Source organism: Thiomicrospira aerophila AL3 (genome assembly GCF_000227665.2).
In the GTDB taxonomy this organism is placed as follows: Bacteria; Pseudomonadota; Gammaproteobacteria; order Thiomicrospirales; family Thiomicrospiraceae; genus Thiomicrospira; species Thiomicrospira aerophila.
The window spans coordinates 172348-284905 of record NZ_CP007030.1; the positions used below are offsets into that span (position 1 = coordinate 172348).

Annotated in this window: 125 protein-coding genes (1 of these 125 cut by a window edge); 89 read left to right on the plus strand and 36 right to left on the minus strand. The window is 45.7% G+C overall.

The window, feature by feature from the left end; all coding sequences use genetic code 11:
• Positions 1–29: 29 nt before the first annotated feature.
• From rplN to THIAE_RS00880, 19 genes are all read left to right on the plus strand, one after another.
• A complete protein-coding gene (gene rplN, locus THIAE_RS00790; protein ID WP_006459601.1) occupies positions 30–398 on the plus strand; it encodes a 50S ribosomal protein L14 in 369 nt (122 codons plus the stop codon).
• A 10-nt stretch (positions 399–408) separates the two neighbouring features.
• Positions 409–723 carry a 50S ribosomal protein L24 gene (gene rplX / locus THIAE_RS00795; protein ID WP_006459600.1) on the plus strand — a complete coding sequence of 105 codons (315 nt, stop codon included), beginning with the start codon at positions 409–411 and terminating at the stop codon, positions 721–723.
• A 13-nt stretch (positions 724–736) separates the two neighbouring features.
• Positions 737–1276: a 50S ribosomal protein L5 gene (gene rplE, locus THIAE_RS00800; RefSeq protein ID WP_006459599.1), complete on the plus strand. Its 540-nt coding sequence runs from the start codon at positions 737–739 to the stop codon at positions 1274–1276.
• Positions 1277–1287: 11 nt separating this feature from the next.
• Positions 1288–1593, plus strand: coding sequence for a 30S ribosomal protein S14 (gene rpsN / locus THIAE_RS00805; protein ID WP_006459598.1), 306 nt, complete (start codon positions 1288–1290; stop codon positions 1591–1593).
• 10 nt (positions 1594–1603) lie between these two features.
• Positions 1604–1999 carry a 30S ribosomal protein S8 gene (rpsH, locus tag THIAE_RS00810; RefSeq protein ID WP_006459597.1) on the plus strand — a complete coding sequence of 132 codons (396 nt, stop codon included), beginning with the start codon at positions 1604–1606 and terminating at the stop codon, positions 1997–1999.
• Positions 2000–2011: 12 nt separating this feature from the next.
• Positions 2012–2545 (plus strand): 50S ribosomal protein L6, encoded by a 534-nt coding sequence (gene rplF, locus THIAE_RS00815; protein ID WP_006459596.1) that lies wholly within the window; start codon positions 2012–2014, stop codon positions 2543–2545.
• A 12-nt stretch (positions 2546–2557) separates the two neighbouring features.
• Positions 2558–2911 (plus strand): 50S ribosomal protein L18, encoded by a 354-nt coding sequence (rplR, locus tag THIAE_RS00820; protein WP_006459595.1) that lies wholly within the window; start codon positions 2558–2560, stop codon positions 2909–2911.
• A 14-nt stretch (positions 2912–2925) separates the two neighbouring features.
• The gene (gene rpsE / locus THIAE_RS00825) at positions 2926–3435 is read left to right on the plus strand and encodes a 30S ribosomal protein S5 (protein WP_006459594.1); all 510 of its coding nucleotides are present in this window, start codon (positions 2926–2928) and stop codon (positions 3433–3435) included.
• A 1-nt stretch (position 3436) separates the two neighbouring features.
• Positions 3437–3625 carry a 50S ribosomal protein L30 gene (gene rpmD / locus THIAE_RS00830; protein ID WP_006459593.1) on the plus strand — a complete coding sequence of 63 codons (189 nt, stop codon included), beginning with the start codon at positions 3437–3439 and terminating at the stop codon, positions 3623–3625.
• A 1-nt stretch (position 3626) separates the two neighbouring features.
• Positions 3627–4061: a 50S ribosomal protein L15 gene (gene rplO / locus THIAE_RS00835; RefSeq protein ID WP_006459592.1), complete on the plus strand. Its 435-nt coding sequence runs from the start codon at positions 3627–3629 to the stop codon at positions 4059–4061.
• Between the two features lie 3 nt (positions 4062–4064).
• Positions 4065–5393 carry a preprotein translocase subunit SecY gene (gene secY, locus THIAE_RS00840; RefSeq protein ID WP_006459591.1) on the plus strand — a complete coding sequence of 443 codons (1329 nt, stop codon included), beginning with the start codon at positions 4065–4067 and terminating at the stop codon, positions 5391–5393.
• Between the two features lie 84 nt (positions 5394–5477).
• A complete protein-coding gene (rpsM, locus tag THIAE_RS00845; protein WP_006459590.1) occupies positions 5478–5834 on the plus strand; it encodes a 30S ribosomal protein S13 in 357 nt (118 codons plus the stop codon).
• 18 nt (positions 5835–5852) lie between these two features.
• On the plus strand, positions 5853–6242 hold the full coding sequence (gene rpsK, locus THIAE_RS00850; protein ID WP_006459589.1) for a 30S ribosomal protein S11: 390 nt from the start codon (positions 5853–5855) through the stop codon (positions 6240–6242).
• Positions 6243–6253: 11 nt separating this feature from the next.
• Positions 6254–6874: a 30S ribosomal protein S4 gene (gene rpsD, locus THIAE_RS00855; RefSeq protein ID WP_006459588.1), complete on the plus strand. Its 621-nt coding sequence runs from the start codon at positions 6254–6256 to the stop codon at positions 6872–6874.
• 25 nt (positions 6875–6899) lie between these two features.
• Positions 6900–7886: a DNA-directed RNA polymerase subunit alpha gene (locus THIAE_RS00860; RefSeq protein ID WP_006459587.1), complete on the plus strand. Its 987-nt coding sequence runs from the start codon at positions 6900–6902 to the stop codon at positions 7884–7886.
• A gap of 18 nt (positions 7887–7904) precedes the next feature.
• Positions 7905–8300, plus strand: a complete 396-nt coding sequence (rplQ, locus tag THIAE_RS00865) for a 50S ribosomal protein L17 (protein ID WP_006459586.1) — start codon at positions 7905–7907, stop codon at positions 8298–8300.
• A 41-nt stretch (positions 8301–8341) separates the two neighbouring features.
• Positions 8342–9079, plus strand: coding sequence for a TatD family hydrolase (locus THIAE_RS00870; RefSeq protein ID WP_006459585.1), 738 nt, complete (start codon positions 8342–8344; stop codon positions 9077–9079).
• Position 9080: 1 nt separating this feature from the next.
• Positions 9081–9809, plus strand: coding sequence for a tRNA threonylcarbamoyladenosine dehydratase (locus tag THIAE_RS00875; RefSeq protein WP_006459584.1), 729 nt, complete (start codon positions 9081–9083; stop codon positions 9807–9809).
• A 2-nt stretch (positions 9810–9811) separates the two neighbouring features.
• Complete coding sequence (locus THIAE_RS00880; protein ID WP_006459583.1) at positions 9812–10957, plus strand: hypothetical protein; 1146 nt, start codon at positions 9812–9814, stop codon at positions 10955–10957.
• On the opposite strand, the gene cynS is transcribed toward THIAE_RS00880, so the two are convergent.
• The 4 genes from cynS to THIAE_RS00900 are packed head-to-tail and all read right to left on the minus strand — an operon-like array spanning position 10942 to position 14585.
• Complete coding sequence (gene cynS, locus THIAE_RS00885; protein WP_006459582.1) at positions 10942–11385, minus strand: cyanase; 444 nt, start codon at positions 11383–11385, stop codon at positions 10942–10944. The genes THIAE_RS00880 and cynS overlap by 16 nt on opposite strands.
• Positions 11386–11406: 21 nt before the next feature.
• Positions 11407–12258: an ABC transporter ATP-binding protein gene (locus THIAE_RS00890; protein ID WP_006459581.1), complete on the minus strand. Its 852-nt coding sequence runs from the start codon at positions 12256–12258 to the stop codon at positions 11407–11409.
• A 20-nt stretch (positions 12259–12278) separates the two neighbouring features.
• Entirely contained in the window at positions 12279–13115 is an 837-nt protein-coding gene (ntrB, locus tag THIAE_RS00895; protein ID WP_006459580.1) for a nitrate ABC transporter permease, read from the minus strand.
• A 9-nt stretch (positions 13116–13124) separates the two neighbouring features.
• Positions 13125–14585 (minus strand): ABC transporter substrate-binding protein, encoded by a 1461-nt coding sequence (locus THIAE_RS00900; protein WP_006459579.1) that lies wholly within the window; start codon positions 14583–14585, stop codon positions 13125–13127.
• 202 nt (positions 14586–14787) lie between these two features.
• On the opposite strand from THIAE_RS00900, the gene THIAE_RS00905 reads away from it, so the two are divergent.
• Positions 14788–16635: a sigma-54 interaction domain-containing protein gene (locus THIAE_RS00905; protein WP_006459578.1), complete on the plus strand. Its 1848-nt coding sequence runs from the start codon at positions 14788–14790 to the stop codon at positions 16633–16635.
• Here THIAE_RS00905 and lysA read toward each other — a convergent pair.
• Together lysA and THIAE_RS10840 are read right to left on the minus strand one after the other, a co-directional pair.
• Positions 16632–17879 (minus strand): diaminopimelate decarboxylase, encoded by a 1248-nt coding sequence (gene lysA / locus THIAE_RS00910; RefSeq protein WP_006459577.1) that lies wholly within the window; start codon positions 17877–17879, stop codon positions 16632–16634. The genes THIAE_RS00905 and lysA overlap by 4 nt on opposite strands.
• Entirely contained in the window at positions 17876–18049 is a 174-nt protein-coding gene (locus THIAE_RS10840) for a lipoprotein (protein ID WP_006459576.1), read from the minus strand. Before THIAE_RS10840 ends, lysA begins: the two co-directional genes overlap by 4 nt.
• Positions 18050–18120: 71 nt before the next feature.
• Here THIAE_RS10840 and THIAE_RS00915 point away from each other — a divergent pair, with 71 nt between their 5' ends.
• From THIAE_RS00915 to THIAE_RS00930, 4 genes are read left to right on the plus strand one after another with little or no spacing between them, the layout of a single operon-like run.
• Positions 18121–18792: an alpha/beta hydrolase gene (locus THIAE_RS00915; protein WP_006459575.1), complete on the plus strand. Its 672-nt coding sequence runs from the start codon at positions 18121–18123 to the stop codon at positions 18790–18792.
• Between the two features lie 16 nt (positions 18793–18808).
• Entirely contained in the window at positions 18809–19198 is a 390-nt protein-coding gene (locus tag THIAE_RS00920) for an acyl-CoA thioesterase (RefSeq protein ID WP_006459574.1), read from the plus strand.
• A gap of 22 nt (positions 19199–19220) precedes the next feature.
• Positions 19221–20438, plus strand: a complete 1218-nt coding sequence (gene coaBC / locus THIAE_RS00925; RefSeq protein ID WP_006459573.1) for a bifunctional phosphopantothenoylcysteine decarboxylase/phosphopantothenate--cysteine ligase CoaBC — start codon at positions 19221–19223, stop codon at positions 20436–20438.
• A gap of 4 nt (positions 20439–20442) precedes the next feature.
• Positions 20443–20994: a mechanosensitive ion channel domain-containing protein gene (locus THIAE_RS00930; RefSeq protein WP_006459572.1), complete on the plus strand. Its 552-nt coding sequence runs from the start codon at positions 20443–20445 to the stop codon at positions 20992–20994.
• 2 nt (positions 20995–20996) lie between these two features.
• Here the strand turns inward: THIAE_RS00930 and uvrA are convergent, their stop codons facing one another.
• The gene (gene uvrA, locus THIAE_RS00935; protein ID WP_006459571.1) at positions 20997–23804 is read right to left on the minus strand and encodes an excinuclease ABC subunit UvrA; all 2808 of its coding nucleotides are present in this window, start codon (positions 23802–23804) and stop codon (positions 20997–20999) included.
• A 186-nt stretch (positions 23805–23990) separates the two neighbouring features.
• Between uvrA and THIAE_RS00940 the strand changes: the two genes are divergently transcribed.
• The 6 genes from THIAE_RS00940 to THIAE_RS00960 all read left to right on the plus strand — a co-directional run bounded on the left by THIAE_RS00940 (position 23991) and on the right by THIAE_RS00960 (position 28758).
• A complete protein-coding gene (locus THIAE_RS00940; RefSeq protein WP_006459570.1) occupies positions 23991–24602 on the plus strand; it encodes a flavin reductase family protein in 612 nt (203 codons plus the stop codon).
• Positions 24603–24660: 58 nt separating this feature from the next.
• A complete protein-coding gene (locus THIAE_RS00945; RefSeq protein WP_006459569.1) occupies positions 24661–24972 on the plus strand; it encodes a hypothetical protein in 312 nt (103 codons plus the stop codon).
• Positions 24973–24991: 19 nt separating this feature from the next.
• On the plus strand, positions 24992–25378 hold the full coding sequence (locus THIAE_RS00950; RefSeq protein WP_006459568.1) for a DUF302 domain-containing protein: 387 nt from the start codon (positions 24992–24994) through the stop codon (positions 25376–25378).
• 100 nt (positions 25379–25478) lie between these two features.
• Complete coding sequence (locus THIAE_RS00955) at positions 25479–27065, plus strand: cryptochrome/deoxyribodipyrimidine photo-lyase family protein (protein ID WP_239232384.1); 1587 nt, start codon at positions 25479–25481, stop codon at positions 27063–27065.
• Positions 27066–27236, plus strand: a complete 171-nt coding sequence (locus THIAE_RS10710) for a DUF2256 domain-containing protein (protein WP_006459566.1) — start codon at positions 27066–27068, stop codon at positions 27234–27236.
• A complete protein-coding gene (locus tag THIAE_RS00960) occupies positions 27229–28758 on the plus strand; it encodes a cryptochrome/photolyase family protein (protein ID WP_006459565.1) in 1530 nt (509 codons plus the stop codon). Before THIAE_RS10710 ends, THIAE_RS00960 begins: the two co-directional genes overlap by 8 nt.
• Before the next feature lie 8 nt (positions 28759–28766).
• Here THIAE_RS00960 and THIAE_RS00965 read toward each other — a convergent pair whose 3' ends face one another.
• Positions 28767–29483 carry an SIMPL domain-containing protein gene (locus THIAE_RS00965; protein ID WP_006459564.1) on the minus strand — a complete coding sequence of 239 codons (717 nt, stop codon included), beginning with the start codon at positions 29481–29483 and terminating at the stop codon, positions 28767–28769.
• A 96-nt stretch (positions 29484–29579) separates the two neighbouring features.
• Between THIAE_RS00965 and THIAE_RS00970 the strand changes: the two genes are divergently transcribed.
• From THIAE_RS00970 to THIAE_RS00980, 3 genes are all read left to right on the plus strand, one after another.
• Positions 29580–30989, plus strand: coding sequence for an MFS transporter (locus tag THIAE_RS00970; RefSeq protein ID WP_239232385.1), 1410 nt, complete (start codon positions 29580–29582; stop codon positions 30987–30989).
• Positions 30990–30996: 7 nt separating this feature from the next.
• Entirely contained in the window at positions 30997–31557 is a 561-nt protein-coding gene (ssb, locus tag THIAE_RS00975) for a single-stranded DNA-binding protein (RefSeq protein WP_006459562.1), read from the plus strand.
• Positions 31558–31696: 139 nt separating this feature from the next.
• The gene (locus THIAE_RS00980) at positions 31697–32299 is read left to right on the plus strand and encodes a hypothetical protein (protein WP_006459561.1); all 603 of its coding nucleotides are present in this window, start codon (positions 31697–31699) and stop codon (positions 32297–32299) included.
• Here the strand turns inward: THIAE_RS00980 and THIAE_RS00985 are convergent, their stop codons facing one another.
• Entirely contained in the window at positions 32300–33265 is a 966-nt protein-coding gene (locus tag THIAE_RS00985; protein ID WP_006459560.1) for a polyprenyl synthetase family protein, read from the minus strand.
• A 295-nt stretch (positions 33266–33560) separates the two neighbouring features.
• Between THIAE_RS00985 and rplU the strand changes: the two genes are divergently transcribed.
• The 5 genes from rplU to THIAE_RS01010 all read left to right on the plus strand — a co-directional run bounded on the left by rplU (position 33561) and on the right by THIAE_RS01010 (position 37901).
• Complete coding sequence (gene rplU, locus THIAE_RS00990; protein ID WP_006459559.1) at positions 33561–33875, plus strand: 50S ribosomal protein L21; 315 nt, start codon at positions 33561–33563, stop codon at positions 33873–33875.
• Positions 33876–33939: 64 nt separating this feature from the next.
• Complete coding sequence (gene rpmA, locus THIAE_RS00995) at positions 33940–34203, plus strand: 50S ribosomal protein L27 (protein WP_006459558.1); 264 nt, start codon at positions 33940–33942, stop codon at positions 34201–34203.
• Between the two features lie 100 nt (positions 34204–34303).
• Positions 34304–35374 (plus strand): Obg family GTPase CgtA, encoded by a 1071-nt coding sequence (gene cgtA / locus THIAE_RS01000; protein ID WP_006459557.1) that lies wholly within the window; start codon positions 34304–34306, stop codon positions 35372–35374.
• A gap of 2 nt (positions 35375–35376) precedes the next feature.
• Positions 35377–36498, plus strand: a complete 1122-nt coding sequence (gene proB, locus THIAE_RS01005) for a glutamate 5-kinase (RefSeq protein ID WP_006459556.1) — start codon at positions 35377–35379, stop codon at positions 36496–36498.
• Between the two features lie 53 nt (positions 36499–36551).
• Positions 36552–37901, plus strand: coding sequence for an MFS transporter (locus THIAE_RS01010; protein WP_006459555.1), 1350 nt, complete (start codon positions 36552–36554; stop codon positions 37899–37901).
• On the opposite strand, the gene THIAE_RS01015 is transcribed toward THIAE_RS01010, so the two are convergent.
• Positions 37898–38932: a porin gene (locus THIAE_RS01015; protein ID WP_006459554.1), complete on the minus strand. Its 1035-nt coding sequence runs from the start codon at positions 38930–38932 to the stop codon at positions 37898–37900. The genes THIAE_RS01010 and THIAE_RS01015 overlap by 4 nt on opposite strands.
• Before the next feature lie 27 nt (positions 38933–38959).
• Positions 38960–40927 carry a BCCT family transporter gene (locus tag THIAE_RS01020; RefSeq protein WP_006459553.1) on the minus strand — a complete coding sequence of 656 codons (1968 nt, stop codon included), beginning with the start codon at positions 40925–40927 and terminating at the stop codon, positions 38960–38962.
• Positions 40928–41078: 151 nt separating this feature from the next.
• Here THIAE_RS01020 and THIAE_RS01025 point away from each other — a divergent pair, with 151 nt between their 5' ends.
• The 9 genes from THIAE_RS01025 (at position 41079) to THIAE_RS01065 (ending at position 48381) form a co-directional block, all read left to right on the plus strand.
• On the plus strand, positions 41079–41834 hold the full coding sequence (locus THIAE_RS01025) for an EAL domain-containing protein (RefSeq protein WP_006459552.1): 756 nt from the start codon (positions 41079–41081) through the stop codon (positions 41832–41834).
• 139 nt (positions 41835–41973) lie between these two features.
• Positions 41974–42261 carry a co-chaperone GroES gene (gene groES, locus THIAE_RS01030; RefSeq protein WP_006459551.1) on the plus strand — a complete coding sequence of 96 codons (288 nt, stop codon included), beginning with the start codon at positions 41974–41976 and terminating at the stop codon, positions 42259–42261.
• A gap of 37 nt (positions 42262–42298) precedes the next feature.
• On the plus strand, positions 42299–43930 hold the full coding sequence (groL, locus tag THIAE_RS01035) for a chaperonin GroEL (protein ID WP_006459550.1): 1632 nt from the start codon (positions 42299–42301) through the stop codon (positions 43928–43930).
• 141 nt (positions 43931–44071) lie between these two features.
• Positions 44072–45118 carry an N-acetyl-gamma-glutamyl-phosphate reductase gene (gene argC, locus THIAE_RS01040; protein WP_006459549.1) on the plus strand — a complete coding sequence of 349 codons (1047 nt, stop codon included), beginning with the start codon at positions 44072–44074 and terminating at the stop codon, positions 45116–45118.
• Between the two features lie 97 nt (positions 45119–45215).
• Complete coding sequence (gene erpA, locus THIAE_RS01045; RefSeq protein WP_006459548.1) at positions 45216–45560, plus strand: iron-sulfur cluster insertion protein ErpA; 345 nt, start codon at positions 45216–45218, stop codon at positions 45558–45560.
• Between the two features lie 60 nt (positions 45561–45620).
• Positions 45621–46823 (plus strand): citrate synthase, encoded by a 1203-nt coding sequence (locus tag THIAE_RS01050; protein WP_006459547.1) that lies wholly within the window; start codon positions 45621–45623, stop codon positions 46821–46823.
• Between the two features lie 169 nt (positions 46824–46992).
• Positions 46993–47421 (plus strand): 50S ribosomal protein L13, encoded by a 429-nt coding sequence (gene rplM, locus THIAE_RS01055; protein WP_006459546.1) that lies wholly within the window; start codon positions 46993–46995, stop codon positions 47419–47421.
• 10 nt (positions 47422–47431) lie between these two features.
• A complete protein-coding gene (rpsI, locus tag THIAE_RS01060) occupies positions 47432–47824 on the plus strand; it encodes a 30S ribosomal protein S9 (RefSeq protein ID WP_006459545.1) in 393 nt (130 codons plus the stop codon).
• Positions 47825–47937: 113 nt separating this feature from the next.
• A complete protein-coding gene (locus THIAE_RS01065; RefSeq protein WP_006459544.1) occupies positions 47938–48381 on the plus strand; it encodes a PAS domain S-box protein in 444 nt (147 codons plus the stop codon).
• A 17-nt stretch (positions 48382–48398) separates the two neighbouring features.
• On the opposite strand, the gene THIAE_RS01070 is transcribed toward THIAE_RS01065, so the two are convergent.
• The 7 genes from THIAE_RS01070 to THIAE_RS01100 are packed head-to-tail and all read right to left on the minus strand — an operon-like array spanning position 48399 to position 55056.
• Positions 48399–49295 (minus strand): MerR family transcriptional regulator, encoded by an 897-nt coding sequence (locus THIAE_RS01070; protein WP_006459543.1) that lies wholly within the window; start codon positions 49293–49295, stop codon positions 48399–48401.
• The gene (locus THIAE_RS01075; protein ID WP_006459542.1) at positions 49292–50728 is read right to left on the minus strand and encodes a cryptochrome/photolyase family protein; all 1437 of its coding nucleotides are present in this window, start codon (positions 50726–50728) and stop codon (positions 49292–49294) included. Before THIAE_RS01075 ends, THIAE_RS01070 begins: the two co-directional genes overlap by 4 nt.
• A complete protein-coding gene (locus tag THIAE_RS01080; protein WP_006459541.1) occupies positions 50729–51238 on the minus strand; it encodes a chalcone isomerase family protein in 510 nt (169 codons plus the stop codon).
• Entirely contained in the window at positions 51235–51777 is a 543-nt protein-coding gene (locus THIAE_RS01085) for a DUF3833 domain-containing protein (RefSeq protein ID WP_025299250.1), read from the minus strand. Before THIAE_RS01085 ends, THIAE_RS01080 begins: the two co-directional genes overlap by 4 nt.
• Positions 51777–52994, minus strand: a complete 1218-nt coding sequence (locus tag THIAE_RS01090) for an SAM-dependent methyltransferase (protein WP_006459539.1) — start codon at positions 52992–52994, stop codon at positions 51777–51779. Before THIAE_RS01090 ends, THIAE_RS01085 begins: the two co-directional genes overlap by 1 nt.
• On the minus strand, positions 52988–53773 hold the full coding sequence (locus tag THIAE_RS01095) for a DUF1365 domain-containing protein (protein WP_006459538.1): 786 nt from the start codon (positions 53771–53773) through the stop codon (positions 52988–52990). Before THIAE_RS01095 ends, THIAE_RS01090 begins: the two co-directional genes overlap by 7 nt.
• A complete protein-coding gene (locus THIAE_RS01100; protein ID WP_006459537.1) occupies positions 53773–55056 on the minus strand; it encodes an NAD(P)/FAD-dependent oxidoreductase in 1284 nt (427 codons plus the stop codon). The genes THIAE_RS01095 and THIAE_RS01100 overlap by 1 nt, the downstream gene beginning before the upstream one ends.
• A 64-nt stretch (positions 55057–55120) precedes the next feature.
• On the opposite strand from THIAE_RS01100, the gene THIAE_RS01105 reads away from it, so the two are divergent.
• Genes THIAE_RS01105 through THIAE_RS01115 form a run of 3 tightly spaced genes read left to right on the plus strand, consistent with a single transcriptional unit; the run spans position 55121 to position 57680 of the window.
• Positions 55121–55924 (plus strand): SDR family NAD(P)-dependent oxidoreductase, encoded by an 804-nt coding sequence (locus THIAE_RS01105; RefSeq protein WP_006459536.1) that lies wholly within the window; start codon positions 55121–55123, stop codon positions 55922–55924.
• A complete protein-coding gene (locus THIAE_RS01110; protein ID WP_006459535.1) occupies positions 55924–56424 on the plus strand; it encodes a nuclear transport factor 2 family protein in 501 nt (166 codons plus the stop codon). The genes THIAE_RS01105 and THIAE_RS01110 overlap by 1 nt, the downstream gene beginning before the upstream one ends.
• Entirely contained in the window at positions 56424–57680 is a 1257-nt protein-coding gene (locus THIAE_RS01115) for an MFS transporter (RefSeq protein WP_006459534.1), read from the plus strand. Before THIAE_RS01110 ends, THIAE_RS01115 begins: the two co-directional genes overlap by 1 nt.
• An 8-nt stretch (positions 57681–57688) precedes the next feature.
• Here the strand turns inward: THIAE_RS01115 and THIAE_RS01120 are convergent, their stop codons facing one another.
• Both THIAE_RS01120 and THIAE_RS01125 read right to left on the minus strand, forming a co-directional pair.
• Entirely contained in the window at positions 57689–58489 is an 801-nt protein-coding gene (locus tag THIAE_RS01120) for a metal ABC transporter permease (protein WP_006459533.1), read from the minus strand.
• Positions 58482–59270: a metal ABC transporter ATP-binding protein gene (locus THIAE_RS01125; protein WP_006459532.1), complete on the minus strand. Its 789-nt coding sequence runs from the start codon at positions 59268–59270 to the stop codon at positions 58482–58484. The genes THIAE_RS01120 and THIAE_RS01125 overlap by 8 nt, the downstream gene beginning before the upstream one ends.
• Before the next feature lie 32 nt (positions 59271–59302).
• On the opposite strand from THIAE_RS01125, the gene THIAE_RS01130 reads away from it, so the two are divergent.
• The 11 genes from THIAE_RS01130 to lpxC all read left to right on the plus strand — a co-directional run bounded on the left by THIAE_RS01130 (position 59303) and on the right by lpxC (position 71203).
• Positions 59303–60256: a zinc ABC transporter substrate-binding protein gene (locus tag THIAE_RS01130; RefSeq protein ID WP_239232386.1), complete on the plus strand. Its 954-nt coding sequence runs from the start codon at positions 59303–59305 to the stop codon at positions 60254–60256.
• Positions 60240–60989: a P-loop NTPase family protein gene (locus THIAE_RS01135; RefSeq protein WP_006459530.1), complete on the plus strand. Its 750-nt coding sequence runs from the start codon at positions 60240–60242 to the stop codon at positions 60987–60989. The genes THIAE_RS01130 and THIAE_RS01135 overlap by 17 nt, the downstream gene beginning before the upstream one ends.
• 45 nt (positions 60990–61034) lie before the next feature.
• Positions 61035–62516, plus strand: coding sequence for a Fe-S cluster assembly protein SufB (gene sufB, locus THIAE_RS01140; RefSeq protein ID WP_006459529.1), 1482 nt, complete (start codon positions 61035–61037; stop codon positions 62514–62516).
• Positions 62517–62589: 73 nt separating this feature from the next.
• Entirely contained in the window at positions 62590–63348 is a 759-nt protein-coding gene (sufC, locus tag THIAE_RS01145) for a Fe-S cluster assembly ATPase SufC (RefSeq protein ID WP_006459528.1), read from the plus strand.
• Positions 63314–64654 carry a Fe-S cluster assembly protein SufD gene (gene sufD / locus THIAE_RS01150; RefSeq protein ID WP_006459526.1) on the plus strand — a complete coding sequence of 447 codons (1341 nt, stop codon included), beginning with the start codon at positions 63314–63316 and terminating at the stop codon, positions 64652–64654. The genes sufC and sufD overlap by 35 nt, the downstream gene beginning before the upstream one ends.
• A 22-nt stretch (positions 64655–64676) precedes the next feature.
• A complete protein-coding gene (locus tag THIAE_RS01155) occupies positions 64677–65894 on the plus strand; it encodes an aminotransferase class V-fold PLP-dependent enzyme (RefSeq protein ID WP_006459525.1) in 1218 nt (405 codons plus the stop codon).
• Positions 65895–65981: 87 nt separating this feature from the next.
• On the plus strand, positions 65982–67364 hold the full coding sequence (gene murC / locus THIAE_RS01160; RefSeq protein ID WP_006459524.1) for a UDP-N-acetylmuramate--L-alanine ligase: 1383 nt from the start codon (positions 65982–65984) through the stop codon (positions 67362–67364).
• A complete protein-coding gene (locus THIAE_RS01165) occupies positions 67346–68314 on the plus strand; it encodes a D-alanine--D-alanine ligase (RefSeq protein ID WP_006459523.1) in 969 nt (322 codons plus the stop codon). Before murC ends, THIAE_RS01165 begins: the two co-directional genes overlap by 19 nt.
• Positions 68295–69023, plus strand: a complete 729-nt coding sequence (locus tag THIAE_RS01170; RefSeq protein ID WP_006459522.1) for a cell division protein FtsQ/DivIB — start codon at positions 68295–68297, stop codon at positions 69021–69023. The genes THIAE_RS01165 and THIAE_RS01170 overlap by 20 nt, the downstream gene beginning before the upstream one ends.
• Positions 69024–69030: 7 nt before the next feature.
• Positions 69031–70275, plus strand: a complete 1245-nt coding sequence (ftsA, locus tag THIAE_RS01175; protein ID WP_006459521.1) for a cell division protein FtsA — start codon at positions 69031–69033, stop codon at positions 70273–70275.
• A gap of 16 nt (positions 70276–70291) precedes the next feature.
• Positions 70292–71203, plus strand: a complete 912-nt coding sequence (gene lpxC, locus THIAE_RS01180) for a UDP-3-O-acyl-N-acetylglucosamine deacetylase (protein ID WP_006459520.1) — start codon at positions 70292–70294, stop codon at positions 71201–71203.
• Here the strand turns inward: lpxC and THIAE_RS01185 are convergent.
• Positions 71187–71639, minus strand: a complete 453-nt coding sequence (locus THIAE_RS01185; protein WP_006459519.1) for a DciA family protein — start codon at positions 71637–71639, stop codon at positions 71187–71189. The two genes, lpxC and THIAE_RS01185, sit on opposite strands and share 17 nt — an antisense overlap.
• Before the next feature lie 87 nt (positions 71640–71726).
• Between THIAE_RS01185 and secA the strand changes: the two genes are divergently transcribed.
• The 3 genes from secA to THIAE_RS01200 are packed head-to-tail and all read left to right on the plus strand — an operon-like array spanning position 71727 to position 76683.
• On the plus strand, positions 71727–74477 hold the full coding sequence (gene secA, locus THIAE_RS01190) for a preprotein translocase subunit SecA (protein ID WP_006459518.1): 2751 nt from the start codon (positions 71727–71729) through the stop codon (positions 74475–74477).
• Between the two features lie 22 nt (positions 74478–74499).
• Complete coding sequence (gene argJ / locus THIAE_RS01195) at positions 74500–75723, plus strand: bifunctional glutamate N-acetyltransferase/amino-acid acetyltransferase ArgJ (RefSeq protein WP_006459517.1); 1224 nt, start codon at positions 74500–74502, stop codon at positions 75721–75723.
• Entirely contained in the window at positions 75724–76683 is a 960-nt protein-coding gene (locus THIAE_RS01200; RefSeq protein ID WP_006459516.1) for a Nudix family hydrolase, read from the plus strand.
• Here the strand turns inward: THIAE_RS01200 and coaE are convergent.
• Positions 76680–77312, minus strand: coding sequence for a dephospho-CoA kinase (coaE, locus tag THIAE_RS01205; protein WP_239232387.1), 633 nt, complete (start codon positions 77310–77312; stop codon positions 76680–76682). The two genes, THIAE_RS01200 and coaE, sit on opposite strands and share 4 nt — an antisense overlap.
• A complete protein-coding gene (locus tag THIAE_RS01210) occupies positions 77285–77572 on the minus strand; it encodes a peptidylprolyl isomerase (protein ID WP_006459514.1) in 288 nt (95 codons plus the stop codon). The genes coaE and THIAE_RS01210 overlap by 28 nt, the downstream gene beginning before the upstream one ends.
• A gap of 54 nt (positions 77573–77626) precedes the next feature.
• Here THIAE_RS01210 and THIAE_RS01215 point away from each other — a divergent pair, with 54 nt between their 5' ends.
• Entirely contained in the window at positions 77627–79435 is a 1809-nt protein-coding gene (locus THIAE_RS01215; RefSeq protein WP_006459513.1) for an N-acetylglutaminylglutamine amidotransferase, read from the plus strand.
• A 65-nt stretch (positions 79436–79500) separates the two neighbouring features.
• Entirely contained in the window at positions 79501–79851 is a 351-nt protein-coding gene (gene grxD / locus THIAE_RS01220) for a Grx4 family monothiol glutaredoxin (protein WP_006459512.1), read from the plus strand.
• Positions 79852–79862: 11 nt separating this feature from the next.
• On the opposite strand, the gene rnt is transcribed toward grxD, so the two are convergent.
• Together rnt and argA are read right to left on the minus strand one after the other, a co-directional pair.
• On the minus strand, positions 79863–80516 hold the full coding sequence (rnt, locus tag THIAE_RS01225) for a ribonuclease T (protein WP_006459511.1): 654 nt from the start codon (positions 80514–80516) through the stop codon (positions 79863–79865).
• On the minus strand, positions 80513–81796 hold the full coding sequence (argA, locus tag THIAE_RS01230) for an amino-acid N-acetyltransferase (protein WP_006459510.1): 1284 nt from the start codon (positions 81794–81796) through the stop codon (positions 80513–80515). Before argA ends, rnt begins: the two co-directional genes overlap by 4 nt.
• A gap of 118 nt (positions 81797–81914) precedes the next feature.
• On the opposite strand from argA, the gene ilvD reads away from it, so the two are divergent.
• Both ilvD and THIAE_RS01240 read left to right on the plus strand, forming a co-directional pair.
• The gene (ilvD, locus tag THIAE_RS01235) at positions 81915–83819 is read left to right on the plus strand and encodes a dihydroxy-acid dehydratase (protein ID WP_006459509.1); all 1905 of its coding nucleotides are present in this window, start codon (positions 81915–81917) and stop codon (positions 83817–83819) included.
• 10 nt (positions 83820–83829) lie between these two features.
• Positions 83830–84228 carry a tellurite resistance TerB family protein gene (locus tag THIAE_RS01240; RefSeq protein WP_006459508.1) on the plus strand — a complete coding sequence of 133 codons (399 nt, stop codon included), beginning with the start codon at positions 83830–83832 and terminating at the stop codon, positions 84226–84228.
• A 61-nt stretch (positions 84229–84289) separates the two neighbouring features.
• Here THIAE_RS01240 and soxA read toward each other — a convergent pair whose 3' ends face one another.
• From soxA to THIAE_RS01265, 5 genes are all read right to left on the minus strand, one after another.
• Complete coding sequence (gene soxA, locus THIAE_RS01245; protein ID WP_006459507.1) at positions 84290–85153, minus strand: sulfur oxidation c-type cytochrome SoxA; 864 nt, start codon at positions 85151–85153, stop codon at positions 84290–84292.
• Between the two features lie 93 nt (positions 85154–85246).
• Positions 85247–85558: a thiosulfate oxidation carrier complex protein SoxZ gene (gene soxZ, locus THIAE_RS01250; protein WP_006459506.1), complete on the minus strand. Its 312-nt coding sequence runs from the start codon at positions 85556–85558 to the stop codon at positions 85247–85249.
• Between the two features lie 60 nt (positions 85559–85618).
• A complete protein-coding gene (gene soxY, locus THIAE_RS01255; protein WP_006459505.1) occupies positions 85619–86086 on the minus strand; it encodes a thiosulfate oxidation carrier protein SoxY in 468 nt (155 codons plus the stop codon).
• 30 nt (positions 86087–86116) lie between these two features.
• Positions 86117–86500, minus strand: a complete 384-nt coding sequence (gene soxX / locus THIAE_RS01260; protein ID WP_006459504.1) for a sulfur oxidation c-type cytochrome SoxX — start codon at positions 86498–86500, stop codon at positions 86117–86119.
• 215 nt (positions 86501–86715) lie between these two features.
• The gene (locus THIAE_RS01265; protein ID WP_006459503.1) at positions 86716–88065 is read right to left on the minus strand and encodes a M48 family metalloprotease; all 1350 of its coding nucleotides are present in this window, start codon (positions 88063–88065) and stop codon (positions 86716–86718) included.
• A 62-nt stretch (positions 88066–88127) separates the two neighbouring features.
• Here THIAE_RS01265 and THIAE_RS01270 point away from each other — a divergent pair, with 62 nt between their 5' ends.
• The 8 genes from THIAE_RS01270 to rimI all read left to right on the plus strand — a co-directional run bounded on the left by THIAE_RS01270 (position 88128) and on the right by rimI (position 95675).
• Positions 88128–88340 (plus strand): sulfurtransferase TusA family protein, encoded by a 213-nt coding sequence (locus tag THIAE_RS01270; RefSeq protein WP_006459502.1) that lies wholly within the window; start codon positions 88128–88130, stop codon positions 88338–88340.
• A 45-nt stretch (positions 88341–88385) separates the two neighbouring features.
• Positions 88386–89270: a UTP--glucose-1-phosphate uridylyltransferase GalU gene (gene galU / locus THIAE_RS01275; RefSeq protein WP_006459501.1), complete on the plus strand. Its 885-nt coding sequence runs from the start codon at positions 88386–88388 to the stop codon at positions 89268–89270.
• A 37-nt stretch (positions 89271–89307) separates the two neighbouring features.
• Complete coding sequence (gene pgi / locus THIAE_RS01280) at positions 89308–90942, plus strand: glucose-6-phosphate isomerase (protein WP_006459500.1); 1635 nt, start codon at positions 89308–89310, stop codon at positions 90940–90942.
• Between the two features lies 1 nt (position 90943).
• Positions 90944–92254, plus strand: a complete 1311-nt coding sequence (locus THIAE_RS01285; protein WP_006459499.1) for a UDP-glucose dehydrogenase family protein — start codon at positions 90944–90946, stop codon at positions 92252–92254.
• A gap of 8 nt (positions 92255–92262) precedes the next feature.
• Positions 92263–93024 carry a CDP-diacylglycerol--serine O-phosphatidyltransferase gene (gene pssA, locus THIAE_RS01290; RefSeq protein ID WP_006459498.1) on the plus strand — a complete coding sequence of 254 codons (762 nt, stop codon included), beginning with the start codon at positions 92263–92265 and terminating at the stop codon, positions 93022–93024.
• Between the two features lie 71 nt (positions 93025–93095).
• Positions 93096–94646: a 2-isopropylmalate synthase gene (locus THIAE_RS01295; RefSeq protein WP_006459497.1), complete on the plus strand. Its 1551-nt coding sequence runs from the start codon at positions 93096–93098 to the stop codon at positions 94644–94646.
• A 15-nt stretch (positions 94647–94661) separates the two neighbouring features.
• The gene (locus THIAE_RS01300; protein ID WP_006459496.1) at positions 94662–95174 is read left to right on the plus strand and encodes a hypothetical protein; all 513 of its coding nucleotides are present in this window, start codon (positions 94662–94664) and stop codon (positions 95172–95174) included.
• 3 nt (positions 95175–95177) lie between these two features.
• A complete protein-coding gene (gene rimI, locus THIAE_RS01305) occupies positions 95178–95675 on the plus strand; it encodes a ribosomal protein S18-alanine N-acetyltransferase (RefSeq protein ID WP_006459495.1) in 498 nt (165 codons plus the stop codon).
• Here rimI and THIAE_RS01310 read toward each other — a convergent pair.
• A complete protein-coding gene (locus THIAE_RS01310; RefSeq protein ID WP_006459494.1) occupies positions 95672–96472 on the minus strand; it encodes an inositol monophosphatase family protein in 801 nt (266 codons plus the stop codon). The genes rimI and THIAE_RS01310 overlap by 4 nt on opposite strands.
• Positions 96473–96576: 104 nt before the next feature.
• Here THIAE_RS01310 and THIAE_RS01315 point away from each other — a divergent pair, with 104 nt between their 5' ends.
• The 12 genes from THIAE_RS01315 (at position 96577) to THIAE_RS01370 (ending at position 109562) form a co-directional block, all read left to right on the plus strand.
• On the plus strand, positions 96577–97317 hold the full coding sequence (locus THIAE_RS01315; protein ID WP_006459493.1) for an RNA methyltransferase: 741 nt from the start codon (positions 96577–96579) through the stop codon (positions 97315–97317).
• An 8-nt stretch (positions 97318–97325) separates the two neighbouring features.
• Positions 97326–98120, plus strand: a complete 795-nt coding sequence (gene cysE / locus THIAE_RS01320) for a serine O-acetyltransferase (RefSeq protein WP_006459492.1) — start codon at positions 97326–97328, stop codon at positions 98118–98120.
• A 52-nt stretch (positions 98121–98172) separates the two neighbouring features.
• Positions 98173–98616 carry an Rrf2 family transcriptional regulator gene (locus THIAE_RS01325; protein ID WP_006459491.1) on the plus strand — a complete coding sequence of 148 codons (444 nt, stop codon included), beginning with the start codon at positions 98173–98175 and terminating at the stop codon, positions 98614–98616.
• A gap of 9 nt (positions 98617–98625) precedes the next feature.
• A complete protein-coding gene (locus tag THIAE_RS01330) occupies positions 98626–98952 on the plus strand; it encodes a HesB/IscA family protein (RefSeq protein WP_006459490.1) in 327 nt (108 codons plus the stop codon).
• 93 nt (positions 98953–99045) lie between these two features.
• Positions 99046–99450, plus strand: a complete 405-nt coding sequence (ndk, locus tag THIAE_RS01335) for a nucleoside-diphosphate kinase (RefSeq protein WP_006459489.1) — start codon at positions 99046–99048, stop codon at positions 99448–99450.
• Positions 99451–99460: 10 nt separating this feature from the next.
• Positions 99461–100597: a bifunctional tRNA (adenosine(37)-C2)-methyltransferase TrmG/ribosomal RNA large subunit methyltransferase RlmN gene (locus THIAE_RS01340; RefSeq protein ID WP_006459488.1), complete on the plus strand. Its 1137-nt coding sequence runs from the start codon at positions 99461–99463 to the stop codon at positions 100595–100597.
• Positions 100598–100620: 23 nt separating this feature from the next.
• The gene (locus tag THIAE_RS01345; RefSeq protein WP_006459487.1) at positions 100621–101004 is read left to right on the plus strand and encodes a helix-turn-helix domain-containing protein; all 384 of its coding nucleotides are present in this window, start codon (positions 100621–100623) and stop codon (positions 101002–101004) included.
• Positions 101005–101034: 30 nt separating this feature from the next.
• Positions 101035–102303, plus strand: coding sequence for a histidine--tRNA ligase (gene hisS, locus THIAE_RS01350; RefSeq protein WP_006459486.1), 1269 nt, complete (start codon positions 101035–101037; stop codon positions 102301–102303).
• 3 nt (positions 102304–102306) lie between these two features.
• The gene (locus tag THIAE_RS01355) at positions 102307–102948 is read left to right on the plus strand and encodes a YfgM family protein (RefSeq protein ID WP_006459485.1); all 642 of its coding nucleotides are present in this window, start codon (positions 102307–102309) and stop codon (positions 102946–102948) included.
• Positions 102945–104177 carry an outer membrane protein assembly factor BamB gene (bamB, locus tag THIAE_RS01360; RefSeq protein WP_025299252.1) on the plus strand — a complete coding sequence of 411 codons (1233 nt, stop codon included), beginning with the start codon at positions 102945–102947 and terminating at the stop codon, positions 104175–104177. The genes THIAE_RS01355 and bamB overlap by 4 nt, the downstream gene beginning before the upstream one ends.
• Positions 104170–105597 (plus strand): ribosome biogenesis GTPase Der, encoded by a 1428-nt coding sequence (gene der, locus THIAE_RS01365; protein WP_006459483.1) that lies wholly within the window; start codon positions 104170–104172, stop codon positions 105595–105597. The genes bamB and der overlap by 8 nt, the downstream gene beginning before the upstream one ends.
• 104 nt (positions 105598–105701) lie before the next feature.
• Positions 105702–109562 (plus strand): DUF3683 domain-containing protein, encoded by a 3861-nt coding sequence (locus THIAE_RS01370; protein ID WP_006459482.1) that lies wholly within the window; start codon positions 105702–105704, stop codon positions 109560–109562.
• A 79-nt stretch (positions 109563–109641) separates the two neighbouring features.
• Here THIAE_RS01370 and THIAE_RS01375 read toward each other — a convergent pair whose 3' ends face one another.
• Both THIAE_RS01375 and THIAE_RS01380 read right to left on the minus strand, forming a co-directional pair.
• On the minus strand, positions 109642–109953 hold the full coding sequence (locus tag THIAE_RS01375) for a c-type cytochrome (protein WP_006459481.1): 312 nt from the start codon (positions 109951–109953) through the stop codon (positions 109642–109644).
• 84 nt (positions 109954–110037) lie between these two features.
• A complete protein-coding gene (locus THIAE_RS01380; RefSeq protein WP_006459480.1) occupies positions 110038–110343 on the minus strand; it encodes a c-type cytochrome in 306 nt (101 codons plus the stop codon).
• Positions 110344–110560: 217 nt separating this feature from the next.
• Between THIAE_RS01380 and THIAE_RS10845 the strand changes: the two genes are divergently transcribed.
• Entirely contained in the window at positions 110561–110734 is a 174-nt protein-coding gene (locus THIAE_RS10845) for a hypothetical protein (protein WP_006459479.1), read from the plus strand.
• Here the strand turns inward: THIAE_RS10845 and rsgA are convergent.
• The 3 genes in view from rsgA to THIAE_RS01395 are tightly spaced (at most 21 nt apart) and all read right to left on the minus strand, a layout consistent with a single transcriptional unit that may run on beyond the window.
• Complete coding sequence (gene rsgA, locus THIAE_RS01385) at positions 110699–111715, minus strand: ribosome small subunit-dependent GTPase A (RefSeq protein ID WP_006459478.1); 1017 nt, start codon at positions 111713–111715, stop codon at positions 110699–110701. The genes THIAE_RS10845 and rsgA overlap by 36 nt on opposite strands.
• 9 nt (positions 111716–111724) lie before the next feature.
• A complete protein-coding gene (locus THIAE_RS01390) occupies positions 111725–112066 on the minus strand; it encodes a 4a-hydroxytetrahydrobiopterin dehydratase (RefSeq protein WP_006459477.1) in 342 nt (113 codons plus the stop codon).
• A 21-nt stretch (positions 112067–112087) separates the two neighbouring features.
• Positions 112088–112558: the end of a M48 family metallopeptidase gene (locus tag THIAE_RS01395; RefSeq protein ID WP_006459476.1), read on the minus strand. 789 nt of this gene lie beyond the right edge of the window; only the last 471 of its 1260 coding nucleotides appear in the window; its start codon lies beyond the right edge, outside the window — the gene reads right to left on this strand; it ends in the stop codon at positions 112088–112090.

Consider the following 112558-nt stretch of genomic DNA (forward strand, 5'->3'; position numbering starts at 1 on the left):
CTGATTTATAGCAATTTTGGAGTGCCGCTATGATTCAAATGCAAACAGTATTAGAAGTTGCAGACAACAGTGGTGCAAAGCGCGTGCAATGTATCAAAGTGTTGGGTGGTTCGAAGCGCCGCTATGCGAGCGTTGGAGATGTAATTAAGGTTTCTATTAAAGAAGCTGCACCGCGTGGGAAGGTTAAAAAAGGCGATGTTTACAACGCTGTCGTTGTGAGAACTGCTAAAGGTGTTCGTCGTCAGGATGGTTCATTGATCCGTTTCGATGATAATGCAGCCGTTATTCTTAATAACAAGCAAGAGCCAATTGGAACACGTATTTTTGGACCGGTAACACGTGAATTGCGTACAGAGAAGTTTATGAAAATTGTTTCTTTGGCGCCAGAAGTGTTGTAAGGGGAAGAGAATGAATCGTTTAAAAAAAGGTGATGAAGTTATTGTCATCACGGGCAAAGATAAGGGTAAGAGAGGAACGGTTTCATCTTTCGTTTCTAGTGATAAGGTTTTAGTTGATGGTATTAATCTTGTTAAGAAGCATACTAAAGCGAACCCAATGACCGGTTCTCAGGGTGGTATTGTTACTAAGGAAATGCCTGTGCATATTTCTAATGTTGCTTTATTAAACCCGGAGACTCAAAAGGCTGACAGAATTGGTTTTCGCATCGAAAATGATGTGAAGATTAGATATTTCAAGTCAACAAATAAAGCGGTTGACGCTTAATTGGATTGGTGAAATGGCAAGATTAAAACAAGTTTACAAAGAGCAAATTGTTCCTAAATTGGTTGAACAGTTTGGTTATAAGTCAGTAATGCAGGCACCAAAAATTACTAAAATAACCCTGAATATGGGTGTTGGTGCGGCATTAGCTGATAAGAAAGTTTTAGATAACGCTTTAGCAGATATGGAAGCAATTACTGGTCAGAAGCCAGTTAAAACCTTGGCTCGTAAATCAGTTGCGGCATTTAAGGTTCGTCAGGGCTGGCCTATCGGTTGTAAAGTTACTCTTCGTGGCGAAAGAATGTATGAGTTTTTAGATCGTTTGATCAATATCTCTCTGCCACGTGTCCGTGACTTCCGTGGTGTTAATGGTAAGTCTTTTGATGGACGCGGTAACTATACAATGGGTGTGAAAGAGCAGATTATCTTTCCAGAAATTGAGTTTGAGAAGGTTGATATGATGCGCGGTATGGACATTAATATTGCGACAACTGCACAGACTGACGCTGAAGCTAAAGCTTTGCTAGAAGCTTTTAATTTCCCATTTAAGAAATAAAAGGAATTGAAATGGCAAAGACTTCAATGAAAATGCGCGAAGTTAAACGTGCAAAGACTGTTGCAAAATATGCTGAAAAACGTGCTGAGTTAAAAACTAAATCAGTTGACATGTCACTTTCATACGAAGAGCGTATGGAAGCAATGGATAAGTTAGCTCGCCTGCCACGTAATGCATCACCTGTAAGGCAGCAACGTCGCTGTAAACTAACAGGTAGACCGCATGGTGTTTACAAGAAGTTTGGTTTATCACGTAACATGCTTCGTTTATATGCAATGCAGGGCGACGTACCTGGTTTAAGAAAAGCTAGCTGGTAGGATTTTAATTATGAGTATGTCAGATCCAATTGCTGATATGTTAACGCGTATCAGAAACGGCCAAATGGCAGGACACAAAAATGTCACTATGCCGTCTTCGAAATTAAAGGCTTCAGTTGCTAAGTTGTTAGCAGATGAGGGCTATATTGAAAAATTTGATATTAAAGATTTAGATGGTAAGCAAACACTTTCTCTTGATCTTAAATATTTTCAGGGTCAACCTGTTATTGAACTGCTAAAACGTGTGAGCCGTCCAGGTTTGCGCGTATATAAAAACAAAGATGAATTGCCAAAAGTAATTGGTGGTCTTGGAGTAGCAGTTGTTTCAACCTCAAAAGGCATTATGTCTGATCGTCAAGCTCGTGAGGCGGGTGTTGGTGGTGAGATTATTTGCTTTGTGGCTTAAGGAGAGAAGTTCATGTCTAGAGTAGCAAAAGCTTCTATTACCCTACCAGCTGGTGTTGAAATAAAGATAGAAGATAAAATAGTTTCTGTTAAAGGTGCCAAGGGTACTGTTACAGGTCCACTTAATAAGTCAGTAAGTATTAGCAATGATGGTGGTGTTTTAAGCTTCTCGCCAAAAGGTAATGCTGTTGATGGATGGGCGCAGGCTGGTACTGCGCGTTCACTTGTTAATAATATGATTGTCGGCGTTACTCAAGGTTTTGAGAAACGTTTGCAGTTGGTTGGTGTTGGTTACCGTGCCCAGGTTCAGGGTAATGTTGTAAACCTTACGCTCGGTTTTTCACATCCTGTTGCGCATCAACTTCCTGAAGGCATTACAGCTGAAACACCAAGTCAAACAGAAATTATTGTCCGCGGTGCTGATAAGCAGGTTGTTGGGCAGGTTGCTGCGCAAATTCGTGGTTACAGACCACCAGAGCCTTATAAAGGTAAGGGTGTTAAGTATGCTGATGAGCGTATTTTGCGTAAAGAAGCTAAGAAGAAATAAGGTTGGTTAATCATGGATAGTAAACAAGCAAGACTTCGTCGTGCAAAAAAGACACGTGCAAAGATTAGTGAATTGAATATGCCACGTTTGTGCGTAAATCGTACTCCACGTCATATTTATGTTCAGTTGATTGCTGCTGATGGTGCCACTGTTATAGCTTCTAGCTCAACTGTTCAAGCAGAAGTAAAGAGTGGAGTTAAATATTCCGGTAATAAAGCCGCTGCAGAGGTTGTTGGTAAGGCAATTGCTGAAAAAGCCAAAGCAGCAGGCGTGACCAAAGTAGCCTTTGATCGTTCCGGTTTTAAATACCACGGTCGTGTGCAAGTCCTAGCTGACGCTGCACGTGCTAATGGTCTAGAGTTTTAAGATAAGGGTTGATTATGTCTTCACAAGAATTGCAAGATGGTCAAGACGGCTTAATCGAAAAATTAGTTTCAGTTCGTCGTGTAGCTAAAGTGGTTAAGGGTGGTCGCGTGTTTTCTTTTTCAGCGCTTACAGTTGTAGGTGATGGCGAGGGTCGCATTGGTTTCGGAAGTGGTAAGGCAAGTGAAGTGCCTGTTGCAATTAAAAAAGCAATGGACCAGGCACGTCGTAACATGCGTAATGTTCATCTTAACAATGGAACGCTTGAATACCCAATTAGTTTTGAACAAGGTGCAGCTAAAATTGTTATGCTTCCAGCATCTGAAGGTACAGGTGTTATTGCAGGCGGAAGTATGCGTTCTGTACTTGAAGCTGCGGGTGTTAAAAACGTACTTGCTAAATGTATCGGTACAACGCGTCCGGTAAACGTTGTAAGAGCAACAGTTAATGCACTTACGTCAATGCATTCACCTGATTATATCGCTGCGAAGCGTGGTAAGTCTGTTAATGAGATTGTAGGTGGATAATATGGCTGAGCAAAAAAAACTTACAGTTACTTTAATCAAAAGTACAATTGGTCGTTTACCAAACCATATTGCTTGTGTAAAAGGTTTAGGTTTACGCAGAATGCATCACACTGTTTCAGTTATTGATACACCTGAAAACCGTGGAATGATTAATAAAGTTTCTTATTTATTAAAAGTAGAGGAAGCCTAAGATGTTTTTAAATACATTAGCGCCTTCTGAAGGAACCAAGCGCGCACGTAAACGTGTAGGTCGTGGTCAGGGTTCTGGACTTGGTAAAATGGGTGGTCGTGGCCATAAGGGTCAGAAATCGCGTTCTGGCGGTTTCCATAAGGTCGGGTTTGAAGGTGGTCAGATGCCAATTCAACGTCGTTTGCCAAAAGTCGGTTTCACGTCTATGAAGGCAATGGTTACTGCTGAAATACGTCTTGATGCCTTGAATCGACTTGAAGCATTTGAAATTGATGTGGCAACTTTGAAGTCGGCAAACTTAATTGGTGAAAAGATCCGTTTTGTTAAGGTTATTAACTCAGGTGAAATAACTCGTGCAATTAAATTAAATGGAATAAAGGCTACAGAGTCTGCTAAGCAAGCTATTGTTGCTGCTGGTGGAAGTGTAGAAGTATAAAATATGAATAGTCCTGCAATAGCTCAATCCAGTAGTTCTTCTCAAGGTTGGGGTGATTTAAAGGCACGTTTGTTATTTGTACTTGGAGCTCTAATCGTCTTTAGACTTGGGACCCATATTCCAGTACCATCAATTGATCCGATTGCACTTGCAGCAATGTTTGAGCAGCAAAGAGGTACCGTTCTTGACATGTTTAACATGTTTTCGGGCGGTGCGCTTGAGCGCTTATCCATTTTAGCTTTGGGGATAATGCCCTACATTTCTGCCGCAATTATTATGCAACTACTTACAGCAGTTTCACCAACACTTGAGCAACTCAAGAAAGAGGGTGAGGCTGGGCGACGTAAGATAACTCAATATACTCGTTATGGAACTGTTGTCTTGGCAACTTTTCAGGCTATAGGTGTATCGATTGCATTACAAGCCCAAAACATAAATGGTATGCCTGTTGTTGTAAATCCTGGCGCATTATTTATGGTAACGGCAGTTGTCACGCTAGTAAGTGGAACCATATTTCTGATGTGGTTGGGAGAACAAATAACTGAGCGTGGTATCGGTAATGGTATCTCGTTGATTATTTTTGCAGGTATCGTCGCTGGGTTACCCTCAGCACTAGGTGGAACCCTAGAGCAGGTTCATACTGGCGCATTGCATGCAATTACTGTAATCATTTTATTATTACTCGTTGCTGCTGTAACAGCATTTGTTGTGTTTGTGGAGAGGGGTCAGCGTAGAATACCTGTCCAATATGCACAGAGAATGCGCGGACGTAAGCTTTATGGTGGTCAGGAAGGGCATTTACCACTGAAGTTAAATATGGCTGGGGTTATACCTCCTATTTTTGCTTCTAGTATTATCTTATTCCCAGCATCGCTTGGTGGATGGTTTGGTTCTTCTGAGAACATGAGTTGGCTTAAGGATATTGCTACAACATTGGCTCCTGGCCAGCCTTTGTACATAATGTTTTATGCTCTTGCAATCATGTTCTTTTGCTTTTTTTATACAGCGATTGTTTTTAATCCAAAAGATACCGCTGATAATTTAAGAAAGTCTGGTGCTTTCTTACCTGGTATTAGACCAGGACCTCAAACAGCAAGATATATTGATACCATAATGGGTCGATTAACACTTGCTGGCGCAGTGTATATAACCGCAGTGTGTTTATTACCTGAGTTTTTGATTCTTTATTGGAATGTTCCATTCTATTTTGGTGGAACTGCCTTACTTATTATCGTGATAGTAGTAATGGACTTTATGACTCAAATACAAGCTCAGTTAATGTCCGGTCAATATGAAAGTATGATGAAGAAAGCAAATTTAAAAGGGCGATAGTAGTTCATTATTGTCTAGTTTTTGATCGCGAAAACGGGTATAATCGCTCGTTTTCGTAAAACAGAATTTTTAGGGAGCGTCAATATGGCACGTATTGCCGGCGTAAATTTACCGTTAAACAAGCATATTGTTATCGGTTTAAGATCAATCTATGGAATTGGTCAAACTACAGCACAGAATTTGTGTAATGCAGTAAACATTGACCCAACTACTAAAGTCAGAGACATGTCTGAGGATCAGTTGGAATCATTACGTATTGAAATTGCTAAATATAAGATCGAAGGCGATTTACGTCGTCAGGTTTCGATGAATATTAAGCGTTTAATGGACATGGGTTGTTACCGTGGTATTCGTCACCGCCGTAGCTTACCTCTACGCGGACAGCGCACTAAGACTAATGCGCGTACGCGTAAAGGTCCAAAGAAACCAATTAAAAGATAAGCATAGCTGAGATAAATTATGGCAAAAGCAAATACACGTGCAAAAAAGAAAGTTAAGCAGGTCGTCAATGATGCCGTAGCGCATGTTCATGCTTCTTTCAACAACACTATTGTAACGATTACAGACCGTCAAGGTAACGCACTCTGCTGGGCAACAGCTGGTGGAAGTGGTTTCCGTGGTTCTCGTAAAAGTACACCTTTCGCTGCGCAGGTTGCTGCAGAACGTGCTGGTCAAATGGCACATGAATACGGCGTCAAGAATATGGATGTAATGGTAAAAGGACCTGGTCCTGGCCGTGACTCTGCTGTTCGTGGTTTAAATAGTGCTGGATTTAAAATTACATCGATTTCTGATGTGACGCCTATTCCTCATAATGGTTGTCGTCCATCTAAGAAACGTCGTGTTTAAGGAATAATTTCATGGCAAGATATATTGGTCCAAAGTGTAAATTAGCACGTCGCGAGGGAACTGATTTGTTCCTTAAAAGCGGCGCTCGTAGCATTGATTCAAAATGTAAAATTGATCAGGCTCCAGGTCAGCATGGTGCTCGTCGTGCTCGTGTAACTGAGTACGGTACCCAGTTGCGTGAAAAGCAGAAAGTTCGTCGTATTTATGGTGTTCTAGAAAAGAAGTTCCGTCTCTATTATAAGGAAGCGGATCGTCGTAAGGGTTCTACTGGTGTTAACCTTTTGCAGATTCTCGAAAGCCGTTTAGATAACGTTGTTTATCGTATGGGTTTTGCTGCAACACGCGCTGAAGCTCGTCAGTTGGTTTCCCACAAGGCTATCCAAGTCAATGGTCAAACTGTCAACATCCCTTCTTATGAAGTATCAGCAGGTGATGTTGTTGCGGTTCGTGAAAAGGCTCGTAACCAAACACGTATTGCTCAAGCATTAGAGCTTTCTGCGAAGATGGGGCAAGCTTCATGGTTAGAAGTTGATGCCAAGGCTTTCCAAGGTACATTTAAGTCTGTGCCTGATCGTAGTGATTTATCTTCAGATATTTCTGAAAACTTGATCGTAGAGCTTTATTCTAAGTAATAGAAAATTTTGGAGATAACTCCTGATGCAAGAGATGTTAGAACAATTGTTAACCCCGCGTCTTGTTGACATCAAAAGAATCAGTTCAACGCATAGTCGTGTAACACTAGAACCACTAGAACGTGGTTTTGGTCACACGCTAGGCAATGCACTAAGACGTATATTATTGTCGTCAATGCCTGGTGCTGCTATAAGCGAGGTTCAGATTGATGGTGTATTGCATGAATACTCAACTATTGAGGGTGTTCGTGAGGATGTACTTGAGATTCTATTAAACCTTAAAGAAGTGTCAGTTAAGTTGAATGCTCGTCAGTCTAGTGAGATGACTTTGTCTATGACAGGTCCTGCTGTTGTGCGTGCTAAAGACATTCAGGTAGACCATGATACTGAAATTTGTAATCCAGATTTAGTGATTGCACATCTTGGAGATGGCGCTAAATTAGTGATGACGTTGAAGGTTGAGAAGGGTATTGGTTACTCTGCTGCAACTCAGAACGAGCAGGCTGCAGGTACTGTTGGGTTCTTGCGTCTTGATGCAAGTTTTAGCCCGGTTCATACGGTTAGTTATTCGGTTGAGAATGCACGTGTTGAGCAGCGTACCGATTTAGACAAACTGATTTTAGATGTCGTTACTAATGGTACTTTGGATCCCGAAGATGCTATTAAACAAGCTGCAACAGTTTTACACTATCAGCTTAATGCGTTTGTCGATTTAAAACACCAAGAAGTTGAGGCTCCACAGGAAGAAGAGAATGATTACGATCCAATCTTCTTACAGCCTGTTGATGATCTTGAATTAACTGTTCGTTCAGCAAATTGTTTGAAAGCAGAACAGATTTACTACATTGGTGATTTGGTACAACGTACTGAAGCGCATTTATTAAAAACGCCAAACCTTGGTAAAAAGTCATTACAAGAAATCAAAGATGTTCTTGCTCAGCGTGGCTTAGGTTTGGGTACTAAATTAGACAATTGGCCACCATCAAGTTTGGTGGGTAAAGAGTCAGCGTAATTTTAGAAGGAAGCTATTATGCGTCATCGTAAGAGTGGTCGTAAATTAAACCGCAATAGCTCGCACCGTAAGGCGATGTTCAAAAACATGTCTGCCTCTTTAATTGAGCACGAAGTGATCAAAACAACGGTAGCGAAAGCAAAAGAATTGCGTAGTGTTGCAGAACCCTTAATTACCCTTGCAAAAGAAGATAGTGTGCATAACCGTCGTCTTGCATTTGCACGCTTGGGTAGTAAAGCGGCTGTAGGTAAGTTATTTTCCGATTTAGGTGTTCGTTATCAGGGACGTCCTGGCGGTTATATCCGTATTCTTAAGTGCGGTTACCGTGCTGGTGATAATGCGCCTATGGCGATTGTTGAGTTAGTTGATCGTCCTGTTTCGGATGTTCCAGCTGCTACGGCAGAAGCAGAATAGTCTAAAACCGGCGCAAGCCGGTTTTTTTAAATCTAAAATTTATGTTGTTGTTTGACAGTCATGCCCACCTAGACAGTATTTCTTATCCTAAATCTGTTGATATATCTAATGTCATTGCTGTCGCTGTAGATTTAAAAACATCGCTGTACTTTTCTTACTATTCTTCATTAAATCAACACTTAAAAGTTTATCCGTTTGTCGGCTTACACCCCTGGTTTATTGAACGCAATTTTGAATCTGATCTGAATAGCCTTAGGCAACTGATAATAGAATCCGGTGTTTCAATTTATGGGATAGGTGAGATTGGCCTTGATTATTCCCGTAACGCTAACAATAAAATTGATCAGCAGGCCTGCTTTGAAGCTCAGGTAGCTATGGCCGTAGAGTTTAGTTTGCCTGTTTCAGTTCACTGTGTAAAAGCTTTTAACGATTTATATTCTATTTTGCGACCATCTCGAGTCAAAGGGGTTATACATAGTTTTCCACTGAGGCAACATGAAGCAAAACGATTCGTGTCTTTGGGACTTAAATTGGGATTAAACCCGCGAATACTTTCTTCTAATCTAACTAAGCGTCATGCTTTTTATCAGCAGTTTCCTTTAAGTGTTTGGGTAGTGGAGTCTGATTTTCCAAATTTAAACCATCATAATGTTTGTAATGATCCTCGTTTGGGCATGCTTGCATTAATCAAGGATTTGGCACTTGCCTATCGAATTAGTGATGAAGAGGTTGCAGTTCAAATTTATAATACTACCCAACAGTTATTGATGAGTCATTGAAATGAATTTAAGTGATCCTTTGTTTGAACGCAGTTTGTTGGTTTTTAGTGATCAGGTTCTGCTTGATCTTGCCAATGCTAAGATATTAATTGCTGGTGTAGGCGGTGTGGGTGGATTTGTTGCCGAAGCCTTAGCGAGAGCCGGGGCTGAAAACATAACGCTTGTTGACCATGATCGCGTATCGGCATCCAACAAGAATCGTCAAATTGTTGCACTCGACAATACGTTAGGCGAATTAAAAGTAGCGGTGATGGCAGATCGAATTGCACAGATTAATCCTAGTTGTCAGGTTGATTGCCGAGCTGTGTTCTTTGCTCCTGAATCTATGGCAGAACTTGTGGCACCCTTTGATGTTGTGATTGATGCAATTGATAGTCTTAACTGTAAGGTGGCATTGGTTGCTGAAGCCGTAAAGCAGCGAAAACGCATTTTTTCTAGCATGGGTGCGGGTCGGCGGGTTGATCCCACCAAAATTATGGTGACAGATATTAGTCTTACGCATACCTGCGGTCTCGCTCGAGTCATGCGACAGCGTCTAAAGAAGCTAGGCATTAAAAAAGGTGTGCCAGTGGTGTTCTCAACAGAGCTCCCAAAGGAGCCTGGTCCTATGGAAGCCATTGCCAATGCTCGTGGGCGTGTAGTGAATGGTACGGCGAGTTACATGCCAGGTATTTTTGGTTTGACCTTAGCAGGCCTGGTGATTAAGTCATTCTCTGACGCGTCGAGTTAATCATGGATGCGCGAGTCCGTTCTTGGCTAAATCGTCATCTATTTGAGGATGATGCGGGCGGGATTATTCTGCCCTATAGTCTGCTAGATCAAAAACATCCCGATTTGCGCATTCCCAGTTGGGATGAGATGCTCACCGATCAGGCGGCCATCCCACGTTATCCCGCTAAACTTAATTTGTTATCCTGGTCAGAGCATGGGCGTTTGCAGCGCTGGCAGTCTGCGATTCCTGCATGGATTAAAGAGAGTGTTGCGTTGTTTGAAACGCACCAATTAAGCCTTCTCCATTATGCAGCGCGCTATCCACAGTTATTGGAAGTGTTGGATCAGGCGCCGGTTATGGCGTGGAAATTAGTGAGTATGCCTGGTCAGGAAATAGATCTTCAGCACCTGCTAAATGGTAAACGATCAGATTTAATGGCGGCTTTGGGTGTTGAGTCGCAGCAAGAGGGCGCACGCTTTTTGCGCCAGCTGCGGTTGCGTCAGGTTTCGCCAATTATTCTGGATCAGATTGATACCTGCTTGGTAGATAAGCAACGACTCGCAGGGTTGAGTCAGTTGCCGCGTGTCAATTCAATGGCGTTGGCCTTAGCCGCACGCTTCCCGGCTCTGATTGGTTGCCGATTGCACCGAACTCTGGCACAACTGCCTTGCCGTCCTATGCAGTGTCAGTCGATGATTGCATTGTTGGAAGATGTGTATGCACTCGCAGCTTTTTTGGATACTGAGGCCGCTGAGCAGATAGGTGAGTGTCGTTATCTTACTGATGTGGAATCACTTTATCAAAGTTGGATTGAGCAATCTGTTGCCGTTATGAATTGCGCTCAATTACAGTTAACATCCCAGCCACAGCATCTTAAAACACTTGCTGAGTTTGTAGCGCTCAGTCGCCTGCAGTACCAGGCCTGGTGGTGTGATTTTGAACAGCCGCACCATCAGTTGTGGGCATGGCTAGAAGATCAAACGCCTGTAGGCGTGTTGATATCGGAAGTGAGCCAGCCAAATACGAGTTCAAATGACTCAAACCGATATCAAGCTAGACCTTATCAATTGGTACGCATTCGTCAAGGCAAGAATCAACTCCCTTCGGCAAGCTTAATCGCCAAAGTGGAGTTGTGGTTACTTAATCTTCATCACCAAGACTTGTAAGGTAGAAACTTACCGTTCATGCTAATGACTACACGGTCACCCGCTGGATTTTCTTCCTTATCGATATGCATCGTGAAGTCAATGGCGCTCATAATGCCATCGCCAAATTTTTCATGAATAAGGGTTTTCATGGTAGGACCGTACACCCCTACAATTTCATAAAGACGATAAATCAATGGATCGGTGGGCACGGATTTATCCCACGTTTTATGCGGACATTCTTGTAATGCTAGGGCGATGTCATCACCTAACTTTAAGAATGCAGCGAGTTTTTGTGCCGGTTCCGCTTTTAGACTGTTCATACCTAGGCAGGCTGAGGTTGCAAACACTTCACTTAAGCCACAAGCTGCGGCCATCTCACCCCAACTTACGCCAAGCTCATGCTTAGCCAGAATAATGGTTTCAGTCATCGTTGTTTTAGTCATCATAATGCTATCTCCTAAGGATAATTAACTTGCAGCTAAGTCTACGGTTAAAGGTTGGTGGTCAGGTTTCACGTCACATACGCTGCCTGATAAGCCTTTCGAGCGATTGACCAGGAAGTCCACCAAGTGGTTGCGAATTTTGTAATAATTTTCATCATGAATAATGTCGGTCCGGGTTCTGGGTCGTGGAATACTGACCTTTACCGATTCTGCAATCTGTGCTTTGGGGCCGTTTGACATTAGCAAAATTCGGTCTGATAGCAAGATTGCCTCATCTACATCATGAGTAATCATGAATACAGTTTGCTTGGACTCTTCCCAAATTTTAATTAGCTCCTCTTGGATGACGCCGCGTGTTAATGCATCTAGCGCACCAAAGGGTTCATCCATTAACAGTAGCTGAGGTTGGGTAGCAAATGCACGCGCAATACTCACGCGTTGGCGCATACCGCCCGATAGCTGTGCAGGTTTGCGATCCAGAGCATGGCTCAGTCCAACCAGCTCCAAATAACGTTTGCTATGAGCTTCAACCTTCGACTTGTCCCAGCTAGGCCAACGGGCTCTCACTGCAAAAATAATGTTATCTAGGGTGGTTTTCCAGGGTAATAAACTGTAGTTTTGGAAAATCACCCCGCGCTCCAGGCTGGGTCCTGTAATTTCCTTTCCATCCATGAGTACCAAACCATCGCTAGCCTCATCCAGGCCTGCTAAGATGTTTAAGATAGTTGATTTACCACAACCTGAATGTCCGATGACACATACAAATTCACCCTTTTCAATGCTAAAGTTGGCGTGTTCAAAAACCGTTGACACCTCTTTGCCATCGGGAGTTGGGTAGCTTTTGCGTAACCCTTGAATTTCTAAAAACTTTGTCATGGTGTTACTCCTTAGTATTTTTATTCTTGATAGGCAACCATACGTGCGCCAGCAGCCAAGATCATGTCGAGAATCATGCCTATGACGCCAATCATGAAGATTGAAAAGATCACGCGTGCGAGGTCAAGGTTGTTCCATTCGTTCCAAACGTAATAACCAATACCTGTACCGCCCACCAGCATTTCTGCGGCAACAATAACGAGCCAAGCAATACCAATCGAAATACGCATGCCGGTCAAGATGGTCGGTGCAGCAGCAGGGAGCACTACTTGAAAAGCCGTTTGCACCGGTGAAAGTTGATGGGTTTTGGCAACATTAATCCAATCTTTGCGTACGCTGGCGACGCCAAAGGCAGTATTAAGTAGCATTGGCCAAATGGAGCAAATAAAAATTACAAAAATCGCGGATAACTCAGAGTCTTGAATAATAAATAAGGCTAAAGGCATCCATGCCAAGGGTGAAATAGGACGCAGTACTTGGATATAGGGGTTAAGCGCCTTGTACATCATTGGTGACATACCAATAACAAATCCTAGAGGTATAGCAATAACTGCGGCCAATGCAAATCCCACAAGTACGCGATAGACAGAATGGGCTAGTTGCACCCCAATGCCTTTATCATTGGGTCCTGCGTCATAGAATGGGTTAGATAACTCTGCGATACCAAGTGCAATGATTTGAGACGGTGGTGGTACCGCTGCTGTTGGAGCGCCAAGACCCATTAGCATTTCATATTCGGTCAATTCCCGACTCATGCTGGAATTGGCTGAATAGGTGCCTAGCTCCCAGCTACCCAGTAATACAATCAGCAGTGCGAGACTAACAAGGGTGGCTTTTAGATTAACGGACTTTAACATAATGCCTCCTTATCCCTTGCGACCAATGGCAAAGCTGTTGATATAGGCCTCAGGCTCTGCTGGATCAAAGGTTTTACCCATGATAGTGTGGGTTTTATAGGTTTCAGAGGGAGGGGTCTGACCCAGTTCGCGCATGATTTCCGCTGTTTCAGTGGCTAGGTATACGCGCTCAGCAATGTTGTTATACTGGATGTCGCCACTAATATAGCCCCAGCGCTTCATTTGAGTCAAAATCCATACCCCCATCGAGTGCCAAGGGAAAGGGTCAAAGTCGATTCGATCTGGAACATCCTGAATGTTACCTAAACCATCGGCAAAACGACCAGTGAGAACTTGTTCTATAACAGGCACGGGTTGGTTAAGATAATTACGTGGTGCAATCGCGCTCGCAATTTCGCGGCGATTTTCATGAATTGACGAATAATGTGTGGCATCAATAATCGCTCTCAGCAAAGCACCATAAGTGTTTGGATTTTGGGTAGCGAACTCTTGGCTACAGGCAAAGGCGCAGCATGGATGCTTATCCCAAATGTCTTTGGTAAGCATGTGTATAAAGCCCACGTTTTCCCAAACGGCGCGCTGGTTAAACGGGTCGGGTGATAAATAGCCATCCAGGTTGCCTGCGCGCAAATTAGCGACCATTTCAGGTGGCGGTACAACACGAATTTGAATATCTTGATCTGGGTCAAGACCATGTTCAGCCACATAATAGCGCAACAAGAAGTTGTGCATGGAATATTCAAAAGGCACGCCAAAACGGAAACCTTTCCATTGTTTGGGGTCACGTTTGTCTTTGTGATCATTGTGTAGCACGATGGCTTGACCGTTGACATTCTCGACTGCCGGCATAATGAAATGTCGTGATGTCGAACCCGCCCCAATGGTCATGGCAAGCGGCATAGGGGTAAGCATATGTGACGCATCATATTCACGGGCCAGTGATTTATCACGTGCGACTGCCCAACCAGCGGTTTTTTCGAGATTCACACTGAGGCCATACTTGTCATAAAAGCCCATGGGTTCAGCCATAATAATGGGTGTAGCACAGGTAATCGGTACAAAGCCAATGTTGAGGCGGCTTTTTTCCAATGGCCCTAAGGATTCTTTAATAGCCGCCTTGGCTTCGTTTAATGGAAACACACTGCTAATGGCGGCCGCGGCCGTACCGGCACCGACCATACTCAAAAAACTACGACGTGATAATTCGTTGTGATTAAAGACCGAGCGCACTACCGCGTTTTCAATAGCGCGATCAAGCATGGCTTCGCTTGAGTCGAACTGAGCTGGGGTGTTTGTTTTGTGTGTGGTGACTTTAAATTGATCAGCCTGTTGCTCGATATGCGCTTGGCGAGCCGATGCCGATGGTTGGTTAGTTGATTTTTCGGTTTGACAGATCGGGCAGGTGCAATTTTTAACGTGCAATAAGCTGCTTTTTTTATCGAATGCGTTAGTTAGGCTTTTTATGGTCATGATGATGCTCCTCGAGTTAGCGTTAGCATTTAGTCAGGCTATACTGAGCATCGCACATGCCAGTTAGTGAATTTAATTTTTAAGTTATTGTTTTTAAAAGCTTTGTGGATTATTTGATTAATTATTTTCCTTGCAATTTTCTACGAAATAAAATAGATTTACGATATAGCGTTTATTTATTACGAAATGTCGTAGGTCTAGTATGTCTTTATTTGGTTTGTTTTTTACCCAGTTACCCGAAGCCTGTATTTTGGTGGACCCTTTCGCCAATAAGATTTGCTATCGCAATCTCAAAGCGCAACAACTACTGCCTGAGGTCGATCGGGCCACGGACATATTTAGCTCCCCGCCGGGTAAGTTGGTGGTATTTACTCAAGAAATCCTGGAGAAACAGCAGGCCTGGTCGAGTGAGCTGAGTATTCGTTTGCAAAGTGGCAAAACCTTAGCGGTCGAGGCGTTGGGCTTTCGGGTTGCCGATGAATCTAGTCAATCACTGGTCGCGATGGTGTTGACCAGTAAGCCTAGCCTAGCTCAACGGCGGCAATTGGCTGAAGTGCATCGCTTGCATCGCGATGGCTTGGTTTATTGGAAAACCATTGAGCAGGCGTTTCGTGAGTTTGAGCGCGAGAATGATTTAATTTTGCAGTCGGTCGGTGATGGGATTTATGGGGTGGATATCGACGGCAAGGCAACTTTTGTTAACCCGGCTTGTGAGCGTATTTTAGAGTGGCGCGCTGAAGAGATGATTGGGAAAAATGTTCATGATCTTATTCACCACCATCATCCCGACGGGCGCCATTATCATGGTCACGATTGTCCTATTTATGCCGCCTTTCGGGATGGTGAAATTCGTCAAGTCGATGATGAGGTGTTCTGGACCAAGAGTGGTCGTGCTATTCCGGTGGCCTATACCAGTACGCCGATTTTAGATTCGGGGCAATTGGTGGGTGCGGTGGTGGTGTTTCGTGACATTAGTGAGCGTATCGAAGCTGAAACGCAGCTAAAGCATGCCTTGGCAGAAGTGCAGGCGCTTAAACAACGCTTAGAGGCTGAAAATGCCTATTTACAAGAAACGTATCGTATTGAACATAATTACAAGTCAATTGTCGGACGCAGCCGCGCCATTTTGCAGACCATTAAGCAGATAGATGTTGTCGCACCTACCGATGCCAGCGTGTTGATTACTGGGGAGTCCGGTACAGGCAAGGAGCTGATTGCGCAGGCTATACATCAAGCCAGTGCTCGAGCGGAGCGTCCTTTTATCAAAGTGAACTGTGCCTCGATTCCGCATGAGCTATTTGAGAGTGAGTTTTTCGGGCATATTAAAGGCGCGTTTACCGGTGCGGTGCAAGATCGTGTTGGGCGCTTTGAGTTAGCGAATGGCGGCACGCTGTTTCTTGATGAAGTCGGTGAGATTCCCTTGGCATTACAAAGTAAGTTGCTGCGGGTGTTGCAGGAAGGGCAATTTGAGCGGGTCGGTGAGTCAAAAACGCGCCAAGTGAATGTGCGTATTTTAGCGGCCACTAATCGCGATCTGGATCAGGAAGTCAGTGCCAAGCGCTTTCGTGAGGACTTGTTTTTCCGCTTAAATGTCTTTCCGATTGCGTCTTACCCACTGCGTGAGCGGCGAGAAGATATTCCCTTATTAGCGGAACATTTTTTAACCATAGTCTGTCGGAAATTTAATCGCGCTAAGTTGGTGTTTAGTCAGGCTGATATGCAGGCGATGCAGGGCTATGATTGGCCTGGCAATATCCGTGAATTGGTCAATGTGATCGAGCGCGGCGTGATCTTGGCACAGACAGATCGCTTTGTGTTAGAACTACCTAATCATGTGGAAGGTGAAGCGGTTGCCACACCGTCTAGTCGCTTGAACGCAGCACAAACTTGGCAGGAGATAGAGCAACGCGCATTGATCGCGGCGCTACAAGCCTGTCGCGGTAAAATTTTTGGTGAAGACGGCGCAGCAGCTCGCTTGGGACTAAAGCCGACGACCTTAAACTCGAAACTGGCCAAGCATAAGATCAATCGGCATCAATATGTGCGTTAAATAAGCTGCTCTTTGCCCATTAAGTCGTCATAGGTTTCGCGTGGACGCACTAACCAGGCCTGCTGGTTTTGTACCATCACCTCAGCCGCGCGTGGTCGAGTGTTGTAATTAGAGCTCATGGTGAAACCATAGGCCCCTGCTGACATGACCGCCAATAAATCGCCGGCCTGCAGATTCAATAATCTATTTTTACCTAAAAAATCCCCCGTTTCACAAACTGGCCCAACAACGTCCCATTCTACGGCTGTGCCTTCGTTTCTAGGGGTAACGGGGATGATGTCTTGATAAGCTTGATAGAGCGCCGGGCGAATGAGGTCATTCATGGCGGCATCAATAATGGCAAAGTTTTTGTGTTCGGTGGGTTTAAGGTATTCCACCTCGGTCACCAAAATCCCCGCATTACCTGCGATAGCACGACCCGGTTCAATGATGACCTCAATGCTGGGGTCATTCAGCTCGGTTAAGAGCGCGGCTAAATAATCGCTAATCGCCGGCGGCGTTTGATCTGTATAGCGAATGCCTAAGCCGCCGCCTAAATCTAAATGGTGAATCTCAATGCCCAGTCCTGCGAGGGTTGTTTTGAGCTCTAAAACCTTTTTCAGCGCATCGACAAAGGGTGCAATCTCGGTGAGTTGTGAGCCAATATGGCAATCAATACCGATCACTTTGATATTCGGTAAAGCGGCAGCTTGTTGATAGAGCGCTGGCGCAGTCACGATATCTACGCCAAATTTATTTTCCTTCAAGCCGGTGGAAATGTAAGGGTGCGTTTTGGCATCGACATTCGGGTTGACGCGAATCGAAATCGGCGCGATTTTATCCATGTGAGCCGCAACGGCCTGAATGCGTGCCAGCTCGGCGTGGGATTCGATGTTAAAGCAACGTATGCCTACCGCGAGGGCGCGTTCAATTTCGATTTCTTTTTTGGCCACACCGGAGAACACCACTTTATTAGCTTGGCCACCGGCGCGCAGCACGCGTTCTAGTTCACCTTGCGACACAATATCAAAGCCGGAACCTAATTGGGCGAGCACTTGCAAAACCGCAAGATTAGAATTGGTTTTGACCGCATAGCAAACGAGGTGAGGTTGACTGCCAAAAGCCTGATTAAATGCCTGCCAGCGTTGCTCAAGTTCGGTACGAGAGTAGATGTAAAGCGGGGTGCCATAGGTTTTAGCCAGCTCAGTAACAGCCTTGCCTTCTGCAAATAATTGGTTGTTTTGGTAGTGAAATAGGTCGCTCATCGGGTTTCCTTGAAGGCTAAAGCCGGTTTGAATTCGTTTGGTGTCGCGTGGTGCGCGGCGGCGTGCACCTTGTCTGGCAAAGTGAGCGGCCCCTTTTTGCCACATCCGCCCATTAACCAAAGGAGGCTTATCAGCAGGCCTGCTTTAAAGCCAGTTGATTTTAAAGACATGTGCAGCCTCCAGCGCAAGGGGTTAAAATGGGCTTATTTTAGCAGACTTTTAAAACAGATAGGACAGACGAATGAGTAAGCTTGCCCCGGTGATTATTGAACCACAAAGCCCTGCCACCGCCGCCGTCATTTGGCTACATGGCTTAGGAGCAGATGGCCATGATTTTGCCGAGGTTGTACCGAGTCTAAATTTGCCGGCTAGTCATGGCATACGATTTGTGTTTCCGCATGCACCTGTTCAACCAGTGACCATTAATGGCGGTATGACGATGCGTTCATGGTTTGATATTCGTTCGATGGACTTAATGAATGATGTCGATTCAGCGGGTATTCGTGTGTCGTGTCATCAGGTTTATAAGCTTATCGAACAGCAACGTGATAGTGGTATTGATGAACAGCGGATTGTGTTAGCTGGCTTTTCGCAAGGTGGGCTAGTGGCCTTGCATGCTGGTTTAAGCTATGACCACGCCTTGGCGGGGATTATGGCGCTATCAACTTGGTGCCCGTTAGTAGAGCAGTTTTATTTACATCGCCAAATGCCCATTTTTATTGCGCATGGCCAGCAGGATCCTATTATTCCATTGCAGTTGGGCGCCCAAGCGCGTGATGATTTAGTGGCAAAAGGCTATGGGGTGCAGTGGCAAGCCTATCCGATGCAGCATCAGGTCTGTGCTCCAGAACTCGATGCCATAGGACAATGGCTGCAACAGGTATTACGCCTAGATTTAGCCGTCGCAGGTTGATTACAAGGAGTTGAATATGTTTACGATTTCGTTACGGGTTCGCGATTATGAGTGTGATTTACAAGGTGTGGTCAACAATAGTGTTTATATGAACTATCTTGAACATGCGCGCCATGAATTTTTATTAGCGCATAAGGTTAATTTTGCTGAACTAACGGCCCAGCAAATTCATTTGGTTGTTACCCATGCTGAACTGGACTATAAGGGCTCATTGCGCCCCCAAGATGATTTTTATATCACCGTGGAATGCGTTAAAGAATCACGGCTACGCTTTGCTTTTTTGCAGCATATTTATCGGTCTGCGGATGATAAACTCATTATGCAAGCGAAGGTGGTGGGTACGGCCCTGAATCCGCAAGGACGCCCTGAAATCCCTGCGCAGTTAGATGCGTTATTTTCCAACTGATACTATTGAGTAATAGAAAACGATGAAGATATTATTGGGTGTCAGTGGCGGTATTGCGGCTTACAAAGCCTTGCAGCTCGTCAGGTTACTGGTGAAAGCCGGCCATCAAGTGCAAGTGGTCATGACCGAGGGCGCTAAACAGTTTGTGCAGCCGTTGTCTTTTCAAGCGCTATCGGGACGCCCTGTTCGGGATAGCCTATTTGATTTAGCGCAAGAAAATGGCATGGGGCATATTGAGTTGGCGCGTTGGCCAGATTTGATTGTGTTAGCACCGGTGTCGGCCAATTTACTGGCACGTTTGCGGGTTGGCATGGCCGATGACCTATTGACCACCTTGTGTTTGGCTAGCGACCGTCCCATTCTGTTTGCACCCGCAATGAATCAATTAATGTGGGCAAATAGCGCGACGCAAGACAATGTGGCGGCATTGATGGCGCGAGGATGGCAGCTGATAGCGCCCGGCGAGGGTGAGCAGGCCTGCGGTGATGTGGGTGCGGGTCGCTTAGCGGAGCCAGATGATATAGCCCGAGCTGTCGCCGCTTATAATTCAGCGTCTGCAATAGCTGAAACAAGCCATCAGCAGACCTGGTTAGGTAAAAAAGTACTAATTACTGCGGGTCCCACTTTTGAAGATCTCGATCCGGTGCGTTTTATTGGCAATCGGAGTTCTGGGCAAATGGGCTTTGCCATAGCGGCCGCGGCGGCGCAAAAAGGTGCCGAGGTCACCCTAATCGCCGGTCCTGTCAATTTGGATACGCCAACAGGTGTTACACGGATTAATGTTCGCTCGGCCATGCAAATGTTTAGCCAAGTGCAGGCCCATTATGCCAGTGTCGATATCATGATTGGTGCTGCTGCGGTCGCGGACTATCGCCTAGCGCAACCCTCGTCACACAAAATTAAAAAACAACCCAATCAAGATGAACTCACGCTGACGTTGATTAAAAACCCCGATATTATCGCTTGGGTCGCACAGCAGGTTGATAAGCCTTACGTGGTAGGCTTTGCTGCTGAAACTCAACAGCTAGCTGACTATGCGCGCCAAAAACGCCTGCAGAAGGGTTTGGATATGATTTGTGCCAATCAAGTGGGTGATGGCCAAGGTTTTGAAGTGGATGAGAATGCTTTGTTGGTGATGACCGCAACGGATGAGGTCGCCTTACCTAAGCAAGCCAAGTACAGCCTTGCTGTGGCGTTATTGGCGCAATTACGTAAACAACTAGATATAACAAAAGGGTGAAATCTTGGACGAGTACCGTTGGATTTATCAGCTATTATTTAGTGCATTGGTTTTAGCAGGCTATAGCGGCATATTTCATTTAACCCAGCGTGCAGTGCGCTCATGGGGTGAGCGGCATCGTAATCAAATACAACGGATTAACCAGGTCGTTATTTATTTTAAAGTGATTTTGTTGGTCATTTTACTGGTGGTGTTGGCGTTGATTTGGGGCTTCGATTATCGTGGCTTCTGGGTGGTGGCCAGCTCGGTGTTAGCGGTCATGGGGGTGGTGTTATTTGCGCAGTGGTCGATTTTAAGCAATGTCACCTCAGGCGTGATTGTCTTTTTTACTTTTCCAGCGCGAGTCGGTGATGAAATCGAGATTATTGATGGCGCCAATTCGGTGCGTGGTAAATTAGATGATATAGGTTTGTTTCAAATCAGAATCATTGATAAAGAGCAGAATGTGTTGGTGTATCCCAATAATTTACTGCTCCAAAAACCGGTTAAACGCTGGCAGCATGAACCGGTTAAAAAAGCAGAGCGATTAAGCTGGCAAGGCCGTACCGAGCGATAGCCTTACTTTAACCAGGATTTTAGATAGTAACCTGTGTGTGAATCAGGATGGTTGGCGACATCTTCCGGTGTGCCGGTGGCAATAATTTGACCGCCGCCCGCGCCACCTTCGGGACCGAGATCGACCAGCCAATCAGCGGTTTTAATCACATCGAGATTGTGTTCGATAATCACAATGGTATTGCCGCGATCACGTAATTCATAGACGACCTTCATCAGTTGTTCGATATCGTGAAAATGCAAGCCGGTGGTGGGTTCATCCAAAATATACAGCGTGTTGCCGGTATCGCGTTTGGAGAGTTCTTTGGCCAGTTTCACGCGCTGGGCTTCACCACCTGATAGGGTGGTCGCGCTTTGGCCGAGTTTGATATAACCGAGTCCGACATCCATCAGGGTTTGCAATTTGCGCGCCAACGCCGGAATGGCGTCAAAAAACGCGCGCGCGTCTTCCACTGTCATGTCCAGAATGTCGTGAATGGTTTTGCCCTTGTACTGAATTTGCAAGGTTTCGCGGTTATAGCGCTGGCCGTGACAGACATCACAGGGCACATAGACATCAGGCAGAAAATGCATTTCAACTTTGATCACGCCATCACCTTGGCAGGCTTCACAGCGACCGCCTTTGACATTGAAGCTAAAGCGTCCCGGGTTATAACCGCGTGTGCGTGCTTCTGGCGTGGCGGCCAGTAATTCACGAATCGGCGTGAACAAACCGGTATAGGTGGCCGGATTGGAGCGCGGTGTGCGACCAATCGGACTTTGGTCAATATTCACCGCTTTGTCAAAGTGTTGCAAGCCTTCTACTTTTTGGTAAGGCGCGGGTTCGCCTAATGCGCCATTAAGATCCCGCGCAGCAATCTTGCTCAGAGTTTCGTTAATCAAGGTTGATTTACCTGAACCCGATACCCCAGTAATGCAAGTTAGCAGGCCTGCTGGAATTTCCAGGGTCACGTCTTTGAGATTATTACCTGTTGCGCCAATAATTTTCAGCCAATTTTTGCCCGGTTTAACCCGTTGTGGCGGCACTTCAATTTTGCGTTTACCGCTAAGGTATTGGCCGGTTAGCGATTGCGGATTGGCTTTGACCTCATCAGGCGTGCCTTGCGCCATAATGCGCCCACCGTGAATGCCGGCACCGGGGCCAATGTCTAATACATAGTCAGCGGCGCGTATCGCATCTTCATCGTGTTCGACCACAATGACGGTGTTACCCAAGTCACGCAGATGGGTCAGGGTGCGCAGCAAACGGTCGTTATCCCGTTGGTGCAACCCAATCGAGGGTTCGTCCAACACATACATCACACCCACCAGGCCTGCACCAATCTGACTGGCAAGGCGAATGCGTTGCGCTTCGCCACCGGAGAGGGTGTCGGCGCTGCGATCCAGGGTTAAATAGTTCAAGCCCACATTCACCAAAAACGACAGGCGTTCACGGACTTCTTTTAAAATCGGTGCGGCAATTTGGCCTTTCGCGCCTGGCAGGCTGAGTTGGTCAAAAAATGCATACAACTCGCCGACCGATTTATGGGTCAGTTTGGGCAGGGTGATATCAGCGACAAACACATGGCGCGCCGCTTCGTTTAAGCGCTCACCGCCACAGGTTTTACAGGGAGTGGTGACGCGATATTTATCCAGCTCATCGCGCACGGTTTTGCTTTCGGTTTCCGCATAGCGTCGCTCCATATTGGGCAACACGCCCTCAAAACGGCGCACCTCGGAATATTTACCGTGCGGCAGGGCTAAGCGTTCGCGTCCTGAGCCATACAGCACGATTTGGCGGGCTTTTTCATCCAGCTCTGCCCATGGGGTTTCCATATCAAAGCCATAGTGGGTCGCCACAGCCAATAGAATATCGTAATAGTATTTATGGCGACGATCCCAGCCACGAATCGCCCCGCCGGCCAAACTCAATTCCGGGTGCGTAATCACGCGATCCGCATCAAAGCTTTCTTTAATCCCCAAGCCATCACAGGTTGGACAGGCGCCATGCGGGTTGTTAAATGAGAATAAACGCGGTTCGAGTTCCGGCACGCTATAGCCACAATGCGGGCAAGAGAACTTGTCGGAAAACAGCAACTCAAAGTCATCGTCTTCGTCCATCGGCACCACACGCGCCAAGCCATCTGACAATCGCAGCGCGGTTTCAAAGGATTCGGCCAAGCGTTGTTTCAGATCCTCACGCACTTTAAAGCGGTCAATCACCACTTCGATATCGTGCTTTTTGTTTTTATCGAGCGCAATCGAGCCGTCTAAATCCATTAAGCGGCCATTAATGCGCGCACGGATAAAGCCCTGGGCTTTCAATTCATCTAACAGATTGTTGTGCTCACCTTTACGGCCACGCACCACTGGCGACACCAATAAACATTTGGTGCCCTCCGGCAGTTCAAGCGTACGGTCGACCATTTGACTGACGGTTTGCGCTTCCAGGTCAACATCGTGAGTTGGGCAGCGCGGTGTGCCGGCGCGGGCGTACAATAAGCGTAGATAATCGTAAATTTCCGTGACGGTGCCGACGGTGGAACGTGGGTTGTGAGAGGTGGATTTTTGCTCAATCGAAATCGCCGGTGACAAGCCTTCAATATGGTCTAAATCGGGTTTTTCCATCACCGATAAAAACTGGCGTGCATAGGCTGACAGTGATTCGACATAACGGCGTTGGCCTTCGGCGTAGATGGTATCAAACGCTAAGGATGATTTACCTGATCCCGATAAGCCGGTAATCACAATCAGCTTGTCGCGCGGCAAAGTGACATCAATATTCTTTAAATTATGCGTCCGCGCCCCGCGAATAATAATCTTCTCAAGCATGACCAACCCGCCCAAATTAAGCAAAACGCAGATTATAACATGATTCGTTTTTACACCGATTTAACAAGCAGGCCTGGTGAGCAGTCGCTTGATTTTTCCTTTTTCGCATTTTCTTCACGCTTAACCAGGCCTGGTTAAGCTAAGGTTACAGCAAATTTAACCGCTGATATTATCTGTGAGCCTGCCATGATTCTAAATGCCCAAGCCTTAGCTGATTTACCTAAAGCTGAACAAATTCAGTTAATTAACTCGATTACGGGGATTAAGCCGGCAAATTTAGTTGGCACAGTGAACCCGCAAGGTCAAGCGAATCTAGCCGTGTTTAGTTCGGTGTTCCATATGGGCAGTAGCCCACCGCTGATTGGCATGGTATTGCGCTCGAAGGGCGATGTGCCGCGCCACAGCTATGACAATCTTGTCAGCAGTGGTTGCTATACCCTAAACCATGTTCATCCTGACTGGGCCGATAAAGCGCATCAAACCTCCGCTAAGTATCCACAGGATGTTTCAGAGTTTGATGCGACAGGCTTAACACCGGTTTTTTTGGAGGGATTTGCAGCGCCGTTTGTTGCACAATCGCAGGTCAAATATGGGCTACGATTTGTTGATGAGATGCCGGTTAAGCATAACGGCACGGTTATTCTGATTGGCCAGGTTGAGCACATCTGGATTGAACAGCCGCATTATGCGCCGGATGGTGGCTTGGATTTAAGTGCGTTAAACAGTGTGGGTATCAGTGGTCTCAACAATTATTATCGGCTAGAGCGTTTTGCAACCTATCGCGAAGCCCAGCCATAACCCTTAGTAGGCTTTTTCCAGTACAATGGCCTTTTAGTTTGATAAACGAGATAGCTAGATGATTACTGAATATGACCAGCTGTATAGTCTTTTGCAAGCCCAAGCCGATGCGGCCGGCTTAAATGACGCGGGTTTACCGATTGTGCGTTGTGAGATTAACCCTAATAACACCTGCTCACTGATATTAAGTGCCAGTCGTGCCAAGCTGACCTTTGTGTTGGGGCGGATGGGTGATGAATATAAAATTGGCTATGCTTATTATCCACCCGGCATCAAAGATCCCGATTGGATTGATGATGTTGATGCAGTGAACTTTACCGAAAAGTTTGCTACTCAACTGGTCTGGACAAACTTTAATTTACCCGCTTAATGTTGGTCAAGGAGTCGATATGTATTATGTAATGAATACCAAAAAAACCTTTGAGCAGGCCTGCGAAGCCCTCAATGCGGCGGTGGTGGTTATTCCTTTTGGGGTCTTGCATGTGCATGATCTGGGCGCTACGTTGCGCAGTAAAGGTTTTGAGTTTGCCGAAGAATGCCGTGTGTTTGAAGTATGTGGCCCAGGGGTGGCCTCGCAAGTACTGGCGGCAGATATGCGTTTAAATATGGCACTACCTTGTCGCATATCGGTCTTTACCGAGCAAGGCCAGGTTAAAATTGGCATGATTGAACCGGTTCATCTATTGAGTTGTTTAACCGATGATTCCGCCATTAAAGCAGTCGCATCTGAGGTGCAAACTAAGTTAACCCAGGCGATTGATCAAGCCGCGCAGTAAGCGAGTCAGCGTGAGTCCTTTCACGGTGTTATCTTTTTTAGTTGTATAACACCTGTGTCACTTTTGGTCGGCAATGCCTATAATTTAGCCTTCATTAATCATGTTGAGCTATGTTATGGATCGGCCGGCTAATCAAAGCAAGCCAAGGGTACAACTGGTCTGGTTTAAGCGTGATTTGCGTATCCATGATCATGCGCCGCTGTATTTTGCCGCCCAGCAGGGCGCGGTCTTACCTGTCTATGTTTTCGAGCCAGTGCTTTGGCAACAGCCGGATGCCAGTTTGCGCCAATGGCGATTTGTCGCGGATTGTTTGCTGGACTTGGATGCGGACTTACGTGCGTTGGGTCAAGGCTTGGTGTTTGCGGTTGGCGAGGTGACCGACCTATTTGCGCAGCTTCAACAGGATTATCAGATCAGCGCGATCTGGTCGCATCAAGAAACCGGCAATGCCTGGAGCTATCAACGCGATAAGCAGGTTAAAGCTTGGTTAAAAGATCAACAGATTCCTTGGTATGAATTAGCCCAGCATCCGATAAAACGTGGCCCAGCACAACGAGATCATTGGCAGGCTCAAGCCGAACAGTTTTTTCAACAAGCCTTCATCCCCGCACCGGCCAGCTTATCAGGCCTGCTGATGGCGCCGCCGTTAACTGCCAACGGGCTGGCCCAGCAGCTTGAAGATCATTTGCCGAGACCGATTGTGCCCGATGAGCAGACTCAGCCGGGCGGGCGGCGACGCGGCGAGCAACGCTTGGCCGATTTTCTGCAGCGCCATCTATCGCGTTATTTGTATGACATTGCCAAGCCGTTGGCTGCCCGACAATCCAGTTCACGGCTCAGCCCACATTTAGCTTGGGGCAGTCTGTCGATTCGTGAGGTGATGCAAGCCGCCTACAGCGCGCGAGGCAAGTTGGGCGAAAAAAATGGCCGCGCCTTAAGTGCTTTCGTGTCACGGCTTCACTGGCAAAGCCATTTTATGCAAAAACTGGAAACCGAGCCGGCACTGGAGTTTAACTGTTTGCAAGCTGAAACAGAGGGGCTGCGAAGCCAAGGTCAGTATCCGACACGTTTGCAGGCTTGGTTTGAAGGACAAACTGGCGTGCCGTTGGTCGATGCGTGTATGCGTTGCTTGCGCCATACCGGTTGGTTACCGTTTCGGATGCGGGCGATGGTGATGAGTTTTGCCAGTTATCAGCTTTGGCTAGATTGGCGCGATACAGCACCATTGCTGGCGCGTTTGTTCACTGATTATGAACCGGGCATTCATTACTCGCAGGTACAAATGCAATCCGGCACCACCGGGATTAATGCGATGCGGGTGTATAACCCGGTTAAGCAGTCACAAGACCATGACCCTGAAGGTCGTTTTATCAAGCAGTGGTGTCCTGAACTGGCCGGTTTAGAGGCCGCGTTTATTCACGCACCTTGGGATGCGGCGCCGGAATGGTTGGCACAAGCAGGCCTGGTGTTGGGGCAAGATTATCCCTGGCCGATTGTTGATCTTGAGCAGTCAGCGCGTGAGGCAAAACAACAGCTTGCCGCGTTACGCAAGCAACCGAGTGCTCGTGCACAAGCGCAGCAAGTTTATGTTAAGCATGGTAGCCGCTTGCGTCCGGCCAGTCGGCGTAGGTCTAAAAAAATTGCCAGCGCTCGTGAAGCTGATAGTCCACAATTGAGTTTGTTTTAAATGAAAATGCGCAAGAAATCCGAGTTGCCGACCAAAACCTGCCCGGTTTGTGTGCGTCCGTTTGTCTGGCGCAAAAAGTGGGCGAAGGATTGGGAGCAGGTGATGTATTGTTCGGAACGTTGTCGGCGGTCTGCAAAACACGGCAAACAAGGCGGTAGCAAAGATGATTAGAAAATTAGTAGTGGTGTTGGGCGATCAGTTAAACCGCGATGCGTTGGTTTGGCAGGACTTTGATCCTACTCAAGATGCGATATGGATGGCGGAGTTACCAGAAGAATCGACTCATGTGCAATCGCATAAACAGCGCACGGTGTTGTTTTTAAGCGCGATGCGCCATTTTGCCGAGTCTTTGCGGCAGCAGGCCTGGTCGCTGCATTATTTGGTTTTGGGAAGTCATGATTTTGTGGGATTTGAGCAGGCATTAGGCGAATTTTTATCTCACCATCAAGTCGGCGCAGTTGAGTTGGTGGTGCCGGGTGATTATCGGGTGTTACAACAGATTAAAGTCGCGTGTCAGCAAAACGCTACACCGCTGAATGTTTTACCGGACATTCACTTTATCGCAGAACCTGGGGAGTTTAAAACCTGGTTAGCGGGTCGCAAAAAACCGACCATGGAGTATTGGTATCGGCACTTGCGCCAGCGCACCGGTATTTTAATGGACGATAAAAAACCGATGGGTGGCAAGTGGAATTATGATGCGGATAATCGCCAAAGCTTTGGCAAGACCGGCCCGCAAGCCGTGCCAGCGCCATTAATGTTTACGCCCGATGCGATTACACAACAGGTTATTAAAGATGTTGAATTTCATTTTGCGCCGCACCCCGGCAAGTTGGCAGAATTTGGCTGGCCGGTGACCCGTGAGCAAGCGCTGGCCGCCTTGGAGGATTTTATTGCACATAGGTTAGCCAAGTTTGGCGATTATCAGGATGCGATGTGGCCTAACCAGGCCTGGTTGTATCATTCGTTGTTATCGGTGGCACTTAATCTTAAACTGCTCAATCCGCGTGAAGTCATGGCGGCGGCCGAACAGGCGTATCAACAAGGGCGAGCCCCATTAAACGCAGTAGAAGGATTTATTCGGCAAATTTTAGGTTGGCGTGAATATGTGCGCGGGCTGTATTGGTCGTATATGCCCGATTGGTTAAGCATGAATGCTTTGAATGCGCAGCAAGATTTACCAGGGTTTTACTGGACAGGCGACACCGAGATGGCCTGTTTAAAGGATTCAATCGGTCAGGTGTTGGAGTATGGTTATGGCCATCATATTCAGCGCTTGATGGTGACCGGCTTATTTGCATTGCTTTGGCAGGCTAAACCTGAGCAGGTACATCAGTGGTATTTGGCCATGTATGTTGATGCAGTGGAGTGGGTCGAGTTACCGAATGTGTTGGGCATGAGTCAGTTTGCCGATGGTGGCTTAATGGCGAGCAAACCGTACATTGCCAGCGGTCAGTATATTGACAAGATGTCCGGCTATTGCCAACACTGCCGCTACAAACCCAAAGAGGCGACTGGCGACCAGGCCTGCCCGTTTACCACGCTCTATTGGGGTTTTATTGAGCAACACCAAGAACTGTTTCGCGGGCATCCCCGGCTGGGGATGCAGGTAAGGCATTTAGATGCGATGAGCACTGAAAAACGCCAACTGATTCAGCAAAAAATCCTGCAACTGCACGAAAAACTGGCCTAATCTAGTTGTTACTCAATGACCAAGGTACCGTTAACACTGATGGACAGTGTTTGGTTACCGGCTTCAATGACCGGCGCACTATCCATGCTCGCTGCTAGTGCCATGCGTGCTTGAGGAAAGATACCAGCTTGTTGCTGAGTTTGGATGTGGGTTTCACGAATGCGGTATTGGTTTGCAGCTAAACTGGTCGCAATCAGTTTGGCGCGAGCTTGGTAGCTTTTAAGTGCCGTTTCAAGCAGGGTGTTTTCGGCCTCTTGGCGTTTAGGGTGACTCAGTCCTGCCTGCATGGATTGGTAAGACAAATAGGGTTGTAAGCGGTTTAATAATTCGCTGATATCGGCATCAATAGGTAAGGTCAGAATCAGTTGTTGCTGGCCTTGCCAGTGGATAATGTCACCATCACGATTGTGGCGTGGGTTAACACTGTATTGACCAGTCTGCACAAAGTTGCGTTCATCGGCGGTGAGTTGTTGAAAGGCTTGCTGCATCGCCTGATTAATCTGTCGGCTCACCGCTTGGGTGTTGTCGGCTTGGGCTTGTGCGGCCAGCTGGATAATCATTTGGTCATTGGCCACCTCGAGTTGCTCGGTGATACTGAAATGAATATCATGTTGCACCTGCGCCTGCGCCAGGCCCGCAAAGCTAAACACCAGTATTGCCAGTAGTTTGCTTAGGCGATTTGATGTCATCAAGTTTGTCGTGGTAGCGTGCGGCGTGATTTGCATAGCTTTACCTCTTGGATGGTTTTCGGGTGGTATAATCGGTCACATTATTTTTTATTTTACTATGCTAACGCAACCATTCATAAAATGGTTGCGTAAATGACAAAAAGGGTCGATATGTCTGATGCCTTATCGCGACGCATGAATCCACTCGAGCGTCGTGCTACGTTTTCAATTGCCAGTATTTTTTCAACCAGAATGCTCGGCTTGTTTATGATTTTTCCGGTCTTTGCATTGTTTGCCGAGCAAGAGTTTTCCAATGTTACCGGGATTCAAATTGGTTTAGCGATTGGTGCTTATGGTTTAACCCAGGCCTTGTTGCAAATTCCGTATGGAATGTTGTCGGATCGTTTTGGGCGCAAGCCATTAATTCAATTGGGGTTAATCGTCTTTTTGATTGGCTCAATTATTTGTGCCCTTGCTGAATCGATTGAAATGATGATTTTAGGACGAGCGATTCAGGGTGCAGGCGCGGTGGCAGCGGTATTAACAGCCAGTGTATCGGATTTGGTGCGTGAGCCTTATCGTTTGCGCGCCATGTCGATCGTGGGTATTACCATCGGATTATCTTTTACGCTGTCATTGGTGCTTGGGCCCTTGTTGGCTGAGTTTATTGGCGTGCGGGGTATTTTTTGGGTTATTGCCGGATTAGCACTCTTTGCGATGCTATTGGTGTGGTTAGCGCTGCCACCGATTACCGAGCAACGCTTTCAACGTGAGGCCGAAGCGATTCCGAGCCAGTTGCTACAAGTGGTTAAAAATACCCAGCTGTTAAGATTAGATGTGGGGGTGTTTATTTTACATGCCATTTTAACGGCCATGTTTGTGGCGATTCCGTTCATTCTGCGCGATGAGGGTGGTATGGATTCGATGAGTCATTGGGAAATTTATTTGCCGGTGATGTTATTGTCCTTTGTGTTGATGGTGCCACTCATTATTCAGGCGGAGTCGTGTGGGCGCATGAAGATGGTCTTTGTGGGTGCGATTGCCATGATTGCGATTACGCAATTGGGTTTCGCGGTTTATCAGCAAAGCTTGTTTTTGTTGTTTATTTTGCTATTATTATTCTTTACGGCATTTAACGTACTTGAGGCGTCTTTGCCATCTCTGGTAGTCAAGCTTTCGCCTGCTGACAAAAAGGGTACCGCCAGTGGCGTTTATTCGAGCAGTCAGTTTATGGGCGCTGCTATTGGTGGCGCAGTTGGCGGCTTTTTCTTCCAGTTTTATGGTTATAATGGGCTTTTCTTGTTTACGATGACCCTAGCGTTAATTTGGGTCGCTTTGGCGGCCACCATGCAAAAGCCCATGCCTTGGAGTATCGCATCGGTGGCAGTAGGTCCGGTTTTAGCAAGTGAAGTGGCCGAGTTGGAACACAAACTGTGTGCCTATGAAGGTGTGTTTGAGGCGGTGGTTATAGCTGATGAGCAGCAGGCTTATTTTAAGATTGATCGCAAGCTAGTCGATGAGACAGCGTTATTAGAATATTTTAAGCAAGTAAGAGAAAAGTGAGTAAGCGATGCGTGGAGTAAATAAAGTAATCCTAGTGGGTACCCTAGGTCGTGATCCGGAAGTACGTTATGCCGCCAATGGTAATGCGATAGCCAATTTGAGTGTGGCGACCAGCGAGCAGTGGAATGATCGTGCAACCGGCGAGCGGCAAGAGCGTACCGAGTGGCATCGCGTGGTTATTTTTGGCAAGTTAGCCGAAATTGCTCAGCAGTATTTAACGAAAGGGTCGCAGGTTTATTTAGAAGGTAAATTGCAAACGCGTAAGTGGCAAGATCAAGCAACGGGTCAAGATAAATACTCCACGGAAATTGTGATAGACCAAGGTGGCGGTGTGATGCAGATGCTGGGTGGTGGTAATCGTCAAGGTGGTCAGGGTGGTATGGGTGGTGACTCTTATGATCAATCTAGTTACGGTGCGGCGCCAGCACGCCCAGCGCAAGCCTCAGGCGGCTATGCACAGCCGCCTATGCAAGGTGGTGCGCCAGCGCGTCCTGCAGCCAAGCCTGCGCCACAACAGCGTCCTGCTTACCAGCCGAATGATTTTGATGACGATGATGTGCCGTTTTAAAACACACCTGATACCTTTTTGTAAGGTTTAAATGTTTATAGCCCGCCATTGTGCGGGTTTTTTGTTTTTCTTCATCCCAAACTTTATTAAAGCTTCATGTTGAGTGGCCGTTACTTAAAATCTAGATTAAGGAGTCGCTGTGAAGCCAGAAGACATGTTTAGCCCCGCCATTGATGCTTTTTTTGAAAGGCTTATCCATCGAGAGCAGGCGGTGCGGCGGATGGAAATGGTGGCCGAAGCCGTGCACCCTCGGCTGGACTCAACTGAAATTGTGCACTTTTTTCGTATTCTTAAAGGCCAGAATATCTTTATTCAAACAATAGGCTTAACAGGCAAGTTAGAGTCTAATATCCTTTCGAATGTCGTTTACAATTTTAATGATGAAATTAGGCTTTATTACAGTCAAAGTTTGGATGATAGCATGTCTGGTTTTATTAGGGTTTGTCCAGATATAGCTCAGAGTGTTATTGCTGTTGATAACATTTATGGTGAGCCTTTATCTCAGTTACGTCTCTATCAGTCGCCCGATCAAAAAGCGATCCTTAAGTATATGATTCGTTGGTTACTCAAGCGGATTGATTGGAATAAAACGCGGTTAGATAATATAGACTTGTACCACATATTCCTAGAACGTAAGCAAGCAGAGGCTGAGGCGGAGGTGGCTAGGCTGCAAGATGAGTTTGCGGCTCACCAGGCACAGTTAACTGGGCAGAGCTCGAAAAATAAAAAGCAAGTGCGGTAACTAGTGGCGCCGATTCACCGCCAGGTCTGCTAAAGCGCGCATAGCCTCTTTAAAGGCTGAATCTGGTAGTGGGTCTAGCGATATTTGAGCTAGCTTGGCTTGTTGTTCGGCCGTTTTGATGGTGTAGTCGATAGCACCAGTTTGCTTGATAATATGAGTCACCTGTTCGATCATGGCGATATTACCTTGTTCGATTGCATCTTTGATAAGTTGTGCATCGCTGTCTGGCGCTTGGCGCATAGCAAAGATAAGGGGGAGTGTGGGTTTGCCTTCAGCTAGATCATCCCCCAAGTTTTTTCCTAGTTCAGCGGCATTACCCGTATAGTCAAGTACATCATCAATCAGCTGGAAAGCCGCGCCTAGATGACGACCGTAGGCTGCCAATGCATCATTAAATTGTATTTGCTGGGTGAGTGTTGAACCCATTAATGCCGCTGCCTCAAAGAGCTTAGCTGTTTTGCGTTCAATAACGTCCATATAGCGTTGTTCATCAGTGTCTGGGTCATGGCAGTTGAGTAATTGCAGCACTTCGCCTTCAGCAATCACATTGGTTGATTCAGACATGATTTGCATAATGCGCATTAGGCCTGGCTCGAGCATCATTTCAAACGAGCGTGAGTAGAGAAAATCTCCGACGAGCACACTGGCCGCATTGCCCCATACTTCATTGGCGGTTTTATTGCCTCGGCGGGTATCCGATTCATCGACTACATCATCGTGAAGTAATGTAGAAGTGTGGATGAACTCAATTACTGCAGCCATGGTGTGATGATGCGTGCCTTGGTAACCACAAGCACGAGCGCTTAGTAATACAATTAATGGCCGTAAACGCTTGCCACCATTATTAATAATATAATGACCAATTTGATTGATTAAGAGTACATCAGAGGTCAGCCGTTCTAGTATAAGCTGGTCTGTGGCGCGGATATCCTCGGCCATGAGGTCTTTGATGTCAGCAAGCGTCATGCATAATTACCTTGGTGAAGAATGACTTAAATGGTCTGCAAGTGTATTACGAAACGTGGTTTTTTTAAAGTTATTGCGGCGGCAATATCTAGTGAGTAGGCTAGAAAAGGCTTTTTAATTGGTGAGCTTACTAAGCTCGGTGAAAAATTCTATTCGATATTAAGAAATTATTTTGACCTGCTCCACAAAACTCTATATAATCCCGCCTTTACTATTATGCCGGATGGTCTTGCGCAGGGTCGCGCATGAATGCTTCCGCATCTTAGCAGAATTTTCAATCCGGGAGATGTTACAAATGTATGCCGTAATTAAAACCGGTGGTAAGCAGTATCGAGTTCGTCAAGGTCAAACACTTCGCATTGAGTCTTTAAATCTTAATGAAGGTGACAATGTTGAATTTGACCAAGTCTTGATGGTGGGTGAGGGTGAGTCTGTAACATTAGGCACACCAGTTGTTGAAGGCGCTAAAGTTGCTGCAACTGTTTTAGGTAACGGTCGTGGTAAGAAAGTGACTATCATCAAGTTCCGCCGTCGTAAGAACAAGTCTCGCTCGAAGCAAGGCCATCGTCAAAACTATACTGAAGTTGAAATCACTGGTATTTCAGCCTAAGTTGTAAATAATTTTTTCTTAGTCTTATGTTCGTCATAAGTTAAGTTAACAAGAGGGTTCAACCATGGCACATAAGAAGGCCGCAGGTAGTACGCGTAACGGTCGCGATTCTAATGCCAAACGCCTAGGCGTTAAGCGTTTTGGTGGCGAAACAGTTACTGCAGGAAGCATTATTGTGCGCCAGCGTGGTACTAAATTCCACGCCGGTGTCAATGTAGGACGTGGCAAGGATGATACCTTGTATGCAAAAGCGGAAGGTCAAGTTGCTTTTGTAAGCAAGGGCAAGCCAGTACGTACTTACGTTGAAATTATTGAGCAGACTGCTTAATAAGCCAAGTTTACGCTGTGCTAAAATAACGCCTCGTACTTCCAAAGTACGGGGCGTTTTTTATTGGATTTAAATGATGATAATCAAGGTATAGATTGGAATGCAATTTGTTGATGAAGCACATATAGTCGTCGAAGCAGGGCGCGGTGGTAACGGCGTGGTCAGTTTTCGCCGTGAAAAGTACATTCCATTTGGTGGTCCGAATGGTGGTGATGGCGGTGACGGCGGTAGCGTTATCTTTGTTGCTGATCTTAATCTTAATACCTTGGTTGATTTTCGATTTACCAAACGTTTTAAAGCCCAAAATGGTCAAGCCGGCATGGGTAATCAAAAAACCGGTCGTGCAGGTGAGGATTTGATTGTAGCGGTACCTGTGGGGACGCGTGTATTTGATGAAAACACCCAAGAGTTAATTGGTGACTTAACCGAACATGAGCAGCGTTTAGTCGTAGCACAAGGCGGTCGGCATGGTTTAGGTAACGTTCATTTTAAGAGTTCTACCAATCGCACGCCGCGTCAGCATACGTTGGGTGAAGATGGTGAAACCCGTGAGTTGCGTCTTGAAATGGCGGTATTGGCAGATGTCGGTTTATTGGGTATGCCCAATGCGGGTAAGTCGAGCCTTATTGGTGCTGTGTCTGCAGCTCGCCCAAAAGTTGCAGACTATCCTTTTACTACCTTATACCCGAATCTTGGCGTGGTGCGTGTTTCACCGGAAAATAGTTTTGTGATTGCGGATATCCCGGGATTAATTGAAGGCGCGGCAGAAGGTGCGGGATTGGGTGTGCAGTTTTTAAAGCATCTATCGCGGACTGGTTTGCTATTGCACATTGTTGATGTCGCCCCGATTGATGAAAGTGATCCAGTTACGTCATTTAAAACCGTTGAAGCGGAGCTAGGCAAGTTCAGCGAGGAATTGGCGGGTAAAGAGCGTTGGTTGGTACTTAATAAAATTGATTTGTTACCCGCGGATGATGCGAAGGCACGTTGCGATGAAATTGTGGCGGCAATAGGTTGGGAAGGTGAAGTGCATGCGATTTCTGCAGCTGAACGAACGCATACTGAAACCTTGATGCAACAAATTGGCTGGCGCTTAATTGCGCGTAAAGCAGCTTTGCATGCCGAGCAAGCTGAACAAGTGGCACAGGCGGCGGAGCGGGGAGACGCATAAACATGGATCGTTTGGCCTTATCTAAGTCACGTCGCTGGGTTATTAAGTTAGGCAGTGCATTACTGACCAATGATGGTTCAGGGCTTAACCAAGCTGAGCTTGCCAAATGGGTGGCGCAAATGGTGGCATTGCGCAACCAAGGTGTGGAGCTGATTATTGTGTCATCGGGTGCCGTGGCAGAAGGTATGCAGCGCCTTGGTTGGAAGACACGTCCAACGGCCTTGCATGAGTTGCAGGCAGCGGCAGCTGTGGGGCAAATGGGCTTAGTACAGGCCTATGAGTCGGAGTTTGCTAAAAGTGGCTTGCATACGGCGCAGATTTTGATGACCCATGACGACTTGTCCAATCGCGCTCGCTATTTGAACGCACGCTCAACGATTCAGACATTGGTCGAGCATGGTGTCATACCGGTCATCAACGAAAATGATACGGTAGTGACCGATGAAATTCGCTTTGGTGACAATGACACTCTAGCGGCGCTTACAGCGAATTTGATTGGTGCAGATGTGTTAGTGATTTTGACCGATCAGCAAGGATTGTACGACAGTAATCCGCGTGAAAACCCGGATGCGCAGTTAATCAAGCAAGCGCAGGTGAGTCGCAAGGATATTGAAGCGATGGCCAGTCCGGAAGGGGGTGCATTAGGTCGAGGGGGTATGTACACCAAAGTGATGGCCGCCAAACGTGCGGCGCGTTCGGGTACAGCTACCTTGATTGCTTCGGGGCGAGAGCCGAATATTTTGCCTAAACTTTATGCCGGTGAAGATTATGGCACCTTATTAATTCCTGATTTAGAACCGATGACCGCCCGCAAACAATGGTTAGCGGGTCATCTTCAGGTCCGTGGTCAATTAGTATTAGATGAGGGCGCAGCCAAGGTGGTGCGAGCACATGGTAAAAGTGTGTTACCGGTAGGCGTAACTGCCTTGTCTGGGCAGTTTAAACGCGGTGACATGGTGGTGTGCGTTGATCAGCAGCAGCTAGAAGTGGCGCGGGGACTGGTTAATTACGATTGGGATGAAGCGCAACAGATTTTGCGGCAGCCAAGCACCAAAATAGTTGATATTTTAGGCTATGTAGATGATGAAGCCTTAATTCACCGTGATAACCTCGTCGTGTTATAAAACTTTATGGGATAGTGGTTTAAAACCCTATCCCAGACCGTTATACTGACTGTATGTTATTTAAAAAAACCCTCCTCCCTATTTCCTCGTTATTTTTAGCCATTGCATTACTTGCCACCGGTTATGGCATGTTGATGACGTTTATTGGCGTCTTTTTAAAGCAAGATGGTTTATCTGAGTCGGTTATTGGGCTGATTAATGCCGCGTTTTTTTTGGGCGCGATGCTTGCAGCGATATTTAGCCAAAAACTAATCGTTACGGTTGGGCATGCCCGCAGCTTTTCAGCTTTTTCGGCGATTATGGTGATTGCCTTTTTGGGGCATGCGCTGTTTTATGATCCTTGGTTTTGGGCGCTGTTGCGTTTTGTATCGGGCTTTGCTTATTACGCACTCTTAATTGTCTTAGAGAGCTGGTTAAACGAGAAAAGTTCGACCCAGGATCGTGGCAAAGTCTTAGCCATTTACACGATTATCTTCTTCCTTTCTACCGCATTGGGTCAGCTGATACTGACACTCGATGTCGCACCGGTACAGGTGTTTATTTTGGGATCTGTGCTGGTGTTGTGGTCATTATTTATGATTGCCATCACCCGCATTACGCAGCCGATACTAAAACCGTTTGAACGCTATAGTATGCCTAAAATCTATGCGATTGCGCCTTTAGCATTGTTGGGCAGTTTTGTCGGTGGCGTATTTGTGGGCGCTTTTTATACTATGATGCCGCTATTTGCATTAAATCTAACCCAGCAAGCCAGTGTAGTGGCGTTTTTTATGGCGCTGACAATTTTGGGTGGTTTGGTTGCGCAGTGGCCGGTAGGTTTGTTATCTGACCGCTTTGGACGTCGGCGATTACTTGCCTGGGCTGGCTTTTTCAGCGTCGGTGTGCTGGTGTTGCTAATGTTATTACCAGGCCTGCTAACGCAGTCGGTAACGCTATTGTATGTGCTCGGTTTTTTATTGGGGATGAGCTTGTTTAGTATTTATCCCTTGAGTGTTGCCCGTGCTAATGATGAGATGGATGAGAGCAAGGATCTAGTCGAAATTAGTCGTACGCTGTTGTTTTCCTATGGTTCAGGCTCTTTTGTGGCACCTTTGATTCTGGGTGTCGCTTTGGGTTTGTCTAATCTATTGTTTTTTGGAATTTTGGCTGTGTTTGCATTGGTGTTAGGTGTCTATTCATTAATGAGCGAGCGGATTCCAGATGAGCAAATGAATGTGTATGTGCCGGTTCCCGCCTCGTCAGCGGATGTGTTGGCTGAAATGGATCCGCGCCAGGATGATGAGTGGGTTGAAGAGCATCGGCCTGATTTGGCTAATAGCACTGCGGAAGCAGGCCTGGTGAAAGAGAGTTCGGATTCGACATCACAATATGAAGCCGAATCCGATGGTCGCGCTAAGACTTAAAAGTCGTAACGGAAACCGACTGCAAGGGCTTTACCACCGCCAGTGAGTGGATTGGCAAAATCACCGGCACCACCAGATTTTTCTCCGGCCAGTGCGTTGAAGAGTTTTTCCTGTTGATAAAACTCAATAAAGGTCTTTAAGTTTTTGCTGTATTGATAGTCTGCACCTAGATGAAAAATTTGACCACCAAAGCCATCGACATCGGCGTACATTGCTTTGAAGGTATAGTCATTAAGCGTGTAGTCGGCATAAAGGTTAAAGACATTGGCATCAGAGCGACCTTTAGCACTTGATTGTTCTAACTTGATCCCAATGTAAATATTATCAATTTGTTGCCCTAACGCCGCGCCCAATAGGCGGGTGTCGTTGTTGTCATCGACTTGTTCGATGCCTAACGAAACGTCAGTACCATTGGCGTTATAGGTCGCGGTAAACTGATAGCTATTGTCATCAAAAGTATCGGCGCGATCTGACGTGTTTTTAAGCACGGCCCCGGCGGCAAACGACACGCCATTAAAATCTGGGCTGTAATAACTTACACTATTAAAGGCGCGGAAGGAGGCGAGTGTGGCATAGCCACTATAGTAGGTGCTAAAGCGATCAACTTTATAGGAAATGGCATTATAAAAAGGTAACCACATTTGACCGTAAGCCAGCGTACCAAATTCCCCACTTATACCGACTTGTGCTACACGTAAATCACGACGATCATCATAAGGGTCTTGAACCTTAAAGTTGGCACTATCAAATGGTACTTCGAGTTGACCAAACAGATTCAGGCCATCAGTGGCTTGCCAGTTGGCATTTACGCCCAGTCTTGAATAGGCATCTCGAATATTGCTGTAACTACTGTTGCCGCCCTTAGCAAACTCTGCACTCGAATCCGGATGCACCGTTTCCGCTTGTATGCGTAATGAACCATAAAAATCAATATCAACAGCGGCTAGCAGGCCTGCTGGGGCGGTACTTGCCATTGCAAGTACCAGTGTTTTGAGCGTCATTTTGGTAGCGTGTTTGTGTGGCATAGACATCGTTATGGATTTTCCTATTTATTAATATTAGTTGTTAACTTGGTTTAAAAACATGACATGGCGTGAGTATTGTTCTAACACATCATTGAGGATGGTTTCTTTGGTCCAACCCATAATGTCATAGTCTTGGCCGCCTTCACCTAAATGGACTTCGATACGATAGTATTTTTTAGCATCCTCGGCTTTTTCGGCTGCGTCGCGCATAATCAACGCAGTAGGTTCATAGGCCTGAGGGCGAGCGGAGTAAAAGAAATCAATATGGTCATCATCATGACGGATCTCTAGCCAAGCTCGACCATCCTCACCACGCTGAACGCGTGCATCTAAGCCTTGTTTTTTAAGCTCATTGGATACTTCATGTAACGCAGGTGTCACTGTTGTGTCGATAAACTTCAGCACTTCTTTTTTCTGTGGCATGCTAACCAGCGTTTTTAAGCGGGTTTTCCAGTCCATTTGGCTGTCGGTCAAACGTGGTGCGGCTAGGGCCGAGTGTTTTGCAACATCAAGGCGCAGTGAGCGCGCCAGCCCCCAAGCCATTAAGATCATGATAATGACAAACGGGAATGCACTGGCAATGGTAGCGGTTTGCAGTGCCCCCAAGCCTCCGGCAAGCAGCAGGCCTGCTGCAAGTACGCCTTGAATGACCGCCCAGAAAATACGTTGCCAAGTGTGCGACTCACCGGTGCCGCCGGACGTAAGTCTGTCAACGACTAGTGAGCCCGAGTCGGCACTGGTAACAAAAAAGGTGATAATTAACAGCGTGGCGATAATGGCGGTAATGCTCGAAAGCGGCAAGTGTTCAAGGAACTGGAACAGTGCCACCGAGGTGTCTGCCGCTACTGCGTCCGCCAGTTCGGTGATGCCTTGCACCATAATCATGTGCAGCGCAGTGCCGCCAAAAAAGGTCATCCACATAAAAGTGAAACCGACCGGCACAAGCAATACACCTAGCACAAACTCACGAATAGTACGCCCTTTGGAAACCATCGCAATAAACATGCCGACAAACGGTGCCCATGCAATCCACCAGCCCCAATAGAATAGTGTCCAGCCACCAATCCAATCAGTCGGTTCGTAAGCATAGAGGTTAAAAGTCATGCTTAATAAATCAGACACATACATGCCGGTGTTTTGTACTAGAGTTTGTAGTTGGAAAACTGTTGGGCCGGTAACCAGCACAAATGCCAGCAAGGCCGCGGCAAAAATCATATTCAAAATTGATAAACGACGAATGCCGCCGGCTAAACCCAAGGCAACAGAAATGGTTGCAATGCCTGTAATGACTGCAATCAGAATGATTTGAGTCATCACGCCGACCGGTACGCCAAACAAATAGTTTAAGCCAGCGTTGATTTGCATCACACCAAAGCCCAGTGAGGTCGCCACCCCAAACAGTGTGCCTAGCACGGCAAAGGTGTCCACTGCATGGCCAATCGGGCCGTGAATACGTTCACCAATCAGCGGGTAAAGTGACGAGCGAATGGTCATCGGCATATTGTGACGGAAGGCAAAATAAGCGAGAGACATCGCAACAATCGCATAGATCGCCCAAGCATGAACCCCCCAATGGAAGAAGGTGATACGCATTGCTTGACGTGCCGCTTCGGCGGTTTCTGGATCACCCACGGGCGGGCTGACATAATGCATCACCGGTTCAGCGACACCAAAAAACATCAGACCGATCCCCATACCAGCCGAAAACAACATCGCAAACCATGACAGGTTGGTGAACTCGGGTTTGCTGTGTTCGGTACCGAGCTTGACGTTGCCAAAACGTGACAATGCAATAATGGCGATAAACACTAAAAAGCCGGCGACTGACAAGACATAAAACCAGCCAAGTTGGGCGGATATCCAGCCAAGTGTTGCGGAAAACACAGCATTGGCCGAGTCGTTAAATACAATTGTGTAAAGAACTAGGGCCAGGGTGAGCAATGCGGAACTGAAAAATACGGGTGGATTAATTTGAAACTTTGCGGGTTTAAATAACTGCATGAAGAAGCCTTTTTAATATATGCTTCTTTAAGCTAACACATCCAGTCTTTGAACTCAATTTTGTGTAAATTTTAGCTTGGTTACAGGTTGCAGTAGCTATATGTGCAATAATGGTCAACTGATTGAATTTTAATGATTTGCGGAGAAGTCTATGGCAACACATTTTCCAGTAGAAACTATTTTGTCGGGTTGCAAGCAATGTCATAAGCCATTGGGCTTTGAGTTTAGTTTTGCATTTCAGCCAATAGTTGATGACCAAGTTCATTGTGTGTTCGGGTATGAGGCCTTGGTAAGAGGGTGTCAGGGACAGGGCGCTAGTGAGGTTTTGTCCAAAATAAATGATGGTAATCGTTATGTCTTCGACCAGGCCTGTCGAGTTAAAGCCATTCAATTAGCCAGTGAATTGCAGCTCGACAAAATGTTAAGCATTAACTTTTTGCCGAATGCGGTCTATGAACCAGCGCACTGTATTCGGAGTACCCTTGATGCAGCCGAGCAGTTTGCCTTTCCTACGGAACGCTTAATGTTCGAAATTACTGAATCTGAATATGTAGCAGATGTTAAGCACATGACGCGCATTTTTTCAGAGTATAAAGCGCAAGGCTTTACCACCGCCTTAGATGATTTTGGGGCAGGTCATGCGGGCTTGAACCTTTTAGCAAGTTTTGTTCCCGATATTATTAAAATTGATATGGAGTTGGTGCGTGGTATTGACTCCAATCCAGTTAAACAAAGTATTGCTCGTGGTGTGGTGCAAATTTGCAATGATTTGGGTATTCGCGTCTTAGCGGAAGGTCTTGAAACCGCTGAAGAGGTGGCGTTCTATCAAGACTTAGGCGTCAGCTTGATGCAAGGTTATTATTTTGCAAAACCGGGTTTTGAATACTTGCCTGCAGTGATGAAGTAAATTTTTTTTTGCCTGTCTCTTGAATCTATTTTTACCACCCCCATATTAGCCATGTCTCTAAATAATTGTGAGCTTTCATTTTGTATGAAGTTCACAGTTACATAACTTTAACTTACAACCTTATTGGGAGTTTTCATAAATGAGTATCAAACCTTTGCATGACCGTGTGGTCATTCGTCGTCTTGAAGAAGAAAAAGTATCTGCGGGCGGAATCGTACTTCCAGACTCAGCAAAAGAAAAACCAGCTGAAGGTGAAGTTGTGGCGGTTGGTCCAGGAAAGGCGGCTGATAATGGCAATCTTGTCGCAATGAATGTCAAAGTAGGCGATAAGGTGTTGTTTGGTAAGTACGCAGGCCAGGAAGTCAAGGTTGATGGCGAAGAATTATTAGTGATGCGCGAAGACGATATCATCGCTATTCGCGCTTAATTCAAGTTCCACAAATCGATTAAAAGGATAAGTTAAGATGGCAAAACAAGTTAAATTTGGTATTGAAGCGCGCGAGCGTATGGTAGAAGGGATTAACATCCTTGCGAACGCGGTTAAGGTTACGCTAGGCCCTAAAGGCCGTAACGTGGTGTTGGAAAAATCATTTGGCGCGCCAACTGTGACTAAAGACGGTGTGTCTGTTGCGCGTGAAATTGAGTTGGAAGATAAGTTCCAGAACATGGGCGCTCAAATGGTTAAAGAAGTGGCGTCAAAAACCAATGATGTAGCCGGTGACGGTACCACCACTGCGACTGTATTGGCACAAGCCATCGTGCGCGAAGGCATGAAGTCGGTTGCAGCAGGCATGAACCCAATGGATTTAAACCGTGGTATTCACAAAGCGGTTGAAGCGGTTGTGGCTGAAATTCAAAAAATGTCGAAGCCTTGTGAAACTTCAGCTTCTATTGCGCAAGTAGGTACAATCTCAGCTAACTCTGATAGCGCCGTCGGTAAATTGATTGCTGATGCGATGGAGCGTGTAGGCAAGGAAGGTGTGATCACTGTTGAAGAAGGATCTTCACTACACGACGAGCTTGAAGTGGTTGAAGGTATGGAGTTCGACCGTGGTTACTTGTCACCTTATTTTGTCACCAATCAAGAGAAAATGGTCGCTGAATTAGATAACCCATTTGTCTTGTTATACGATAAGAAAATTTCTAATATCCGTGAGTTATTGCCTACTTTAGAAGCGGTTTCAAAAGCAGGTCGTCCATTATTGATTATTGCTGAAGACGTTGAAGGCGAAGCCTTAGCCACATTGGTTATTAACAATATGCGTGGTATCGTGAAAGTTGCAGCCGTTAAAGCGCCTGGCTTTGGTGAGCGTCGCAAGGCGATGTTGCAAGATATCGCGGTATTAACCGGTGGTACCCTAGTGTCTGAAGAAGTGGGTATGACGCTTGAAGGCGTAACCTTGGAAGATCTAGGTCAAGCCAAAAACATCAATATTGGCAAAGATTCAACCACGGTTATTGATGGTGTCGGTGCTAAAGAGGATATTGAGGCGCGTTGTGCACAAATCCAGTCTCAGCTGGCGAACACCACGTCTGATTATGACAAAGAGAAGCTACAAGAGCGTTTGGCTAAGCTATCTGGCGGTGTTGCGGTGATTAAACTGGGCGCGGCAACTGAAATGGAAATGAAAGAGAAGAAAGACCGTGTTGACGATGCACTACATGCAACACGTGCAGCTGTACAAGAAGGTATCGTACCTGGCGGTGGTGTAGCGTTGGTTCGTGCCAAAGCCTTGGTTAATGTTGAAGGTGATAACCATGACCAAAACGTCGGTATTGAAATTGCCTTGCGTGCGATTGAAGAGCCAATGCGTCAAATCGCTATTAACTGTGGCCTAGAAGGCTCAGTGATTGTAAACAAAGTTATCGAAGGTTCGGGTAACTTCGGTTTCAACGCATCAACCGAAGAGTATGGCGATATGCTTGAGATGGGTATCATTGACCCGGCTAAAGTAACGCGTACTGCGCTACAAAATGCAGCATCGGTTGCAGGTCTAATCATCACCACTGAAGCGATGATTGCGGAGTTGCCGAAGAAAGATGCGCCAGCTGCACCAGATATGGGCGGCATGGGTGGTATGGGCGGCATGATGTAATCTAGCCAACATACTCGATTGGTAAACTTAGAACCTCGGCCAGCTTTTGCTGACCGAGGTTTTTTTATGGCTGGGTATAAAAATAGTCGCCTGCCATCAGGGGCTTTAGCTAAAATAAGCAAAAGCATTAAGGAGAGTAGCATGCAAAAGGTCAAAATTGGAATTGTGGGTGGCACCGGCTACACGGGCGTTGAATTGTTACGTTTGTTAGCTAATCACCCGCAGGCTGAAGTCTGTGTAATCACCTCGCGCTCTGAAGCGGGTCAACGCGTGGCCGATATGTTTCCCAATTTACGCGGTCATTATGATTTAGCATTCAGTGAGCCTAATATGGAAAACTTGAAGGCTTGTGATCTGGTGTTTTTTGCCACGCCGCATGGTGTCGCCATGAGTCAAACTCCGGAGTTAATTGCAGCCGGTGTGCGGGTGATTGATTTAGCGGCCGATTTCCGTCTGACTGATCTTGCAGTATGGGAAAAATGGTATGACATGAAACATACTTGTCCTGAAGTCATGTCAGAAGTGGTGTATGGTTTGCCGGAAGTGTTTCGTGAGCAGATTAAACAAGCTAAAGTGATCGCCAACCCAGGTTGTTACCCGACCGCAGTACAGCTTGGTTTTCAGCCTTTATTGGCAGCAGGCCTGGTTGATACCGGTTTTTTGGTAGCCGATGGTAAGTCTGGCGTCAGTGGTGCGGGACGAGGTGCCAAAGTCGGTTCTTTGAGTGCCGAAGTGAGTGAAAGTTTTAAAGCTTATGGCGTGAGCGGCCATCGCCATGCCCCAGAAATTGCTGAAGGTTTAACGCGGATGACTCAAGGCCAGCCAGTCAATTTAACTTTTGTACCGCATCTAGTGCCGATGATTCGTGGCATTGAAGCGACGCTTTATGCCAAGCTCACGTTGCCAAAGACTCAAGCAGAGTTGCAGGCCTTGTTTGAAGACTGCTATCGTGATGAACCTTTTGTGGATGTTATGCCGGCAGGCAGTTTGCCAGACACTAAAATGGTGAAAGGGTCAAATATGTGTCGAATGGCGGTATATGTACCAGCAGGTGGCGATACGGTGGTGGTGACATCGGTTATCGATAATTTAGTTAAAGGCGCCGCAGGTCAGGCTATTCAAAACATGAATATAATGTTCGCCTTGCCTGAACGTATGGGGCTTGAACAGGTTGCACTGTTACCCTAGTGATAGCTTTTGGTTTAAATAATAGATTTGGTCTATAATAAAATGCTATATCTGCTTGGATTCACAAATTGAGTTCGCCAAGTAAAAGGAGTGTGTGATGTCAGAACAAGCAATGCAACCGGTTAACTTTACTGAAGCGGCGGCTTCAAAAGTCAATGGTTTGATTCAAGATGAAGGTAATCCTGAACTCAAGCTACGCGTGTATATTTCAGGTGGTGGCTGTTCCGGTTTTCAATATGGTTTTACCTTTGATGAAGCGCTTGCCGACGATGATACGGTGGTTGAAAAAAGTGGCGTGCAGTTGTTAATTGACCCAATGAGTTTTCAATACCTGGTCGGTGCCAAAATTGACTACCTTGAAGATTTGCAGGGTGCACGTTTTGTGATTGAAAACCCGAATGCCACTTCAACCTGTGGTTGTGGTTCGTCATTTAGTGTGTAATTTTTAGTGTTTTCGTCACACGAGAACGCAGCTTAGTTAATGGTGTCTTAAGGAAGTGTTATGCAATATATCCCCGGTTTAGCAGGTGTGCCCGCCACGGAGTCGAAAATCTCTTATATCGATGGCCAAAAAGGCTTATTAACCTACCGTGGCTATAACATCATGGAACTGGCTGAAAAGTCTTCATTTGAAGAAACGACACTCTTATTGCTGTTTGGTGAGCTACCCACTCGCGATGAATTAAATGACTTCGATCAGCAGCTGCGCGCTAATCGTCGAGTCAAATATAACATCCGTGAGATCATGAAAAATCTGCCTGAAACGACCCATCCGATGCATATGCTGCAGGTGGTCGTGGCCAGTTTGGCAAGTTTTTACCCCAGTACGGAATACATGAAAGGCGGCACTGAAAACCAAGACTATATTAATGATGTAACGGTTAAAATTATTGCGCATATGGCGACACTGGTGGCGCAGTGGGAGCATATGCGCAATGGTTATGATCCGATTGAGCCGCGTAAAGATTTAACCTATGCAGAGAATTTTTTGTATATGGTTACCGGTGAGGAGCCGGATCCTGATTGGGCGCGTCTATTAGACGCCTGTTTGATTTTGCATGCCGAACACACGATTAATGCTTCAACCTTTACCACGATGGTAACAGGTTCTACCTTGGCTAACCCTTGTTCGGTCATTTCCTCAGCGATTGCTTCTTTGTCTGGTCCGCTTCATGGCGGCGCCAACCAGATGGTCATCGAGATGTTGGAAAAGATTGGTCGTCCGGAAAATGCCCGCGCCTTTATTGAAGACCGTTTGGCGAATAAAAAGGTTATTTGGGGGATGGGGCATCGCGAATATAAGACTAAAGATCCGCGCGCGACCATTCTGCAGCAATTGTCTGAAAAGCTATTGTTAAAGAAAAGTGAGAGTGGTGAATTGAGCCAGATGTTTGAAACCGCACTCGAAGTTGAGCGGGTTTGTGAAGAGCATTTAGGTCATAAAGGTGTTTACCCTAATGTAGACTTTTATTCAGGTATTCTGTACAAAGAAATGGGTTTTGATCCAAAAATGTTTACGTCTATCTTTGCTGTAGCACGTTCGGCAGGTTGGATGGCGCATTGGCGGGAGCAGTTACAAAACAATAAAATATTTAGGCCAACGCAGGTTTATACCGGTGCAGGCAATTCATGCTATTTATCGTTGGATCAGCGTTCCGACGGTATCAGAGGTGTGCTGAGTAAACAAAATAATCCTGACGCTTAAGTGTAGGGTTGTCAGATATTAAAAATATTAACGCTAAATGCTTGAAATCTTGTCAAGATTTAAGTAATATTCTCAGTCTTATTAATCCTTCCCCCCTTATTGCCCGTTAAACAGTAAGAGCGCTGCGAAATTCGCAGTTAGGATTAAACATTAATTTTAGGATAATGAAATGGGAACATTTGTAGCCAAACCAGCGGAAGTAAAACGCGACTGGTACGTTGTTGATGCTGAAGGCCAAACTTTAGGTCGCCTTGCCGCACAAGTTGCAGCACGCCTAAGAGGCAAGCATAAGCCTGAATATACCCCTCACGTAGATTGTGGTGATTATATTGTTATTGTTAACGCTGAAAAAATCGGGGTAACCGGTAACAAGCGTAAAAACAAAATGTACCACCGTTACACTGGCTATGTGGGTAATTTGAAGTCAATGTCTTTCGAAAAGATGATTGATTCACGCCCTGAGCGCGTACTTGAATTAGCCATCAAAGGTATGTTGCCAAGAGGCCCATTAGGTCGCGACATGTACCGTAAGTTGAAGGTTTATGCTGGTACTGAGCATCCACATGCAGCGCAACAACCAAAATCACTTGAAGTGTAAGGAATAGAACATGGCAACAGAACAATATTACGGAACAGGTCGTCGTAAAAGCTCAGTCGCGCGTGTATTCTTACGCGCTGGTTCTGGCAAAATGACGGTAAACGGTCGCGAAATGAATCAATACTTCGCACGTGAAACAGATTTGATGGTGATTAACCAGCCATTAGAAGCGACTCAAAGCGAAGGTAAGTTTGATGCATACATCACCGTTGTAGGTGGTGGTACGACTGGTCAAGCCGGTGCAATTCGTCACGGTTTAGCGCGTGCTTTAGTCGCTTACGAAGAAGGTAACCGTCCAGCACTACGTGCTAAAGACTTACTAACTCGTGATGCACGTAAAGTTGAGCGTAAAAAAGTCGGTCTTCGCAAAGCGCGTCGTCGCCCACAGTTCTCAAAACGTTAATATTACGTTTTTGGATGGTCAAAAAACCCGCTTCGGCGGGTTTTTTGTTTGTCGTAGGATTGTAAATCCTGCTAGAATTTAAGCATTAGTCAAATCGGGCATATTCTCAACTTATGAAAAAGTTTCCATTGCGTAATGAGTTATTGCTTCACCTTATCGAGTCAGCGCAAGATGGCATTGTATTAGCCGAAAAAGAGGGTGACGATACGATTTTGGTGTATGTTAATCCTGCTTTTGAAAAGTTGACAGGCTATACAGCCGAAGAAATCCTATTTCAGGATTGCCGTTTTTTACAAGGGAATGATCGTGAACAAGACGCTGTGCGTATCATCCGCGCTGCGGTCGATGCAAATAAGCCGGTTAGAACGGTGTTAAAAAATTATCGCAAAGATGGTACTTTATTTTGGAATGAATTGAGTGTAACACCCTATTATGACCAGTATGATAAGTTAACTTACTATATTGGGATTCAAAAGGATGTTACTGAGGAAATGGCCTTGCGTGAAGCCTTAGAACAAGCACAGCAAGAGTTGGCGGCTTTAAAGGGTAAAGCTTAATTCAACTGTTTGATTGTTTAGTCGCGCGGGTTGATTAACAGAGGTTCAAACCAAAACGGCCAAGCACGTAAATCGGTTGCTACAGTTGCTTGGTTTTCATCTTCAAACGTAGCATGTCCCATAATCCAGCATTGTAAACTACCTATTGGCTGAAGCAAGCTGTCAGTGCTTAACTGATGATATTCCTGTTCAAGTGTTAACAGATAAATGACACCTTTAAAGTGCGTTAGGTTTGCGGGTAATAGCATATCCGCTTGAGTTTTAAATGGTGTATCAATAAATACGGGGGTCAAACCCTGTTCATAACAATGTAATCCCATCAACTTGTGAAGCCAGCTTGGCGTGTCAAGATGGTGTAGTATCAGAATCAGTTCTTTAGATTGATAGGTTTGTTGCCGCCACAAATGCAAACGATGCGCTAGTTGCTGATTCAATTCTTGTATCCAGGCCTGGTGCCAAAAAAGGCTATTAGGATCAAGCAGATTAGCAGCCTGACTCAATCTTAATAAATGTGTAGCCAGTAAACGATAATCCCGATTTGCATCCAACATTCTATGTGTCAGTGAGTGAAGTTGCTGGTAACTTTGAGCACTAATAGCTTGAAGAATGACATCATGCCAATCACAGTTGATAGCTTCGGCCGGTGCGCTGTGTTTAAGCAATTCTGCACGGTCGGTCAGAATGGCTTTAACTTGGCTAATAGGTAAACCTGTATCAACCAACATCATCGCTTCTTTAATGATGGCGAGGTGGTTTTCAGTATATAGACGATGCCCTGATGGCGTTCGTACCGGTTCGACCAATCCATACCGACGTTCCCAGGCCCTAAGTGTAATGGGTTTTATGCCCGTTAGGCGTGAAACTTCACGGATTGGATAAAGAGCTTGGTGGTCTTTTGAGTGTTCATTCATCATGTAAGGGTCATCATTTTAAGAGTTTGCACCCGTTGTTGGTGTTCCAAACGACTTTGTTTGAGGTTTGGGTCATGCAGCGGATACTGCGCAGCAAGTGCAGGAAATTGTTGTTTAATTATACTTGCCGCTTCCCAAGGGGCATGGATGAGATGATTAGGAAGCGGTGCTAATTCAGGCATCCATTTTCGGATATAGTGCCCCTGTGGGTCAAATTTTTCGCTTTGGACTACGGGGTTAAAAAGCCGAAAATAGGGTGCAGCATCGACACCACAGCCAGCAACCCATTGCCAGCCCATCACATTATTGGCGATGTCGGCATCTAATAAAGTATGCTCAAACCACTGTTGACCCACTAACCAATGTTGGTTGAGGTTTTTGGTCAACCATGACGCTACCAGCATTCTCACCCGATTATGCATCCAACCGGTTTGCCACAATTGGCGCATGCCGGCATCAATAATTGGTACACCCGTATGGCCCGTTTGCCAAGCGGTGACCTGCTCATCGGGCGCTGGCCAACTCAGTTGATTAAATTTGGCTTGATAGGCTTGTGTTTGTAGATCGGGGTTAAAGAATAACAGGTAGCGTGCAAACTCTCGCCAAATAAGCTGGCGGATAAATGCATGGATAGCTTCACTATCAGCAGGCCTGCTAGTTATAGCGTTTCGACATGCTTCAAGTATAGCGACTGAACTGATCTCGCCAAAGTGTAAATGGATAGACAGCTGACTTGTGCCCATGATGCTGGGAAAATCCCGCTGCTTGGGGTAGTGATGAATACTATCCGTTAAAAAGTTGTTTGCCTGTTGCCAAGCTGCTTGCTCACCCATTTGCCAATGACTGAGTAGGCGCTTAGCCCATTGAGTGTTTTTAATCCGCGCTAAGGATGCAGGTATGTTTGCATCGCTAGGTTCAAGGTCAATCGTTTTTAGATTTGACCAGTTGGCGGCACCTTCAGCTTTGGGTACCTCATCAAGTAGGCTAAAAACTTTTTTGCTAAAGGGGGTATAGACTCCATAAGGCTTACCCTGTTGAGTAAGAATACTTTCAGGGGATAACCAGGCCTGGTCAAAGGGAGTCAGTTTTACTTTAAGCTGTTTACAGACCTCAAGGGCTTGTTGTTGCAGAGTGTAATAAGGCTCACCCTGCTCGAAATGATAAAGCACTTCGGTGATCTGATAGCGGTTCAGTACATCTTCAAAATGGTTTTTGAATGAGCCATCGCTGATTAAAAGGTCAGCCCCTTTTGATTTTAAAGATTGCTGCAGTTTTTCTAAGCTGGCCGCTAACCAGGCCTGATTGGCTTCTCCTTGGGTAAGTTGCGGGTCATGAAAGTAGGCAAAGAGGCAGGAGTGTTCTGTTGCTAGAGCATGATGAATGGGGGCATGGTCATTTAGGCGTAAATCACGCTGAAACCAAATTAACTGACGCATTTAAGGTAAATTCGCTAGTAGGTTGTTTTTTAAACGATCAGATAGCGGGGTATCGCCAATCCAAATTCCAAAATAGACCGCTTTAAAGCCAGGCGTAGCAATTCTCACCAGTTCGTTACCATTTAGTATTAACGCGGTGCCCTGTTCTGGTATATGGTCTAGTAGGTAGCAATCACCTTGATTAACGGGTTGATAGGCCTGATGGAGCTGCTCAACGGCATTAGCCAAGTCTTCGGGCAAGTTATCGGGTAAGGCATGATTGGCTCCATCGACAAAGTTGTCTACCGTGAGGCTGCGCGCATAACAAAGCTCAAGTTGCAAAGGCGTTTCATCAGCCAGAAGGCTTTGGCGCGTGGTGCTTGGTTGAGCGCGTAACGTTGCGTCATAAAGTTTAATAAATCCCCAGCGTGCGGTGCCTTCGCCTGCGACGAACCAGTTTTGGCTGCTTAGCGCAGGGAGCGTCGTGGCGCTAAGTGTTAACACCAAACCTAATTTGATGAACAGTTTCATGATGCAGGGCCTTGTTTGTTAAAGAACAAGGTTACCTCGCCAACCCTAAAACCAAACTTAGAAACGGTGGCGCGATTAAGCATGACCTCGTTAGATTGTAAGAACATCCAATCATCAAAATTGACTGCAATGGTGCTATTACGGAAAGGTAAGTCAAGGGTGTAAGTCCAATGAAAGACGGATCCTTCTGTGCGTCCATGAGCTTCACCAATCACATCACCAGCGGTACCGCGATAGGTGTTCGGAGCAATGCGTTTAATCACCCAAATGCGTTGTTCAGTTTCACCGTCGTCATAAACAAATTGCTCGTCGAGTGTAATGGTGTCGCCGTCAATCGTGCCGGTGATATCGACATAAAAGCGACGCTTTACTTCGCCCGAGCGACTTTGGAACTGCCCCCAGGCATAGGTTTTGCCTTCAAAATAACTAAACAAATCAAAGGCGGGTTCAGTTCCAGCGTAATCTTCAATCTTCATGCTTGAGCATCCTAATAAAAAGCTGCTGGTAATAACCAGCAACCAGGCTTTAATATTGAACATTATTTATGCTCCAGGGTTAGTTGGATCACATCGGTGCGTTGGGTTTCAAAGCCCACTCGGCAATAATCAAGGTAGTAGTGCCAAATACGTTGAAACTTATCATCAAAGCCAAGTTGTTCAACCTGCTCAAGTTTTAGATCAAATTCTTGACGCCAACGGTGTAGGGTTTCGGCATAGTCGAGTCCGAAGCTAAAATTGTTAGTAATTTTAAAACCATAGCGATCGGCAAGTTCAACAAGTTGGGTTTTTGATGGGAGTAGCCCGCCTGGGAAAATATAAGTTTGAATAAAGTCCACACCTTGTTGATATTTTTCGGCATAGGCCTCATCGATGGTAATAATTTGTAACACCGCTTTGCCTTGGTCGGCGAGTAAGGCTTTGAGTTGACTAAAATAGCTGTCCCAATACTCTTGTCCAACCGCCTCAAACATTTCAATACTCACAATGTGGTCGAATTGGCCAGTTTGATGGCGATAATCGGTTAAGCTAAGTTGGGTTTTGTGATCAAGGTTGAGGTTTTTCATGCGGTTTTTGGCAAACTCCAACTGCTCTCTAGACAAAGTAATACCGGTTACTTCAGCATTACGTTTAGCTGCTTCTTCAGCAAAACCACCCCATCCACAACCGATTTCAAGAATATGCTGTTGGGGTTTAACGTCTAGCTCATCAAGAATGCGATGATATTTGTTGAGCTGTGCGGTTGCCAGATCCTCATTGGGCTGTTTAAACAGTGCACTTGAGTAGGTCATTGTGTTATCGAGCCAAAGCTGGTAGAAGTCATTGCCCAGGTCGTAGTGGGCCGAAATGTTTTCTTTACTGTTTTCAACTGAATTATGGTTGTCTAGGTGGCGCTTAAGATACTTACTGTAAAACCAATTTTTACCAAGTAAAACCTGCGATAAGGCTTGTTCATTCATTGCGCCAAAATGCAATAGATGATGTAAGTTGGGTGTTTCTATAAAGTGTTTTGAATAGGCTTTAGCAAAACCTAACTCACCCTGTGTAATCAGTAACCATAAGAACTTGAGGGGTTTAAGGATTCTGATTTCAGCGTGAAGGCCTTCGTGTTGGCCTTGGTAGCGTTGTTGGTTGTTGCCAATTTGAACGGTTAATGAGCCATAAGCAATGGCATCAAAAGGTAGGCGGTTGAGTACCCATTGACCAAACAATGGGGTTTTTATTTCATCAAACTCGGCGCTGGTTGTTTTGCTTAACATGATTTCATCTCCGAATGACTGTGTCGAATATCTTTTAGGTGTGATGGGGTGGCATGGAACTTCCCGCCTAATAGCCAAATTTTTAATGCCCACCAATGAATAAGTGCGATGACCTTAAACATTTTAATCGGTGCTAACCCTGCGACTCTTAGCAAGTTTTGCGTGGTAAGTGGCGCAAAGTGATAGTCTTGGCTGGCATAAAAGAAAACTTTATTATTTTGCGTTTCTTGAATAAAGGTGTAAAAACGTTGACTAGGCGCGGTTAATTTAAAATGGTAGTGTGCTTGCATATCAATAAAGGGTGACACGTGAAATATTTTTTCGGCGACACTCTGCATAGTCTGATCCTTGGCCTGATCTAGGTGGCTGAGATTGAGCACATAATGATGCCATTGACCGAAGGTGTTGCTCACTTCTGCCACAACCGCATAAAGCTGGTCTTTAGCATCATAGGCATACCACATAGCAAGCGGGTTAAAGGCATAGCCCAAAATTCGTGGATAACAAACCAGCTCAATTTTGGCAGGTTCCATCAGGTTGTACTCTGCTAATAAGCTTGTTAGCCACTGGCGCCAAGGTGTGCCGTCACGAGAACCGTGGTCACGGGTATGGACGCTAAGAAGATTGAAGCGATTAAAACCAAGTAATCTGTGTTCAGATGCTTCTTGCTCAAACGTGTCAATATCAATTTTAATGCTTGCGGTAGTGTACTCAAAATGATACACCACCGGCTGTTCACGCCGATGCATCACTTTACCAAAATACAAACATGATGCCATTAATGATGTTCCCAAGGTAGGGGTAGTTGCCAAAGTCTGGCGATACGTGCCGCACTGCGTAAGCCGTCTTCATGAAAACCATATCCGGTGTAGGCGCCAGCAAACCAGCAGCCTTGATGCCCTTGGATGGTTTCTAGTTCTTTTTGCGCGCTCATAGCCGCTTCATCAAATACTGGGTGATCGTATTCAAATTGCGCGATGACTTTGCTTGGATCAGGTTCTCGAGTAGGATTCAGCGTCACTAGAATGGGGGTTTCCGTTCGTAGCGGTTGTAGTTGGTTCATCCAATAGGTAACCGCTACCGCACGATTTTGATCTTGATTCAGGTCGCTTAAATAATTCCAAGATGCCCAAGCCGAATGAATTTTTGGCATCAAGCTTTCATCTGTATGTAACCAGGCCTGGTTGGGTTGAAACTTGAAATTTGACATGAGGGCGAAGTCTGGATGTTGGTTAAGTAGTTGATAAGTCTGATCACCATGGCAAGCAAACACGACTTGATCGAATTCATGTTGTTGTCCATCGGCAGTATGGATGATGACTTTGCCTTGATCGTCTACTTTAGGTTCAACTTGGGTGGCACCTTGGTGGATTGTTTCAAATTTAGCGTGTTTGGTTATCGCTTCAATATAATGACGCGCGCCATTTCGGACGGTTTTCCATTGTGGACGGTCGTTGACGTTGAGTAAACCGTGGTTGTTGAAAAACTGTAAAAAGCTCTGTGCCGGAAACTTTAACATGGTGTCTGTTGGGCAAGACCAAATGGCTGCAGCCATTGGAAGTAGGTAGTCTTGTTGCATGGATGAACTAAACTTATGTTGGGTGAGATAGTCACCCAGGCTTAGGTCGTGGTCAAGGTGGTGTAAATCTTTTTTGGCTTGTTTGTTAAAACGTAAGATTTCACGAATCATTCGCCAGTGCGCCAGAGAAAATAAGTTTTTGCGTTGGGCAAAGAGGGTGTTGAGATTGTTGCCGGCGTATTCAAGACGACCTTGATCAATGGAGACCGCAAAACTCATATCTGTTTCTGCGGTGTGAATGTGTAGATGTTTAAACATAGCCGTCAGTAACGGATAGTTGGGCTCGTTATAGACGATAAAGCCGGTATCAACAGCAATTTTTTTACCCTCATGTTCAAAATCAACGGTATTCGTATGGCCCCCAAGTCTGGGTTCTTTTTCAAATAAAGTGACGTGGTGAGCTTGGCTTAAAAACCATGCGCTAGCGATGCCGCTGATGCCGCTACCAATGATGGCCACTTTTTGTGATTTTAAATTGTGCATTTGCTGTTAAACTCTCTTTAGAAAATATTTATACATACATTATACACGGTTTTGAGGAAGGACTATGAAAGCAGAGAGTGATGCTGAGATTTTTGCGCAAAAAATATGGTTGGTTGGGGCGTCTCAGGGGATAGGCTTAGCCTTGCTCAAAATGTGGTTGGGGCAAGGTGCACAAGTCGTTGCGTCGGCACGAAACACCGGAAATAGTTCGGAGTTGGTTGCCTTGAAAACGGCTTATCCGCAGCACTTATATCTATTAAACCTAGATGTCACAAAAGATGCTGCGTTAGATGATCTTGTGTCAGAAGCCTGGCATGCTTTTGATGGCTTGGATGCCTGGTTTTATAATGTTGGTAGTTATTTTCCAATGTCGAGTCATGATTGGGATTTGGCGGCATTTATGCAAATGAATCAAGCGAATTATTTAGGCGCAGTAAAACTGATGATGCCTTTGCGGGATTATTTTGTTGCTCAGGGCCATGGTCGATGGATATGGAATGCCAGTGTGGCGGGTTATTTTGGTCTTCCTTATGGGGGTGGGTATTCAGCCCCGAAAGCAGCGTTAATTAATTTAGCTGAATCTTTAGCGCCAGAATTGGCTGAACAGGGGGTTCGTTTGCAAATAATAAATCATGGCTTTGTTAAAACACGTTTAACGGCTAAAAATGATTTTGCCATGCCTGGGTTGATGATGCCTGAGCAGGCTGCCGCTGCGATTAATCGTGGCTTAAAGCGCAATCGTGGATTCGAAATTCGGTTTCCGCGTGGTTTGGTTAGCTTTCTAAGCTTGCTAAAATGCTTGCCTTATCGTTTAAGCTTAGCGCTAACGCGTCGTATGTTAAAGCCCAAAAAAGAGGTAGCGGAGTGATGACAACACATTACTATGAATTGACCGCATCACAAAAAGTTGCGCCACAGGCGCGCCCATCTCAATCCATTGCAGAGGTTTTAACCACTTATCAGGAAATGTTTGAAAACCTAGACCCGCACACTATGGCACAGCATTTTAGTGAAGTGTTTGCGCCTCAGGTGTACTTTAAAGACCCTTTTAATGAAATCAAAGGGCGTGCTAAGTTGGTGGGGTTATTTGAGCATATGTTCACCACCTTGCATGAGCCGATGTTTCGGATTCACCATAAAGCCGGTTCGGGCAACACCGGCTATTTAGAGTGGCGTTTTTACTTTAAGTTAAAACCCAATCAACCCGTTAAGCAAATTAATGGCATGAGTAAGATTGTCATTGATGAGCAGGGTTGGGTGATTGTGCACATTGATTATTGGGATAGCGGCGAGTATGTCTATCACCAAGTGCCCGTTGTCGGTGCTTTAACGCGCTGGGTGGCTAAAAAGTTAAGGGCACCGCTTTAATGGGTTTGCAACCTCTTTGGTATGGTCTCCCTGCCTGGCCACTCGCCATGTTGGGTATTCCACTCTATGTGTATTTGCCGGCTTATTATCATGAATTAGGCGTGGGGCTGGCTGCGATTGGTATCGCACTATTGCTTGCGCGTTTCACCGATGTATTGACAGACCCGTTGTTGGGTTGGTTGCGAGATCATCTGAGTCCGCGAGGACATTATTTAATGATTGGAGTAGGTTGGGCACTGCTGCTTGTGTCTTTGTGGCATTTGTTATTACCGGTGGCGCCAACGGCATTAAATTTATTGGGATGGTCTCTGCTGCTCTATTTTGCTTGGACGCTGATAATGATTCCCTATCAAGCACTCAGTGCTGAGGTGACCGCTGATTTGCACCATAAAACCAGTTTTACTTCGGTGCGAGAGGCGTTTGCCATTATCGGTGTGGTCTCGGTGTTGAGTCTGCCGGTTGTTCTTGATGTCAGTCCAACCAGTCGTGCGCTTTTTGAAGTGCTTTATCCTCTGGTTGCGTTCGGGTTGACACTGTTTTTGGGCTTAATGTTGTGGCGGTTGAAGCGCCCAGAATTGGTTGCGCTTGACGCGGGTACACCTAAGTCTTCTTTGTGGCAAAAGGCCAACTACATTTGGCAAGATGCCGCGAGTCGCAGGTTATTACCTGCGTATTTTCTAAATAGTCTTGCGAATGCCTTGCCAGCTACGCTATTCATATTATTTGTGCAAGGGTATTTGGATCTTGAGCCCCAAACCGGTGTGTTATTGTTGGCCTTTTTTATAGCTGGCGTATTAGGTTTACCTGCCTGGGTTTGGTTGGCAAAACGCATCGGTAAATACCAGGCCTGGCAAGTGTCTATTGTGTTGGCTTGTTTAAGCTTTGTATGGGTCTTTGCGCTTGAACCCGGAAATTTTGTTGGATTTTTGATCATTAGTTTTATATCGGGGCTAAGTTTGGGAGCTGATGTGGCCTTGCCCTCTTCTATTCAGGCGGATGTCGCGCAAGATTTGTCTAAGCAGCAAGGCCCCATGAGCGGTGTGTTGTTTGGCATTTGGGGGATGCTAACCAAACTAGCCTTAGCCTTGGCGGTTGGATTAAGTTTGCCCTTGATCGATTGGGCAGGCTGGGAGCAGCAAACCGCTGAGAGTATGACCATGATTCTTTGGTTGTACGCCGGTTTGCCGATTATGATTAAGCTGATGGTATTAGCCTATTTGTTTTATACGCGACACCAAGAACCCCGTAAGGTGTAATTGCCAGTTTAAGCTGCGCGCGGTCGCAGAGCTTGTAATAGCAGCGTTAGTAAAAACAATCCGAGTGCACAAACTACTATAGCAGGACCGGTGGGCACATCAAGGTGCCAAGAAAGTCCCAGGCCCAGTAAAATGGCAATGCTCGCTAACATCACTGCGAAAACCAGCATTTGCTCAGGTGAGTGAGCCCAGCGTCGCGCGGTAGCCGCCGGCAGTATCAGTAGCGAGGTAATGAGTAGAATGCCCACTACTTTCATGGACATCGCAATGACCAGTGCAAGAAGAAGGGTCATTTGAAGTTGTAACCGTGACACGGCCACGCCTTCTACTTGAGCAAGGTCTGGATTGAGGGTGAGGTTAATTAGACCTTGCCACTGGGTGGATAGAAACAAGATCACCAGGCCTGCTATAGCGACCATGAGTAATAGATCATAGAGGTTTAAGTTAAGAATGTCGCCAAATAAGAAGCTCATGATGTCAATGTTGACGCCTGACTGAAGTGCAACGAGCACCAGGCCGCTAGCGAGGCTGCCGTGAGCTAAGATACCCAAGAGGGTGTCATTGGCTAGTTGGGTATGGCGTTTTAAAAAATGCAGGCTAATGACCAGTAAGAACGAGGTCATCAAAATGGCAAGGCTTAAATTAATGCTAAGCATCAGCCCGATGCCGACGCCCAGCAGCGCAGAGTGAGCGAGCGTTTCGCCAAAATAGGCCTGACGCTGCCAAACAACAAATAAACCGAGTGGTGCAGCAATCCAGGCAGTTAGTAGTCCGCCGGCTAGAGCTAGCCAAATAAAATAATCAAGCATGATCTTTTGCGTCCATATGATTGTGCTCACAATGATGTGGCTGATGTTGGTACCAGGCCTGGTACGGGCTCATATCACCAAATTGGGCTAAAAAATCAGGGTGGTCTTGAATGTGAGCAAGGCTGCCACTACAACATACATGACGATTTAAGCAGATGACCTGGTCGGTGTTTTTCATTACCAAGTGCAAGTCGTGACTGATCATTAATATGGCGCAGCGACGCTGACGTTGCTGTTGATAAATTAATTGGTAGAGTTGATGTTGGCTTTGTAAGTCGATGCCTTGTACCGGCTCATCTAGCACCAATAGATTGGGTTCGCGAATTAACGCGCGGGCTAATAAAACTCTCTGCAGTTCGCCGCCGGACAAACTATGTACCGGTTGTTTAAACAGATGATCCAATGCTAATTGCTCATTAAGCTCGGCCAGGGCTGTGTTAAGATTCTTTGGGCTAGATTGCGCATCAAAACCTAGCGTCAAAAAACGCTGCACGCTGAGTGGTAAAGTGGGATCAATAAACAGTTTCTGTGGCATAAAACCGACTCTTAGGTCGGGATGGTGTGACACCTGGCCACTAGAGGGGGTCAGAATCTTTAACAGGATCTTAACTAGGGTTGACTTTCCCGCACCGTTTGGGCCAATTAGGGTGGTAACTTGGTTTGATGTCAGGCTTAGATTGATGTGGTCAAGTGCTAAACCTTGTTGTCCATAGCGATGACAGATGTCTTGTGCGTGAATAAGAGTTTTTTCCATAATATGGGGTAGTTTACATGGAGTCATGGCCAATGCGAAGATTGCTAAGGCAAATAATTGTGCTATCTTGCTGGATGGGGCTGGCCGGGGTGTCGGTGCAAGCACACGCTGAAGACTCATTGAATCCAGCTGTCAATCCTATTAATGTTGTCGCGTCTATTCCACCCTTAGCAGGCCTGGTTTATCCATTGTTAGGTGAGCAGGACAGTATTTCGGTGATTTTAGATGTGGGCAGTTCACCGCATGGCTTTCAGCTCAGGCCCAGTCACATGCGAGCCTTACAGCAGGCAGATTTGATGTTGATGGTAGGTACGCCGGTCGATGCCTGGATGCAGCGGGCTGCGGAGCGGTCAGATATTGCAACGCGTCAGTTGTTTGATGCAGAGCAGTCGGATTGGTTACCGCGTCGTGACTCGGGCGCCTGGGATCGTAAGCATCATCCTAGTCACGGTCATGCTCATCAACGTCATTCAGGGCTGCAAGCCGTGGCAAGAGTAGATGGCCATATTTGGTTAGATATAGAGCGCGCCATAAATTGGGTAGCGGATATGAGTTTAGCCTTGCAGCAGCTGAGACCTGAGCGGGCTGCTGAGTTTCAAGCACGAGAAGAGCAGGTGGTGGCAAGCTTAATCGCTGCCCGCCAGGCCTGGTCAGATCAGTTGCAGCCATATCAAGATAAACCCTTTGTAGTGATGCATGATGCCTATCAGTATTTTGAACATAGGTTTGGTTTAAATGCGGCGGGTGCGGTTTACATAAATCCTGAGGTTGCGCCAAGTGTGCGTCGCATTCAAGAAATTCGTGATACCTTGGTTGCGCAGGGTGTGGTATGTGTGTACCAAGAGCCGCAATTCCCAACTGATAGGTTGCGTTCTGTACTACGTGGTATGGATGTGGGCTTGGGTCAGTTAGATCCATTGGGTGCCGATGATGTGCTCGTCCCTTATGAACAGTTTTATGATCGTCTAGTGCAATCCTTTATTGCCTGTATGCAAGATGCTTCAGCAAATTAAGCTATTTTTAATCGGATTGCCGGGTAGTGGTAAGTCCACTGTTGCTGCTAAAATTGCTGAAGTAGTAGCGCAAGCAGGGCTGGCAGAGTCAGTTGCATTGAGTTTGCGCGAAGCAGTTGGATTTGATTTTGCCCGTTATGAAGATGAGCAGGCCTGCTTGGTATGGGATGCGCGTGAAGTCTTAAGCTTTTATGATGAGACCTGGCTAGAGGCGTTTTTTGATCAAGCAGATCGTTTGGTCATCTCGCACTGGACGCAACTCGATTTAATAGCGCAAAGCCGATTGAATCAGCAACTCAAACGTTGGTTTAATGGACAGTTATTTTATGCTGATACCTTAAGCAATAATAAAGCAACAGCCTTGCTGACGCTTAAGTCCGCTGGCTATCGATTGTTTAGTCATGCTGATGCGCAACTGATTCCTTTGCGTTTAACGATGGGGCGAGTGGTGCTCGATCATTTGTTGTTTATACTTGAAATGGTCCAGCAAAACTACCAGCGCCCCATTTGGCGCGCAAATGGCTTGTTGTTGACCCAGGAATATGCCAATCCAGTCGTCGTCGATATGACGCATAGCCAGTTGCGTACAGGTGGAGGCAGTCTTGAGCAGCTTGATGAGTTGGGTGCAGGATTAGGGCAGTTGGAATTTTGGCTCGATCAGTCGTTTGATCAGGCGCAGCTGCAAGAATGGCTAGTTGCTTCACTTGCACCCGGTGAACGAATCGGCATATAATACCCTACCAAATTACTCAGAAATTCGGACCGAGGACACAAGGCCATGCAAACAACCCAGTATGAAGAAATTAATGACATCCTGGCAAAAAACCAACACTACAAAGAAGGTTTTTATACCCTAACGGCGGTTAAAACCTTTGCCAAGGGCTTAAACGAAGAGGTTGTGCGGGCGATTTCAGCGAAAAAGAATGAGCCTCAGTGGATGTTGGATTTTCGTTTAAAAGCATTTAAGCATTGGCAAACAATGCCTGAACCACACTGGGCCAAAGCCAAATACGAACCGATTGATTATCAAGATTATAGTTATTATTCGGCACCTGAATGCAGTAGTTGTAACCAGGCCTGCGATAAAGCTCTGGATGGCAAAGATCATTCTCAGCCAGCGATTGATCCAGAAGTGGCCAAAGCTTTTGCGGCACTCGGTGTGCCTATCGATGACAGTGACGCCAATATTGCGGTAGATGCGATTTTTGATTCGGTGTCAGTGTCCACGACAAAGCGTGATCAGTTAGAAAAGTTAGGTATTATTTTCTGTTCTTTTTCAGAAGCAGTTCATGAGCATCCTGAGCTTGTGCAGCGCTATCTAGGTAGCGTGGTGCCCTATCATGATAATTTCTTTGCCGCACTCAACTCGGCGGTGGCATCTGATGGAACCTTTGTTTATATTCCTGAGGGTGTGCGCTGTCCGATTGATTTATCAACCTATTTCCGAATTAATGAAGCTAAAACAGGTCAGTTTGAGCGAACGATTTTGATTGCTGAAAAGGGCAGTTACATTAGTTACATTGAAGGCTGTTCGGCACCGATTCGTGACACCTACCAATTGCATGCTGCCGTGGTAGAGGTCATTGTCCATGAAGATGCCGAGGTTAAATACTCTACGGTACAGAATTGGTATCCAGGTGATGATGACTGCCAAGGCGGTATTTTGAATTTCGTGACCAAGCGTGGTGTGTGTGAAGGGCGTAATGCTAAGCTATCTTGGACGCAAGCGGAAACGGGTTCTGCTATTACCTGGAAGTACCCAAGTTGTATCTTGAAAGGCGATAACTCGATTGGCGAGTTTTATTCGGTAGCCCTGACTAATCGTCGTCAACAAGCGGATACCGGCACCAAAATGATTCATATTGGTAAAAACACCCGTAGTACGATTATCTCAAAAGGCTTGTCGGCGGGCAGGAGCGATAATACTTATCGTGGCTTAGTGAAAATTTTGCCTTCTGCTGAAGGTGCGCGCAACTTTACTCAGTGTGATTCGATGTTAATTGGTAACCAGTGTGGCGCGCATACTTTTCCCTATATTGAAGTGCAAAATCCAACCGCTCAAGTCGAGCATGAAGCGACCACGTCTCGGATTGGTGAAGACCAGCTGTTTTATTGTCAACAGCGCGGGATAAGTGAACAGGATGCTATTTCTATGATTGTGAATGGTTTCTGTAAGGAAGTGTTCAAGGAACTGCCACTCGAATTTGCGCAAGAAGCCGAAGAGCTATTGGCGATTAGTTTGGAAGGGTCGGTTGGTTAAGCGGTCGTTAATCATGGCCCAAGCATACCCCATTTAATTTGAATTTTATTTAACGCAAAAGCGAAGACTAACTATGTTTCTCAATATCGAAAACTTACATGCTCAAGTTGAGGATAAGGCGATCCTGAAAGGGATTAATTTACAGATTAACCCAGGTGAAGTACACGCCATCATGGGACCGAATGGTTCGGGTAAAAGTACCTTGTCTAGTGTGCTAGCAGGACGTGAGGACTATGAAGTGACTGAGGGCTCAGTCAGTTATTTAGATCATGATTTGCTTGATATGGATGCCGATGAGCGCGCACAGCAAGGTGTGTTTTTGGCCTTCCAATACCCTGTCGAGATCCCAGGTGTTTCTAATAAATTGTTTATGCACACTGCACTTAATGCCAAGCGTGCTGCAGCAGGCTTGGCTCCTCTAGATATGTATGACTTTGAGCAGTTAGCTTTAGAAAAAATGAAAATGCTTGAAATGTCGCCTTTAATGCTAGAGCGGTCGGTGAATGTCGGTTTTTCAGGCGGTGAGAAAAAGCGTAATGATATTTTTCAAATGGCCATGCTTGAACCTAAGCTTTGCATCATGGATGAAACCGATTCAGGTTTAGATATCGATGCGTTAAGAATCGTGGCCAATGGTGTCAATTCGCTTCGCTCTAATGAACGTAGCTTTATTGTTGTTACGCACTATCAGCGTTTGCTAGATCATATTAAACCTGACTTTGTACATGTGTTGTATGACGGCAAAATCATCAAATCTGGTGGTTTTGAGTTGGCCCATGAGTTAGAGGAGAAGGGGTATGACCACCTTATCCAAGCCTATGAAAAAGTTTAGTCCTGTCGCGCAAGCCGCGATGGATTATTATCAGGCGCAGGCGACGCGGTTAATTCAAGCTGAGGGTGAAGGACATGCACTGGCGCGTTTTCGCCAGGCTGCTTTAAACGAATTTATTGAGCAGGGTTTTCCTAGCCGTAAAGATGAAGATTGGCAGTTTACACCCTTAAGTAATTTCTTAAAAACCCACTACCATTTTAATGGGATCTCTCGAGCAACTGCAGCCGATATTGCTAAGTTAAGACCCTTTGTTGACGCGTGGCATTTGGTGTTTGTTGATGGTTATTTCAGTGAGTCCTTATCTGATGACTTAGTTGGCTTGCCTGATGGCGTGTCAATTGAATCGGGTAAAGACGCATTAGATTTTGAAATGGGCTTTTGTGTTTTTGCACAATCAGAAGAAGATATTCAGCAGGATGCATTTGGTATGCTTAATGCGATGTTGTTCGATGATGGTGTGTTTATTGAGGTTGCCCCACATGTACAATTGGAAAAACCTATTGTTATTAGTTATGTTCAAACATTAGCTGAGCACGCCAATATAGTGCGTAATAAAATTAAGTTGGGTTCAAGTGCAAGTCTGAATGTTATCGAACAGTATGTGGCTATCGATGATGGTTGGGGCTTTGAAAATAGTGTTTGCGAAATTGAGCTTGCTGCTAACGCGCGTTTAAACCAAGTTGTTTGGCAAAACCTGCCTGAGCAGGCGACCTATTTTAATAATCAATTTATCGATTTAGCAGAACACTCTCAATTTAGAACTCATTATATTGGTCTAGGTGGTGCGATTTCGCGTCATCAGAATCATGTGCAAATGGATGGTGACCGGATTGAGTCTGAGCAGAACAGTGTCTGTTTTGCACGTAACCAACAGATTGTCGATACGCGCACTTATACGGGACACAAGGCCGAGCAGGGTTTAAGTCGTCAGTTACACAAGCTGGTGTTGGCAGATCAAGCTATTGGTGTGTTTAACGGCATGATTAAGGTCGATCAAGTTGCTCAAAAAACCGATGGGATGATGGACAACAAAAACCTGCTCCTATCCAATAAGGCTCAGATGAATGCCAAGCCGCAACTTGAAATCTATGCGGATGATGTGAAATGTTCGCACGGTTCAGCCTCTGGCCAAATTAGTGCGGATCAGATTTTTTATTTGCAAGCGCGCGGCTTATCTAAGCAACAGGCTCGCCAACTAGTTACGCTTGCGTTTTTGATGGAGCCGTTAGAAACGGTTGTTGCAGAAACTGTTCGTACTTGGTTGCAACAGGCTTTAGCGGATGCGGTTACGCCGCATTTGAGTTAGCCAGCTAATTAAACGAGGATTTATGATCGATAATCACGCCATTCGTGCTGAATTTCCTTTGCTTGCTCAAACTGAGAAGGGTTTGCCATTAGTTTATTTGGATAACGCTTCGACAAGCCAAAAGCCTCAGCAGGTGATTGATGCAATTGAACACTATTATCGCGCAGAAAATGCCAATGTTCATCGCGGTGTATATGGTCTTAGTGAGCGTGCTACTGAAGCTTTTGAAGGGGTTAGAGGCCAGGTGCAGGGCTTATTAAATGCCGCCTCAAGTAAAGAGATTATTTTTGTGCGAGGCGCGACCGAGGGTATTAACCTGGTAGCCAGCTCATGGGGGCGCAGTAGCTTACAGCTAGGCGATCAAATCATTGTGAGTGAAATGGAGCACCATTCAAACTTAGTGCCTTGGCAGCTTTTGGTAGCGGACTTAGGGATTGAAATTGTTAAGTGGCCTATTGATGAGTTAGGTCAATTGCACCTGAGTGATCTAGCAGGCCTGCTGAATGAAAAAACCCGTTTAGTGGCAGTGACCCATATGTCGAATGCGTTGGGTACGATTAATCCAATCGCCGATATTATTGCCCTGGCGCATCAGCATGGGGCGAAAGTCTTGGTCGATGCCGCACAGTCTGTTTCGCACATGCCGATTGATGTGCAAGCGCTTGATGTCGATTTTTTGGTGTTTTCTGGCCATAAAATGTACGGTCCGACCGGTATTGGCTGCTTGTATGCTAAGCAAGCTCTGCTAGAGCAGATGCCACCCTATATGGGTGGGGGTGACATGATTTATCAGGTTAGCTTTGCGGGTACGAGTTTTAATGAGTTGCCCTATAAGTTTGAAGCGGGCACGCCCAATATTGCCGGGGTGATTGGCTTAGGTGCGGCAATTCGCTTCATTGAGCGAGTTGGTTTTGACACCATTGCAGCCATTGAAGAAGACTTGTTAGCCTATGCGACAGCGAAGCTCAGTAAGATTAATGGGCTGCGTATCATCGGCGAAGCAGCGCATAAGGGTGGGGTTATTTCATTTGTGTTTGACCAAGCTCATCCGCATGATATTGCAACTTTGATTGATCAAGATGCAATTGCTTTGCGTGCGAGTCATCATTGCGCTATGCCCATTATGCAAAAGTATGGTCTGCCTGCGACTTTGCGCGCCTCCTTTGGTGTTTATAATAATCGAGCGGATGTTGACCGCCTATGTGTGGCGTTAGAAGAAGCCTTGGCGATGTTGGCTTAATCGCCTTGACGTGATACTTGGCTAGAAATTTGCTATGATACCTCCATTTTAGCCTTAAGCCATGGTGGTGCTTAAGCGGAGTGAGCAATGAAAGAACAAGTTAGGCATATCCATTTCGTCGGCATTGGCGGCGTTGGCATGGCGGGCATTGCTGAGGTCTGCATCAATCTAGGTTTTGCAGTCAGTGGTTCGGATATTCGCCGGCACGCTACGGTGGTGCGGTTGGAAGCCTTGGGAGCAAAAATTCAACTTGGGCACCAGCCAGAATGGGTGCAGCAGGCGGATGTGGTTGTTGTCTCCAGTGCTATTGCTAAGGATAATCCAGAGGCCGCTTGGGCCAAATCGAGTAGAATTCCCGTTATCCCGCGCGCCGAAATGTTGGCCGAGCTCATGCGCATGCGCTATGGTATCGCCATTGCGGGTACGCATGGTAAAACCACCACCACGAGCTTAACGGCTGCCATACTCACTCAGGGTGGGCTTGATCCAACTTTTGTTATTGGTGGTCAGCTTAATCAAATTGGTACCAATGCAAGGTTGGGTTCCAGTCGTTATTTAGTCGCTGAGGCGGATGAATCGGATGCCTCTTTTCTTCATCTAGCACCGATGATGTCCGTTATTACCAATATTGATATGGACCATATGGAAACCTATCAAGGTGATTTTTCTCGCCTTATTCACACCTACAATGAATTTATCAATCGTTTACCCTTCTATGGTTTAACTGTATTGTGTTTGGATGACCCTAACCTGAAGCAATTAATGCCAGATGTACTCAGAAAGGTACGCACTTATGGCTTTGATTCGCAGGCGGATGTGGTCGCGATCAACTGGCTAGCAAAGGGTTTGACTAGTGAGTTTGATGTGGTGGTTAAAGGTCGCGAGCCTTTTAGAGTGACACTGAACATACCGGGACAACATAATGTTAGGAATGCATTAGCCGCTATCAGCGTCGCTTTGGAGTTGGATGTGTCGGTGAGTGCAATTCAACAAGCATTGGCAACGTTTGGTGGGGTTGGGCGACGCTTCGAAGTTTACCCACGGCGGATTATTGGTGGCCATCAAGTGACCTTGGTGGATGATTATGGACACCATCCTACTGAACTAGCGGCAACGCTACAAACAGCCAGAGATGCCTTTCCCAGTCAACGGATCGTGTTGGTTTTTCAACCGCATCGTTACAGTCGGACACGGGATTTGTTTGATGAATTTATAACTGCACTGACCAAAGCGGATTTAGTGATTTTAGCGCCTGTCTATGCGGCAGGCGAAACACCTATCCCGGGTTTCGATACCAAGGCGATCATGCAAAATATGCGGATTCGAGGCATGCAGAATGTTATGTTCGCGGAAGGTTTTGAAATGCTAAATGCGATGGCTGCAGATGTTTTAACAGAAGGCGACATCGTATTGTTGATGGGAGCCGGTGACATAGGGCAATGGGCAAAAGAATGGCAACAAAGTACATAATTCAGCAGCTGCTTCGTTGGCGAGAAAGGCTTGAGAAGGAGTCTATAGCTGTTCTGTATGGTGGTGTTTCGGCAGAACGTGAAGTGTCACTTCGAAGCGGTCAGTCTATTGTTAAGGCTCTTACTGAGGAAGGACTCAATGTAACAGGGTATGATGTCAGAAGTTTAAATGATTTGGTGGATGTTGCTGCAAATCATTGCCTGGTATTTTTGGCTTTACATGGTCGTTGGGGTGAAGATGGCCAGGTACAGGCGGTGTTGCAGAGCTTAGGTGTGGTGTTTACAGGGAGTGGTATGGCGGCCAGTGCCTTAGCCATGGATAAAATTCGTACTAAATATGTTTGGCAAGGTGCCGGGTTGCCAACACCGGCTTTTTATCGTGTAAATAAGGCAAGCTTAACTACATTACTCTGGTCGAATATGCCCTTGCCTGCAATGGTTAAGGCAAGTCATGAAGGCTCGAGTATTGGGTTATTTAAAGTTAATACGCTTGATGAGCTCAAGTGGGCAGTAGAGCAAGCATTGCAACTTGATGATGAGGTGTTGGTTGAGCAGTGGGTCTCGGGCCGGGAGTTTACTTTTGCTATTTTAGCTAGTGAAGTTTTGCCTGCGATTGAGCTCAAGACGCAGCATGATTTTTATGACTATGATGCAAAATATGTGTCTGGCGATACGGAATATTTGTGTCCGGTGAGTTTAATGCAATCAGAGCTGGCAAGTATGAACGAGTTAGTGTTGAAAGCATTTGATGTATTGGGCGCTCAAGGTATTGGGCGGATTGACATTATGTTGGATGAAATCGGCCAACCCTGGTTAATCGAGTTAAATACGCTACCGGGGATGACGGACATGAGTTTAGTGCCCAAAGCGGCCAAGCATTATGGTTTAAGTTATGGTGAGTTATGTATTGCAATTTTAGGTCAGGCTGTTGATGCTTCACCGTTGGCTTAAGCTGGGGTTGGTTGTTTTATTGGCAGGCCTGGTGGTCGTCTGGGTGCTGCTTATGATGAAACCTGAGCAGAATGCGACATTGTCCTATAAAATAATCTCACCCTTACAAAACATTACGCTAGATCAAGTTGAAGATCAGATATGGCCCTATTTAGAGCAGAGTTTTTGGGATGTTGATCTGGTCGGTTTGCAGCAGGTTTTACAATTAAACCCATGGGTTGAATCTGCCTTTGTTTCAAAACAGTGGCCTAATCAGCTGGTTTTGAAGCTTGTAGAGCGTGAACCAGTGGCACGGTGGCGACAACAAAGCTTAGTTGACCGGCAAGGAGTGATATTTAACCCAGATGATGTTGCAGCATTTGGGCACTTGGTCGTTCTTGATGCGCATGAGCTTCAATCTCGCGCAATGTTACGTCATTGGTCTGAAGTCCAGGCTTTGTTAAATCCGCTAGATTGGCAAGTACTCGGCATGACGTGGTTTGCAGATGATGTATTAAAAGTGGATGTCGATGCGGGTCATCAAATCTACTTAATAGCGAGTGATAAAAAGCAATTAGTCCAGCGTTTTATGCTAGCTTGGCCTAAGTTGTCAGATAGCACGGTTCAGCCTGTGATACTAAACAGTGCTCTAAAACAGTCAGCTAGATGGAAAATTGATTTAAGATACAGTAATGGTATGGCGCTAAACCCTTTAAATAATGTTGATTGAGAAAAATATGGCAAGAAAAAAATCGGCAGCGAATATTGTTGTTGGCCTCGATATCGGGACATCCAAGATTGCGGCTATTGTCGGCAAGTTAAAAGCGAATGGCGAGATTGAGGTTCTAGGGATGGGTACTTATCCCTCTAAGGGACTTAAGAAAGGAGTGGTGGTTAACATTGACTCTACGGTTGACTCTATCCAACGCGCCATCGATGAAGCTGAGCGGATGTCTGGCTATGAGGTCTCATCCGTTTATGTAGGTATTGCAGGTAGTCATATCAACAGCTTTAATTCTACGGGTATGGTCGCGATTCGCAGCCAAGAAGTGACTGATGACGATATTTTAAGAGTGATTGATGCGGCAAGAACCCAGGCTATTCCGGGCGATCAAAAAGTACTGCACATTTTGCCGCAAGAATACAGTATTGATAATCAAGACGGGATACGTGAGCCGGTAGGCATGTCAGGTGTGCGTCTTGAAGCAAAAGTACACATGGTTACGGGGTCTTTGAGTGCCGCACTGAACATTACCAAGTGTGTTGAGCGCTGTGGACTTCAAGTTAACGATATTATCCTTGAGCAGTTAGCTTCAAGTGAGTCCGTATTATCTGAAGATGAAAAAGAACTGGGTGTTTGTTTGGTTGATATCGGTGGTGGAACCACTGATATTGCGGTGTTTTATCAAGGCGCAATTCGTCACACGGCGGTGATTCCTGTAGCAGGTGATCAGGTCACTAACGACATCGCAGTCGCATTAAGAACGCCTTCACCTGCAGCGGAAGCGATTAAACGTAAGTATGCCTGTGCATTGCCTCAGCTTATAGCGACGGATGAAGAAATTGAGGTGCCTAGTGTCGGTGACAGACCTGCCCGTTGTTTATCGCGCAGAACCTTGGTAGAGGTTGTTGAGCCGCGTTATGAGGAGCTCTTTCAGCTTATTCAAGCTGAGCTTCGTCGATCTGGTTTTGAAGGCATGATGGCAGCCGGTGTGGTATTAACGGGTGGGAGTGCAAAAGTTGAGGGTGCGATTGAGCTGGCCGAAGAAGTGTTTAATATGCCGGTTCGTCTGGGCATTCCGCAGGATTTGCAGGGTCTAAAGGATGAGGTGACTGATCCTGCTTTTGCTACAACGGTTGGGTTGCTTATTTATGCGCGTGAACATACTGCATATGAGCCAGGTCATGAACCCTCACCCCTCAAGTCTAATCAAACGTCGGTATTGCGACGAATGAAAGATTGGTTTAATAAAAGTTTTTAAAGGTTGAAAAAAACGAGTGAAGCAACGTACTTTAGCTAATCCGATACACGCCAAGGGTATTGGACTCCATACTGGGCATCAAGCTCGGATAACTTTGCGTCCAGCCCCTGTTGATACGGGTATTGTGTTTAGACGGGTCGATGTGCAGCCAGCTATAGAATTTAAGGTGACACCTGATTTAGTAGCCGAAACAACCTTGTGCACAACTATCCGGGCCGGTGGTGAGAAAATCGCTACTATTGAGCACCTTATGTCAGCCCTCGCTGGTGTAGGCATGGATAATGTTTATATTGATATCGATGCCGATGAAGTGCCTATTATGGACGGCTCTGCATCGCATTTTATTTTTTTAATTCAAGCGGCAGGTATTAAACTGCAGGACAAATCAAAGCAGTTTTTGGTCATAAAAAAACCAGTGCGGGTTGAAAATGAATTGGGCGGTTGGGCTGAATTTAAACCCTATAACGGTTATAAATTGAATTTTGCAATAAAGTTTAATCATCCTGCATTTAAGCAAACAGCTGAAGACATGACGCTGGAGTTTTCATCAACAAGTTACTTTAAAGAAGTGAGTCGTGCGCGCACCTTTGGGTTTTATAATGATATGGAAGCTTTGCGGGCAAAAAAGTTAGCGCTTGGCGCCAGCTTAGATAATGCCATAGGTTTAGATGAAAACGGCGTGATGAATAAAGGTGGCTTACGTAACAAAGACGAATTTGTTCGGCATAAAATTTTAGATGCGGTCGGTGATTTGTTTATGTCAGGCTATGCAATTGTCGGTGAATTTAGCGCGTTTAAATCAGGGCATGCATTAAATAACCAGCTGTTACGTAAGTTGTTTGCTCAACCAGATACGTTCGAGTTTATGTCCGAGTTTGGCGATCAAGCCGAGCCGATAAATTTCGATAGTTCTAAGGTTCTGGTTTAGTCATATTAATGGCGCGCAATCCGATTCTTTTGAGTGCTTGGGAAAGGGTGGTGGATTTAACTTGCTCGCTTAATGCGAGCATTTTTTTAGCGGTTTCTTGGTCGGGCAAAGGGTTGGTCGAATGAGTTTTGTGCTCGCTAGACGTAGTTTTTTGGCGCTGACTTAAGCGAACTCTTACTGGCGAAACAAGATTAAGGCCGGGATAGATTTCGTTAACGTGCCTAAGGCAGCTTGGCGCTAAAAAGCGGATTTTGCTGGCCCACAAGGCTTCATTAATAACAATAACTAGGTAGGGGTGCTCAATGCCTACTGCACAAATATGTGGGTGCATGTTTTCAGGCATCACACTAAAAATATGTTCTTTTAGCGCTTGGTATTGCTGCGCCTCTTGAATAATTTTAAAAAGTCCCGATTGATTAAGAGGATGTTTTGCCATAGAGCCCTTTTTGAACGTCGCGTCTTGCTAGCCATATGCTAGAATAACTCAATTTTAAACGATTTTTTGCTTTGGATTTCTTTAACTATGTTTATGTCATTTCTTCAAAAATTATTAGGTAATCGTAATCAACGCTTGGTTAAGCAGTATCAAAAACGGGTTGCGCTGATCAATGCCCATGAGGAGGCAATGGCAAAACTGACGGATGAAGCCTTGCAGGCTAAAACGGGCGAATTTAAGTTTCGTCTTGCGAGCAATGAAGCATTAAATGATATTTTACCTGAAGCCTTTGCTGTGGTGCGAGAAGCCGGTAAACGTGTACTGGGTATGCGCCATTATGATGTGCAAATGATAGGTGGTATGGCACTGAATGATGGTCGAATTGCAGAGATGCGCACCGGTGAAGGTAAAACCTTAGTTGCAACCTTGCCTGCTTACCTAAATGCGTTAGCTGGTGGCGGGGTGCATGTGATCACTGTTAACGATTATCTTGCCAAGCGTGACGCCGAATGGATGAGTCAGTTGTATGGGTTTTTAGGTTTAACGACTGGCGTGATTTTGAGTGGTCAAAGTCACCAGGAAAAACAGTTAGCCTATGCAATGGATATTACCTACGGTACCAATAATGAATTTGGTTTTGATTATTTGCGTGACAATATGGCGATCTTTAAAGAAGAGCGCGTCATGCGCGGTCAAGCCTTTGCGATCATCGATGAAGTCGACTCGATTTTGATAGATGAAGCTAGAACGCCGTTAATTATTTCCGGACCCGCTGAGAATAAAGCACAGGTATATCACAAGATTAATCCTTTAATCAGTCATCTAGAGCGTGGTGAAGAAGATCCGATTGAGAAAACCGCGACGGGTGACTACACCGTTGATGAAAAAAACCGTCAAGTCTATTTAACGGAACAAGGTCATGAAAAGATTGAAAACCTTTTGGCAGAGGTTGAGCTGCTCAAAGACGGTGAAAGTCTTTATGATGCAACCAATATTGGTTTGATGATTCACGTGAATGCAGCGCTGCGTGCGCATGTTTTATTTGAGCGTAATCGTGATTATATTGTCGATGATGGTCAAGTCATTATTATCGACGAACATACGGGTCGTAAGATGATTGGTCGTCGTTGGGGCGAGGGCTTACATCAAGCCGTTGAAGCCAAAGAGGGTCTTGAGATTCAGAGTGAGAGTCAAACCTTCGCCTCGATTACCTTCCAAAACTATTTTAGACAGTATCAAAAATTGTCTGGTATGACCGGTACGGCGGATACTGAAGCCGGCGAGTTTTTGTCAACTTACAAATTAGAAGTGGTTGTAATTCCGCCTAATAAAACGCCGCAACGGGAAGACTTAACTGATTTGGTTTTTTTGGATGTCCAGTCTAAGTTTAAAGCGATTGTTGAGGACGTTAAAGCAACCCACGCCAAAGAGCAGCCCGTTCTAATCGGTACGGCTTCGATTGAAATGTCAGAGCTTTTATCGGCAGCCTTTACGCAGTCAGGTGTAAAGCATGAGGTGTTGAATGCTAAACAACATGAGCGTGAAGCGCACATTATTGCTAATGCGGGACGAACTGGTGCAGTAACCATTGCAACCAATATGGCGGGTCGTGGTACGGACATTGTGCTTGGCGGAAGTTTAGACGTTGAGTTAGAAGAATTGGGCCCAGATGCGGATGCAGAAGCGAAAGCGAAAGTTAAAGCGGCTTGGCAGCTCCGTCATGATCGCGTGTTAGAGTTGGGCGGCCTTAAAGTGATTGGCTCGGAACGTCATGAGTCACGCCGTATTGATAATCAGCTGCGTGGTCGTTCCGGTCGTCAAGGTGATCCCGGTGTGACGCGTTTCTACTTGTCGCTTGATGATGATTTGATGCGTCGTTTTGCGTCTGAGAAGGTAAAGAATATGATGCGTCGCTTAGGGATGGCTGAAGGTGAAGCGATAGAGCATCCGATGGTAAGTCGTTCAATTGAGCGTGCGCAAAAGCAAGTCGAACGTTTACATCAAGATGAACGCGCCAATCTATTGAAATTCGATGACGTATCCAACGAACAGCGCAAAGTGGTGTATCAGCAGCGTAATGAGTTAATGGAAAGCGAAGAGGTTCGTGAAACCATTAAGATTATGCGTGAAGACGTGGTCAATGAAATTGTCGATGACTTTATCGCACCGGGTAGTTTGGATGAGCAGTGGCGCATTCCAGAGCTTAACCATGCGCTAGAGGAAAGCTTTGGTATTAAAGTCGATGTGCAGGCCTGGTTAGATGCGGACGCGTCCTTGTATGAAGAAACCTTGCGTGAAAAAATTGTCGCTGAAGTACAGTCTCACTATGATCAAAAAATGGCCATTATTGATGAGAAAACCTTGGGTCATTTTGAAAAAGAGTTGTTGTTGCGCAATATTGATAAATTATGGCGTGAGCATTTATCTGAGATGGATTACTTGCGTCGCGGTATTCATCTGCGTGGCTTTGCCCAGCGCGATCCTTTCCAGGAGTACCGTCGTGAAGCAGCATTACTGTTCCAAGGCTTCCTAAATGAAGTTAAAAAAGAAACGATTAAAATGTTGTCACTGGTGCAGTTACACAGTCAACAAGATGTAGCCGCCTTCGAAAAACAGCAGCAAGCTGAATTGGAAAAAGATATGCAGCAAGCGCAGGCTTCTCATCCAGCGGCTGCTGCTGCACCTCAGGCTGAGTCACCAGCGACATCAAATAATGCTGTTGCTGACAATGCCAAGGAGCAAACTTTCCGTCGCGAAACCCCTAAGCTTGGGCGTAACGATCCTTGTTCCTGTGGTTCAGGCAAAAAATACAAACATTGTTGTGGTAAGTTAGATTAATTTTTATTCTTAGAGGTGCATCATGCCTGTTGGTCTTGCGTACGAGTTGCCAGAAATTCATCCAGTTGCCGGTGTTTATTTAGGTGCGACGGCCGCTAAAATTAAAAAAAATGGTAAAACAGATTTGGTCGTTATGGAGTTTGCACCGGGCAGTGTGACCGCCGCAACCTTTACCACTAACGCTTGTTGTGCTGCACCGGTTCATGTCGCGAAAGCCCACTTAGCGGCCGAGCAACCACGGGCGTTATTAATTAATTCGGGTAATGCGAATGCGGCGACTGGCGAGTCGGGAATGGTGAATGCTAAGCAAACCTGTCAGTGGTTGGCTGATGAATTAGGGTGCGAGCCGGAAGAAATTTTGCCCTTCTCGACAGGGGTAATTGGCGAACCCTTGCCGATGAATAAAATTCAATTGGGTTTAGTTGCGGCTGTAGCTGATCGCGCTATTGACCACTGGCCTCATGCTATGGCCGGTATCATGACCACCGATATTGTGCCTAAAATGGTCAGTCGTGTAATTAACATTGACGGGCATGATATTACTATCACGGGTATGGCTAAAGGCTCGGGGATGATTCATCCTAATATGGCGACGATGCTGGGCTTTGTGGCCACTGACGCCAAAATCACCGCCGAACTATTGCAGGCCTGCTTAAGTCAGGCCGTTAAAAAGTCATTTAACCGGATTACGGTGGATGGTGATACTTCGACTAACGATGCCTGTACGCTAACGGCCACACAACAGGCCGATATGCCAACGATGACCGATGCGAATTCGCCTCAATATAAGCTATTTGCGGCAGAGATTGAGCGAGTGATGACCGAGCTTGCGCAGATGATTGTGCGTGATGGTGAAGGTGCAACCAAGTTTATTAGTGTGGAAGTCAATGGTGGCGAATCTGAGGCAGAGTGTTTGCAGGTCGCGCATGCGGTTGCCCTTTCTCCGTTGGTGAAAACCGCCATGTTTGCATCAGATCCAAATTGGGGTCGTATTTTGGCCGCTGTGGGCCGTGCGGGCGTAAAAAACTTAGACATTAATCGCTTGCAGATTTTTTTGGGTGACGTATGTATCGTGCGTGATGGTGGTCGTGCCAGCGACTATACCGAAGAACAGGGGCAGCAGGTCATGAAATCGGAAGATATTGCGGTACGTATCGAGCTTAATCGGGGTCAGCATAGTGAAACCGTTTGGACCTGCGATTTCTCCTATGATTACGTTAAAATCAATGCGGAGTATCGCTCTTAAATGTCAGGCGTTGTCGCTGTTGCGGTAGGCTGTTTAATTCGCAATGGTCAGGTGTTGATTGGGCAGCGATTAGCTCGTCAATCCTTTGCTGGTGAGTGGGAGTTTCCTGGTGGCAAGCTAGAAGCCAATGAAACACCTGTTGAGGCATTGGTGCGTGAGTTTAAGGAAGAAACCGGTTTAATTACCGAGGGTTGGCAAGCCTTGATTAGCTATCCATGGACACACCATTTACCCAAAGGTTCGCTCCAGGTTCAGCTGCATGTGTATGTGACTGAGCAGGCAAGTGGCGAGCTTACCGCCCCTGAAGGGCATGCGTTTGAATGGTGTCCATTAGCTGATTTGGCTCAGCGTCGCATGCTGGTAGCGAATAAGGGGATTGTGCGGGCACTGCAGTTACCTTCATCCTATATGATTACAGGTGGATTTCACGACCAACAAGATGCGATAGGGCGCCTTGAGCAGGCCCTCAAACAGGGTATTAAGTTGGTGCAGCTGCGCGCCAAACATCTCGACAAATCCGCGCTTTCTAGGCTTGCTCATGAGATGGCGAAACATTGTCATGGTCATGGTGCAAAGCTCCTGGTTAATACCGCTGTTGACTGGTTTGAGGCGATGCCATTAGTTGATGGCTTACAGTTATCATCCACTGAATTAATGTCTTGCACCAGCAGGCCAGTTGCGAGCGATAAGTTGCTGGGTGTATCTGCTCACAATGCTGTAGAGCTTGCTAAGGCGGCAGAGTTAGTCGCCGATTTTGCGCTGCTATCGCCGGTTAAAGCGACACAAACCCACCCTGATACACCCGCTTTAGGTTGGCCTGCTTTTACTCAACTCACCCAATCCACGCCGATTCCAGTTTATGCTTTAGGCGGCATGACGCCGAGTGACCTAGCCATTGCGAAGTCAGCCGGTGCACAAGGTATTGCGGCCATTAATGGATTATGGCCACAGGCGTTCTAATTTCTTTGTGTAACGGACGCTAACCAGGCCTGCAAAGCTTGATGCAATGCTGCGAGCGAACTAGTGTTATTAATAATGCTATCGGCTAAGTCTTGGCGTGTGGCGGGGTCCGCTTGTTGAGCCATAATGCTTTCGATTTGTTCAATGGCGCGTTGATCACGGGTTGCAACGCGTTGACGTTGTAAAGCAGGGTCGCATTCAATTAATAGGACATGGTCGATTTGATAAGCCGGTTGCATGACTTGGCTAATCACTGGGATGGCAACAAAGATCAACTTGTGTTGGGTTTTGAGTACCTCAACTTGAGCGCTTACCTGTTGGCGAACCAAGGGGTGAATGATCTGTTCGATGTCATGTTTCAGTTTTTGATCACTGAAAAAAGCCGCGGCGAGTTTTGGGCGGTCTAATTCACCTTGTGGGGTTAAAAATCGATTACCATGATGAGCAATTATCGCTTGCAATCCGGCCTGTCCGGTTTGCATGAGCTGTTTTGCAACCTGATCGGTATCGATGACTGGATAGCCTTGCTCAGCAAAGTAACTACAAGCCGCCGATTTACCACAGCCTATCCCACCGATAACGGCAACTACCAGGCCTGGTGTCATGGCCACACCTTCTGATGAACCCAAACGATATGCCAACCTAACGACGATTGAAAGGGTTCGCTTGGGCATGCAACAGGGGCATTCCATAGTCCACGTTCAAAGTCTCGTTCAAGCAGGCCTGGTGCCATAAAACCTAAATCCCCTTCATGCGATTTGCTAACACAGATTGAATAGCGCGTGACGGCCTCGGTAAAGCTCAACTCTTGCGCAACTAATCGGGGGTATAGGCGTGCTGCAATTTTTCGCGAAGGCAGCAAGATATGACTGGCATGGATTAATGGCATTATTTTTGGTAATCGGTAAAATGGTAAAACTCTATTTTACTGGATGAAAGTCTTATGTGCGGAATTTGCGGTGAGTTTTTGTGGCGAGACGGACAGCAAGCTGATCAGCAACGAATCAATAAGATGGTTGCGCAGCTCGCCAAACGTGGCCCGGATGCACAAGGGGTGTGGACACACGAGCAAGTGGGCTTGGGTCATACGCGTTTAGCCATTATTGATTTAAGTTCAGCAGGGCAGCAGCCTATGCAGGATCAAGAGTTAACCTTGGTTTTTAATGGTTGCATTTATAATTACAAAGCGTTGCGGGCAGAGTTGATTATTCTGGGACATGACTTTCAGTCTGACTCGGATACCGAAGTGATTCTAAAGGCTTATCGTCAGTGGGGTTCGGAGTGTTTAACTTACCTTGACGGCATGTTTGCTTTTGCTATCTGGGATGACCATCAGCAACAATTATTTTTAGCACGTGACCGCTTTGGGATTAAGCCGCTCTATTATGCTTTGACCGATCAGGGTCTGCGTTTTGCGTCAAATACCCAAGCACTCTTGGCGTCAGGCGGCATCAATACGGATATTGATCCAGTGGGTTTGCATTTCCAGTTAACCCTACATGGTGTGATTCCGGCGCCACATACCATCTTAAAAGGCATTAGAAAGTTACAGCCAGGGCATTACATGCTGGTGCAGCCGGATGGTCAAATTTTTGTGCGCCAATACTGGCAGCTCAATGCCCAACGTCCAGAGGCTACGGATTCAGCTAAGCCGCAAACTGAGCAGGCCTGGTTAGATGCTACGCATGATGCGTTAAAAAAAGCGGTGGCTAAGCGAATGGCAGCGGCAGATGTGCCGGTCGGCGTTTTGCTTTCTGGTGGGCTGGATTCGAGCCTACTGGTCGGATTGTTAGCCGAAGCAGGGGTGAGCCATATCAAAACTTTTTCGATTGGATTTGAAGATGTTGCTGATGAGCGTGGTTCTGAGTTTGAGTACTCAGATAAAGTGGTTGCGCGTTATCAAACCGACCATCATAAATATATTGTACCGAATAGCCAGGTACTGCCTCGTTTACCAGAAGCGATTGCGGCTATGTCCGAACCCATGGTAGGCCAAGATGCGGTAGCCTTTTATTTGTTATCTGAACAGGTGTCACAAGATGTCAAGGTGGTGCTATCAGGTCAGGGCGCCGACGAAGTGTTTGCCGGCTATTTCTGGTACCCGCAGATGGCGGCGGCAGAAGGCTCGGCGCTAGAGCGATTTGCGCCTTACTATTTTGATCGCAGTCATGAGGAATGGTTGCAAACTGTTCATCCGCGTTTTCATCTAAATGATGTAACCAGTGACTATGTCGCAGAGCGTTTAACCGAGCCAGGCGCGGATAGTTTTTTAGATCAAGTGTTGCGTTTTGATAGCACGACCTTAATTGTTGATGACCCGGTCAAGCGTGTCGACAACATGACCATGGCTTGGGGCTTAGAAGCGAGAGTGCCTTTTTTGGATAAGGATTTAGTTGAATTGGTGATGCAAGCGCCTCCCGAACTTAAACTGGCGGATGGCGGTAAGACTTTATTAAAAAGGATGGCACGAGGCCTGATTCCTGACGAGGTTATTGATCGACCCAAAGGTTATTTCCCTATGCCAGCACTTAAATTTGTACGCGGGGAGTTTTATGACTTTATGCGGGATATTTTATTAAGCCCCGCAGCACAAGCGCGCGGTTTATTTAATCAGGATTACATTGCAAGATTATTAGCGAGTCCTGAAGCTCCTGAAAACTTTACCGCCATTAAGGGTTCCAAGCTTTGGCATTGTGCGCTACTAGAGCTGTGGCTGCAAACCCATGTTGACCCATATAACTTAGCGCACTAACGTGATGGCAAGAATTGGCGTATAATAACCAAGCATTTTACTAGGACATTAAATAGGAGTTTAAGATGAGTTTTGAAATGGATGAGCAAACTGTGCTCGCAAAAATCGATGAGCAGGTTAAAAACAATCCGGTTGTGTTGTATATGAAAGGCACGCCTCAAATGCCATCCTGTGGTTTTTCCAGTCGTACGGCAGCGGCTTTGGTTGAAACGGGTGAAAAGTTTGCGTTTGTAAATGTGTTAGCAGATCAAGGGATTTATCAGTTTTTGCCTAAATATCAAGATTGGCCAACCTTTCCACAGCTTTACATCGACGGCGAATTACAAGGCGGGTGCGATATTACGCTTGAGTTAGCTGAGAGTGGCGAGCTAAAAGCGCTAATGGCGGCCGCCAATGCCAAGGTCGACCAAGCTTAATCAGCTATTGCTTAAGCGCGACTTGGCTTGTCAAGTTTCCATTGATTCACGATTCGGCAGAATAGACGCCCTGTTTGCAGGGTGTCATAAGCTGCTTCATGAGCCTTGTCATGGTCCCAGTCAAAGCCGGCCATTTTAACTGCCTTGCTTAAAACCGTCTCACCATATACCAGGCCTGCTAATGAAACCGTGTCAAAGGTACTAAACTGGTGAAAAGGTGATTTCATTTTATTCCGCTCGGCCGCATGTTTTATAAAATTCAAATCAAACATGGCATTATGGCCCACTAAAATGGCGCGAGTGCAGCCACTGGCTTTAATGGCGGTATTGATCGGTTGAAATAGTTTTTCAAGCGCTGTCCGCTCGGACTTGGCATCTCGAAAAGGATGGTAAGGATCCTCAATGCCATTAAACTTTAGGGCACTTTGATCTAGTTTTGAGCCCTCAAAGGGTAAGATGTTCTCTTGGAACAGTGACCCAGTAATCAGTTCACCCTGCTCATTCATGTCTAGCAATAGCACGGCAACCTGTAGCAGCGCATGACTATTAGGGTCGAATCCAGCCGTTTCAACATCGACCACCACGGGTAAAAACCCACGAAAACGATCTTTAATGTCAGTAATGCTCGGCGTTGCTTCAGGGGATTCGAGTAGGGATTGGGTCATGTTAGGGCTTTAATAAGTACTTTAGATTGACGTTGAAAATTATAGAGCTGTTGCTTTTGTGGCGGCAGGTCATCCAGATTGGCTAATACAAATCCCTGTTCAATAAACCAATGATAAGTATGGGTAGTAAGCAAGAATAGCTGTTTGATGCCCTGTTCCCTAGCCTTATGAACAAGGTGTGTAATCAATTCTTCACCTAAGCCCTGACCTTGATAGCTAGGGTCAATGGCGAGGCAAGCGAGCTCGGCCTGTGCATTGGGGTGAGGATAAAGCGCGGCACAACCTAAAATGTGGCTATCACGTTCGATAACAAAAAACTGGTTGATTTCAAGTTCAAGGCGCTCTCTGGAGCGTTTAACGAGCATGCCCTTTTGCTCTAAGGGTGAAATTAAATCAATAATCCCACTCACATCCTCGATACGTGCTTGACGAATCTGGTGGTAGCGATCGGTGAAAACCAGTGAGCCAATACCGTCACGGCTAAATAACTCAATTAACAAACTGGTGGGATCTGACTCATTAAGTAGGTGAATACGTTTGACTTGTTGTGCATTGTCAGCAAGGCATTGAATGAGATCGGCTTGGTTGGCATTTTGTGCGGGCCAATGAGTCAGTTGGTTAAGACTGAGTTGCTTGGGCAGGCCGCTCATTTGATCGCTTGAAGTAAACACCATCAATTTGTCTGCGTGGATTTTACTCGCAACCCAGCAGGCCTGCTCAAGGGTGTTGAGGTTAAACACTTCACCGGTCAGCGAGTAGGCTAAAGGCGTAAGTAGTGCAATTTGGTTCGAATCTAACACGGCTTGCAATGCGGTTTGATTAACCTTGCGAATTAAACCGGTATGTTGGTAGTCAACGCCATCAATGACACCCCTTGGTTTGGCGATGACCCAGTTCCCTGAGCAGAGGGTCAGTGGGAATGGATGATGGGTCTGTTGGCGACTAAAGGCCGCTTCTAACATACTGCGCACTTCACCAATGGTGCGTTGTAAAACAGGGAGCATGTCAGGCGAAGTAATGCGAATTTGATGGTGGGTTGACCATTCAATGCCCGCCTGTTCAAGTGCCTGATTAATTTGTAGGGTGGCGCCCATTACGATAATAAGACGTAAGCCCAGTGCATTAAGGTGCGAAATGTCTTCAGCAAATTCCTGTAACTGCTCACGATGCTCTAGTAATTCGCCGGGCAAATACACCACGCACACTTTACCGCGATGTTGCGCAACATAGTCGGATGCTTGGCGAAGGTTGTTGAGAAAATCAAGTTCAGATTGTTTCATGAGGTTTCGTAATTATGAGAAAATGTTAAAAATATTTTTAACAACTACAGACTTTTTTAAGTATAGCAAAGCAATAACTAAAAGTTTGATTATCTAAGCGTTTGTTTAAGGAGAAACTATGCCAGCATATCGTTCAAGAACCAGTACTCACGGCCGTAACATGGCCGGCGCGCGTGCGTTATGGCGTGCTACCGGGATGAATACAGAAGACTTTGGTAAACCGATTATTGCGATTGCTAACTCATTTACTCAATTTGTGCCGGGCCATGTGCATCTAAAAGACCTGGGTCAGCTAGTAGCAGGTGTTATTGAACAGTCGGGTGGTGTGGCAAAAGAGTTTAATACGATTGCAGTCGATGATGGTATTGCCATGGGGCATGATGGCATGTTGTACTCTTTGCCGTCACGCGAGGTGATTGCTGATTCGGTTGAGTATATGGTCAATGCACACTGCGCCGATGCACTAGTATGTATTTCAAACTGTGACAAAATCACCCCCGGTATGTTGATGGCCGCGATGCGCTTAAATATTCCAACCATTTTTGTTTCCGGTGGTCCGATGGAGTCGGGCAAAACGGTGATAGGTGGTCAAACGATTAAGCTTGACTTGGTTGATGCGATGGTGATGGCTGCCGATGATAAGGTCACGGATGAAGAGGTTGAGTCTGTTGAGGTTTCTGCCTGTCCGACCTGTGGTTCTTGCTCGGGCATGTTTACTGCTAATTCGATGAACTGTCTTGCTGAAGCTTTGGGTATGGCTTTGCCTGGTAATGGGTCAGTACTAGCCACCCACGCTGATCGTAAGCATTTGTTTGAAGAAGCGGGTCGCCGTATTGTAGAAATCGCCAAAGAGTATTATGAGCAAGATAATGACAAGGTGCTGCCACGCTCAATTGCTACCTTTAGTGCATTTCAAAATGCCGTGGCATTAGATGTGGCAATGGGGGGGTCAACCAATACGGTGTTACACTTATTGGCTGTTGCACATGAGGCAGGCGTTGAATTTACGATGGCAGACATCGATGCGATGTCTCGTAAAGTACCATGTTTATCTAAAGTTGCTCCCAATTCAAAAATCTATCATATGGAAGACGTTCACCGCGCGGGCGGTATTATGCGCTTATTAGGCGAATTAGACCGCGGTGGCTTGCTAGATCCTGATACTTATACAGTGCATGCATCCACACTGGGTGCGGCACTAGAACTATGGGATATTCGCCGTAATCCGTCGGAAGCGGTGCAGAAGTTTTACATGGCGGCGCCGGGTAATGTTAGAACCACCCAGGCCTTTAGCCAAGATAAGCGTTGGAAAACACTTGATACAGATTATGAAAACGGCTGTATTCGCTCAGTTGAACATGCTTATACGCAAGACGGGGGGTTAGCCGTGTTATTTGGTAATATCGCACAAGATGGCTGTATTGTTAAAACGGCCGGTATTGATGAAAGTATGCTTGAGGTCGAACAGCTGCAATATACCACCAGTGTGCCAACCTCAACTATCCGTGTGTTTAGTGGTCCAGCGCGAATTTATGAAAGTCAAGATGCGGCGGTAGCGGCCATTTTGGGTGATGAGATTCAAAAAGGTGATGTGGTGTTAATTCGTTATGAAGGTCCAAAGGGTGGACCGGGTATGCAGGAAATGCTTTATCCCACCAGTTACCTTAAATCAAAAGGCTTAGGCAAATACTGTGCTTTGTTAACGGATGGGCGTTTTTCAGGTGGTACATCGGGGTTATCAATTGGTCACGCTTCACCAGAAGCCGCGGAGGGTGGCAATATTGGCTTGGTTGAAGAGGGTGACATTATTGAAATTGATATTCCAAACCGGTCAATTAACGTTAAGGTGAGTGACTATGAACTGTCGCAACGACGTCAAAAAATGTTAGCGAAAGGTGACAAGGCATGGAAGCCAGAGCACCCAAGAGAGCGTCGTGTTTCAGCCGCCTTACGTGCCTATGCTGCGATGACAACAAGTGCAGCGTTTGGTGCCGTTAGACGAGTAGAGCAAATCGAAAAATAGGAGTGACGTTATGTTTGTAGATCGACTTAGTCAAGCACAGCGTCAAGCCTTGCTTGACCTTGCCGTAATAACGGCAGGGATTGATAATGATGTTTCTGAAGAAGAAATGCAGTACCTAGAAGAGTTGTCAGTCAACTACGGCCTTAACTTGGATTTAGAAAATCATCGTACCAGTTCTATTGATGATTTGATTTCGGTGCTTGATAGCAAGCAGTCCAAGGTAATCGTGCTTCAGGAATTAATTAAGCTATCTTATAAAGATGGTCATTTTGGTCCAGAAGAGCAGCAAAAAGTGTTTCAGATTGCACAAAAGCTTGGCTTAAATGATCCAGAGCTACTGCTAGCTATTGAAAAGTGGGTTAGGCAGGGCTTTGATTGGTTGCATGAAGGTGAGCAGCTGCTCAACTAGTTTTAATATAGATTGACAATAAAAAACCCGGATTATCCGGGTTTTTTATTGTGTCAGAAAATTACTGACGATAGCTTGGTGCGTTAATTTCTAGACCGTTAGAAATATAAGCATGCCAGAACTCAAGGTTGCGATATTCTTCACCTTGAACTTCGTAGGCTGTGTGACGCATGTTTTTGTGACAGCCCTCATAGCGACGGTGTAAAGTGCCTAAACCATCGCCTGATGCACGTGCCCATTTACCACGCCATACTGGGAAGTGAGACACATGACCAAGCACCGGTGAAAGAATGTCAGAACGCGCTTGGCGTGACGCGTTGTATACGTGGCAACTTGCACAAGCAAGACCAAGCTGTCCGCGAGGTTCAACGAACTCACGTTCACCAGCAGCGAAGGCAGCAGCAGCACCAGGGGAATTAATTACCACGTTGATTTTTTGACCACGGGCTTCATAGCCTAAGTAAGCACCCATGTGAGCAATATCACCACGTTTCCAAGCAAAAGGCTTTAAACCAGCTTCGGTACGGCAGCGGTTGATATCACCTTCAAGTGTAACAACCTGCTGTAATTGTTCATTGAAGTAGGGGTAGCTTGGACGAATGTGTGCAACACCTTTGTCTGAACCTACCAAACAGCCCACATAAGCATTTAGGTCTTGATTAAAAAGTTCTTCACCGCGTTCTACAAAATCCATATACTGAGGAAATTCTTCTTCAGCTTGCCATTGCATTCTACGATCTTCGTCATAACCATAGATACCATGTATGTAATCTTCAAAGGGACGGTTAGGGTGTTTAGCTTGGAAATATTGAATCAAGTCCATACGACTTTTTTCAGCCACTGAGTTATGCTCAACTGCAATAGCTTGGCTTCCAAATGATGTGGCCATAGCTAATGCTATCGCACTTGAAAGTGTCTTCTTCATTTTGAATCCTCCACAAAAGAGCTTTAATTGTTTTTATGGTTATTATTTTGGACTAAGCTAAAAAAGCGGGGCTAGCCCCGCTTAATCTACGCATTAACGTAGGGTAAAGGTTTCAGTACCAGTTTCACCAGTATTATCAACTAGGTTGATAGTTACTTCGTCACCAGCATTAGCCGCAACGTTTACATGCATGTAGGGGTTTGTAGAGATGTTAGCTGACCATTGAGCGTCAACAACACGGTTACCGTTAACATTCACATCAACGTTGGTGATAAGTTTCATTGGGAATGGCTTACCAGTTGACTGGTCCATACGAGCGCCAGATTCCATTGGATGACGGATTAGTGATTTAATTTCAGCAACGCCACCACGGACTTGACCACGAGTTCTGATATTAATAGACATCGATTATTCCTTCTATATAAATTTTGTTAAAGTCGTTAATTAGCTAAGAGTAGGGTGGAATTAACCGCCGCAACCGCCGATAGTAACGCGAACTTCTTGTTCAGCTTTGAACAAGTTGCCGCCAGCTTTAACAACACCCATTACGTTCTGAGTGCTACCCATACGAATACGAGTTGAAACGAAGCCTTGAGCTGCACCTGAGAACTTGTATTCACAAACTAGTGGGTTAGGGTTAGCAGAAGCAATAATAACGATTGACTCAACACCGTTCATACCAGAAGCATCAACAGTGATAGGCGTTACTGCACCATTTTCAGCAATAGCTGGAGCGGTTAATTTAACGTCGTCTGAAGAAGCTGCGTTCGCAGAACCGAAAACACCTTTTAGGGCATCATCAACAGTTTTAGCTTCGAAAGCTTGCTTGTTCCAGCTAGCTAATACAGTAGCAGGTGTTAAAAGGCCAGCGCTTACTGCAACAGAAGCGGCACCAGTAGCTAAAGTAGCTTTCAAAAATGATCTACGTTTCATATTTAGTTTAACTCCTAGGTTAGATAAATTTTATAGTGTGTATAGGTAGTCAACGATGAGATTAATTTCATCATCAGACAATATACCATGACGACCGAATAATGGCATCATGCTGTATTTAACTTCGGTTTCTTTTACGCCCCATAACTTATCAAAAAGTTTTTGGCGATCTGGATAACGAAGCTGCATAGCAATAAGTGCAGGTCCAATATTACCTGGTGAAGTACCTTCTGGCATCATGTGACAGGCAAGACAGTTGCCTTGAGCACGGTTCCAAGCTAGTTCTTTACCTTGGGCAACACGCTGTTTCATTTCTTCTTCAGAAACTTCACTCGCTGATACTGCCATTGGCGATGCTAGCATTGCTGATACAGCAAGCGTACCTAAAACACGCTTTAATTTAGAATGACTCATTCTCTCCTCCTAAAGTGCCTCTATTCGACCCCCGTTTTTGTCTATTTTGGGGTTCTCTGACTGAGCTGCAAAATGAATATTCGCTCTTGGTTTATAAGCTTACGGAGTTGATGGTTAAAAGCAAGTGTTTTTAAAGTCTTTAGCTATAGTTTTATTTAATAGCTTTAAAGATAATTTCTATGCTTGTCGGCCTGTTTTGTAGCTTGTTGCGGTCGTTATTCGCGTATTTTTTCGTTTAAATTGTTGATTTTTAATAGTAAATCTCTTTCGTCTGTGTTTTCTTTGGCGCGCATTAATAGGTGTCTAGCTCGTCGCAAGTTTCCAATTTCTGTTTCTCTGAGAGCTTGGAAATAAAGTGCATGTGCTGTTTTTTGTTGCTGATTATAGAGTTCGCTTATTTTGTTAAATAGTTCAATTTTTGCATTGGTCTTTTTTGACTGCTCAATTAAGGTGTTTATGGCTAGATCAATGTTTTGCCGAGATATGTAATGATTGGCCAATGTAAATGCTAATGCATTATCCTGAGGATAGATGTTGCTGATTTTTATCAAGTTTGTTGGATTCTGCTCTAATTTATCTTGAGTATCAGCAAGGGCAATTTTTAATAATCGGTTATTCGGCAAAGTGTTGGTCGCTTCTGTTAAGCAGGTTAAAGAGTTTTGATTGGATAAGTATTGTTGGTAGCAGGTTAAAGCGAGTTGCTCATTAGAAGACAGTCCTCGTGTTTCAAGGCGGCTAGGATTTAATCTTGCCTGAATAAGTTTTAGATTAAGTCTTTGTTCTTCAGTTGAGCGAAGTTGTTCTGCTCTTGCTAGTGCTAATGCGGTTCGGCGTTCTGTAACAGGGTGGGTTAATAAAATTTCCGGTGGTCGATTAGTATGATTGTGCTGGCGATGCAGGTTGTCAAAAAAGCGTGCCAAGGCGCTGGGGTTGTATCCTGCCTTTGATAAAAGTTGAATGCCCATGCTGTCAGCTTCGTGTTCATGAATTCTTGAAAAACGCAGTTGGTTTTGAATAGCTAAGCTGCTGCCACCAATAAAGGTTGCAATGCCGGCAGAAGGGTCTTGTGTGCCAATTAAAATGGCTGCTAGCAGCGAGGCAAGGCTTGCCATATTGCCTTGTTCAAACTGTTCAAATCTTCGTGAAAGATGTTCCTGGGTGATGTGCGCAATTTCATGCGCGATAACGGATGCCAGTTCGTCTTCAGTTGCCGCTGCTAGGATTAATCCAGTGTTGATACCAATAATGCCATCAGGTCCAGCGAAGGCATTAATTTCAGGTCTGTTTATCACAAAAAAACGGTAGTTCCTGCCGTCAGCTGTGTGACTGATAAGGCGCTGCCCAATTTGCCTGATGTATTCAACAACAAATGGATCTGTGGTCATGTCATATTCAGTGTGCAATGCAGTGAGAAATGCACGTCCAAGATCGATCTCCATGTTGCGATCGTAGAGTACCAGGCCTGGTGAGCCCAGATCTGGTAAGGATTGTGCGGGGGAGTGGGCTTTACTTCCGCTAGATAGGCAAAATAATAGAATAAAGCAGCTGATGAGTGATTTTTGCATGGGTTTTCATTTAAAAAATTTAACTATCCGCTATTATAGAGGTATTACATAAGGAATCTGTTATGCATAAAGTGAATTTAATTGGACTAAAGTGCCCCATGCCGCTTATTAAGTTCAAAAAGTTCCTCGCAGAGAACCCAGATCTATTAGATTTGGAGGTGCATGTTGATGACCCTGGTGCCATCAAAGATTTCCCGGTTTTTTGCAAAAGACTGGGTTTTAGTTTTGAGGTGGCAGCAATAGAGCCTCACATCATCATTAAAATTAACAAGTGAATTTAGTTCATCTATAAAAAATTAAAGTTAAGTGGATAGTTTGTTATGTATAAAAAATTAACCAAAGCCATTATTCCAGTGGCTGGTTTGGGCACCCGATTTTTGCCAGCAACTAAGGCGATACCGAAAGAAATGTTAACGGTAGTCGACAAGCCTCTTATTCAATATATTGTGCATGAAGCCGCTGAGGCGGGTATTACGGATGTCATATTGGTAACCCATTCGAGTAAAAATGCTATAGAAAACCATTTTGATACCCATTATGAGCTTGAAGCTAAATTGCTTGAGTCAGCGAAGCATGATCGAATAGAAACAATAGGCAAAATCACCCCACCTGGTATTAACCTAATCAGTGTGCGTCAGCCAGAGGCTTTGGGATTAGGTCATGCTATTTTGTGCGCCAGTCACATTATTGCGCAGGATGAGCCTTTTGCAGTTTTGTTACCGGATGTGTTGATGTATCACCCTAAAAAGGGTTGCTTGGCTCAAATGGCCGAAAATTACGAACGTGTTCATACCAGTGTGATCGCATTGGAACAGGTGCCTGATGATCAAGTTCACAAGTATGGTATTGCAGGGGTTCAGGATCCGGATTTACGCATCAATCAATTGATCGAAAAGCCGAAGCTTGGCGAGGCACCTTCCAACTTGTCGGTAGTCGGTCGTTATATTTTCACACCGCGGCTGATGCAGTTGTTAAAAACAACTAAGCCGGGGGTTGCGGGTGAAATTCAATTAACTGATGCTATGGCCAGCCTGTTAAACGAAGAAGTGATGTTCGGTTATGAGTTTAAGGGTGGCAAAAGTTATGATTGTGGTGATAAACAAGGATTCTTGCAGGCTAATGTTGAGTATGCCCTTCGTGACCCAGTCTTAGGTAAGCAGTTCCAGGCCTATCTCAAGCAGTTGGATGTTGCCAGTTTTAAATAACCTTCTATCAAGCCTATACAAACCCTGGAGGGATAATATGGCGGTTAATCAATCACCAGCATGGCAAAAATTATCAGATTTGGCCAAATCCGGTATAGCGGATAAGCATATGCAGTCATGGTTCTCAGAAGATCCAGCTAGAGCGGATCGTTATGCCATTGAGCTTGATGAGATTTTTTTAGATTACTCAAAAAATCGAATTGATGATAAGGTTTTAGCTGGGCTTTTAGATCTTGCTAATCAACAAGATCTAAGCAATTGGATTATGCGATTGGTAACGGGTGAAATTGTTAACGATACGGAACAGAGGCCAGCCTTGCACTCTGCGTTAAGAGCGGTAACGGGAAGTGGTGTGACCGGGTATGCTGCTGAAGTGCAATTAGATGTTGAGTCGCAATTTACCAAGATGGCTCAAATCGTCAATAAAATTCGGGCTGGACATTGGCGCGGATATAGCGGCAAGCCAATTACCGATGTAGTGAATATTGGTGTAGGTGGTTCTGATTTAGGTCCCTTGATGGTGACGCATGCGCTGCAAGTGCAGCAATCGCCGGTTAGATTGCATTTTATTTCGTCAATTGATGGTACGCAGACCTCGAATCTGCTCACTACCCTAAATCAAGAAACGACCCTGTTCGTTTTAGCCTCTAAGTCGTTTACCACGATTGATACGCTCTCCAATGCCGAAACAGCCAAGGATTGGTTGGAAGAACGTATTGAGCGATCTCAAACCTTAATGGCGCAACATTTTATTGGCGTATCAACTCGGCCAGACAAAATGTCTGAGTGGGGCATTCCAACAGAAAATCAATTGTTGTTTTGGGATTGGGTCGGTGGACGTTACTCTATGTGGTCAGCGATTGGGTTTCCGATTGCACTGAAAGTTGGCATGAAGGGTTTCTTTCAGATGCTAGAAGGCGCTAATCTCATGGACGAACATTTTGCCACGGCCCCTTTGGCACAAAATATTCCAGTGATTATGGGCTTAGTCGATGTGTGGAATATTAATTTTCTCGATATCCATGCTAAAGCGATCTTACCTTATGACGCCCGTTTAAAATATCTGCCCTCTTATTTTGAACAGCTTGTAATGGAAAGTAATGGTAAGTCTGTCAATCGTGCAGGCGAAAAAGTGAGCTATAAGACGTGCCCTATTCTATGGGGTGAAGTAGGGCCAAATGCCCAGCATGCCTTTTATCAGTTGCTACACCAGGGCACGCAAGCGGTGATGAGTGACTTTATTGTACCGGTGGAACGGGACGATTTTGAGCAGCATTCCGGTGCTGAAAAAGATGCCTCGCTTCATAAACAGCACCATTTAGCCTTAGCAAATTGTTTTGCACAGTCGCGGGTGTTGATGTTGGGTGACGCGGCCATTCCTGCGAGCCTGAAGGCTAGTTATGATAGTCCATTTAAACACTATGCGGGTAATCAGCCGTCTAATACCATTATGCTGAAAACCTTGTCTGCTAAAACGCTGGGTATGTTGGTCGCACTTTATGAGCACAAAACATTTGTTGAGTCGGTAATTTGGGAGATAAACCCTTTTGACCAATGGGGTGTTGAGCTAGGTAAGCTCATTGCAAAAGAGACTTATGCATGTTTGGCTGAAGGTGTGTCGGTTGACAGCTTTGATGCCTCCACTCAAGCCTTAATGAAGCGAGTAAAGTAATATGAAAGTATCAGTGTATGGATGTGAGTTAACAGGCCTGGTTACGGCGGGCGCATTAGCACAGGTGGGTAACCAGGTGATGGCGCTACCGGTTGGGTTTGTTAAAGTAGCTGATTTAGAAGCAGGTGTGTTGCCACGAGAAGAACCAGGCCTGGCAAATTTGCTGGCGCAACAACAGCTTGAGCAGCGTTTAAGTTTTGAAACGGATTGGGAAAAAGGCTTGGCGCATGCGGAGGTGTTGATTATTGCGACACCTTCGTGGCGAATGGATAGGGCCGAAGCAATTATCGATTTAATTGGTAAAAAAGTTAGAAAAAATCTGGTTGTTGTGAATCAAAGCACCTTCCCGGTGGGTACGGCGGACCGGTTTGAAGCCAAGCTTAAATTGGCTTTAGCTGAACGTGGCGAGATTTTTAATGTGTCGGTGGTTGCGATGCCAGACTTTTTAAGTGAGGGCTCCGCGATTGATAATTTTACGCGACCAGATCGGATCGTATTGGGTTCTGCCAGTGAGTCTTCTATTAGGTTGATGCGCGACTTATTAAGACCATTTAACCGCGTGACGGATCAAATTAAAGTGATGACTACACGTGCAGCGGAATATACCAAATATGCTGTCAATGCATTATTGGCTACACGGATCAGTCTAGTGAATGAATTGGCTAATAATGCTGAACATTTCAATATTGATTTTGAAGAAGTGCGCCAAGGCTTAGGGGCGGATCACCGTATTGGATTTAATTATTTGTATCCTGGTTGTGGTTTCGGTGGGCCGAGTTTTGCCGCAGATGTGCGTTCGCTAGTCGGTAATTTGCAAACCATGGGGTATGATGCAGATCTACTTAAAACAGTCCTGTCAAATAATGAAACTCAAAAAGAGGTGTTGTTTCGTAAGGCTTGGCGTTTTTTTGATAACGATTTGCGTGGCATTAAAATTGGTGTCTGGGGCCTATCCTTTAAACCCAATACCGCGACTGTAGAAAATGCGCCCAGTGTTAAAGCGATTGAAGCATTTTGTGCACAAGGTGCGCAGGTTAAAGCCTATGACCCTAAAGCCATGCATGATTTTTCTTTGCATTGGCATGGCGCAGAAAGTGTAGAACTTGTTGATAATATGTATGATGCGTTAGATGGTGTCGATGCGTTGGTGATTATGACGGAATGGAAAATATTCTGGAGTCCGGATTACGCTAGAATGAAACAGTTGATGCGTCGTCCGATTATTTTTGATGGTCGCAATATATTTGACCCTCAAACTATCTCAGCCCAGGGTTTTAGGTATTTTGGTGTTGGACGGGGTGAGGAAATTTAAGGAACGCTATGCAGGAACCTACTCAAAAAAGCACCTCGGAGCGAGGTATTTACTGGTTACCCAATTTGATGACAACTTTGGCTTTATTTGCGGGGTTCTATGCCATTATTGCGGGGATGAATGGCCAGTTTATGCATGGTGCCATTGCGTTGTTTGTAGCGATGGTCTTTGATGGTTTGGATGGACGTATTGCACGTATGACTAATTCATCAAGTGCATTTGGTGCCGAATATGATAGCCTGTCGGATATGGTATCTTTTGGGGTCGCGCCGGCCTTACTAATTTACCAATGGGCATTATATGATTTTGGTAAATTGGGCTGGATCGCCGCTTTTGTGTTTGTTGCTGGTGCCGCCTTGCGACTTGCGCGCTTTAATACTCAGGTGGGTGTGGCAGATAAACGCTATTTTCAGGGTTTAGCCAGTCCTGCCGCGGCAGCGCTTATTGCAGGCTTGATTTGGATGATTGAAGCCAATGATTTGAGTTTTGAAGGCTTAGCTTGGTTCGCATTACTGTTGACCTTTGCGGGTGGTGTTTTGATGGTGAGTAATGTGCGTTATAGCAGTTTCAAAGAATTGAACCTTAAAGACAAAGTGCCGTTTGTGACACTACTCGCTATCGTCACCTTATTTGTTATTATTACCATTAAACCGTCTGTTTTTTTATTTGGTTTGGCTTTACTCTATGCGGTATCAGGTCCTGTTATGACACTTGTGACGATTCGTAAAACACGTGAGGGCCGTAAGCGTACTAAATCAGATGGCGAGTAAATGAAAGCCCTAAAGAATTATTATTGATCAATAGATTTAAAATTTAAAACACTATAAATTCAGAGACGATGATGAAAGACCATTTAATTATTTTTGATACCACCTTGCGTGATGGCGAGCAAAGCCCAGGCGCTTCCATGACTAAAGAAGAAAAAGTGCGTATAGCTAAACAATTGGAAAAAATGCGGGTAGATGTTATTGAAGCCGGTTTTCCAGCCGCAAGTGAAGGTGACTTTGATTCGGTGCAGGCGGTCGCTAAGGTAATTAAGGATAGTACAGTTTGTGGTCTTGCCCGCGCCGTTGAGCATGATATTGTTAAAGCAGGTCTGGCTATTGCGCCGGCAAACTCTGGGCGTATCCACACCTTCATTGCAACCTCGCCGATCCATATGGAAATGAAGTTGCGTATGACACCTGATCAGGTTGTTGAGCGTGCGGTATGGGCGGTAAAGCGTGCCCGAGACTTTACTGATAATGTTGAGTTTTCTCCAGAAGATGCGGGGCGTTCTGAGCTAGATTTTTTATGCCGGGTGATTGAAGCGGCCATTGATGCCGGTGCGACAACCATTAATATACCTGACACGGTAGGCTATAACGTCCCGGAACAATTTGGCTATTTGTTTAAACAGTTGTTAGAGCGTATTCCTAATGCTGACAAAGCGGTTTTTTCAGCACACTGTCATAATGATTTGGGTTTGGCGGTAGCAAACTCACTTGCTGCGGTCACCCATGGTGCGCGTCAAGTAGAGTGCACCATTAATGGTTTGGGTGAGCGTGCTGGTAATACGGCTCTAGAAGAATTAGTAATGGCGGTTAGAACTCGCCAAGACTATTTCGCGGTAGATACACGTATTCATACCCCTGAAATTTTGACAGCGTCTCGTTTAGTATCTAATATCACTGGATTCAGTGTACAGCCCAATAAGGCCATTGTTGGCGCGAATGCCTTTGCTCATGAATCGGGTATTCATCAAGATGGTGTACTCAAGCATCGCGAAACCTATGAAATTATGCGCGCGGAAGATGTGGGTTGGAGTACCAATAAAATGGTGTTGGGCAAGCACTCAGGTCGCAATGCCTTTAAAACACGCCTGCAAGAGTTAGGAATCGAGTTTGAAACCGAGCAACAACTAAACGATGCTTTTGTTAGGTTTAAAGAATTAGCTGATCGAAAGCATGAAATTTATGACGAAGATTTGCAGGCCTTGGTAACCGATGCCAACATTGAACGTGTTGAAAATGAGTCGATTAGACTCGTCGCGTTGAAAGTAGCTGCAGAGATGGGTGAGCAGCCTAGTGCCACTGTTACACTATCTTTGGAAGGTCAGGAGTTGACAGCGAGTGCGGTAGGTAGTGGTGTGGTTGATGCTACTTTTAAAGCTATTGAGCAAATTGTTAACTCTCAAACGAGTCTGGAGCTTTACTCGGTTAGTAACGTGACGAATGGCACCGACTCTTTGGGCGAAACATCGGTACGTTTAGAAAAGGGTGGGCGAATTGTGAATGGTCAAGGTTCAGATACTGATATCGTTACGGCGTCAGCAAAAGCCTACATTAACGCATTGAATAAGTTTTCAGATGCGGCAATTAAGGCGCATCCTCAGCGTCAAGAAACCGTTTAATATAAAAGGTGATCCTTGTCGGCGATTGAGTTTTCTGACCATCATGCAATGTGGCGCGAACTGGGGGTTACCCTATGGTCGCCGCTTGTTTCTAATCCGCTAAATTTATCTTCTGAGACGCATGTGAATCCACTTGAAACATCCGCACCCATTATCAAACAGCCGGTTGTTTTGTTAGCAGATTATGTTAATGATGCAGCAGGCTTGGTAGATTTACATGACTTAGATGTGGCCGGTGTCAATAAGCTGTGGCAGGATATCGTTCAGGTTCATTTTTTTGGATCTTCTTTGACAGTAATCGGTTTGAAGGCCTTCCAGGATTATGATGGTTGTTATGAGTTAGTTGATCGTTTTATTGAATGGGATGTTGAGGTGTTATTGCTGTTTGGTCAACATGAGCTGATGGCAGAGGTTCTCAGTGAGGGACTAGAGGTAGTTCATTTGCCAAGTTTGCAAGATTTGCGAGACAGCCCTCCGGCAAGACAGCGATGCTATGAGACACTGGTTACACTGAACTTACTTGCTTAAACTATGTCACCCTACGTCGCCTATTTGGATTTGACCGAGCCGGTTGAATTACCTGACAATACAACGCTTAGGTTAATGAATTCAGCTGATTTACCTGCCGTTGTTGCGCTTGAGCAGCAGAATGCGTTGACTCCATGGAGCTTACGCTCATTTGAGTTGTCGTTAAATACTAAGCAGGCCAACTGGGTTGTTTATTTTGAAGCCACATTGGTTGGGTTTATTTGCGCCAATATTATTGTAGATGAACTGCATATTCTTAATCTAAGTGTCGCGCAAGAATACCGAGGTCAAGGTTTGGCAACCGCTTTAATCATGCAGCTTTGTCGGGCGGTTAAAGATGTGCCTATTCGGGTGATTTATTTAGAAGTGCGTCAGTCAAACAAAGTAGCACAGAAACTCTATCGCAAGTTGGGCTTTAGTTTAGATGGGGTTAGAAAGGGCTATTACCAAGGAGAGCGAGGCATCCGTGAAGATGCCTTGTTAATGTCGCGAGATTTTTAGCGTTTTAATTCGGTGCGAATATGTTGGCTTACGCCTATTGCTAGATGTTTAAATAGTTTTGGATTACCCGCCAATACATTGCCTGATGCGAGTTGGTTGTCCCCGCCCGCAAAATCGCTGCAACGGCCACCCGCTTCTTGAACTAGCAAAATGCCGGCAGCAATATCCCAAGGTTTTAAGTTGAACTCCCAATAGCCGTCTACACGTCCGCAGGCAACATATGCAAGATCGAGTGCAGCGCTTCCTGCACGTCGAATGCCCGCTGTTTCAGTCATGAAGAATTTTAAGGTAGCCAAATAGTCGTCAATATAGTCAAACTGGTAATAGGGAAAGCCGGTGGCTAACAGGGCGTCTTGCAGATTTTTCTGCTCAGTGACCCTGATGCGACGATTGTTTAACTTGGCGCCTTGCCCCTTAGATGCGCTGAACATTTCATCGCGCATTGGATCATATACAACACCATGCTGTAATTTACCTTTTTCAGTTACCGCAATCGATACACTAAAATGTGGGAACTGGTGAAGATAGTTGGTCGTGCCATCAAGCGGGTCAATAATCCATTGAATTGGAGAGTCAGCTTGGTTGTGCCCGGTCTCTTCGCCTAGGATAGCATGGTCGGGGTAATATTTTTTTATGGTTTTAATGATGGTTCGTTCGGCGAGTTGATCGACTTGCGTGACGTAGTTATTGCGATCTTTTTCAGTGATTTCAAGGCGATCGATATCTTGGGCGTATTTCATTATGATCTCGCCGGCTTCTCGCGCGGCAATCATGGCAACATTTAAAATCGGGTGCATAGCTAGTGAGAATCCAAATTGTAAAAGAGAGATCGAGGGTAACGCTTGGTGTGTGCCAAGTGTTAAACTGTAATATCCAATTATAAACTATTTAGCAGGTAATTATGCAGGATCAGTTTGCGCCGCTTAGTGCTATTCGAATTGTATTAGTCGCCACTTCCCATCCAGGCAATATCGGTGCTGTCGCACGCGCGATGAAAAATATGGGCTTAAGTGACCTGGTATTGGTCAATCCACATCAGTTTCCATCCTATGAGGCGTCGGCGCGTGCTTCTGGCGCGGCCGATATTCTAGATCAAGCGCGAGTGGTTACTCAGCTGGCTGATGCGTTGAGTGATTGTCATCAAGTTATCGGCGCGAGCGCGCGACTGCGTAAAGTGTCCTGGCCACAACTGTCTTCTCGTGAAGTAGGTGAATATGCGGTTAAGGAAGTCGCGAAGGGGCGTGTTGCACTGGTGTTTGGGCGAGAGGATTCCGGTTTAACTAATGAAGAGTTAGATCAGTGTCATATACTAGGGCATATTGCCTCTAACCCTGAATATAGTTCATTAAATTTAGCGGCTGCGGTTCAGGTCTTTGCTTATGAGTGCCGAATGGCTTGTAATCCGCTGGTACCAGATGGCTTAGGCTACCGTTTTGATGCTGCGACTCATGCTCAGATGGAAGGTTTTTATAGCCATCTTGAGCAGGCATTAACGGATATTGAATACCTTGATCCAGCTAAGCATGAGCGTTTTATGCGTCGGATGCGACGATTGTTTAATCGTGCTAAATTAGACGCTAAAGAAGTAACCATTTTGCGGGGAATTCTAACTGCCGCAGTTAGAAGTGCCCCAAAAAGCTAGGAGCCAGCATGTTTAAATTAGTGCGCGAAGATGTGCTGTGTGTGTTTAGTCGCGACCCTGCTGCTCGTAACCTTTGGGATGTCTTGACAACTTATCCGGGGGTTCATGCCATCATTTGGTATCGTGCGGCTAATTGGTTGTGGCGTAAAGGTTTGAAATGGTTAGCGCGTTGGCTAGCGACTATTGCAAGGTGGTTTACTGGCGTTGAGATTCATCCTGCCGCTACGATCGGACGACGTGTATTTATTGATCATGGCATGGGCGTGGTGATTGGTGAAACGGCTGAGATTGGTGATGATTGCACCTTATATCATGGTGTTACGCTTGGCGGTACCTCTTGGAAAGAGGGCAAGCGGCATCCAACACTGGGTGCGCGTGTGGTTGTGGGTGCAGGAGCAAAAATTCTGGGCCTCATTCAGGTGGGGGATGATGCGCGAATAGGGTCTAATGCGGTGGTGGTGAAAGATGTTCCTAGCGCCAAAACAGTGGTAGGCATCCCTGGTCGTATTGTTAAGAAAAAGTCCGATACCGAGCATAAGCGGGCTAAAATGGCCGAAAAAATTGGATTTGATGCCTATGGAATTACCGCAAATGGCGATGATCCAATTGAAAAGGCAATTTATAGTTTGCTTGATCATATTCAAGCGCAAGATGAGAAAATCGCTTTTTTATCTCGTCAAGTACAAAAACTGGGTGGGGAAGCGGTGGATCTTGCGATGCCTGACCTTGCTGGTGCGGTGCTTGAACCAGATGACCCTGAACAAGCTATTCATCTGAAACATAAGAATCAAATAGTTGAGTAGAAAGCTAGGTTATTATACCATTATGTATAATTTGTAATACTGAAGGTCTGGCATGAAACTCACTTCGAAAGGGCGTTACGCAGTTACCGCTATGATTGATATAGCACTTTATCAAGATGATGGTGCGGTGACGCTTGCGATGATTTCAGAGCGTCAGGCAATTTCTTTGTCCTATTTGGAGCAGCTGTTCGCTAAGTTGAAGAAAGCGGATTTAGTGGTTTCAGCTAGAGGTCCGGGTGGGGGGTATCGTCTTAGTCGAGCAGCGTCGGACATCACCATTCGTCAGGTTATTGATGCGGTGGATGAAGAAATCGATGTGAGACGCTGTGGTGGTAAGTCAAATTGTCACAAGGGTCAACAGTGTTTATCTCACCATCTTTGGGAAGACTTGAGTGAAATGATTGGGGGTTTTCTTGCTGAAGTGACCCTGCAGTCTTTGTTTGATCAACATCACGCCTCTAAACAGTTTCAAATAGCCGTTAACTCAATAAATTAGGAGCGATTTATGGCGGTAAGTTTAACACCCGCAGCAGCACAGCGCGTAAAAACCATGATCGATAAGCGTGGACAAGGGATCGGCTTAAGGGTCGGTGTAAAAAAAAGTGGCTGCACAGGTTTTGCCTATGTCGTTGATTATGTTGATGAGCCCAATGTTGATGATCACATTTTTGTCAACCACGGCGTAGATGTTTATGTTGATCCCAAGAGTTTGTCAGCTATCGATGGCATGGAAATTGATTATGTTAGAGAAAGCTTGCTAAACGAAGGATTTGAGTTTCGAAATCCCAACGTCAAAGACGAGTGTGGTTGTGGTGAGTCATTCAGTGTTTAGTCGTAAATGATGGATTAAACCCGAGTCTTGGCTATAAAAAAGACTAAAAACTTGTTAATATAGAACACATTTTTTGTATTTTAGGTAGTCAAGATGGAGCAAACACTTTCAATTATCAAGCCCGATGCGGTCCAAAAGCACTTAATTGGTGAGATTGTTGGACGATTTGAGCAATCTGGCTTGTATCCCGTTCAAATAAAAATGATCACTTTTAGTGTTGCGCAAGCAGAAGCGTTTTACGCTGAACATCTGGGTCGTGAATTTTATCAACCTCTTATTGACTTTATGACTTCGGGCCCATCAGTGGTGATGGTTCTTGAGGGTAATGATGCGATCAAGCGTAATCGTCAGTTGATGGGCGTCACGAATCCAGATTTGGCGGAGCCAGGCACGATCAGAGCCGATTATGCTGAATCAACACGTTTAAACTGCGTTCATGGGTCTGATAGCGCTGCAAGCGCTGAGCGTGAAATTCAGTTCTTTTTTGCTAAACACTAGGTCTTCATACATGTCTGTAGAAATCGTATCGACGACTCCTTCAGAGTCAATATCAAAAGTGGATCTTTTGGGATTAGATTATGATGCGCTGGTTGTTTTCTTTGAATCTATCGGAGAAAAATCGTTTCGTGCCAAACAGGTCATGAAGTGGATTCATCAATTGGGTGTGAGTGATTTTGACTTAATGACCAATATCAGTAAGCCGCTACGTGAGAAGTTGAAGCAACATGCTTGGATTCGCAGTCCTAAAATTGTGACCGAGCAATTATCTGATGATGGCACGATTAAGTGGTTGATTGAGGTCGATCAGCAAAATTGTATTGAAACAGTGTTTATTCCTGAAGCAGATCGCGGCACTCTATGTATCTCATCACAAGTAGGATGCGCATTAGATTGTTCTTTTTGCGCAACAGCGCAACAGGGATTTAATCGTAATCTTGAGAATTGGGAAATTATTGCGCAAATGTGGGTGGCAAACAAAGCTTTAGGAGCCAACCCAAAAGCAGAGCGGAAAATCAGCAATGTGGTGTTTATGGGTATGGGCGAACCTTTGCTCAATGTGACCCATGTTTTCCCGGTGGCCAAACTGTTAATGGATGATAATGCTTATGGTTTGTCAAAGCGCAGGGTGACTATTAGTACCGCTGGTGTTGTGCCGGCAATTGATAAATTAAAAGATGAAGTTGATGTGAGTTTGGCTATTTCGCTGCATGCCCCGAATAATGCTTTACGAGACCAGTTAGTTCCAATCAATAAAAAGTATCCTCTTGAAGTGCTGATGCCGGCATTGCATCGTTATGTGGCTGACGGGCATGCTAAAAAGCATATTACAGTAGAATATGTAATGCTTGACCAAGTCAATGATGAGGAAGAGCATGCGCACCAATTAGTTGAATTGCTGGGTAACCTGATCTGTAAGGTTAATTTAATTCCCTTTAATCCTTTTCCTAACACTCCCTATTTGCGGTCGTCCAATAATCGGGTGCATCGCTTTCAACGCGTTTTGCATGAAGCCGGCATAAATTGCACGATTCGAAAAACGCGGGGAGATGATATTGATGCAGCCTGTGGTCAATTAGCGGGTAAGGTCAAGGATAGGACTAAGCGGACTTTGCATCGAGTTAACTTTGAATCTAAGGTAGTTTAGTGAATCATAAAGGTGAGCCAAGCATGACTGTTGAACACTCACAAGAACCAGGCCTGGCCTTGGGAGAGGCGCTTGAGCAAGCAAGGTTACAGCAGGATTTAACTCAGGAAGCGATGGCCGACATCATGAAGCTTAGTCTTGATAAAATTAACGAGATGGAGTCTTATGTCGATTTGTCATCCTTGTCACCTTTTGATAGGGGGTATGTGCGCAATTATGCGAGTAAGGTCGAGCTTGATCTTGAACCGTTTGAACTGAACGCGCAAGAGTTGAAAAAAATTGCTGCAGAGCTTCAGCCAATTTCAAAAGAAGATTGGTCTAAACCATTTTTCCCATGGTTGAGGGTGTCAATTGGTCTACTGGTCATCACATTGTTCAGTGCCGCGCTGGCAATATATTTTATTTAGTGAATCTAACACTCAGAGTATTTCATCGATATGGCAACTAAACTGACTGCAGTCCGTGGCATGAATGATTATGTGCAAGACAATGCTGCGATATTGCAATTTTTAATTCAGACAGCAGAACGGACGCTTAGCCAATATGGCTATCAACCTATTTATCTTCCTGTTGTAGAAAAGACGGCGTTATTTAGCCGTGCGATTGGTGAAGTGACCGATATCGTCGAAAAAGAAATGTATACCTTCGACGACCGAAATGGGGACAGCTTGAGTTTGCGTCCCGAGGGGACAGCTGGGTGCGTCCGGGCGATGATTGAAAATGGGTTGTTATACAATCAGACTCAAAAGATTTACTATTACGGTCCGATGTTTCGCCATGAGCGTCCGCAAAAAGGACGTTATCGTCAGTTTCATCAATTTGGCGTGGAAGTATTTGGTTTTTCGGCCGCAGAAGTAGATGCCGAGTTAATTGCTATTACCGCAAGGCTTTGGGAGGCTTTGGGTTTTGATGATTTTGAATTACAACTCAACTCACTAGGGAGTGCGCAAGCGCGGGCTGAGTATAAAACAATCTTAACGGATTATTTTAAACAGCATCTTGACCAGCTAGATGAAGACAGTTTGAGACGTTTAGACCGTAACCCTTTGCGGATTCTAGATAGTAAAAATCCGGCGATGGCTGAATTGATTCAACAAGCACCTAAGCTTGCAGACCATTTAGATGCAGAGTCTCGTGATCACTTTAACCAGCTTTGCGCTCTTCTTGATGGCCTAGGTATTGACTATACGCTCAATAGCAATCTTGTAAGAGGGTTGGATTATTACAATCAAACAGTGTTTGAGTGGACCACCAGCAAATTGGGTGCGCAGGCGACAGTCTGTGCCGGCGGTCGTTATGATGGCTTGGTGAGCCAAATTGGGGGGCAAGCTACACCTGCCGTTGGCTTTGCGATGGGCTTAGAGCGTTTAATGGTGTTGTTAGCCGAATCTGGCTTTAAGCCCAAAGCTACTGCAGATATATATATGATTGTGGCCCACGATGCAGCGATTCCGGCAGCAAGTTTGTTATGCGAAAGCATACGAGATCATTTTCCAGAACTGCGCGTTGTGCTGCACAGCGGGGGGGGGAGTATTAAGAGCCAATTCAAAAAGGCCGACAAATCAGGTGCGCGCTTCGCACTCGTGCTGGGTGAGGATGAACTCGCTACTCAAAGCTTGCAGCTTAAAGCACTTAGGGAAGATGTCGCACAAGAAACCCTCAGTTGGGATCAGTTAATCACCCATTTAAGTACAAGGATTAAATAAGTTATGAGTCGCCATGATAGTGAACAAGAGCAACTTGCACAATTAAAAGCTTGGTGGGATAAGTGGGGCACTTGGTTGTTAAGTGCTGTGCTAATTGTCGTATTAAGTTTTTCTGGGTGGCGTTATTGGCAAGCTAGTCAATTAAGCAAAGCGACAACCGCGTCTATGACCTTTGATATGCTGGAGGTGAGTCAGCAGACCGGCCAATTCGGTGAAGTAACTCGTGAAGCGCGACGCTTAATGCAAGATTTTCCTCGAAGTCCTTATGCTGCTGCCGCGGCAATGATGTTAGCCAGTTACTACATTGAACAGGGTGAGTTTGACGAGGCGCAGGACGCTTTAGAATGGGTTATAGCTGCTCGAGTTGATAATGCATTTATGGAAGCAGCCGCTTTGCGTTTAGTTAGATTACATATTAATGCGCAACGTTATGAGTTAGCACAACAAGCACTAGAGCAGATTGCCACTGCGCTATTGCCAGCGCCATCGCGAGCCCAGTATGATTATCATCAAGGACTTATCAATATGCACCAGGGTGATGCAGAGCAAGCAAAAGCAGCGTTTGAAAGGGTATTGGCTAATCCAAGTGCTACAGCTGACTTGCGCAATATTGCACGCTTATACAAGGATGATTTAGCGCTGTGAATAAACTGAAATATCTTGGCTTGATCGCCTTTCTAACTTCGATCATAGGCTGCTCAGGAACGCCAAATACACAGCCTGAGCCTGGACCGCTTATGCTTGGTGTGGCAAATGCCCCTGTGTCACTTAATTGGCGCTTAAATCTTGATTTAGTGTCACAGGCAGATGGGCGAGGCTTAGCGATTAACTTGGCCGACCAGGATCGCGCCTATGTGGCGGCAAGTTCTGGTCTGTTAACGGCTATAACACGTGTACCACAAGCGCGTTTTAGTGATCAGGTATTGTGGCAGACCCGTTTTGATGCGCCTTTGATTGCGGGGCCGGCTCTTGACGCCACGGGCTTGTATGTTGGCACTGCCAAAGGCAGCTTAATGCACATTCATGCCGAAACAGGTCGAATAATATGGCAGACACAGCTGAATAGTGAAGTTGTAGCGGTTCCAGCGCTGACACAGAATAGGGTATTGGTCCGCACTAATGATGGCCGTGTTATTGCTCTAGATAAACTCAATGGCGATGTTATCTGGGTAGCCAGTGCGCAAATGCCTAATTTGTTTTTGCGTGGAGCCGCTCCGGTATTGGTAGTAGGGAATCAAGTTTTTGTCGGTCGTGAAAACGGTTTTGTTGAGGCCTTATCGCTTACCAATGGCGAAACGATCTGGCAAGCTAGGTTGGCGATACCGACGGGGCGAACTGATTTAGAGCGTATGGTTGATATCCAAGCACAGCTTGTTTATGACCAGGGGCGCTTATTTGCGCTGGCTTATAATGGTCGAATGGCGGCTATAAATGCCCAAACGGGTAACTTTATCTGGACACGGCCACTTTCTGGCGCCAAAGATTTTACTTTTCAGGATAACCGATTATTCATCGCAGGAAATGATCAGATTGTACGCGCAATTGATGCCAGCTCCGGTACTGAAATTTGGAACCAAGCAGGTCTGGTAGGGCGTATGCCTGGTAGTATTCATCAGGTTAGTCTGAGCGATGACAGTTCGGCGCTATTACTATTAGATGGATTCGGTTATATGCATTGGTTAAGTCAGGTCGATGGTCGTGTTCTAGCACGTTTCGCTCATGTAGACCATCTGGATCGTGGCCGTCAGTTACTTGTTGTTGCTGTAGAAGATAACGCTTATCTTGTCCTGGATCGTAATGGCCAACTCATCAGTTATGATCTTAATTTGGCAGAATTTCAACTTATAAACGAGCAAACAGATACACATGAGTAAACCCATTATCGCTTTGGTTGGGCGACCGAATGTCGGAAAATCAACCCTGTTTAATCGTTTAACTAAAACCCGCGATGCTATCGTTGCGGACTTTCCAGGTTTAACGCGTGACCGTCAGTATGGCACAGGCAAAGTCGGCAGTAGTGAATATATTGTTGTCGATACAGGCGGTTTGAGTGGCGAAGATCTTGGTGTTGATAGTTTGATGGCCGGGCAGGTACAGCAGGCCATTGCAGAATCTCACGGTATATTTTTTCTAGTCGATGGCCGGGCGGGGATTACCCCCGCGGATGAGGCTATTGCGAACTATATTCGAGGTTTTGGTAAGCCCGTTCAGGTATTAGTGAATAAGACCGAAGGATGTAATTTAGCGGTCTTGACTGCTGAGTTTTATGCGTTGGGACTCGGTGAGCCAATTGGTATCTCTTCAGCACACGGTGATAATGTGGCTGAAGCAGTAGATGAACTGATCGAACGGATGCCTGAAACTGAGGAGCAACAGTCTTTTGACCTTGATGAGCATCCAGGTATTCGTGTTGCTGTTATTGGTCGCCCTAATGTTGGCAAATCGACCTTAATTAATCGTATGCTGGGTGAAGATCGAGTGGTGGCATTTGACATGCCAGGTACTACGCGCGACAGTATTTATGTGCCCTTTGAGCGAGATGGTCAAGCCTATACCTTGATTGATACCGCCGGGGTGCGTCGGCGTAAAAAAGTATCGGAAAAAATTGAAAAGTTTTCAGTGCTTAAAGCTATCGAAGCCATGCAAGATGCGCATGTTGTCGTCATGTTGATGGACGGCTCTGAAGGCATCACCGACCAGGATTTAACTCTGTTGGGATTGGCGATTGAATCAGGTCGTGGCTTAGTGCTCGCTGTCAATAAGTGGGATGGTCTTGACAGCGATCAGCGAGCTAAGATCAAGCATGAATTAGATCTTAGATTACAGTTTATTAGTTATGCAAAAACTCATTTAATTTCCGCATTGCATGGCAGTGGTGTAGGCGATTTGTTTAGTAGTATAAAGAAGGTCTATCGTGCTGCTACACAAAAGGTTTCAACTGCAGATCTAAACCGGGTTTTAGAGCAGGCGATACTCGATCACCAACCCCCTTTAGTAGGTGGTCGCAGACTGAAAATGCGCTATGCTCATTTGGGTGGTTTAAATCCGCCTCGCGTCATTATTCATGGTAATAAACTTGATAAAACGCCTGCCCCATACAAACGCTATCTTGAAAATGTGTTTAGAAAAGCATTTAAGTGGGAAGGTACGCCTGTGATGATTGAGTTTAAAGTGGGTGAAAACCCCTTTGATACGGAGCGGAGTGAGTTAACCCAGCGACAACTACATCGAAAAAAACATTTAGCTAGTTATCGAGAATCTAAAAAAACAAGACAGCAACCTCGCCAACGTTAGCACTAGTAAGGTGCTCCGTTAAAACGACTCAAAGCATCTCTACAACCTAAGTTAGAGATGCTTTTTTAACCTTTATGTTAAGAAAAATTTGAATGAGCCCTGTTATGAACACAAGCAAACGTATTCGTGAGATTCCTTACAACTATACTTCGTTTTCAGATCGCGAGATCGTCAAGCGTTTTATAGGGGAATCCGGCTGGCAAACGATTGAGCAGCTGCGTGAAAGTCGCGGCACCGGTCGTTCAGCGCAAATGCTGTTCGAGGTGTTGGGTGATATGTGGGTGGTGTCACGTAACCCTTATATTCAGGATGATTTGCTTGAAAATGCCAAGCGTAGACAGGCTTTAATTGAAGCGTTACATCACCGTTTGGCTCAGGTTGAATCGCGACTTAACAACAATAAGCTAGCCGAATCGCTATTGAAGTTAGTACAAGAGGCAGTTAAGCAGTTTGAAGCTTGGTTCCCGCAACAAATTTCATTACGCCAAAAAGTCAGCAAGCGGTTAAAGAAAATCACCCGGTTAGACAATGTTGATTTTGGTGGTTTAGCACGTGTCTCTCATGCCACTGATGCAACCGACTGGCGGGTAGAGTTGCCCTTGGTGGTCATCAGCCCGGATACCGAACAAGAAACCGCCGATATCGTCGCCGCCTGTATTGAGTTAGGCTTGGTGATTATTCCGCGTGGCGGTGGCACGGGGTACACGGGTGGTGCGATTCCGCTTGAGGCCAATACGGCGGTGATTAACACCGAAAAGCTTGAATTTCTCAGTATGGTGGAAAAGGTTGAGCTGCCTGGCGTCGGTGTTAAAGTGCCGACGGTGCGCACCGGTGCCGGGGTGGTCACCAAGCGCGTGACGGAGTTGGCGGAACGTAATGGCTTGGTGTTTGCGGTGGATCCCACTTCACACGATGCCTCGACCATTGGCGGGAATATCTCGATGAATGCCGGCGGCAAAAAAGCCGTGCTGTGGGGCACGACCCTGGATAACTTAGCCTCTTGGAAAATGGTGATGCCGGATGCAAGTTGGTTAGAAGTCGTGCGTGTCAATCACAATCTTGGCAAGCTGCAAGATCAGGCGACCGTCAGTTTTGAGCTGCATCGTTATGAGTCCGACGGCAAAACGCCGCGCGGTGAAGTCGAGCGCCTGGATATTCCGGGTTCGGCTTTCCGTCAAGCAGGGCTGGGTAAGGATGTGACCGATAAGTTTTTGAGTGGTCTGCCCGGTGTACAAAAAGAAGGCTGCGACGGTTTAATTACCTCGGCACGGTTTATTTTGCATCGCATGCCGGAACATATTCGCACCGTGTGTTTAGAATTCTTTGGCACGGATTTGAGCCTGGCGGTGCCGGCGATTGTGGAAATCACCGACTATATTGAAAGCAAAAAAGCGCAAGGCATATTGCTGGCCGGTCTCGAACATTTAGACGAGCGGTATGTGCGTGCCGTCAAGTACAACACCAAGGCCAACCGCCGTGAATTGCCGAAGATGATTCTGTTGGGCGATATTGCCGGTGATAATGGTTTTGAAGTGGCGAAAACCTGCCAAGAAATTGTTGAACTGGCTAAAAAACGTAACGCAGAAGGCTTTGTCGCGGTCAGTGCAGAAGCGCGCAAACGTTTCTGGCTAGACCGTTCACGCACCGCCGCAATTTCGGCCCATACCAATGCGTTCAAAATCAATGAAGACGTGGTGATTCCTTTACCGCGTTTGAATGAGTACAACGAAGGCATAGAACGCATCAATATTGAAATGTCGCTGCAAAACAAGGTCGAGATTATTGATGCCTTGGAAGAATATTTTAACGGCGAGATTAAAGAATATACTCTTGAAGATGATTTTGAAGATTCGCAAGGGGATCCGGCAGCCTATTTTAAAACTAAGGTTGATGCCACCCTGGCACATTTGTCGAATGTAAAGCGCAAGTGGCAGGCGTTTTATGACGGTTTAGACAAACCCGCCGAGCAGTTTTTAGACTTAATGGATGAGTCGGCGCGCACCTTGATTCGTGACAATGAATCTTTGGTTAAACTGATTTTACGTCGTGATTTAGTGGTGTCCTATCGCAAAGAAGTGTTGGAGTTCTTGCAACAAACCTTTATGGGGCATGATTTTGAGTCCATGATGAAACGGCTAAAAGAGCTGCATTTTGATATACGTAATGCACGTTTATTTGTGGCGCTGCATATGCACGCCGGCGATGGTAATATCCACACCAATATTCCGGTGCATTCCAATAATTATCGGATGATCCATCAAGCCGAAGCGGTTGTGGAGCGTGTGATGAAACTCGCGACCGAATTAGGCGGGGTGATTTCGGGTGAGCATGGTATTGGCCTGACCAAAATCGAATTCCTGTCGCCGGAAAAAATCCAAGCCTTTGTCGAATATAAGCATAAAGTTGATCCGAATGGTCACTTTAACAAAGGCAAGCTCATGCCGGGCTCCGGGCTGCATAACGCCTATACGCCGTCCTTGTCCTTGGTTAAGCAAGAGGCGTTAATTCTTGAAGCCAGTGAATTGGATCAGCTCAATAATGATATTAAGGACTGCTTACGTTGCGGTAAATGTAAACCGGTCTGTCAGACCCATATTCCGCGTGCGAATTTGCTCTATTCACCGCGTAACAAGATTCTCGCCACCGGTCAGGTGATTGAAGCCTTCTTGTACGAGGAGCAAACTCGTCGCGGGATTTCATTGCATCATTTTGATGCAATGAACGATGTTGCCGATCACTGTACCACCTGCCATAAGTGTGAAGCGCCCTGTCCGGTCGATATCGACTTTGGTGACGTGTCGATTCGTATGCGTAAAATTTTGACCGATATGGGGCAGAAAAAAGTCAGCCTGGGCACCAAGGCGGCCTTGTTCTATCTGAATACCGGCCAACCAGGCCTGGTGAAGTTATTACGCACCACCATGATTGGTTGGGGGGCGTTGGGTCAACGTATCGGTCATAAGCTTGCTAAGTGGACAGGTCTGTTGGGCAAGAAAGATCAGTTACCTGCCAAATCGACCGGCAGCACACCGGTGACGCAGCAGGTGATTCATTTTGTGCGCAAGCCACTGGATACCGGGCCGAATCAACCGACCATGCGCGCGCTGCTGGCGTTAGAAGATCGAACGATCGTGCCGATCTTGCGTGATCCGCACAAAACCACTGAGGACACCGAAGCCGTGTTTTATTTCCCTGGCTGTGGTTCGGAACGCTTGTTCAGTGACATCAGTATGGCGACCTTGGCCATGCTTTATGAAACCGGTGCGCAAACTATTTTGCCGCCTGGTTATCTGTGCTGTGGTTATCCACAAACCGCTGCAGGGCAGGCGGCCAAGGGCGCCCAGATTACCACTGAAAACCGTGCATTATTCCATCGGGTTGCAAATACGCTGAACTATATGGATATTAAAACCGTGTTGGTGTCTTGTGGCACTTGTATGGATCAATTGTTGAAATATGAGTTCGAGCAGATTTTCCCGGGTTGTCGCTTATTAGATATTCACGAATATCTAATGGAAAAGGGTGTCAAAATGGAATCGACTAACGGCGTGCAGTACATGTATCACGCGCCGTGCCATGACCCGATGAAAAAATATGATTCTACCAAAGTGGCATCTGAGCTGACCGGTATCAATGTGCCGCTGAACGACCGCTGTTGTAGCGAGGCCGGTACGCTTGCAACGGCAAGGCCGGATATTGCCAACCAGTTACGTTTCCGCAAAGAAGCGGAGCTGAAGCAGGGCATTAAAGACCTGACCGGTGAAGAGAACGCCGTGAATGGCAATGTTAAGCTGCTGACCTCTTGTCCGGCCTGTCAGCAGGGCTTAAATCGTTATCAAGACGATACCGGTTTAAAAACCGACTATATCGTGGTTGAGTTAGCCAATAACTTGATGGGTAAAGACTGGAAAAAAGACTTTATCTCGAGTGTGCAGTCTGGTGGTATTGATCGAGTGCTACTTTGACCGGTTGGGTCACAAAATCCTGTTATTAAAAAAGCCCCATATAGGGGCTTTATTAATTCAGATTACAAAAAACCAGATATTAACGTGGTGTTTGTTGTGAATAGTATTCTGCGAGTTCACGAATTTCTTCGTCGGTTAAACCACGGGCAAAAGCCGCCATGGATTCATCTCGTCTGAAACCGTCGCGATAGTCTTTAAGCGCTTTTTCAAGGTAGGCTGCGTGCTGACCGGCAAGTTTTGGGAAGTTAGGCACTACACTGTTACCATCAACACCATGACAACCAATACAGGTATTTAATTTTGCAGGCTGTTGTGCCATTTGAGCTACAGCCACATTGGTAGCAGTCATTAAGCCTAATGAAACAGCAAGAACCATACTTTTCTTATTCATCTTTTTCTCCATGCCTTTAGTTGAAACACTCTGTTTCACAAAATAAAAACCGTCTGAAAATTCAGACGGCTTTGAGGCGATAACTTATAAAGAAGCCATGTAAGCAGCTAAGTTAGCAATGTCTGCATCAGACAAACCAGCAGCCATAGGGGCCATCATAGCTGTCATCGGGCCAACTTGTTCACCTGCACGGTACTTTTTCATCAGCTCAGCCAATTCACCAGCGTCACGACCAGCAACAGCTGGACCTACACCGCCTTGACCTTGCATACCATGACAACCCATACAGGTTGAGTAAGCACCTTGACCAGCTTGGATATCACCTGCTTGTGCAGCCATACCAAAAGTCATTAACCCCGCAGCAGTTGCAGCTAAGATTGTTTTTTTCATTTTGCACTCTCCTAAAGCACGTATAAAAATTTTAGGGAAATCCCTACTATTATTAGACCTTAATCAGTCAGTTGAGTCAAGTTAAGTCGCGGTTTTGTAGTGTGATGTTCATGGTTTTTGCGCGAAACGATATGGGTATCTAAAATTAGTTAATATCTTCTTTTTTGCGTCAGAAACCATCTAAAATAGAAGCACACTAAACAGAGGATTTAACCTTATGGCACTAATTAAAATTTGGCTTTTAGTGATGTTGGCTACGTTTGCAAGTTGGTATGTATTAAAGCTGATTAACAATCCCAAGCCTTTGGCTTGGGTATTCTTGTTTTGGGTACTGGTGATAGGTTTAACGGCCGGTTTACTTTACTTTATCTCGGTGTTTTTGGCCGCCTGATAGATTAAAGTGTTCGGCAAATTCTTGCCGCAGGCTTTGAAAGCTTGCAAAACGACTTTCAGCAATGTCGCCGGTTTCAACGGCCTTGCGGATCGCACAGTCTGGTTCATGCTGATGGGTACAGTTATCGAAACGGCATTGTCCAAGAAATGGAGCAAAGTCAGGGTAATAGCCTTCAAGTTCAGAGAGCGAACAAGGCGAGGGCGTAAAGCGTCGAACTCCTGGGGAATCGATAATATCACCACCACAGGGTAGGTGATATAAAATGCTATTGGTCGTTGTATGCACGCCAAGGCCGGTTGCGGCAGAAAGTGAACTGGTACGTATGGCAAGATCAGGTACGAGGGCATTAATTAATGAGGATTTTCCAGCTCCGGATGGTCCCACAAAAACCGACGTTTTCTGGTTTAAAAAGGCTTTAATATCATCAAGACCGTCGGTTAGGTGGGCTGAAACGGTGATGATGTCTATGCCCATTTCATCATAAGGTAATAAAATTTCGGCCAGCTCTTCCCAGTCTTCATCGCTAGTCAGTAAATCGATTTTATTAATGATCAGTGCAACAGGGATATCGAGCTGTGCGGCTGCTACTAAGTAGCGATCAATCATGTCAGGGTGAACGCCAGGTTCGATAGGCGCAACAATCCCAACTACATCAATGTTCGCTGCCACCATTCGCGTCTGACCACGGAAGCCGGGTCGTGCAAGTTCACTATGTCGTGGTATAGCTGCACTGACAATACCACGACCGGCTTCAGTATCGGTTTCCCAAAACACCCGGTCTCCTGCAACCAATTTACCTAAATGTTGGCGAACGGCACAATTGAAAATAGTGCCTTGCTCGTCTTCAACCAGTAACCGTTGGCCGAAATTAGTAATGACTAGGCCTGGTTGTGCCTGTGAGTTCTGCTGATCTGCGGACTTAAACCGTTGCTTAAGTACACGGCGCTGTTGCTGAATGTTTAATTTACGTTTGCTCATTCAGGCTATTCAATTGAGTAATGCATTAATTTTAGCGGCCATAATCACATCATTTTGGCTTAGGCCTTTAATGCTGTGAGTTTTGAGCGTGATAGTGCACTGGTTGTAGCCAAACTGAATATCTGGGTGATGGTCTTGTTGGTGTGCAATCCACGCTACGGCATTAATGAAGGCCAGGGTTTGATGATAGTTTTTGAACTTAAAGGTTTTATGCAAATTGGCATAATCAAGGCTTACATCCCAGCCCGGTAACATATTCAAATAGCTCTCAACAGTGGGTATAACCAACCCTTTAGAACCTGGTGAAATGTCTGTGCATTTTTGGTTGACTAGATCTGGTAAGTCACTCATCGTCGCTCCTTTTGTTGTTATCTATGGGTTTGCAGCTGTTGTTAATGAATTTAAATGATCAATGCGAATCTTAGCCGGCGGGTGACTGTCATGATAAGCCGAGTAACTTGGGTCAGGCGTTAGGCTGCTGGCATTATCGCGATAGAGCTTCAGTAAGGCGCTTACTAAATGATGTGCGCCGACATATTTGGCAGCAAATGCATCGGCTTCAAATTCATCTTTGCGACTTTGCATAGCCATAATCGGGCCAAGGAAAAAGAACATTAAGGGCACCGCGGTCACAAAAAGAAGCAATGCTGCTGCTGGCGTGGCAGTGGTCATGCCAAGGCCGGCATAAAAAGCGGGCCACTGCACTAACCAGCCTAGAAGTGCCAAGCCTGCTAGGCTAATAAATGCACTCATTATCAAACGCTTTTTGATATGACCATGTTTAAAATGCCCCAGTTCGTGTGCCAGTACCGCCTCAACTTCATCGACATTGAGTTTTTCTAG

Coding starts and splice junctions, on each gene's coding strand:
- rplN (WP_006459601.1), top strand. CDS start 30: ATGATTCAAATGCAAACAGTATTAGAAGTTGCAGACAACAGTGGTGCA.
- rplX (WP_006459600.1), top strand. CDS start 409: ATGAATCGTTTAAAAAAAGGTGATGAAGTTATTGTCATCACGGGCAAA.
- rplE (WP_006459599.1), top strand. CDS start 737: ATGGCAAGATTAAAACAAGTTTACAAAGAGCAAATTGTTCCTAAATTG.
- rpsN (WP_006459598.1), top strand. CDS start 1,288: ATGGCAAAGACTTCAATGAAAATGCGCGAAGTTAAACGTGCAAAGACT.
- rpsH (WP_006459597.1), top strand. CDS start 1,604: ATGAGTATGTCAGATCCAATTGCTGATATGTTAACGCGTATCAGAAAC.
- rplF (WP_006459596.1), top strand. CDS start 2,012: ATGTCTAGAGTAGCAAAAGCTTCTATTACCCTACCAGCTGGTGTTGAA.
- rplR (WP_006459595.1), top strand. CDS start 2,558: ATGGATAGTAAACAAGCAAGACTTCGTCGTGCAAAAAAGACACGTGCA.
- rpsE (WP_006459594.1), top strand. CDS start 2,926: ATGTCTTCACAAGAATTGCAAGATGGTCAAGACGGCTTAATCGAAAAA.
- rpmD (WP_006459593.1), top strand. CDS start 3,437: ATGGCTGAGCAAAAAAAACTTACAGTTACTTTAATCAAAAGTACAATT.
- rplO (WP_006459592.1), top strand. CDS start 3,627: ATGTTTTTAAATACATTAGCGCCTTCTGAAGGAACCAAGCGCGCACGT.
- secY (WP_006459591.1), top strand. CDS start 4,065: ATGAATAGTCCTGCAATAGCTCAATCCAGTAGTTCTTCTCAAGGTTGG.
- rpsM (WP_006459590.1), top strand. CDS start 5,478: ATGGCACGTATTGCCGGCGTAAATTTACCGTTAAACAAGCATATTGTT.
- rpsK (WP_006459589.1), top strand. CDS start 5,853: ATGGCAAAAGCAAATACACGTGCAAAAAAGAAAGTTAAGCAGGTCGTC.
- rpsD (WP_006459588.1), top strand. CDS start 6,254: ATGGCAAGATATATTGGTCCAAAGTGTAAATTAGCACGTCGCGAGGGA.
- THIAE_RS00860 (WP_006459587.1), top strand. CDS start 6,900: ATGCAAGAGATGTTAGAACAATTGTTAACCCCGCGTCTTGTTGACATC.
- rplQ (WP_006459586.1), top strand. CDS start 7,905: ATGCGTCATCGTAAGAGTGGTCGTAAATTAAACCGCAATAGCTCGCAC.
- THIAE_RS00870 (WP_006459585.1), top strand. CDS start 8,342: ATGTTGTTGTTTGACAGTCATGCCCACCTAGACAGTATTTCTTATCCT.
- THIAE_RS00875 (WP_006459584.1), top strand. CDS start 9,081: ATGAATTTAAGTGATCCTTTGTTTGAACGCAGTTTGTTGGTTTTTAGT.
- THIAE_RS00880 (WP_006459583.1), top strand. CDS start 9,812: ATGGATGCGCGAGTCCGTTCTTGGCTAAATCGTCATCTATTTGAGGAT.
- cynS (WP_006459582.1), bottom strand. CDS start 11,385: ATGATGACTAAAACAACGATGACTGAAACCATTATTCTGGCTAAGCAT.
- THIAE_RS00890 (WP_006459581.1), bottom strand. CDS start 12,258: ATGACAAAGTTTTTAGAAATTCAAGGGTTACGCAAAAGCTACCCAACT.
- ntrB (WP_006459580.1), bottom strand. CDS start 13,115: ATGTTAAAGTCCGTTAATCTAAAAGCCACCCTTGTTAGTCTCGCACTG.
- THIAE_RS00900 (WP_006459579.1), bottom strand. CDS start 14,585: ATGACCATAAAAAGCCTAACTAACGCATTCGATAAAAAAAGCAGCTTA.
- THIAE_RS00905 (WP_006459578.1), top strand. CDS start 14,788: ATGTCTTTATTTGGTTTGTTTTTTACCCAGTTACCCGAAGCCTGTATT.
- lysA (WP_006459577.1), bottom strand. CDS start 17,879: ATGAGCGACCTATTTCACTACCAAAACAACCAATTATTTGCAGAAGGC.
- THIAE_RS10840 (WP_006459576.1), bottom strand. CDS start 18,049: ATGTCTTTAAAATCAACTGGCTTTAAAGCAGGCCTGCTGATAAGCCTC.
- THIAE_RS00915 (WP_006459575.1), top strand. CDS start 18,121: ATGAGTAAGCTTGCCCCGGTGATTATTGAACCACAAAGCCCTGCCACC.
- THIAE_RS00920 (WP_006459574.1), top strand. CDS start 18,809: ATGTTTACGATTTCGTTACGGGTTCGCGATTATGAGTGTGATTTACAA.
- coaBC (WP_006459573.1), top strand. CDS start 19,221: ATGAAGATATTATTGGGTGTCAGTGGCGGTATTGCGGCTTACAAAGCC.
- uvrA (WP_006459571.1), bottom strand. CDS start 23,804: ATGCTTGAGAAGATTATTATTCGCGGGGCGCGGACGCATAATTTAAAG.
- THIAE_RS00940 (WP_006459570.1), top strand. CDS start 23,991: ATGATTCTAAATGCCCAAGCCTTAGCTGATTTACCTAAAGCTGAACAA.
- THIAE_RS00945 (WP_006459569.1), top strand. CDS start 24,661: ATGATTACTGAATATGACCAGCTGTATAGTCTTTTGCAAGCCCAAGCC.
- THIAE_RS00950 (WP_006459568.1), top strand. CDS start 24,992: ATGTATTATGTAATGAATACCAAAAAAACCTTTGAGCAGGCCTGCGAA.
- THIAE_RS00955 (WP_239232384.1), top strand. CDS start 25,479: ATGTTGAGCTATGTTATGGATCGGCCGGCTAATCAAAGCAAGCCAAGG.
- THIAE_RS10710 (WP_006459566.1), top strand. CDS start 27,066: ATGAAAATGCGCAAGAAATCCGAGTTGCCGACCAAAACCTGCCCGGTT.
- THIAE_RS00960 (WP_006459565.1), top strand. CDS start 27,229: ATGATTAGAAAATTAGTAGTGGTGTTGGGCGATCAGTTAAACCGCGAT.
- THIAE_RS00965 (WP_006459564.1), bottom strand. CDS start 29,483: ATGCAAATCACGCCGCACGCTACCACGACAAACTTGATGACATCAAAT.
- THIAE_RS00970 (WP_239232385.1), top strand. CDS start 29,580: ATGACAAAAAGGGTCGATATGTCTGATGCCTTATCGCGACGCATGAAT.
- ssb (WP_006459562.1), top strand. CDS start 30,997: ATGCGTGGAGTAAATAAAGTAATCCTAGTGGGTACCCTAGGTCGTGAT.
- THIAE_RS00985 (WP_006459560.1), bottom strand. CDS start 33,265: ATGACGCTTGCTGACATCAAAGACCTCATGGCCGAGGATATCCGCGCC.
- rplU (WP_006459559.1), top strand. CDS start 33,561: ATGTATGCCGTAATTAAAACCGGTGGTAAGCAGTATCGAGTTCGTCAA.
- rpmA (WP_006459558.1), top strand. CDS start 33,940: ATGGCACATAAGAAGGCCGCAGGTAGTACGCGTAACGGTCGCGATTCT.
- cgtA (WP_006459557.1), top strand. CDS start 34,304: ATGCAATTTGTTGATGAAGCACATATAGTCGTCGAAGCAGGGCGCGGT.
- proB (WP_006459556.1), top strand. CDS start 35,377: ATGGATCGTTTGGCCTTATCTAAGTCACGTCGCTGGGTTATTAAGTTA.
- THIAE_RS01010 (WP_006459555.1), top strand. CDS start 36,552: ATGTTATTTAAAAAAACCCTCCTCCCTATTTCCTCGTTATTTTTAGCC.
- THIAE_RS01015 (WP_006459554.1), bottom strand. CDS start 38,932: ATGTCTATGCCACACAAACACGCTACCAAAATGACGCTCAAAACACTG.
- THIAE_RS01020 (WP_006459553.1), bottom strand. CDS start 40,927: ATGCAGTTATTTAAACCCGCAAAGTTTCAAATTAATCCACCCGTATTT.
- THIAE_RS01025 (WP_006459552.1), top strand. CDS start 41,079: ATGGCAACACATTTTCCAGTAGAAACTATTTTGTCGGGTTGCAAGCAA.
- groES (WP_006459551.1), top strand. CDS start 41,974: ATGAGTATCAAACCTTTGCATGACCGTGTGGTCATTCGTCGTCTTGAA.
- groL (WP_006459550.1), top strand. CDS start 42,299: ATGGCAAAACAAGTTAAATTTGGTATTGAAGCGCGCGAGCGTATGGTA.
- argC (WP_006459549.1), top strand. CDS start 44,072: ATGCAAAAGGTCAAAATTGGAATTGTGGGTGGCACCGGCTACACGGGC.
- erpA (WP_006459548.1), top strand. CDS start 45,216: ATGTCAGAACAAGCAATGCAACCGGTTAACTTTACTGAAGCGGCGGCT.
- THIAE_RS01050 (WP_006459547.1), top strand. CDS start 45,621: ATGCAATATATCCCCGGTTTAGCAGGTGTGCCCGCCACGGAGTCGAAA.
- rplM (WP_006459546.1), top strand. CDS start 46,993: ATGGGAACATTTGTAGCCAAACCAGCGGAAGTAAAACGCGACTGGTAC.
- rpsI (WP_006459545.1), top strand. CDS start 47,432: ATGGCAACAGAACAATATTACGGAACAGGTCGTCGTAAAAGCTCAGTC.
- THIAE_RS01065 (WP_006459544.1), top strand. CDS start 47,938: ATGAAAAAGTTTCCATTGCGTAATGAGTTATTGCTTCACCTTATCGAG.
- THIAE_RS01070 (WP_006459543.1), bottom strand. CDS start 49,295: ATGATGAATGAACACTCAAAAGACCACCAAGCTCTTTATCCAATCCGT.
- THIAE_RS01075 (WP_006459542.1), bottom strand. CDS start 50,728: ATGCGTCAGTTAATTTGGTTTCAGCGTGATTTACGCCTAAATGACCAT.
- THIAE_RS01080 (WP_006459541.1), bottom strand. CDS start 51,238: ATGAAACTGTTCATCAAATTAGGTTTGGTGTTAACACTTAGCGCCACG.
- THIAE_RS01085 (WP_025299250.1), bottom strand. CDS start 51,777: ATGTTCAATATTAAAGCCTGGTTGCTGGTTATTACCAGCAGCTTTTTA.
- THIAE_RS01090 (WP_006459539.1), bottom strand. CDS start 52,994: ATGTTAAGCAAAACAACCAGCGCCGAGTTTGATGAAATAAAAACCCCA.
- THIAE_RS01095 (WP_006459538.1), bottom strand. CDS start 53,773: ATGGCATCATGTTTGTATTTTGGTAAAGTGATGCATCGGCGTGAACAG.
- THIAE_RS01100 (WP_006459537.1), bottom strand. CDS start 55,056: ATGCACAATTTAAAATCACAAAAAGTGGCCATCATTGGTAGCGGCATC.
- THIAE_RS01105 (WP_006459536.1), top strand. CDS start 55,121: ATGAAAGCAGAGAGTGATGCTGAGATTTTTGCGCAAAAAATATGGTTG.
- THIAE_RS01110 (WP_006459535.1), top strand. CDS start 55,924: ATGACAACACATTACTATGAATTGACCGCATCACAAAAAGTTGCGCCA.
- THIAE_RS01115 (WP_006459534.1), top strand. CDS start 56,424: ATGGGTTTGCAACCTCTTTGGTATGGTCTCCCTGCCTGGCCACTCGCC.
- THIAE_RS01120 (WP_006459533.1), bottom strand. CDS start 58,489: ATGCTTGATTATTTTATTTGGCTAGCTCTAGCCGGCGGACTACTAACT.
- THIAE_RS01125 (WP_006459532.1), bottom strand. CDS start 59,270: ATGACTCCATGTAAACTACCCCATATTATGGAAAAAACTCTTATTCAC.
- THIAE_RS01135 (WP_006459530.1), top strand. CDS start 60,240: ATGCTTCAGCAAATTAAGCTATTTTTAATCGGATTGCCGGGTAGTGGT.
- sufB (WP_006459529.1), top strand. CDS start 61,035: ATGCAAACAACCCAGTATGAAGAAATTAATGACATCCTGGCAAAAAAC.
- sufC (WP_006459528.1), top strand. CDS start 62,590: ATGTTTCTCAATATCGAAAACTTACATGCTCAAGTTGAGGATAAGGCG.
- sufD (WP_006459526.1), top strand. CDS start 63,314: ATGACCACCTTATCCAAGCCTATGAAAAAGTTTAGTCCTGTCGCGCAA.
- THIAE_RS01155 (WP_006459525.1), top strand. CDS start 64,677: ATGATCGATAATCACGCCATTCGTGCTGAATTTCCTTTGCTTGCTCAA.
- murC (WP_006459524.1), top strand. CDS start 65,982: ATGAAAGAACAAGTTAGGCATATCCATTTCGTCGGCATTGGCGGCGTT.
- THIAE_RS01165 (WP_006459523.1), top strand. CDS start 67,346: ATGGCAACAAAGTACATAATTCAGCAGCTGCTTCGTTGGCGAGAAAGG.
- THIAE_RS01170 (WP_006459522.1), top strand. CDS start 68,295: ATGCTTCACCGTTGGCTTAAGCTGGGGTTGGTTGTTTTATTGGCAGGC.
- ftsA (WP_006459521.1), top strand. CDS start 69,031: ATGGCAAGAAAAAAATCGGCAGCGAATATTGTTGTTGGCCTCGATATC.
- THIAE_RS01185 (WP_006459519.1), bottom strand. CDS start 71,639: ATGGCAAAACATCCTCTTAATCAATCGGGACTTTTTAAAATTATTCAA.
- secA (WP_006459518.1), top strand. CDS start 71,727: ATGTTTATGTCATTTCTTCAAAAATTATTAGGTAATCGTAATCAACGC.
- argJ (WP_006459517.1), top strand. CDS start 74,500: ATGCCTGTTGGTCTTGCGTACGAGTTGCCAGAAATTCATCCAGTTGCC.
- THIAE_RS01200 (WP_006459516.1), top strand. CDS start 75,724: ATGTCAGGCGTTGTCGCTGTTGCGGTAGGCTGTTTAATTCGCAATGGT.
- THIAE_RS01210 (WP_006459514.1), bottom strand. CDS start 77,572: ATGCCATTAATCCATGCCAGTCATATCTTGCTGCCTTCGCGAAAAATT.
- THIAE_RS01215 (WP_006459513.1), top strand. CDS start 77,627: ATGTGCGGAATTTGCGGTGAGTTTTTGTGGCGAGACGGACAGCAAGCT.
- grxD (WP_006459512.1), top strand. CDS start 79,501: ATGAGTTTTGAAATGGATGAGCAAACTGTGCTCGCAAAAATCGATGAG.
- rnt (WP_006459511.1), bottom strand. CDS start 80,516: ATGACCCAATCCCTACTCGAATCCCCTGAAGCAACGCCGAGCATTACT.
- argA (WP_006459510.1), bottom strand. CDS start 81,796: ATGAAACAATCTGAACTTGATTTTCTCAACAACCTTCGCCAAGCATCC.
- ilvD (WP_006459509.1), top strand. CDS start 81,915: ATGCCAGCATATCGTTCAAGAACCAGTACTCACGGCCGTAACATGGCC.
- THIAE_RS01240 (WP_006459508.1), top strand. CDS start 83,830: ATGTTTGTAGATCGACTTAGTCAAGCACAGCGTCAAGCCTTGCTTGAC.
- soxA (WP_006459507.1), bottom strand. CDS start 85,153: ATGAAGAAGACACTTTCAAGTGCGATAGCATTAGCTATGGCCACATCA.
- soxZ (WP_006459506.1), bottom strand. CDS start 85,558: ATGTCTATTAATATCAGAACTCGTGGTCAAGTCCGTGGTGGCGTTGCT.
- soxY (WP_006459505.1), bottom strand. CDS start 86,086: ATGAAACGTAGATCATTTTTGAAAGCTACTTTAGCTACTGGTGCCGCT.
- soxX (WP_006459504.1), bottom strand. CDS start 86,500: ATGAGTCATTCTAAATTAAAGCGTGTTTTAGGTACGCTTGCTGTATCA.
- THIAE_RS01265 (WP_006459503.1), bottom strand. CDS start 88,065: ATGCAAAAATCACTCATCAGCTGCTTTATTCTATTATTTTGCCTATCT.
- THIAE_RS01270 (WP_006459502.1), top strand. CDS start 88,128: ATGCATAAAGTGAATTTAATTGGACTAAAGTGCCCCATGCCGCTTATT.
- galU (WP_006459501.1), top strand. CDS start 88,386: ATGTATAAAAAATTAACCAAAGCCATTATTCCAGTGGCTGGTTTGGGC.
- pgi (WP_006459500.1), top strand. CDS start 89,308: ATGGCGGTTAATCAATCACCAGCATGGCAAAAATTATCAGATTTGGCC.
- THIAE_RS01285 (WP_006459499.1), top strand. CDS start 90,944: ATGAAAGTATCAGTGTATGGATGTGAGTTAACAGGCCTGGTTACGGCG.
- pssA (WP_006459498.1), top strand. CDS start 92,263: ATGCAGGAACCTACTCAAAAAAGCACCTCGGAGCGAGGTATTTACTGG.
- THIAE_RS01295 (WP_006459497.1), top strand. CDS start 93,096: ATGAAAGACCATTTAATTATTTTTGATACCACCTTGCGTGATGGCGAG.
- rimI (WP_006459495.1), top strand. CDS start 95,178: ATGTCACCCTACGTCGCCTATTTGGATTTGACCGAGCCGGTTGAATTA.
- THIAE_RS01310 (WP_006459494.1), bottom strand. CDS start 96,472: ATGCACCCGATTTTAAATGTTGCCATGATTGCCGCGCGAGAAGCCGGC.
- THIAE_RS01315 (WP_006459493.1), top strand. CDS start 96,577: ATGCAGGATCAGTTTGCGCCGCTTAGTGCTATTCGAATTGTATTAGTC.
- cysE (WP_006459492.1), top strand. CDS start 97,326: ATGTTTAAATTAGTGCGCGAAGATGTGCTGTGTGTGTTTAGTCGCGAC.
- THIAE_RS01325 (WP_006459491.1), top strand. CDS start 98,173: ATGAAACTCACTTCGAAAGGGCGTTACGCAGTTACCGCTATGATTGAT.
- THIAE_RS01330 (WP_006459490.1), top strand. CDS start 98,626: ATGGCGGTAAGTTTAACACCCGCAGCAGCACAGCGCGTAAAAACCATG.
- ndk (WP_006459489.1), top strand. CDS start 99,046: ATGGAGCAAACACTTTCAATTATCAAGCCCGATGCGGTCCAAAAGCAC.
- THIAE_RS01340 (WP_006459488.1), top strand. CDS start 99,461: ATGTCTGTAGAAATCGTATCGACGACTCCTTCAGAGTCAATATCAAAA.
- THIAE_RS01345 (WP_006459487.1), top strand. CDS start 100,621: ATGACTGTTGAACACTCACAAGAACCAGGCCTGGCCTTGGGAGAGGCG.
- hisS (WP_006459486.1), top strand. CDS start 101,035: ATGGCAACTAAACTGACTGCAGTCCGTGGCATGAATGATTATGTGCAA.
- THIAE_RS01355 (WP_006459485.1), top strand. CDS start 102,307: ATGAGTCGCCATGATAGTGAACAAGAGCAACTTGCACAATTAAAAGCT.
- der (WP_006459483.1), top strand. CDS start 104,170: ATGAGTAAACCCATTATCGCTTTGGTTGGGCGACCGAATGTCGGAAAA.
- THIAE_RS01370 (WP_006459482.1), top strand. CDS start 105,702: ATGAACACAAGCAAACGTATTCGTGAGATTCCTTACAACTATACTTCG.
- THIAE_RS01375 (WP_006459481.1), bottom strand. CDS start 109,953: ATGAATAAGAAAAGTATGGTTCTTGCTGTTTCATTAGGCTTAATGACT.
- THIAE_RS01380 (WP_006459480.1), bottom strand. CDS start 110,343: ATGAAAAAAACAATCTTAGCTGCAACTGCTGCGGGGTTAATGACTTTT.
- THIAE_RS10845 (WP_006459479.1), top strand. CDS start 110,561: ATGGCACTAATTAAAATTTGGCTTTTAGTGATGTTGGCTACGTTTGCA.
- rsgA (WP_006459478.1), bottom strand. CDS start 111,715: ATGAGCAAACGTAAATTAAACATTCAGCAACAGCGCCGTGTACTTAAG.
- THIAE_RS01390 (WP_006459477.1), bottom strand. CDS start 112,066: ATGAGTGACTTACCAGATCTAGTCAACCAAAAATGCACAGACATTTCA.